The sequence below is a fragment of the Thermomonospora cellulosilytica genome, assembly GCF_014138835.1.
GTDB lineage: Bacteria > Actinomycetota > Actinomycetes > Streptosporangiales > Streptosporangiaceae > Thermomonospora > Thermomonospora amylolytica.
In genome coordinates this window covers 3,334,855-3,450,197 of sequence record NZ_JACJII010000001.1, presented here as the reverse complement: position 1 = coordinate 3,450,197, position 115,343 = coordinate 3,334,855, and the positions used below count along the sequence as shown (strand labels likewise).

Annotated in this window: 92 protein-coding genes (2 of these 92 only partly in view); 47 read left to right on the top strand and 45 right to left on the bottom strand. The window is 72.8% G+C overall.

What is annotated here, in order from left to right:
- The 6 genes from HNR21_RS16350 to HNR21_RS16325 form a co-directional block, all read right to left on the bottom strand.
- Positions 1-390 carry the 5' portion of an STM4015 family protein gene (locus tag HNR21_RS16350; protein ID WP_119727867.1) on the bottom strand. It extends 564 nt beyond the left edge of the window, so 390 of the gene's 954 nt are visible here — the first part of the coding sequence; its start codon is at positions 388-390; its stop codon lies off the left edge, out of view.
- 39 nt (positions 391-429) lie between these two features.
- Positions 430-1,353, bottom strand: coding sequence for an STM4015 family protein (locus HNR21_RS16345; RefSeq protein WP_119727866.1), 924 nt, complete (start codon positions 1,351-1,353; stop codon positions 430-432).
- Positions 1,354-1,500: 147 nt separating this feature from the next.
- A complete protein-coding gene (locus HNR21_RS16340; protein ID WP_119727865.1) occupies positions 1,501-2,436 on the bottom strand; it encodes an STM4015 family protein in 936 nt (311 codons plus the stop codon).
- A gap of 147 nt (positions 2,437-2,583) precedes the next feature.
- Complete coding sequence (locus HNR21_RS16335) at positions 2,584-3,393, bottom strand: MetQ/NlpA family ABC transporter substrate-binding protein (protein ID WP_182705887.1); 810 nt, start codon at positions 3,391-3,393, stop codon at positions 2,584-2,586.
- A gap of 33 nt (positions 3,394-3,426) precedes the next feature.
- A complete protein-coding gene (locus HNR21_RS16330; protein ID WP_182705886.1) occupies positions 3,427-4,083 on the bottom strand; it encodes a methionine ABC transporter permease in 657 nt (218 codons plus the stop codon).
- Positions 4,080-5,093 carry a methionine ABC transporter ATP-binding protein gene (locus tag HNR21_RS16325; protein ID WP_119727862.1) on the bottom strand — a complete coding sequence of 338 codons (1,014 nt, stop codon included), beginning with the start codon at positions 5,091-5,093 and terminating at the stop codon, positions 4,080-4,082. Before HNR21_RS16325 ends, HNR21_RS16330 begins: the two co-directional genes overlap by 4 nt.
- 515 nt (positions 5,094-5,608) lie before the next feature.
- Between HNR21_RS16325 and HNR21_RS16320 the strand changes: the two genes are divergently transcribed.
- Together HNR21_RS16320 and HNR21_RS16315 are read left to right on the top strand one after the other, a co-directional pair.
- Positions 5,609-6,004 (top strand): CopD family protein, encoded by a 396-nt coding sequence (locus HNR21_RS16320; protein ID WP_182705885.1) that lies wholly within the window; start codon positions 5,609-5,611, stop codon positions 6,002-6,004.
- 143 nt (positions 6,005-6,147) lie between these two features.
- Positions 6,148-7,701, top strand: a complete 1,554-nt coding sequence (locus HNR21_RS16315) for an FAD-binding oxidoreductase (RefSeq protein WP_182705884.1) — start codon at positions 6,148-6,150, stop codon at positions 7,699-7,701.
- On the opposite strand, the gene HNR21_RS16310 is transcribed toward HNR21_RS16315, so the two are convergent.
- A complete protein-coding gene (locus tag HNR21_RS16310) occupies positions 7,640-8,635 on the bottom strand; it encodes a GlxA family transcriptional regulator (RefSeq protein ID WP_182705883.1) in 996 nt (331 codons plus the stop codon). The genes HNR21_RS16315 and HNR21_RS16310 overlap by 62 nt on opposite strands.
- Before the next feature lie 118 nt (positions 8,636-8,753).
- On the opposite strand from HNR21_RS16310, the gene HNR21_RS16305 reads away from it, so the two are divergent.
- On the top strand, positions 8,754-9,209 hold the full coding sequence (locus HNR21_RS16305; RefSeq protein ID WP_119727860.1) for a nuclear transport factor 2 family protein: 456 nt from the start codon (positions 8,754-8,756) through the stop codon (positions 9,207-9,209).
- Between the two features lie 41 nt (positions 9,210-9,250).
- Here HNR21_RS16305 and HNR21_RS16300 read toward each other — a convergent pair whose 3' ends face one another.
- The gene (locus HNR21_RS16300) at positions 9,251-10,411 is read right to left on the bottom strand and encodes a lactate 2-monooxygenase (protein ID WP_182705882.1); all 1,161 of its coding nucleotides are present in this window, start codon (positions 10,409-10,411) and stop codon (positions 9,251-9,253) included.
- Positions 10,412-10,519: 108 nt separating this feature from the next.
- On the opposite strand from HNR21_RS16300, the gene HNR21_RS16295 reads away from it, so the two are divergent.
- The 6 genes from HNR21_RS16295 to HNR21_RS16270 all read left to right on the top strand — a co-directional run bounded on the left by HNR21_RS16295 (position 10,520) and on the right by HNR21_RS16270 (position 16,717).
- Positions 10,520-13,030: a DNA gyrase/topoisomerase IV subunit A gene (locus HNR21_RS16295; protein ID WP_376766590.1), complete on the top strand. Its 2,511-nt coding sequence runs from the start codon at positions 10,520-10,522 to the stop codon at positions 13,028-13,030.
- Positions 13,031-13,051: 21 nt separating this feature from the next.
- The gene (locus tag HNR21_RS16290; protein ID WP_182705880.1) at positions 13,052-13,192 is read left to right on the top strand and encodes a hypothetical protein; all 141 of its coding nucleotides are present in this window, start codon (positions 13,052-13,054) and stop codon (positions 13,190-13,192) included.
- Positions 13,193-13,223: 31 nt separating this feature from the next.
- A complete protein-coding gene (locus HNR21_RS16285; RefSeq protein ID WP_198679442.1) occupies positions 13,224-14,042 on the top strand; it encodes an SAM-dependent methyltransferase in 819 nt (272 codons plus the stop codon).
- A gap of 245 nt (positions 14,043-14,287) precedes the next feature.
- Entirely contained in the window at positions 14,288-14,995 is a 708-nt protein-coding gene (locus HNR21_RS16280) for a Clp protease N-terminal domain-containing protein (RefSeq protein WP_182705879.1), read from the top strand.
- Between the two features lie 157 nt (positions 14,996-15,152).
- Positions 15,153-15,719, top strand: coding sequence for a thioredoxin family protein (locus HNR21_RS16275; RefSeq protein ID WP_182705878.1), 567 nt, complete (start codon positions 15,153-15,155; stop codon positions 15,717-15,719).
- Between the two features lie 77 nt (positions 15,720-15,796).
- Positions 15,797-16,717 (top strand): YwqG family protein, encoded by a 921-nt coding sequence (locus HNR21_RS16270; RefSeq protein ID WP_182705877.1) that lies wholly within the window; start codon positions 15,797-15,799, stop codon positions 16,715-16,717.
- 19 nt (positions 16,718-16,736) lie between these two features.
- Here HNR21_RS16270 and HNR21_RS16265 read toward each other — a convergent pair whose 3' ends face one another.
- The 3 genes from HNR21_RS16265 to HNR21_RS16255 all read right to left on the bottom strand — a co-directional run bounded on the left by HNR21_RS16265 (position 16,737) and on the right by HNR21_RS16255 (position 21,161).
- Positions 16,737-17,087, bottom strand: coding sequence for a hypothetical protein (locus HNR21_RS16265; RefSeq protein ID WP_182705876.1), 351 nt, complete (start codon positions 17,085-17,087; stop codon positions 16,737-16,739).
- Between the two features lie 367 nt (positions 17,088-17,454).
- Positions 17,455-18,810, bottom strand: a complete 1,356-nt coding sequence (locus HNR21_RS16260; RefSeq protein WP_182705875.1) for an APC family permease — start codon at positions 18,808-18,810, stop codon at positions 17,455-17,457.
- A gap of 260 nt (positions 18,811-19,070) precedes the next feature.
- Entirely contained in the window at positions 19,071-21,161 is a 2,091-nt protein-coding gene (locus HNR21_RS16255) for a DNA gyrase/topoisomerase IV subunit B (protein WP_119727851.1), read from the bottom strand.
- Between the two features lie 336 nt (positions 21,162-21,497).
- On the opposite strand from HNR21_RS16255, the gene HNR21_RS35320 reads away from it, so the two are divergent.
- Both HNR21_RS35320 and HNR21_RS16250 read left to right on the top strand, forming a co-directional pair.
- On the top strand, positions 21,498-21,728 hold the full coding sequence (locus tag HNR21_RS35320) for a DUF7455 domain-containing protein (RefSeq protein WP_119727850.1): 231 nt from the start codon (positions 21,498-21,500) through the stop codon (positions 21,726-21,728).
- A 120-nt stretch (positions 21,729-21,848) separates the two neighbouring features.
- Positions 21,849-22,604 carry a YaaA family protein gene (locus HNR21_RS16250; RefSeq protein ID WP_119727849.1) on the top strand — a complete coding sequence of 252 codons (756 nt, stop codon included), beginning with the start codon at positions 21,849-21,851 and terminating at the stop codon, positions 22,602-22,604.
- Positions 22,605-22,646: 42 nt separating this feature from the next.
- Here the strand turns inward: HNR21_RS16250 and HNR21_RS16245 are convergent, their stop codons facing one another.
- The 4 genes from HNR21_RS16245 to HNR21_RS16230 form a co-directional block, all read right to left on the bottom strand.
- Entirely contained in the window at positions 22,647-23,546 is a 900-nt protein-coding gene (locus tag HNR21_RS16245; RefSeq protein ID WP_233359005.1) for a hypothetical protein, read from the bottom strand.
- Positions 23,547-23,801: 255 nt separating this feature from the next.
- Positions 23,802-25,445 (bottom strand): RNA polymerase sigma factor, encoded by a 1,644-nt coding sequence (locus HNR21_RS16240; RefSeq protein ID WP_119727847.1) that lies wholly within the window; start codon positions 25,443-25,445, stop codon positions 23,802-23,804.
- A 246-nt stretch (positions 25,446-25,691) separates the two neighbouring features.
- A complete protein-coding gene (locus tag HNR21_RS16235; RefSeq protein ID WP_182705874.1) occupies positions 25,692-27,797 on the bottom strand; it encodes a SpoIIE family protein phosphatase in 2,106 nt (701 codons plus the stop codon).
- 496 nt (positions 27,798-28,293) lie between these two features.
- Positions 28,294-28,866: an HhH-GPD-type base excision DNA repair protein gene (locus tag HNR21_RS16230; protein ID WP_119727845.1), complete on the bottom strand. Its 573-nt coding sequence runs from the start codon at positions 28,864-28,866 to the stop codon at positions 28,294-28,296.
- A gap of 250 nt (positions 28,867-29,116) precedes the next feature.
- Between HNR21_RS16230 and HNR21_RS16225 the strand changes: the two genes are divergently transcribed.
- Together HNR21_RS16225 and HNR21_RS16220 are read left to right on the top strand one after the other, a co-directional pair.
- On the top strand, positions 29,117-30,349 hold the full coding sequence (locus HNR21_RS16225) for an FxsB family cyclophane-forming radical SAM/SPASM peptide maturase (protein ID WP_182708668.1): 1,233 nt from the start codon (positions 29,117-29,119) through the stop codon (positions 30,347-30,349).
- A 14-nt stretch (positions 30,350-30,363) separates the two neighbouring features.
- Positions 30,364-31,707 (top strand): HEXXH motif domain-containing protein, encoded by a 1,344-nt coding sequence (locus HNR21_RS16220; protein ID WP_182705873.1) that lies wholly within the window; start codon positions 30,364-30,366, stop codon positions 31,705-31,707.
- Here the strand turns inward: HNR21_RS16220 and fxsT (HNR21_RS16215) are convergent.
- Complete coding sequence (fxsT, locus tag HNR21_RS16215) at positions 31,704-34,229, bottom strand: FxSxx-COOH system tetratricopeptide repeat protein (RefSeq protein ID WP_312881057.1); 2,526 nt, start codon at positions 34,227-34,229, stop codon at positions 31,704-31,706. The two genes, HNR21_RS16220 and fxsT (HNR21_RS16215), sit on opposite strands and share 4 nt — an antisense overlap.
- 407 nt (positions 34,230-34,636) lie before the next feature.
- On the opposite strand from fxsT (HNR21_RS16215), the gene HNR21_RS16210 reads away from it, so the two are divergent.
- The 5 genes from HNR21_RS16210 to fxsT (HNR21_RS16190) all read left to right on the top strand — a co-directional run bounded on the left by HNR21_RS16210 (position 34,637) and on the right by fxsT (HNR21_RS16190) (position 43,689).
- Complete coding sequence (locus tag HNR21_RS16210; RefSeq protein WP_182705871.1) at positions 34,637-34,810, top strand: hypothetical protein; 174 nt, start codon at positions 34,637-34,639, stop codon at positions 34,808-34,810.
- A gap of 484 nt (positions 34,811-35,294) precedes the next feature.
- Positions 35,295-36,941, top strand: coding sequence for an MFS transporter (locus HNR21_RS16205; protein WP_182705870.1), 1,647 nt, complete (start codon positions 35,295-35,297; stop codon positions 36,939-36,941).
- Between the two features lie 105 nt (positions 36,942-37,046).
- A complete protein-coding gene (locus tag HNR21_RS16200; protein ID WP_182705869.1) occupies positions 37,047-38,528 on the top strand; it encodes a VMAP-C domain-containing protein in 1,482 nt (493 codons plus the stop codon).
- Positions 38,529-38,539: 11 nt separating this feature from the next.
- A complete protein-coding gene (locus tag HNR21_RS16195; RefSeq protein WP_182705868.1) occupies positions 38,540-39,556 on the top strand; it encodes an AAA family ATPase in 1,017 nt (338 codons plus the stop codon).
- On the top strand, positions 39,553-43,689 hold the full coding sequence (gene fxsT / locus HNR21_RS16190; protein ID WP_182705867.1) for an FxSxx-COOH system tetratricopeptide repeat protein: 4,137 nt from the start codon (positions 39,553-39,555) through the stop codon (positions 43,687-43,689). The genes HNR21_RS16195 and fxsT (HNR21_RS16190) overlap by 4 nt, the downstream gene beginning before the upstream one ends.
- Here fxsT (HNR21_RS16190) and HNR21_RS16185 read toward each other — a convergent pair.
- The 3 genes from HNR21_RS16185 to fxsA are packed head-to-tail and all read right to left on the bottom strand — an operon-like array spanning position 43,620 to position 46,895.
- The gene (locus tag HNR21_RS16185) at positions 43,620-45,458 is read right to left on the bottom strand and encodes an HEXXH motif domain-containing protein (protein ID WP_182705866.1); all 1,839 of its coding nucleotides are present in this window, start codon (positions 45,456-45,458) and stop codon (positions 43,620-43,622) included. The genes fxsT (HNR21_RS16190) and HNR21_RS16185 overlap by 70 nt on opposite strands.
- Positions 45,455-46,690, bottom strand: coding sequence for an FxsB family cyclophane-forming radical SAM/SPASM peptide maturase (locus tag HNR21_RS16180; protein ID WP_312881056.1), 1,236 nt, complete (start codon positions 46,688-46,690; stop codon positions 45,455-45,457). Before HNR21_RS16180 ends, HNR21_RS16185 begins: the two co-directional genes overlap by 4 nt.
- Positions 46,674-46,895 carry an FxSxx-COOH cyclophane-containing RiPP peptide gene (gene fxsA, locus HNR21_RS16175; RefSeq protein WP_182705865.1) on the bottom strand — a complete coding sequence of 74 codons (222 nt, stop codon included), beginning with the start codon at positions 46,893-46,895 and terminating at the stop codon, positions 46,674-46,676. The genes HNR21_RS16180 and fxsA overlap by 17 nt, the downstream gene beginning before the upstream one ends.
- A gap of 257 nt (positions 46,896-47,152) precedes the next feature.
- Here fxsA and HNR21_RS16170 point away from each other — a divergent pair, with 257 nt between their 5' ends.
- The 11 genes from HNR21_RS16170 to HNR21_RS16120 all read left to right on the top strand — a co-directional run bounded on the left by HNR21_RS16170 (position 47,153) and on the right by HNR21_RS16120 (position 60,093).
- The gene (locus HNR21_RS16170; RefSeq protein WP_220500184.1) at positions 47,153-47,857 is read left to right on the top strand and encodes a molybdopterin-dependent oxidoreductase; all 705 of its coding nucleotides are present in this window, start codon (positions 47,153-47,155) and stop codon (positions 47,855-47,857) included.
- Positions 47,844-48,524: a cytochrome b/b6 domain-containing protein gene (locus HNR21_RS16165; protein ID WP_182705864.1), complete on the top strand. Its 681-nt coding sequence runs from the start codon at positions 47,844-47,846 to the stop codon at positions 48,522-48,524. The genes HNR21_RS16170 and HNR21_RS16165 overlap by 14 nt, the downstream gene beginning before the upstream one ends.
- Before the next feature lie 102 nt (positions 48,525-48,626).
- The gene (locus tag HNR21_RS16160; RefSeq protein ID WP_182705863.1) at positions 48,627-48,926 is read left to right on the top strand and encodes a hypothetical protein; all 300 of its coding nucleotides are present in this window, start codon (positions 48,627-48,629) and stop codon (positions 48,924-48,926) included.
- A gap of 197 nt (positions 48,927-49,123) precedes the next feature.
- Positions 49,124-50,665, top strand: a complete 1,542-nt coding sequence (locus HNR21_RS16155) for a hypothetical protein (RefSeq protein WP_312881055.1) — start codon at positions 49,124-49,126, stop codon at positions 50,663-50,665.
- 147 nt (positions 50,666-50,812) lie between these two features.
- Positions 50,813-53,851, top strand: coding sequence for a TY-Chap domain-containing protein (locus HNR21_RS16150; protein WP_182705862.1), 3,039 nt, complete (start codon positions 50,813-50,815; stop codon positions 53,849-53,851).
- 65 nt (positions 53,852-53,916) lie between these two features.
- Positions 53,917-56,664, top strand: a complete 2,748-nt coding sequence (locus tag HNR21_RS36015) for a TY-Chap domain-containing protein (protein WP_182705861.1) — start codon at positions 53,917-53,919, stop codon at positions 56,662-56,664.
- Positions 56,661-57,029 carry a UCP033725 family protein gene (locus HNR21_RS16140; protein WP_312881054.1) on the top strand — a complete coding sequence of 123 codons (369 nt, stop codon included), beginning with the start codon at positions 56,661-56,663 and terminating at the stop codon, positions 57,027-57,029. Before HNR21_RS36015 ends, HNR21_RS16140 begins: the two co-directional genes overlap by 4 nt.
- A gap of 24 nt (positions 57,030-57,053) precedes the next feature.
- Positions 57,054-57,836, top strand: coding sequence for a putative hydro-lyase (locus HNR21_RS16135; RefSeq protein ID WP_182705860.1), 783 nt, complete (start codon positions 57,054-57,056; stop codon positions 57,834-57,836).
- 10 nt (positions 57,837-57,846) lie between these two features.
- Positions 57,847-58,608, top strand: coding sequence for a LamB/YcsF family protein (locus tag HNR21_RS16130; protein WP_182705859.1), 762 nt, complete (start codon positions 57,847-57,849; stop codon positions 58,606-58,608).
- A gap of 19 nt (positions 58,609-58,627) precedes the next feature.
- On the top strand, positions 58,628-59,248 hold the full coding sequence (gene pxpB / locus HNR21_RS16125; RefSeq protein WP_182705858.1) for a 5-oxoprolinase subunit PxpB: 621 nt from the start codon (positions 58,628-58,630) through the stop codon (positions 59,246-59,248).
- Positions 59,245-60,093 (top strand): 5-oxoprolinase subunit C family protein, encoded by an 849-nt coding sequence (locus HNR21_RS16120; RefSeq protein ID WP_182705857.1) that lies wholly within the window; start codon positions 59,245-59,247, stop codon positions 60,091-60,093. Before pxpB ends, HNR21_RS16120 begins: the two co-directional genes overlap by 4 nt.
- A gap of 34 nt (positions 60,094-60,127) precedes the next feature.
- Here the strand turns inward: HNR21_RS16120 and HNR21_RS16115 are convergent, their stop codons facing one another.
- Together HNR21_RS16115 and HNR21_RS16110 are read right to left on the bottom strand one after the other, a co-directional pair.
- Positions 60,128-61,222, bottom strand: a complete 1,095-nt coding sequence (locus tag HNR21_RS16115) for a winged helix DNA-binding domain-containing protein (protein WP_182705856.1) — start codon at positions 61,220-61,222, stop codon at positions 60,128-60,130.
- Between the two features lie 119 nt (positions 61,223-61,341).
- Entirely contained in the window at positions 61,342-63,831 is a 2,490-nt protein-coding gene (locus tag HNR21_RS16110; RefSeq protein ID WP_182708663.1) for an AAA family ATPase, read from the bottom strand.
- A 220-nt stretch (positions 63,832-64,051) separates the two neighbouring features.
- Between HNR21_RS16110 and rnhB the strand changes: the two genes are divergently transcribed.
- Both rnhB and HNR21_RS16100 read left to right on the top strand, forming a co-directional pair.
- Positions 64,052-64,777 (top strand): ribonuclease HII, encoded by a 726-nt coding sequence (gene rnhB, locus HNR21_RS16105; RefSeq protein WP_376766626.1) that lies wholly within the window; start codon positions 64,052-64,054, stop codon positions 64,775-64,777.
- 59 nt (positions 64,778-64,836) lie between these two features.
- Positions 64,837-65,493 (top strand): HhH-GDP family DNA glycosylase, encoded by a 657-nt coding sequence (locus HNR21_RS16100; protein WP_119727822.1) that lies wholly within the window; start codon positions 64,837-64,839, stop codon positions 65,491-65,493.
- A 4-nt stretch (positions 65,494-65,497) separates the two neighbouring features.
- On the opposite strand, the gene HNR21_RS16095 is transcribed toward HNR21_RS16100, so the two are convergent.
- Positions 65,498-66,808 (bottom strand): TerD family protein, encoded by a 1,311-nt coding sequence (locus HNR21_RS16095; RefSeq protein ID WP_182705854.1) that lies wholly within the window; start codon positions 66,806-66,808, stop codon positions 65,498-65,500.
- Between the two features lie 142 nt (positions 66,809-66,950).
- Here HNR21_RS16095 and HNR21_RS36380 point away from each other — a divergent pair, with 142 nt between their 5' ends.
- Entirely contained in the window at positions 66,951-67,658 is a 708-nt protein-coding gene (locus HNR21_RS36380; protein ID WP_182705853.1) for a DoxX family protein, read from the top strand.
- Between the two features lie 10 nt (positions 67,659-67,668).
- Here the strand turns inward: HNR21_RS36380 and HNR21_RS16085 are convergent, their stop codons facing one another.
- Together HNR21_RS16085 and HNR21_RS16080 are read right to left on the bottom strand one after the other, a co-directional pair.
- Positions 67,669-68,499 (bottom strand): aldo/keto reductase, encoded by an 831-nt coding sequence (locus HNR21_RS16085; protein WP_182705852.1) that lies wholly within the window; start codon positions 68,497-68,499, stop codon positions 67,669-67,671.
- 50 nt (positions 68,500-68,549) lie between these two features.
- On the bottom strand, positions 68,550-69,380 hold the full coding sequence (locus HNR21_RS16080; protein ID WP_182705851.1) for an NAD(P)H-binding protein: 831 nt from the start codon (positions 69,378-69,380) through the stop codon (positions 68,550-68,552).
- Between the two features lie 108 nt (positions 69,381-69,488).
- Here HNR21_RS16080 and HNR21_RS16075 point away from each other — a divergent pair, with 108 nt between their 5' ends.
- Complete coding sequence (locus HNR21_RS16075) at positions 69,489-70,370, top strand: AraC family transcriptional regulator (protein WP_182705850.1); 882 nt, start codon at positions 69,489-69,491, stop codon at positions 70,368-70,370.
- A gap of 115 nt (positions 70,371-70,485) precedes the next feature.
- Here HNR21_RS16075 and HNR21_RS16070 read toward each other — a convergent pair whose 3' ends face one another.
- The 3 genes from HNR21_RS16070 to HNR21_RS16060 form a co-directional block, all read right to left on the bottom strand.
- A complete protein-coding gene (locus HNR21_RS16070; RefSeq protein ID WP_182705849.1) occupies positions 70,486-74,379 on the bottom strand; it encodes a vitamin B12-dependent ribonucleotide reductase in 3,894 nt (1,297 codons plus the stop codon).
- 85 nt (positions 74,380-74,464) lie between these two features.
- Entirely contained in the window at positions 74,465-74,938 is a 474-nt protein-coding gene (nrdR, locus tag HNR21_RS16065) for a transcriptional regulator NrdR (protein WP_182705848.1), read from the bottom strand.
- 195 nt (positions 74,939-75,133) lie between these two features.
- Positions 75,134-75,433, bottom strand: a complete 300-nt coding sequence (locus tag HNR21_RS16060) for a LysM peptidoglycan-binding domain-containing protein (protein ID WP_182705847.1) — start codon at positions 75,431-75,433, stop codon at positions 75,134-75,136.
- A 754-nt stretch (positions 75,434-76,187) separates the two neighbouring features.
- Here HNR21_RS16060 and lexA point away from each other — a divergent pair.
- Positions 76,188-76,889, top strand: coding sequence for a transcriptional repressor LexA (gene lexA, locus HNR21_RS16055; RefSeq protein WP_119731722.1), 702 nt, complete (start codon positions 76,188-76,190; stop codon positions 76,887-76,889).
- Positions 76,890-77,208: 319 nt separating this feature from the next.
- Here lexA and HNR21_RS16050 read toward each other — a convergent pair whose 3' ends face one another.
- Both HNR21_RS16050 and leuS read right to left on the bottom strand, forming a co-directional pair.
- Positions 77,209-78,798 (bottom strand): amidohydrolase family protein, encoded by a 1,590-nt coding sequence (locus HNR21_RS16050; RefSeq protein ID WP_220500182.1) that lies wholly within the window; start codon positions 78,796-78,798, stop codon positions 77,209-77,211.
- A gap of 231 nt (positions 78,799-79,029) precedes the next feature.
- Positions 79,030-81,537 carry a leucine--tRNA ligase gene (gene leuS, locus HNR21_RS16045; protein ID WP_182705846.1) on the bottom strand — a complete coding sequence of 836 codons (2,508 nt, stop codon included), beginning with the start codon at positions 81,535-81,537 and terminating at the stop codon, positions 79,030-79,032.
- Positions 81,538-81,961: 424 nt separating this feature from the next.
- On the opposite strand from leuS, the gene HNR21_RS16040 reads away from it, so the two are divergent.
- Positions 81,962-83,506 carry a long-chain-fatty-acid--CoA ligase gene (locus HNR21_RS16040; RefSeq protein WP_182705845.1) on the top strand — a complete coding sequence of 515 codons (1,545 nt, stop codon included), beginning with the start codon at positions 81,962-81,964 and terminating at the stop codon, positions 83,504-83,506.
- 85 nt (positions 83,507-83,591) lie between these two features.
- On the opposite strand, the gene HNR21_RS16035 is transcribed toward HNR21_RS16040, so the two are convergent.
- Complete coding sequence (locus HNR21_RS16035; protein WP_182705844.1) at positions 83,592-84,458, bottom strand: helix-turn-helix transcriptional regulator; 867 nt, start codon at positions 84,456-84,458, stop codon at positions 83,592-83,594.
- A 114-nt stretch (positions 84,459-84,572) separates the two neighbouring features.
- On the opposite strand from HNR21_RS16035, the gene HNR21_RS16030 reads away from it, so the two are divergent.
- Complete coding sequence (locus HNR21_RS16030; protein WP_220500180.1) at positions 84,573-85,307, top strand: SDR family oxidoreductase; 735 nt, start codon at positions 84,573-84,575, stop codon at positions 85,305-85,307.
- Between the two features lie 51 nt (positions 85,308-85,358).
- Here HNR21_RS16030 and HNR21_RS16025 read toward each other — a convergent pair whose 3' ends face one another.
- Entirely contained in the window at positions 85,359-86,603 is a 1,245-nt protein-coding gene (locus HNR21_RS16025; RefSeq protein WP_182705843.1) for a cytochrome P450, read from the bottom strand.
- A gap of 77 nt (positions 86,604-86,680) precedes the next feature.
- Positions 86,681-87,559 carry an alpha/beta fold hydrolase gene (locus tag HNR21_RS16020; protein WP_182705842.1) on the bottom strand — a complete coding sequence of 293 codons (879 nt, stop codon included), beginning with the start codon at positions 87,557-87,559 and terminating at the stop codon, positions 86,681-86,683.
- Between the two features lie 208 nt (positions 87,560-87,767).
- On the opposite strand from HNR21_RS16020, the gene HNR21_RS16015 reads away from it, so the two are divergent.
- The gene (locus tag HNR21_RS16015; protein WP_182705841.1) at positions 87,768-89,129 is read left to right on the top strand and encodes an aspartate aminotransferase family protein; all 1,362 of its coding nucleotides are present in this window, start codon (positions 87,768-87,770) and stop codon (positions 89,127-89,129) included.
- 3 nt (positions 89,130-89,132) lie between these two features.
- On the opposite strand, the gene HNR21_RS16010 is transcribed toward HNR21_RS16015, so the two are convergent.
- Positions 89,133-90,686, bottom strand: coding sequence for a GMC family oxidoreductase (locus HNR21_RS16010; protein WP_182705840.1), 1,554 nt, complete (start codon positions 90,684-90,686; stop codon positions 89,133-89,135).
- Between the two features lie 149 nt (positions 90,687-90,835).
- Positions 90,836-91,663, bottom strand: a complete 828-nt coding sequence (locus HNR21_RS16005) for a class I SAM-dependent methyltransferase (protein ID WP_182705839.1) — start codon at positions 91,661-91,663, stop codon at positions 90,836-90,838.
- 201 nt (positions 91,664-91,864) lie between these two features.
- Here HNR21_RS16005 and HNR21_RS16000 point away from each other — a divergent pair, with 201 nt between their 5' ends.
- The 3 genes from HNR21_RS16000 (at position 91,865) to HNR21_RS15990 (ending at position 94,816) form a co-directional block, all read left to right on the top strand.
- The gene (locus HNR21_RS16000; protein WP_182705838.1) at positions 91,865-92,284 is read left to right on the top strand and encodes a CBS domain-containing protein; all 420 of its coding nucleotides are present in this window, start codon (positions 91,865-91,867) and stop codon (positions 92,282-92,284) included.
- 978 nt (positions 92,285-93,262) lie between these two features.
- A complete protein-coding gene (locus HNR21_RS15995; RefSeq protein WP_182705837.1) occupies positions 93,263-93,931 on the top strand; it encodes an RNA polymerase sigma factor in 669 nt (222 codons plus the stop codon).
- Positions 93,932-93,964: 33 nt separating this feature from the next.
- Positions 93,965-94,816 carry a hypothetical protein gene (locus tag HNR21_RS15990; RefSeq protein ID WP_182705836.1) on the top strand — a complete coding sequence of 284 codons (852 nt, stop codon included), beginning with the start codon at positions 93,965-93,967 and terminating at the stop codon, positions 94,814-94,816.
- Between the two features lie 126 nt (positions 94,817-94,942).
- Here the strand turns inward: HNR21_RS15990 and HNR21_RS15985 are convergent, their stop codons facing one another.
- Positions 94,943-96,205 (bottom strand): class I SAM-dependent methyltransferase, encoded by a 1,263-nt coding sequence (locus HNR21_RS15985; RefSeq protein WP_182705835.1) that lies wholly within the window; start codon positions 96,203-96,205, stop codon positions 94,943-94,945.
- Positions 96,206-96,258: 53 nt separating this feature from the next.
- A complete protein-coding gene (locus HNR21_RS15980; protein WP_182705834.1) occupies positions 96,259-97,626 on the bottom strand; it encodes an FAD-binding oxidoreductase in 1,368 nt (455 codons plus the stop codon).
- Positions 97,627-97,722: 96 nt separating this feature from the next.
- On the opposite strand from HNR21_RS15980, the gene HNR21_RS15975 reads away from it, so the two are divergent.
- Positions 97,723-98,289 (top strand): pyridoxamine 5'-phosphate oxidase family protein, encoded by a 567-nt coding sequence (locus HNR21_RS15975; RefSeq protein ID WP_182705833.1) that lies wholly within the window; start codon positions 97,723-97,725, stop codon positions 98,287-98,289.
- 142 nt (positions 98,290-98,431) lie between these two features.
- Positions 98,432-99,184: a hypothetical protein gene (locus HNR21_RS15970; RefSeq protein ID WP_182705832.1), complete on the top strand. Its 753-nt coding sequence runs from the start codon at positions 98,432-98,434 to the stop codon at positions 99,182-99,184.
- Positions 99,185-99,320: 136 nt separating this feature from the next.
- Here HNR21_RS15970 and HNR21_RS15965 read toward each other — a convergent pair whose 3' ends face one another.
- Complete coding sequence (locus HNR21_RS15965) at positions 99,321-99,848, bottom strand: DUF1707 and DUF4870 domain-containing protein (protein ID WP_182705831.1); 528 nt, start codon at positions 99,846-99,848, stop codon at positions 99,321-99,323.
- 325 nt (positions 99,849-100,173) lie between these two features.
- On the opposite strand from HNR21_RS15965, the gene HNR21_RS15960 reads away from it, so the two are divergent.
- Both HNR21_RS15960 and HNR21_RS15955 read left to right on the top strand, forming a co-directional pair.
- The gene (locus HNR21_RS15960) at positions 100,174-100,542 is read left to right on the top strand and encodes a hypothetical protein (protein ID WP_119727802.1); all 369 of its coding nucleotides are present in this window, start codon (positions 100,174-100,176) and stop codon (positions 100,540-100,542) included.
- A gap of 133 nt (positions 100,543-100,675) precedes the next feature.
- Complete coding sequence (locus tag HNR21_RS15955; protein ID WP_182704591.1) at positions 100,676-101,761, top strand: IS630 family transposase; 1,086 nt, start codon at positions 100,676-100,678, stop codon at positions 101,759-101,761.
- On the opposite strand, the gene HNR21_RS15950 is transcribed toward HNR21_RS15955, so the two are convergent.
- The 3 genes from HNR21_RS15950 to HNR21_RS15940 all read right to left on the bottom strand — a co-directional run bounded on the left by HNR21_RS15950 (position 101,758) and on the right by HNR21_RS15940 (position 106,309).
- Positions 101,758-102,819: a DUF4192 domain-containing protein gene (locus tag HNR21_RS15950; protein ID WP_182705830.1), complete on the bottom strand. Its 1,062-nt coding sequence runs from the start codon at positions 102,817-102,819 to the stop codon at positions 101,758-101,760. The two genes, HNR21_RS15955 and HNR21_RS15950, sit on opposite strands and share 4 nt — an antisense overlap.
- Before the next feature lie 196 nt (positions 102,820-103,015).
- The gene (locus tag HNR21_RS15945) at positions 103,016-103,783 is read right to left on the bottom strand and encodes a DUF72 domain-containing protein (protein ID WP_312881053.1); all 768 of its coding nucleotides are present in this window, start codon (positions 103,781-103,783) and stop codon (positions 103,016-103,018) included.
- A 99-nt stretch (positions 103,784-103,882) separates the two neighbouring features.
- Positions 103,883-106,309: a penicillin acylase family protein gene (locus tag HNR21_RS15940; RefSeq protein ID WP_312881568.1), complete on the bottom strand. Its 2,427-nt coding sequence runs from the start codon at positions 106,307-106,309 to the stop codon at positions 103,883-103,885.
- 339 nt (positions 106,310-106,648) lie between these two features.
- Here HNR21_RS15940 and HNR21_RS15935 point away from each other — a divergent pair, with 339 nt between their 5' ends.
- From HNR21_RS15935 to HNR21_RS15925, 3 genes are all read left to right on the top strand, one after another.
- Entirely contained in the window at positions 106,649-108,217 is a 1,569-nt protein-coding gene (locus tag HNR21_RS15935) for an SMI1/KNR4 family protein (RefSeq protein ID WP_182705828.1), read from the top strand.
- 39 nt (positions 108,218-108,256) lie between these two features.
- Positions 108,257-110,383 carry an ATP-dependent DNA helicase gene (locus HNR21_RS15930; RefSeq protein WP_312881052.1) on the top strand — a complete coding sequence of 709 codons (2,127 nt, stop codon included), beginning with the start codon at positions 108,257-108,259 and terminating at the stop codon, positions 110,381-110,383.
- 89 nt (positions 110,384-110,472) lie between these two features.
- Entirely contained in the window at positions 110,473-111,687 is a 1,215-nt protein-coding gene (locus tag HNR21_RS15925) for a pyridoxal phosphate-dependent aminotransferase (RefSeq protein WP_119727798.1), read from the top strand.
- 21 nt (positions 111,688-111,708) lie between these two features.
- Here the strand turns inward: HNR21_RS15925 and HNR21_RS15920 are convergent, their stop codons facing one another.
- The 5 genes in view from HNR21_RS15920 to HNR21_RS15900 are tightly spaced (at most 22 nt apart) and all read right to left on the bottom strand, a layout consistent with a single transcriptional unit that may run on beyond the window.
- Entirely contained in the window at positions 111,709-112,434 is a 726-nt protein-coding gene (locus HNR21_RS15920) for a hypothetical protein (RefSeq protein WP_182705827.1), read from the bottom strand.
- Between the two features lie 21 nt (positions 112,435-112,455).
- A complete protein-coding gene (locus HNR21_RS15915) occupies positions 112,456-113,010 on the bottom strand; it encodes an Rv1363c family protein (protein WP_220500179.1) in 555 nt (184 codons plus the stop codon).
- A gap of 22 nt (positions 113,011-113,032) precedes the next feature.
- Complete coding sequence (locus HNR21_RS15910) at positions 113,033-113,734, bottom strand: hypothetical protein (protein ID WP_246442187.1); 702 nt, start codon at positions 113,732-113,734, stop codon at positions 113,033-113,035.
- Positions 113,735-113,751: 17 nt separating this feature from the next.
- The gene (locus tag HNR21_RS15905; RefSeq protein WP_220500178.1) at positions 113,752-114,288 is read right to left on the bottom strand and encodes an Rv1363c family protein; all 537 of its coding nucleotides are present in this window, start codon (positions 114,286-114,288) and stop codon (positions 113,752-113,754) included.
- On the bottom strand, positions 114,285-115,343 hold the 3' portion of the coding sequence (locus HNR21_RS15900) for an MCE family protein (protein ID WP_119727796.1). It continues 195 nt past the right edge of the window; the window shows 1,059 of its 1,254 coding nt (coding positions 196-1,254); its start codon lies beyond the right edge, outside the window; the stop codon is at positions 114,285-114,287. The genes HNR21_RS15905 and HNR21_RS15900 overlap by 4 nt, the downstream gene beginning before the upstream one ends.

Sequence of the window (115,343 nt, the reverse complement as noted above, 5' to 3'; positions counted from 1 at the left end):
CGCCGCGAACAGCGGGGTGAAGCCCACCAGCGGGATCCAGGAGATCTCCCGTTCCTCCACCACCACGTCGCCGATGAACAGCGAACGCAGGTCCGTCAGCGAGCCCGCGGCGTCGAGCAGCCGCTCCACGGGGTCGTCGGCCGGGTCGCTGCCCCCGTAGTCCTGCCACCATCCGATGACCAGGGCGGTCACCGCGGCCGGGTCGACGGTCCGCAGGAACTCCTCGAAGACCGGGCCGAAGGGGCCGTCGTCCTCCTCGACGCGGACCCGCCAGGCCACTCCCCCGGCCGGCGGCTCGTCCAGCGCCGTGCCGTCGCGGAAGACGCCCTCTTCGGTGAAGTCGACGACCGGCAGGCCGGCGAACTCCCTCACCCGCTCGTGGATCAGCATGCGATGCCCTGTTCTCGGTCGGTGGTCGGGGGCGGGCCGTCACTCGGAGACGGCAACGTACATCCAGACGTCTCCGTCGTATACGTCGGGCTCCCGCCGTCCGCTCAGGTCGACCTCGACGCCGGGCAGGGCCTTGCGGATCCGTTCGGCCATCGCGTCGGACATGAAGTGGTGGTGCAGGTCCAGCGACCGCAGATGGGTGAGCGGCTGCCCCGACAGCAGCGCCTCGGCTCCCCTGTCGGTCAGCACCCCCATGGACAGGGCCAGCGACTCCAGCCGCGCCACGATCGGCGCCGACGCCACCGCCGCGCAGATCTCGTCCTGGATCTCCGAGTCCTGCAGTCCCAGGTGCCGCAGCGCGGGCAGCCGCTCCCCCGACAGGATCGGCGCCAGGTCGGCGACGGTCGCGTCACCGCCGTAGTTCTCCTCCCCCAGCCACAGCGTCAGCGACTCCAGGGCGGGCAGGTCACTGGCGGCCACCGCCCGGACGATATGGCCGGGCAGCCCGCCCGACTCGAACCGCAGCTCACGCAGATGCTCACTGCGGAACGGCTTGAGCTCCAGCCCCTGGGCCCCGCGCACCCCGAACCGCTCCAGCCGGGGATAGGCGGCCAGCAGCGGGCTGATGTCGGAGTGCTCGATCCAGGAGATCTCCGACTCTTCCACCACGATGTCGCCGACGAACAGCGAACGCAGCGCGGGAAGGCGGCCGGCCGCGGCCACCAGCAGCTCCACCGGCTCCTCCGGATACCAGTAGCCGACGACCAGCGCGGTGACCGCGCCGGTGTCCACCGTCTCCAGGAAGCTCTCGAGCACCTCGGCGAACCCGCCGCCCTGGTGGGTCGAGGAGATCCGCCAGGCGACCGACGCCGGATCGTCCGGCAGCTCGTCCCGTGCGGTCCCCAGCGCGAAGTCCGCCACGGGCAGGCCGGCGTACTCGGTGAGGTGCTGTCCGATGGTCATGAGAGCGTCCTTCCGACGGAACGAACGGGCACCGTCCTATCAGGGGCGGCCGTCATTTCACCCCTGACCTCGACGAATCTTCCGATCATGCGCGGGGTCCCCGCCCTGTCCGGCATGCCGTGACCTCTTCTTCTCCGGCGCACGGGGTCACTCGGTGACGGCCGCGACCCGCCAGTCGTCGTTGGGGTCGTTCTGTTCGTCCAGGTCGACCTCGACGCCGGGCAGGGCCTTGCGGATCCGTTCGGCCATCGCGTCGGTCAGGTAGTGGTGGTGCAGGTCCAGCGAACGCAGGTGGGTGAGCGGCTGCCCGGACAGCAGCGCCTCGGCGCCTTCGTCCGTCATGGTCCCCATCGACAGCGCCAGCGACTCCAGCCGCGCCACGACCGGCGCCGACGCCACCGCCGCGCAGATCTCGTCCTGGATCTCCGAGTCCTGCAGTCCCAGGTGCCGCAGCGCGGGCAGCCGCTCACCCGACAGGATCGGCGCCAGGTCGGCGACGGTGGCGTCACCGCCGTAGTTGTCGGAGCCCAGCCACAGGACGAGGGACTCCAGGGCGGGCAGGTCGCTGGCGGCCACCGCCCGGACGATGTGGCCGGGCAGCCCACCGGACTCGAAACGCAGCTCACGCAGATGCTCACTGCGGAACGGCTTGAGTTCCAGCCCCTGGGCCCCGCGCACCCCGAACCGCTCCAGCCGTGGATAGGCGGCCAGCAGCGGGCTGATGTCGGAGTGCTCGATCCAGGAGATCTCCGCCTCCTCCATCACGATGTCGCCGAGGAACAGCGAACGCAGCGCGGGGAGCCGGTCCGCCGCGGCCGTCAGGGCCTGCGCCGGCGGGACCGTCTCGGTCCCGTCGTAGGACGGCATGTTCCAGTAACCGGCGATCAGCGCGGTGATCCGGCCGGTGTCCACCCACTCCAGGAAGCGCTCCAGCACATCGGAGAACCCCTCCTCCTCGAAGGCGGTGGAGATCCGCCAGGCGAACCGGTCCGGCTCGTCCGGCAGCTCCTCCCGCCCGGTCTCCGGCGTGAAATCCACGACGGGCAGGCCGGCGTACTCGGTGAGGTGCTCGTGGACGGTCATGAGGGTTCGCCTTTCAGAGGCCCGCAGAAGGAAGGAACGGGCACCGTCCTATCAGAGATCGCCGACATTCCTCCGCGATACCGGGCGAACGGAAGGCGAAGGCCCTCCGGACGGGGGTCCGGAGGGCCTGCCGCGGCACGGATCCGCTCAGGAGACGGCCAGCACCGACCCCTGGTACTTGTCCTGGATGAACTTCTTGACCTCGGGGCCCTGCAGCAGCTGGACCAGCTTGCGGACCTGCGGGTCGTTCTCGTCGCCGGCCTTGGTGACCACCCCGTTGGCGTAGGGGTTGCCCTGGGTCTTCTCCAGCACCAGGGCGTCCTTGGCCGGGGTCAGCCCGCCCTCGATCGCGAAGTTGCCGTTGATGACGGCCGCGTCCACGTCCTGCAGGGAGCGCGGGAGCTGGGCGGCCTCCAGCGGGCGGAACTTCAGGCCCTTGGGGTTGCCGGCGACGTCCTTCTCGGTGGCGTTCGTCCCGGCGCCCGGCTTGAGGGTGATCAGGCCGTTGTCGGCCAGCAGCTTGAGGGCCCGCGCGCCGTTGGTGGCGTCGTTGGGGATCGCCACGGTCGCGCCCTGCGGCAGTTCGGCCAGCGCCTTGACCTTCTTGGAGTACGCGCCCAGCGGCTCCAGGTGGACCGGGGCCACGAACGCCAGCTTCAGCCCCTTGGAGGAGGCGAAGTCGTCCATGTAGGGCTTGTGCTGGAAGTAGTTGGCGTCCAGGCGCCCGTCGTTCAGCGCCAGGTTGGGCTGGACGTAGTCGGAGAACTCCTCGATCTCCAGCTTCAGTCCCGCGCCGGCGGCCAGCTCGTCCTTGACGTACTCGAGGATCTCGGCGTGCGGGGCGGGGCTGGCGCCCACCGTGAGCACGTCGTCGGAGCCGGAGTCGGAGGAGCCGCAGGCGGTCAGCCCGAGCGCCAGTCCGGCGGAGGCGATCGCGACGGTCAGTTTGCGAAGCACGACAAGTGCCCCTTTCTGGTGTGGGAACGAAACTCAGCGGTGGGTCAGGCGCCGGGTGAGCAGGTCGCCGAGCATCTGGACCAGCTGCACCACGACGATGAGCACGACGACGGTGGCGACCATGACGCCGGTCTCGAAGCGCTGGTAGCCGTAGCGGACGGCCAGGTCGCCGAGCCCGCCGCCGCCGATCGCCCCGGCCATCGCCGAGTAGCCGATCAGGGCGATCACGGTGACGGTCAGCCCGGCGACCAGCCCGGGACGGGCCTCGCGCAGCAGGACCTTGCCCACGATCTGCCGCCGGGAGGCGCCCATGGCCCGGGCGGCGGCGATCACGGCCGGGTCGACCTCGCGCAGCGCGGTCTCCACCAGCCGGGCGTAGAACGGGATGGCCGCCACGGCCAGCGGCACGATGGCGGCGGTGGTGCCGATGGTGGTGCCGGTGACGGCGCGGGTGAACGGCAGGATCGCGACCATCAGGATGATGAACGGCAGCGACCGGCCCACGTTGACGACCGCGCCGAGCACCTGGTGGACGGGCGGGGCGGGCAGCAGCCCGCGGCGGTCGGTCAGCACCAGCAGCACGCCGAGCAGTAGCCCGCCGAGCGCGGTGAGCAGGCTCGACCACCAGGTCATCTGCAGGGTCTCCAGGGTGGCGTCGCGCAGCAGCGGCGCGATCTCGTCCCAGGTCATGCGACCACCTCCGGCCGCTCGGCGGCGGCGTCGAGCACTTCGACGGTCAGCCCGGCGTCGCGCAGGTGGGCGAGCTGGGCGGCGTTGGCGTCGGGGTCGCCGGGCAGTTCGATGCGCAGCCGCCCGACCCGGCGGTCCCCGACCTGCTCGACGGCGCCGCCGAGGATGTTGACGTCGATGGAGTAGGTGCGGGCCAGGCTGGAGACGAACGGCCGGTCGGCGGCCTCGCCCACGAACGTCACGTCGACCACGGTGGTGCCGGGCCGGGCCGGCACCTGTGGCAGCGGGAACAGGTCGCGGGCCAGCTGCGAGCCCGGCCGGGTCAGCAGGTCGGGCAGCGGGCCGGACTCGGTCAGCCTCCCGGCGCGCATGATCGCCGCCGAGTCGCAGATCCGCTTGACCACCTCCATCTCGTGGGTGATCAGCAGGATGGTCAGGCCCAGCTCCCGGTTGAGGTCGCGCAGCAGCCGCAGGATGGCGGCGGTGGTCTCCGGGTCCAGCGCCGAGGTCGCCTCGTCCGACAGCAGCACCCGGGGGCGTCCGGCCAGCGCCCGGGCGATGCCGACGCGCTGCTTCTGCCCGCCGGAGATCTGCGCGGGGTAGGCCTTGGCGTGCTCGGCGAGGCCGACCAGGTCGAGCAGTTCGGCCACCCGGCGGGCCCGTTCGCGCCGCGGCACGCCCATGACCTCCAGCGGGAACGCGACGTTGCCGGCCACGGTGCGGCTGGTCAGCAGCCCGAAGTGCTGGTGGATCATCCCGATGCGCTGCCGGGCGGTGCGCAGCTCGCGTTCGGGCAGCGCGGCCAGGTCGCGGCCGTCCACCACCACCCGGCCGGAGTCGGGGCGTTCCAGCAGGTTGACGCAGCGCAGCAGGGTGCTCTTGCCGGCGCCGCTGCGCCCGAGCACACCGAAGATCTCACCCTCCCGGACGTGGAGGTCGACGCCGTCGACGGCGGTCACGGTGCGCCCGCGCGTCCGGTACGTCTTTTTGAGTTTCTCGATCTGGATCACAGGGATTCATCCCGGGGCAGGCCGCCGTCCGGCGGCGGGTCGGATCGGTCCGCTGGTCCGCGCACGCGCGGACGCCCGCCCTCAGCAGCGGCCGGGCGGGTAGGGGGCGTGGCTCAGCAGGTGCAGGACGAACCAGGCGAAGGAGGTCATGTGCGGCGGCGGGGTCGGTTCTTGCTCGCTTCGGGGCGCGAGTCGGCGCGGGCCCTCAGCGACCACACATTCGGCAACACGTACACCCCATCGCCCGCGGGGGACACGGGCGGCGCGTCGGACAGGGGTGCACGGACATCACGTCACGAGTCAAGCATATGGACATCACTGTCGCCAAATGACCACGACAAGATCTGCGTCACATCGCCCCGCCGACGCAACGATCGGCGCCGGAACGACCGCGATCCGGACGTCCGTCCCGCCGCGTCCCGCGCCGGCACGGCGAAGGCACCCCTCGGCGGGCACCGGGCGCCCCTGATGGCAAGATCCACTCGACCGTCCACGACATCGCACGGAGGCGCCCCATGCTCGCCGTATCGCTGGACACGATCCGGGTCTTCCTGCACGTGCTCGCCGCCACCGTCTGGGTCGGCGGCCAGCTCACGCTGACCGCGCTGCTGCCGGTGCTGCGCGGCGCCGGCGGGGACACCTCCAGGCTGGCGGCGCGCAAGTTCAACGCCGTCGCCTGGCCCGCGTTCGCGGTCCTGGTGCTCACCGGGGTGTGGAACATCGCCGAGGCGGGCGACATGCCCTCGGACTACCGGGCCACCCTGCACGCCAAGATCGCCGTCGTGGCGGTCTCCGGGATCGCGGCGCTGCTGCACGCCCGCTCCTCCTCCCGCAGGGGCCTGGCGATCACCGGCTCGATCAGCGGGCTGACCGCGCTGATCGCGCTGTTCATGGGCGTTCAGCTCGGCTGATCGCGGGATTTTCCCGGAATTTCGCCCGCGCTTTTTCCACGCCATTTCCCGGAAAGCCGCGACGCATTGTTGCTAACGTCGCGATGACCGCCGGGCCCGGCGCCGGGCCGGGTCCGGCGCCGGTGCGAGGAGTGCGCAGGACGATGACGGCGCCGATCGTCGACGCGGGCGGGATCAAGATCACCGAGGGGGACCGCCGGTACGCGGCGCTGTGCCGCGGGCACGACCCCGGCCGGTGCGCCGGACCCGACTACGTCCGGCTGGTGAGCGACAGCGCCCAGGTGCGGCACGCGCTGGAGCAGGCGGTGAACGAGCCGGTGGCCGACCCGGCGCGGGCGCGGATCGCGGTGCGCTCCGGCGGCCACTGCCACCAGGACCGCGTCTGCGCCGAGGACGTCCGGGTCGTCATCGACATGTCGCTCATGGACGGCGTCCACCACGACCCGGCGATGGACGCGATCTGCGTCGAGGCGGGCGCCACCGGCGGGGACCTGCGCAAGAGGCTGTGGCTGAAGACCGGCAAGGTGATGCCGGGCGGCTCGTGCCCCGCGGCGGAGATCGGCGGGCACGTCCCGGCGGGCGGCTTCGGCCCGCTGTCCCGCCAGCACGGGCTGGCCGTGGACTACCTGTACGCGGTGGAGGTCGCCGTGGTCGGCCGGGACCGCCGGGCGCGGCTGGTGACCGCGACCCGCGACAGCCGCGACGAGCGGCTGCGGGAACTGTGGTGGGCGCACACCGGGGGCGGCGGGGGCAATTTCGGGATCGCCACCCGGTTCTGGTTCCGCGACCTGCCGGACGCGCCGGAGCAGGTGCTGTTCACCGCCGGCGGATGGAAATGGCCGGCCGTCGACAAGGAGCGGTTCGCCCGCATCATCGGCAATTTCGGGCGGTTCTTCGCCGAGCACCGCCGGCCCGGCGGCCCGTACGACCCGCTGTCCGCCGTCCTGCGGCTCACCCATCGCAGCCAGGGCGAGATAGGGCTGGTCGCCCAGATCGACGCCGGCGTTCCCGGCGCCCGCGACCTGCTCGCCCGGTTCCTGACGGCGATGAACGAGGGCGTCGGGGTGCAGTGCCGTTCCCTGGGCGAGTCCTGCGGCGAGTACCCGGCGTCCATCGGCCCGCACGCGCCGGTCGTGCTGCCGTGGGACACGGTGGAGAGGATGTTCGGCCCGGTCGACGCCATGCGGGCGGGCAAGCACAAGTCGGCGTACATGGTGCGGCCGCTGCCGGACGAGCAGATCGAGGCGCTGTGGCGGGGCCTGGCCGAGGACGATCCGGGAGCCGAGCGCGACGCGGTGGTGCAGATCGACGCCTACGGCGGCGCGATCAACCGGCCGGCCCCCGGGGAGACGGCCGTGATGCAGCGCTCGTCGATCCTCAGGCTCCAGCACCAGGTGCACTGGCCGGTCACCGAGAGGGGCGAGGAGCACCTGCGGTGGATCCGGGAGCTGTACCGGTCGATGTACGCGTCCACGGGCGGGGTGCCGCTGCCGGCGTGCATGCAGGACGACCCGGTCACCGACGGCTGCTGCGTCGGCCACCCGGACGCGGACCTGAACGACCCCGAGTGGAACGCCTCGGACGCCCCGTGGTGGAGGCTGTACTACGGCCGCGACTACCGCAGGCTCCAGCGCGTCAAGGAGCGCTGGGACCCGCTCGACGTCTTCCGCCACGCCCAGTCGGTCCGGCTCCCCTAGTGGTGCGGAACCGGTCCCGGTACGCCGACGGGGTCACGCCCAGGCGGCGCAGGAACGCCCGGCGCAGCGACTCGTCGCTGCCGAGCCCGGACCGCCGCGCCGCCCCGGTGACCGTCTCCCCGGCCTCCAGCAGCGCCTGCGCGGCCTCCACGCGCACCGACTCGACGTAGGCGGCGGGGGTGGCGCCGACGCCGTCGTGGAACAGCCTCGTCAGGTGCCGTGCGCTCACCCTCGCCCGCAGCGCCATCGCGGGCACGGAGTGGTCGGCGGCCGGGTCGGCGGCGATCTCGGCGAGCAGCGCGCGCAGCACGTCGTTCCGGGGCCGGGGAGTGCGCGCGGGCACCGAGAACTGGGACTGCCCGCCGGGCCGCTGCAGGAAGACCACCAGGTCCCGGGCGACCTCCCGGGCGAGGCCGGCGCCCTCGTCCTGCTCCACCATGGCCAGCGCCAGGTCGATGCCCGCGGTGACGCCCGCCGAGGTCATCACCCGCCCGTCGCGCACGTAGATCGCGTCCGGCTCCACGGCGACCCGCGGGTGGCGGCGGGCGAGCGCGGCGGTGTGCCGCCAGTGGGTGGTCGCCCGCCTGCCGTCCAGCAGCCCCGCCTCGGCCAGCGCGAACGCCCCCGTGCACACCGAGGCGACCCGCCGGGCGCCGGCCGCCAGGTCGCGGATCGCATCGACCAGGCCGGGCACGGGGATCGGCAGGCGCGGCAGGTCGGGAGCGCCCGGGACGACGAGCGTGTGGGGCGTTCCGGCCTCGGCGTCCACCATGAGGCGGGTGCCGGTGGAGGTGGTGACCGCCTCGCCGTCCGGGGAGCGCAGGGTCACCCGGTAGGGGGCGCCGAAGCGGGCCGCGGTGCCGAACACCTCGATCGGCCCGGTCACGTCCATCAGCCTCACCCCGTCGTAGGCGAGGACCACCACGTCCCTCATGCCGATCACCCTAGGTCCGAAAGTGTGGGCCGCATGTCTTTTGGGACATGGCCGGTCCGCGCGGCCCCTGCGAATCTCGTGGACGCCCGCCACAGCGCCGAACCAGCAGGAGGTCCTGATGCCGCGTCCGCCCGTTCCGCCGTTCACCGAGGAGACCGCCCGCGTCAAGGTGCAGGCGGCCGAGGACGCCTGGAACACCCGCGACCCCCACAAGGTCGCCCTCGCCTATACGCCGGACTCGGTCTGGCGTAACCGCAGCGAGTTCCTCACCGGCCGCGAGGAGATCGTGGCGTTCCTGACCCGCAAGTGGGAGCGGGAGCTGGACTACGCCCTGCGCAAGGAGCTGTGGGCCTATGGCGACGACCGGATCGCGGTGCGTTTCCAGTACGAGTGGCACGACGACACCGGCCGGTGGTGGCGCAGCTATGGGAACGAGCTGTGGGAGTTCGACGCCGAGGGCCTGATGCGCAGGCGTGAGGCCAGCATCAACGACGTGCCCATCGACGAGGAGGACCGCCGCATCCGCGGGCCCCGCCCCATCGAGGAGCGGGGCCGCCCGTTCCCCTTGCGCTGACCGCCGCATCGGGGGCCTGGGGGCACCCCAGATGAAGCAGGTCAGACGCGCACCAGCGCGTCGGGGGTCAGCTCACCGGGGCCGGTGTAACCGGCGAGCATGATGGTCAGCTCCGTCTCCGCCAGCAGGCAGCGCAGCACATGCCGTACGCCGGCCTCACCGGCGAGCCCCAGGCCGTAGGCGTAGGGCCGTGCCACCAGCACCGCCTTGGCTCCCAGGGCGAGCGCCTTGACGACGTCCGCGCCCGTGCGGATGCCGCTGTCGAACAGCACCGTGGTCTGCTCCCCCACCGCCTCGACGATCCCCGGGAGGGCGTCCAGCGAGGCGACGGCACCGTCCACCTGGCGCCCGCCGTGGTTGGAGACCACGACGCCCTGCATCCCGGCGTCCACGGCACGACGGGCGTCGTCGGGGTGCTGGATCCCCTTGAGCACGATCGGCCCGTCCCAGTGCTCCCGCACGAACGCCAGGTCCTCCCAGGTCAGGGACGGGTCGCCGAAGTTGGCCACCCAGTGCAGCAGCGCCATGTCGCGGTTGGCGTCGGTGACCGGCCCCCCGACCGCCTTCTGGAACACCGGGTCGCCGAAGTAGTTGGCCACCCCGATCCCGCGCAGGAACGGCAGGTAGGCACTGTCCAGGTCGCGGGGCCGCCAGCCCATGGTGAACGTGTCGAGGGTGACGACCAGCGCCGTGTAACCGGCGGCCTCGGCGCGGTCCAGGAAGCTCGCCGCCATCTCCCGGTCCTTGGGCCAGTACAACTGGTACCAGCGCGGCCCGTCCCCGCTCGCCTCCGCGACCTCCTCCATCGAGAACGAGGACGCCGAGCTGAGCACCATCGGCACGCCCAGGGCCGAGGCGGCGCGCGCCACCGCCGGCTCCCCGCCCGGATGCAGGATCGACAGCACGCCGACCGGGCCGACCAGCACGGGGGCGGGCATCCGGGTGCCGAGCACCTCCACCGACATGTCCCGCCGCGACACGTCCCGCAGCATCCGCGGCACGATCCGCCACCGGTCGAACGCCGCCCGGTTGGCCGCCGCGGTCGCCTCGCTGCCCGCCGAGCCCGCCACGTACCCGAACGCCTCGGCCGACAGCCGCGCCCGTGCCACGTCCTCCAGCCTGCTCAGGTCGGTGGGCAGCGCGGGCCGGACGTCGCCGAGCCCGTTCAGGTAGATCTCGTTCTGGAAATCGGCGAGCGACATCGCCACCTCCGTCGGCCGGTGTGTCAGGGGACGTACCAATCTGCCACGGGGCGGGCGGCGCGGGCACCGGGGGCGTGCGGGCCAATCCTGTCCCCGGGACCGGCGACAATGAGGGACATGGCACGACGCGGATCCACAGCCCCTCCCCCGCCGGACTTCGAGGAGAACATCGTCGACGTCGACGTCTCCGAGGAGATGCGGGGCAGTTTCCTCGAGTACGCGTACTCGGTCATCTACAGCCGGGCCCTGCCGGACGCCCGGGACGGGCTCAAGCCCGTGCAGCGCCGGATCCTGTACTCGATGAACGAGATGGGGCTGCGGCCCGACCGCGGCCACGTCAAGTGCGCCCGGGTCGTCGGCGAGGTGATGGGCAAGCTGCACCCGCACGGCGACAGCGCCATCTACGACGCCATGGTGCGGATGGCGCAGCCGTGGGCGATGCGGATGCCGCTGGTCGACGGGCACGGCAACTTCGGCTCGCTGGGCGGCGACGACCTGCCCGCCGCCATGCGGTACACCGAGGCCCGGCTGTCGCGCGAGGCGATGCTGCTGGTCGAGTCGATCGACGAGGACACCGTCGACTTCCGGCCCAACTACGACGGGCAGGAGACCGAGCCCGAGGTGCTGCCGGCGGCGTTCCCCAACCTGCTGGTGAACGGGGCGTCGGGGATCGCGGTCGGGATGGCCACCAACATGGCCCCGCACAACCTCGGCGAGGTGATCGCCGCGGCCCGGCACCTGCTGGAGCACCCCGAGGCCACCCTCGAGGAGCTGATGCAGTTCGTGCCCGGCCCCGACCTGCCGACCGGCGGCCTGATCGTGGGCCTGGACGGGATCCGCGACGCCTACGCCAAGGGCCGTGGCACGTTCCGCACCCGCGCCACCGCGCGGATCGAGAACGTCACCCCCCGCCGCAAGGGCATCGTGGTCACCGAGCTGCCGTACGGCGTCGGGCCCGAGCGCGTCATCGCCAAGATCAAGGACCTGGTCAACGCCAAGAAGCTGGCGGGCATCTCCGACCTGAAGGACCTCACCGACCGGTCCACCGGGCTGCGGCTGGTCATCGAGGTCAAGAACGGCTTCAACCCCGAGGGCGTGCTGGCCGAGCTGTACCGGCTGACGCCGATGGAGGAGACGTTCGGCATCAACAACGTGGCGCTGGTCGACGGCCAGCCGCGCACGCTGGGGCTGCGCGACCTGCTCCAGGTGTACGTCGACCACCGCATCGACGTGGTGCGGCGGCGCAGCGAGTTCCGCCGCCGCAAGCGCCAGGACCGGCTGCACCTGGTCGAGGGCCTGCTGGTGGCGCTGCTCAACATCGACGAGGTCATCCAGATCATCCGGGGCAGCGACGACTCGGCGCAGGCCAAGCAGCGGCTGATGCAGGTCTTCGAGCTGTCGGAGATCCAGGCCCAGTACATCCTGGACACCCCGCTGCGCCGGCTGACCCGCTTCGACCGGCTCGAGCTGGAGAAGGAGTCCGAGCAGCTCACCAAGGAGATCGCCGAGCTGACCGCAATCCTGGAGTCGGACAAGAAGCTGCGCCGGGTGGTCTCCAGGGAGCTGGCCGCGGTCGCCAAGCAGTACAGCACCCCGCGCCGCACCGTGCTGCTGGAGTCCTCCGGCCAGGCCGCCGCCGCGGCGGTGCCGCTGGAGGTCGCCGACGAGCCGTGCCTGGTGCTGATGTCGGCGACCGGGCTGCTGGCCCGCACCACCGGGGCCGACCCGCTGCCCGCCGAGGGCGCCCGCATCCCGCACGACGTGCTGACCGCCGTGGTGCCCGCCACCACCCGCGGCGACGTCGGGCTGGTCACCTCGGCCGGCCGGATGATCAAGGTGGAGGTGCTGGACCTGCCCGCGCTGCCGTCCGGGGCGGCCCCGCCGTCGCTGGCGGGCGGCGCGCCGATCAGCGAGTACGCGGCGCTGCAGGACGGCGAGACGGTGGTCGGCCTGGGCGCGCTGAGCGCCGACGGGCCGGGCCTGGCGCTGGGCACCGAGCAGGGCGTGGTCAAGCGGGTGGTGCCGGACTATCCCGCCAACCGCGACGAGTTCGAGGTGATCACCCTCAAGGAGGGCGACCGGGTGGTCGGCGCCGTCCAGTTGCTGTCGGAGGACCACGACCTGGTGTTCATCACCGACGACGCCCAGTTGCTGCGCTACGGCGCCGCCAACGTCCGCCCGCAGGGCCGCGCGGCCGGGGGCGTGGCGGGCATCAAGCTGTCGGCCGGGGCCCGCGTCATCTGGTTCGGCGCGGTGGACCCGTCCCGCGAGTCCCGCGTGGTGACCGTGTCGGGCTCCTCCTCGGCGCTGCCCGGCACGCAGAGCGGCGGCATCAAGGTCGCCGACTACGCCGACTTCCCGCCCAAGGGCCGCGCCACCGGCGGCGTCCGCTCGCACCGCTTCCTGAAGGGCGAGGACGTCCTGCTGATGGCCTGGGCCGGCCCCGCCCCGGTCCGCGCCTGCTCCTCCACCGGCCAGCCGCTGGAGATCCCTGCCACGCTCGGCCGCCGCGACGGCTCCGGCGAACGCCTCACCACACCCGTCGCCGCGGTCGGCGGCCCCATCGGTCCCCAGTCCCCGCCCGCCCGCCCGGCCGAGCCGGAGTCACCGGCGCAGTGACGTTCCCCCGGGTGCTCTCCCATGACGGGAGCACCCGGAGTTCTGGGGGCGGCCGAGGAGGTCCCCGGCCGCCCCGGGGCCGGCGCCGGGCAGCCGGCGGCCGTGGTGACCGGGACGGGCCGGTTCGTCCCGGACGCCGACACACAGGCGGCCAGAACGTGACGTAGGTAATGGAGCGTGCGAAGCTCGGCGTATGGGTTCCGTTCCGATGGACGACGCCGACCGGCTGGCCGACCGGCTCCAGGCGCATCTGCCGCACTCGGCGCGGGTGTGGAACTACCTGCTGGGCGGCAAGGACCACTATCCGGCCGACGCGGAGGCCGGGGAGATGATCCTGCGGATGTTCCCCGACATCGCGCGGATCGCCCGGCTGCAGCGCGGCTTCCTGGTCAGGGCGGTGCGCCAGCTGGCGGGCGAGGCCGGGATCCGGCAGTTCCTGGACATCGGCACCGGGCTGCCGACCGGCGACAACACCCACGAGGTGGCGCAACGGATCGCCCCCGAGTCGCGGATCGTGTACGTCGACAACGACCCGCTGGTCCTCGTGCACGCCCAGGCCCTGCTGACCAGCAGCCCCGAGGGCGCCTGCGACTACATCGACGCCGACGTGCGCGACCCCGACCGGATCCTGCGGGAGGCCGCGCGGACCCTGGACCTGTCCCGTCCGGTGGCGCTGACCCTGCTGGGGATCATGGGCCAGCTTCCGGACTCCGACGACCCCTGGGGCATCGTCCGCCGCCTCCTGGACGCCCTGCCGTCCGGCAGCTACCTGGCCCTCAGCGACGGCACCGACACCAACGAGGCCCTGAACGAGGCCATCGCCGTCTACAACGCCAACTCGGCCAGCTCCTACCATCTGCGCAGCCCCGAGCAGATCGCCCGCTTCTTCGACGGGCTGGACCTGGTCGAGCCCGGCGTGGTGCCCACCTCCCGGTGGCGTCCCGAGGCCACCGACATCCAGGGCGCCTCCACCGAGGTCGACGCCATCTGCGGCGTCGCCCGCAAGCCCTGACGCCCCCGTCACGCGCGCTGTCGGACGACCGGGGAACGGCGGACCGGCAGCTCCCACCCCTGGGCCGCCTGGTCCGCCGCTCCCGGGCGTCAGGGGGTGCCCGGCGGCGTCCGCGCCTGCCGGCCGCACGGTGGCACGGAACGAGCGTAGGCCGGACCTTCGAGATTAGTCAACTATTCCAGTATGAAATATAGGAGCGTCAACGCCAGGTTGACGATCAAGGCTCGTCAACCTATGGTTGACGCATGACACAGCCACGGATCCGGCTCGACGATCTGATCGAGGCCATCAAGAAGGCGCACACCGACGTGCTCGAACAGCTGTCCTCGGCGGTCATCGCCGCCGACCACCTCGGCGAGGTCGCCGACCACCTGGTGGGGCACTTCGTCGACCAGGCCCGGCGGTCCGGCAAGTCCTGGACGGAGATCGGCCGCAGCATGGGGGTCTCCAAGCAGGCGGCGCAGAAGCGCTTCGTGCCCAAGGGCGAGGCCGTGACCATGGACCCGAACGAGGGGTTCAGCCGCTTCACCACGCGCGCCCAGAACGCGGTGATGGCGGCGCACACCGCCGCCCAGGAGGCCGGCAACGCCGAGGTCACCCCCGACCACCTGGTGCTGGGACTGCTCAGCGAACCCGAGGGCCTGGCCGCCAAGGCCATCACCGCCCAGGGCGTCACGCTGGACGACGTACGGCAGGCGGTGACCTCGCGGCTGGGCCCGGCCGTGGAGGACCCGCCCAACGTCGTCCCCTACAGCGCGCAGGCCCGCAAGGCGCTGGAACTGTGCTTCCGGGAGGCGCTGCGACTGGGCCACAACTACATCGGGACCGAGCACATGCTGCTCGCCCTGCTGGAGCAGGAGAACGGCCAGGGCGTGCTCACCGGCCTCGGCATCGGCAAGGCCGCCGCCGAGGACCACGTCATCGCCATGCTGAACTCCATCAAGGGCGCATGACACCGCCGATCGGCGTTTGCGAGGCGTGGGCGGCGCTCCCGCCGGCCGCCGTCATCCTCGTGGCGACCTGCGACGACTGGACGGGCGGCCGGCCGTCCCCGTCCGCCGCGCGCCCCGCGGCGGACGGGGACGGCGCGCCTGATGCGAGGATGGCGGTATGGCCATCGCTTCGTTCATGGTTCCGCTCGGCTCACCGGCACCGGACTTCACGCTCCCGGCGATCGACGGCGGAACGGTCTCGCTGAACGACCTGTCCGACGCGCCGGCGCTGCTGGTGATGTTCCTGTCCAACCACTGCCCGTACGTGCGGCGGGTGGAGGAGACCCTGGGCAGGGTCATCGCCGGCTACCAGGACAAGGGCCTGGCCGCCGTCGCCATCTGCAGCAACGACGTCGACAACTATCCCGACGACGGTCCCGGGCACCTGCGCGAGCAGGCCGAACGGGCCCGGTTCACGTTCCCCTACCTGGTGGACGAGAGCCAGGAGGTCGCCAGGGCCTACCGGGCCGTCTGCACTCCCGACTTCTTCCTGTACGACCGCGACCGGCGGCTGGCCTACCGCGGCGAGTTCGACGGGGCCCGGCCGCGCAACGAGGTGCCCTCCGACGGCGCCTCCCTGAGCGCGGCCATCGACCGGGTGCTGGCGGGCGAGCCGGTCCCCGAGCCGCACACCCCCAGCCTGGGCTGCGGCATCAAGTGGAAGCCGGGCAACGACCCGTCCTGACGTCCGCCACGCTCACCACGCCCACCGTGCCGGGCACCCGATGACCGGCGCCCGGCCGCACACTCCCCGGGAACCACATGACCGACCTCGACCAGGAGTTCGCCCGAGCCCGCGCGAGCGCCGTCCGCCATCTGGGCGAGGACCTGGGTGAACGGATCGCGGCCCTGGGCAGGGCCGGTTTCCGCCTCGACCTGCCCGAAGACGGCGAGGAGACCGGCCGGGACGAACACGGGGCGCCACAGGGCGGCTCTCGTCTGGGCGGCGCGGCCCTGCTCGCCCCGGGCATGCCGTGGCCGACGTTCCGCGACATCCCCATGACCCTGCTGGCGGTGCTGGACCTGGCCGAGTTCGTCCCGCTGCTCAAGGACGAACTGCCGGACGGGGCGGCCGACCTGGTGCTCAACTTCTTCCACAGCGACCCGAACGTGCACCTCTACGACGGCGGCGTGAACTTCTGGGCCGACCCCGGCACATGGCGGGTGGTCGCCGCCGCCAAGAGCGAGGCGACGGTGACGGCCGCTCCCGAACCGGCCGTCAGGTTCCGCCCCGCTCCGGTGCGGGCCGTTCCGTTCGCGACCTACCCCGAGGCGGAGGAGCCCATGGTGGACGCGCTGATCAGCGGCCCCAGCGGCGACCGCTTCGACTTCGACGTCTGGAACGACCTGTCGGCCCGCTATCGCGCCTGGTTCCAGGAACTGCCCTCGTACACCCGGTCCGGCAGGCACCAGGCGTTCGGCTGGCCGTGGATCCTGCACCACTCCCCCACGGACGAGGGCCTGCGCAACCTCGCCGAACGCGACCCGGCGGCCGCCGCCACCGCCCCGCCGCCCGAGGACTGGCGCCTGCTGTTGCAGCTGAACTCCGACGGCCGCGTCCTCACCGAGGAGGGCAAGGCGTGGTGGCAGTGGGCCGACTTCGGGGAGCTGCACTTCGTCATCCCCGCCGCCGACCTGCGGGCCGGGGACTTCTCCCGGGTCGAGGCGGCCGTGCAGGGCTGAGCCGCGGACGACGAGGCCCTCACGCGGACGCCGGCCGGGGCCGGGGAGCCCGCGCCGCGGCCGCCCGTTCGGCGGACGCCGCCAGGGCCTCCAGCAGACGCGCCGGGCCCGCCTCCCGGACGGTCCCGTAGCAGCGGACGATCAGCTCCCCCTCCGCACCGGGGTCGAAGCGCCCGTCCGTGAAGCATCCCGCCGCCGTCAGCCGCCGCACGACGCGGGCCCGCAAGTCGAGCGAGGCCGCGTACACCGCCGCGTCGATCAGCGCGACGGCCGCCCGGGCGTTGCGCCCGCAGTCCCCCTCGTCGACGCGGTCGATCCGCCGGCGGGCGTGGGCGCGCAGATAGTCCGCGATCATCTCGGTCCGCGTCAACGCCTCCCCCAGCCCGCACCGCCTCAACGCGACGCCTCGTCACTTTACGATCACACTAGGTGCCGGGATCGCCGTGGCACGGCGTTTGACGATCTCCAGAACGTCCGCCGTACCGCCGTTGACGCCGCGTGCCGGACGACGCGCCCGCACAGCGCGGGAGCGTGCTCTCTCACGAACCCGGTCGGCCGAGATGAACGGGCAGCCCACCGCGCAGAACACCCGGTGCTCTCTCAAGAGCCCGGTCGGCCGCCGTCCCCGACCCGGTCAAGCCGGGCGCGAGGACGGACCCGTGAGCGCGCGACACGGTGGTCACGGGCGGCACCGCCCTCGCGTCCCGCTCGAAGGCGGGGATGACCCCCGGGCGGCTTCAGCGGTCGGTGGAGATCTTGGCCGGGTCGATGTGGTCGATCTTGCCCACGATGACCCGGTTGATCAGCCACAGCGCCGCGCCCAGCGCGACCAGCACGGCGGCGCGCAGGTAGACCTCGGCGTCCCGGCCGGTGAGCGGGGAGGCCAGGAACAGGGAGGCGACCGCGCCCAGCACCGGCATCCAGGTGGGCGCCCGGTAGTGGCGGTGCTCGACGCGATCGCGGCGCAGCACCAGGACGCAGATGTTCACCACCGCGAACACGCACAGCAGCAACAGCACCGTGGTGTCGGCCAGGCCCCCGACCTCGCCGGTGCTGACCAGCAGGACCGCCAGCGCCACCGTGAACAGGATCGCCGGCCACGGGGTCGACCGGGTCGGATGCACCACCGCGAACACGCCCGGCACGATCCGCTCCCGCGCCATCCCGTACACCAGCCGGGACGCCATGATCATGTTGATCAGCGCGGTGTTCCCCACCGCCAGCAGCGCGATCAGCGCGAAGAGCTTGGGCGGGAACGCCAGCCCCGCCACCTCCACCACCTCCAGCAGCGGTCCGGTGGAGGCGCGCAGCCGCTCGGTCGGCACCAGCATGGTCGCGGTGAACGCCACCGCCATATAGATCACCACCGCGACGGCCAGCCCGCCGAACAGCGCGAACGGGTAGTCCCGCGCCGGCTCCCGGGCCTCCTCGGCCAGGTTGACCGAATCCTCGAAGCCCAGCAGCGCGTAGAACGCCAGCGCCGTCCCGCCCAGCGCCCCCATCAGCGCCCCGGTCTGCGGATGGAACTCCAGCGCCCGCCCCGGCTCGCCGTCCCCGGTCAGCAGCGCCCACCCGCCGATCGCGATGATCACCAGCAGCCCGAACGCCTCGATCAGGGTCAGCGTCACGTTCACCCGCATCGACTCGGAGATCCCGGCGAAGTTGACCACCGTCACCAGCCCGAGGAAGATCAGCGCCCCCACCAGCACCGGCAGCGTCACGAACTCCGCCAGGTACCGTCCCCCGAACGCCCGCGCCGCCGCGCTGGCCGAGGTGATCCCGCTCATCATCACCGTGAACGCCACGATGAACGTCACGAACGGCACCCCGAACGCCCGGTTCACGTACAGCGCCGCCCCCGCCGCCCGCGGATACTTCCCCACCAGCTCGGCGTAGCTGGTCGCGGTCAGCGCCGCCAGCACGAACGCGATCAGGAACGGCAGCCAGATCGCCCCGCCGACCTCCCCGGCCACCTGTCCCACCAGCGCGTAGATCCCGGCACCGAGGATGTCCCCCACCACGAACAGCACCAGCACCTTGCGCCCGATGACCCGCCGCAGCGCCCCCGCGGCATGAGCACCCGAATCAGCCATCCCAGGCTCCCGGCTCGACAAGAACGCCCCTGTGACCGTGCTTGCGAGGTACCCCCCACCCCCACTCCGAACCCGCATCCCGCAGCGTTCGTCCACCGATCCGTGCGACATCCGCACCGGCTCCGGGGCCGGCCGTGCACCACGCGAATCCGCTGGCGAGCGCCTCCCACGAACACGCGGAATACCGGTCGTCCGGCTCGGCGCCCTACAGCATCCGGCCCGGTGGAGCGGGGCTCCACCGGGCCGGGGCGTCGGGTGGGTCAGGTGTCGATGCGGTCGGCGTCGAGTTCGGCGGCGCCGGCGGTGATGAACTCGCGGCGGGGGGCCACCTCGCTGCCCATCAGCAGGTCGAAGATGCGGGAGGCCTCCTCGGCGTCCTCGATGCGGATGCGGCGGAGCATGCGGTGGCGGGGGTCCATGGTGGTCTCGGCGAGCTGGTCGGCGTCCATCTCACCGAGGCCCTTGTAGCGCTGGACGGGCTCCTTCCAGCGGATGCCGCGGCGCTCGAACTCCACCAGCTTCTTGCGCAGCTCGGCGTCGGTGTAGCAGTAGACGTACTTGTCCTGCCCCTTCTTGGGGTTGGTGAGCTGGATGCGGTGCAGCGGCGGCACCGCGGCGAAGACCCGACCCGCCTCCAGCATGGGGCGCATGTAGCGGTAGATCAGGGTGAGCAGCAGGCAGCGGATGTGCGCGCCGTCGACGTCGGCGTCGGCCATCAGGATGATGCGGCCGTAGCGGGCCGAGTCCAGGTCGAAGGTGCGGCCGGAGCCGGCGCCGACGACCTGGATGATGGCGGCGCACTCGGCGTTCTTGAGCATGTCGGCCGTGGAGGCCTTCTGCACGTTCAGGATCTTGCCGCGGATCGGCAGCAGCGCCTGGAACTCGGAGTTGCGGGCCAGCTTGGCGGTGCCCAGCGCGGAGTCGCCCTCGACGATGAACAGCTCGCTGCGGTCGTCGGTGGTGCGGCAGTCCACCAGCTTGGCCGGGAGCGCGGAGTTCTCCAGGGCGTTCTTGCGGCGCTGGTTGTCGCGCTGGGTGCGGGCGGCGATGCGGGCCTTGGCGGCGGCGACGATCTTCTCCAGCACCGCGCGCATCTGCTGCTTGGCGCCGCGCCTGGGGTTCTCGAACGCCTCCCTGAGGGCGTTCGCGACGACCTGGGAGACGATCCGGGTGGCCGCCGAGGTGCCCAGCACCTCCTTGGTCTGGCCCTCGAACTGCGGCTCGGGCAGCCGCACCGTGACGACGGCGGTCAGGCCCTCCAGCACGTCGTCCTTGGTGACCGGCTCGTCGCTGTTGCGCAGCAGCTTGGTGGCGCGCAACTGCTCGTTGACCGTGCGCACCAGGGCGCGGTCGAAGCCGGTGACGTGGGTGCCGTGCTTGGGGGTGGCGATGACGTTGACGAACGACTTGCAGACGGTGTCGTAGCCGGTGCCCCAGCGCAGCGCCACGTCCACCTCCAGGGTGCGCGCCACGTCGGTGGGGGTCAGGTGGCCCTGCTCGTCCAGCACCGGGACGGTCTCGGTGAAGTGGCCGCTGCCCTGGATGCGGATCACGTCGCAGATCGGCTCGTCCTTGGCCAGGTACGAGCAGAACTCGCTGATCCCGCCCTCGAACTTGAAGGTCTCCTCGACGGGCTGCTCGCCGCGCTCGTCGCGGACGGTGATCTCCAGTCCCGGCACCAGGAACGCGGTCTGCCGCATCCGGTCCATCACCAGGTCGCCGTCGACGACCGCGTCCTTGAGGAAGATCTGCAGGTCCGGCCAGAACCGCACCCGGGTGCCGGTGACGTTCCGCGGGATCTCGGCGATCCGCCGCATCCCGGACTTCTTCTTGAACCGGCGCTCGGGGCCGGGCGCGGCGAACTCGCCGGGCAGGCCCCGCTTGAAGCTCATCGCGTGGGTGTGGCCGTCCCGGTCGACCTCGACGTCCAGCCGCGCCGACAGGGCGTTGACCACGGAGGCGCCGACGCCGTGCAGGCCGCCGGAGGCGGTGTAGGAGACCCCGCCGAACTTGCCGCCGGCGTGCAGCCTGGTCATCACCAGCTCCACGCCGGGCAGCCCGGTCTTGGGCTCGATGTCCACCGGGATGCCGCGGCCGTTGTCGCCGACCTCGTAGGAGCCGTCGGCGTGCAACGTCACCGTGATCTTGGTGCAGTAGCCGGCCAGCGCCTCGTCCACGCTGTTGTCGACGATCTCCCACAGGCAGTGGATCAGGCCTCGGCTGTCGGTGGACCCGATGTACATGCCCGGCCGCTTGCGGACGGCCTCGAGCCCCTCCAGCACCGACAGATGACGGGCGGAGTAGGCGTGGGGATCCTCGTAGGCGGGTGCTTCGGCGGTCGCGGCGGTCAACGTGCTTGCGCTCCTCGGGGGTCAGGGCATCGGGCAGAAGGCTACCCCTGCCCAGTGACATTTCACTCCCAGGCTCGCCGCCCCGCCGCACCGCCCCCCGGCCTGTAGCCCCGCCTCGGGCGGTCTCGCCGGGGCACCGGCCGCAAGATCGCGCACGGTGTGTACCACACGGGCCGGAGCGACGATGCAACGGCCGGAGGACTGTCGCCGAACATCATGTGACATCGGTCACTTATGAGGCCATTCCGCTCTGGGCGTACTGGCATACGGGTTGGGAAGCCCCAGGTGGGGTTAGATGTTGTCCTAAGTACCGACCCCGAGACTGAGGAAGGTGCCGTGACCGGAGCCCTTGCCCCAACCAAGCCGCTTACGGCCGCCGATCGGTGTGACCGTTGTGGCGCTCAGGCCTACGTTCGTGCGGTCCTTGTAGGCGGCGGCGACCTTCTGTTCTGCGCCCACCACGGGCGTAAGTACAGTGCGTCGCTCCGTGCCTCTGGGGCGGACATCCACGACGAGACCGACCGACTGAGGGAAACCCCGGCCGCCGCTCGCGAGGATGAGCGGTAGCCCTTCGATACAGCGGCCCGCCCTCGGGCCCGCGCAGGCAGCCGAACGGCGGTCATCGGAGACGATGGCCGCCGTTCGTCCTTGATCCGTACCGTCGATCCATCGCACACCGGGGGGAACGTGCTGATCGCATTGCCGCCGTCGGAGAAGAAGTCCGGCGAGGGCGACGGCCCGCCGCTGGACCTGGCGGGCCTGAGCTTCCCGGAGCTCAATCCGATCCGGGAACGCGTGCTGGCGACCCTGGCGGAGGTCTGCTGCGAGGACACCGCCTCGCAGGTGCTGGCCCTGCCGCCGTCGCAGTCCGCCGAGGCCCTGGAGCGCAACCGCAGGCTCTACGAGGCCCCGACGCTGCCGGTCTCCAGGCTCTACACCGGCGTCCTGTACGACAACCTGGCACTGGGCGACCTGGACGAGGCGGCGCTGCGTGACGCCGAGGAGCGGATCGTGGTGCTGTCCGGGCTGTGGGGCGCGCTGCGGCTCACCGACCGCATCCCGCCGTACCGGCTGGCGATGGCGGTCTCGCTGCCGCCGCTGGGCAGGCTGGCGGCGCTGTGGCGGCCCGCGCTACAGGAGGCGCTGCGCCCGGAGGGTCTGGTGGTGGACATGCGTTCGGCCCCGTACGCGGTGGCGTGGCGCCCGGCGGTCCCCACCGTGACGGTACGGGTGTTCCGCGAGCGCGTGCTGCAGGGCGTCCCCAAGCGCACGGTCGTGAGCCACATGGCGAAGGCCACGCGCGGCAAGGTGGCCCACGACCTCCTCAAGGCCGGGGCCGACCCGGCGTCCCCCGAGGAGTTGCTGAAAGCGGTCTGCGACCTGGGCTACACCGCCGAGCTGAACGACGGCGGCGCCAACCTCGACGTCATCCTGCACGCCTGACCCGTTCGTCCGGGGACGCCCCCCGGAGCCCGGCGGCGGCGATCAGGAGACGTCCAGGTTGAGGTTGCGGCAGGCCTTGACGTACTGGTCGGTCTCGTCGCCGAGGTAGCGCCAGGGCAGCCCGCTCGGCCGCCCGTAGGTGCGGATGAGGTGCTGGCGGGCGGGCCGGCGCGCGTCGGCGAGGTAGAAGGCGGCGCCGAACATGTTGTGCGCCTCGATGGTGCGCGGATGCGGGGCGTGGCCCTCGAACCAGCCCCGTGCGGCGGTCTCCACCTCACGGCACTCCTCGGAGCCGAACCACGACGAGTGCCCGCGGATGATGCCGGACCGTTCCTGCACGAAGTACTCGAAGTAGGCCAGCGGGATCAGCGCCGCCCGCGGGTCCTCCAGGGAGGCGCTGCTCATGCCGATCCGGGCGAAGTCGAACATCTCCTCCGTCGTCCCGCCCCACTGGGGGGACAGGGTGACGACCCGGGCGGCGTGCGCCCCGTACGAGGTGGGCCACCGGCGGTACGCCTGCATCCACAGGGCGTCCTTCTCCTCCCGGCCCACGTCCAGTCCGAGGACCATCCACATCATGGACTCCCACGGGACGGGGTCGTCGGGGAAGAGCTCGGCCGCCCGCAGCAGCGGATCATGGGCGGACTTCAGGCGTCTGGTGTAGGCGGTGTATCCGGCGGCCTGGACCGAACGGGCCCGGGCGTCGGGACGGATCCGCCAGGCCTCCTCGACCCGGGTGCGGCCCAGCCACAGCCACAGGTCGGGGTTGCGGGGGTCCTCGGCGAGCAGGGCCTCGATGCCCTGGCTCCCTCCGGCGGCGGCCTTGGCCAGGGCCTCCACCCGCAGTGAACGCAGCTCGGGGTCGGCGCGGCTGCCCGCCAGCACGGGGACGGCCGCTCTGAGACGACGCTCGTGTACGGCGTCGACGGCGCGGTCGAGCACGGGATCCTGCCAGGGACGACCGCGGATGAGGCGTGCGGCGCGAGGTCGTGCGCCAGCGGACCGGGACGTCCGGTCGACCTCCGTCACTCCCATAGCGGGGAGCGTAGGGAGATCCGGCGCATCCGGGGCTACTACCGTGTAAACAGTGTGTTACATGCCACACGGCGTCTTGACACGAACATTTTCGTCATGTCAAGCGCAAGGTGGTGCCCTCCGGACGCGCCATCCCACGGGACGGCGCGCCGGCGGGGACACTCAGTCGAGGTAGTCGCGCAGCACCTGCGACCGCGACGGGTGACGCAGCTTCGACATGGTCTTGGACTCGATCTGCCGGATGCGCTCCCGGGTCACCCCGTACACCTTGCCGATCTCGTCCAGGGTCTTGGGCTGGCCGTCGGTCAGCCCGAACCGCATCGACACCACGCCCGCCTCACGCTCGCTGAGGGTGTCGAGCACCGAGTGCAGCTGCTCCTGCAGCAGCGTGAAGCTGACCGCGTCGGCCGGGACGATCGCCTCGGAGTCCTCGATCAGGTCGCCGAACTCGCTGTCGCCGTCCTCACCGAGCGGGGTGTGCAGCGAGATCGGCTCACGACCGTACTTCTGCACCTCCACGACCTTCTCGGGGGTCATGTCCAGCTCGCGGGCCAGCTCCTCGGGGGTCGGCTCGCGGCCCAGGTCCTGCAGCATCTGCCGCTGCACGCGGGCGAGCTTGTTGATGACCTCGACCATGTGCACCGGGATGCGGATGGTGCGCGCCTGGTCGGCCATCGCCCGGGTGATCGCCTGCCGGATCCACCAGGTGGCGTAGGTGGAGAACTTGAAGCCCTTGGTGTAGTCGAACTTCTCCACCGCGCGGATCAGGCCGAGGTTGCCCTCCTGGATCAGGTCCAGGAACAGCATGCCGCGCCCGGTGTACCGCTTGGCCAGCGAGACCACCAGCCGCAGGTTGGCCTCCAGCAGGTGGGACTTGGCGCGGCGGCCGTCCTCGGCGATCCACTCCAGGTCCTCGCGGTCCTCGGGCGACATGTTGTGGCCCTCGGTGGCCAGCCGCTCCTCGGCGAACAGCCCGGCCTCGATCCGCTTGGCCAGCTCCACCTCCTGCTCGGCGTTGAGCAGCGGGACCTTGCCGATCTGCTTGAGGTAGTCCTTGACCGGGTCGGCGGTGGCGCCGGCCGCGGCGATCTGCTGGGCCGGAGCGTCGTCGTCGTCATCGGTGATGACCAGGACGTCCTCTTCGGCCTCGAGGTCCTTGGCGACCGGCTTGGCGGTCTCGGCCGCCTCCTCGTCCTCCAGCTCCTCCTCCTCGACGACGTCCTCGACCACCTCGTCGGTCAGGTCGACGTCGAGGTCGAGGTCGTCGTCGAGGTCGGTCACCTCGACGTCGTCGAGCTCGGGCTCGTCCTTGGCCGGGGCCGCGGCCTTGGCGGCGGGCGCCGGCTTGGCCGCCGCCTTGCGCGCCGGGGCGGCCTTCTTGGCCGCGGTCTTCTTGGCCGGTGCGGCCTTCTTCTTGGCGGCCGCCCGGCCGGTGCCGCGCGCGGCCGGCTTGGCGGGCGCCGTCTCGGCGGACCCCTCGGCCGCGTCGTCGACGACGGCGGTCACCGTGTCGGGCTGCTCCTTGGCAGCGGCCGTGGTCTTGCTCTTGCGCCCCGCCGACGCCGCGCGCTTGCGCGGGCGTTTCGGCGCTGCGGAGTCGGCAGCGCTCACCATGACGGTCACACCCTCCTTGCTGAGGCTCCGCAAGATGCTGGAGGCCTTCGACACGGGGATGTCGGCCTCCTCGAACGTACGGCGTACGTCGTCGGCTTCGAGGTAACCCTGGGACCGTCCACGCTCGATCAGTTGCTCGATGACGTGCTCGTGCAGATCTGACGCTTTCGAGGTCGAGCTTGCAGGCGACACAAATACCTCTCGAACGAACGTGTGGCTATGACCCAAGTGCCCGGCGGGCGTGACCCCGCTTGTGACGGAGCCTCGAGCAGCTCGCACTCGGCAGGGCCGGACTGATCGCGCGGCACCGCAGCGTACCCGCTCTCACCAAGGTCAAGCATTCTGGCACGGCCGCGCTTCCCGCTTCGAAGAGTCCTGCCCGGTACCACACCACCTTAGAGGGCACCGAGTGGTCCTCCGAACGGTCCGCGCGTTGGATCACCCCGTACGGGGCGGGACGTGCAGGGCAAGCACGGTCACGTCGTCCACCTGCTCGTAACCGGCCAGCATCCGGTCGACCAGGAAGTCGACGAGTCTCTCGGGATCGGCCACCACCTCCGGCGGCGCGCCCGCCGCGACCGTCACCAGTTCCTCCAGCCCGGCGTCCACCCCCCGTCTACGGTTCTCCACAAGTCCATCGGAGTAGAACACGACAGTGTTGCCGGTTTCGATGGAAAAACTTGTCTGCTGCCGCTGCGAGGGCCAGCCGAGCGGCGTCCCGGCCTCGTGCGCGCTCAGCCGGGCGGGCAGGTCGCCGCCCAGCAGCAGCGGCGGCGGATGCCCGGCGTTGCTCAGCGTGCCCTGCCCGGTCTCCGGGTCGAGCACCGCGTAGGCGACCGTGGTGAACTGCTCCTCGTCCTCGGTGGCCGAGAACAGCCGGTCCAGCCCGGCCAGCACCGCCGCGGGCCGCGGGTCGTTGAGCGCCAGCGCCCGCAGCGCGTTGCGGACCCGGCCCATCCCGGCCGCGGCCAGCACGCCCTTGCCCATCACGTCGCCGACCGCCACCGCCAGCCGGTCGTCGGGCAGCCGGAACGCGTCGTACCAGTCCCCGCCGACCTGCACGTGCCTCGTCGCCGGGTTGTAGCGGGCGGCCAGCCGCATGGTGGGCACCTGGGGCAGGTCGCTGGGCAGCAGGCTGCGCTGCAGTTCCTCGGCGGTCTTGTGCTCGCGCTCGAACAGCAGCGCCCGCTCCACCGCCAGCGCGCACTGGCCGGCCAGCGCCTCCAGGAAGACCCGTTCCTCCTCGGTGATCTCGCGCGGCCGGGTGAAGGAGAACCGCAGCGCCCCGATCGGCGCCCCGGCCGCCAGCAGCGGCAGCCCCACCCAGGCGCGCTCGCCGGGGAACATGGCCGGCTCCTCCCGGCCCAGGTGCAGCCGGAGCTGGTCGGGCGTCCCGGCGGTGAACGGGCGGCCCTCGCGCACCGCCACCGACATCACGGTGGGCTCGTGCACCGGGATCGACCCGCGCAGCCCGGCGGAGCCCTCGGCGTCCGGCCCGGCCGGGGTGACGATGCTCAGCCGCAGCTTGTCGTCGTCCAGCAGCGCCACCGCCGAGTGGTCGGCGCCGATCGCCGACCGGCCCACCTCGGTGATCACCTGCACCACCTGGCTGACCGTCAGCGCCTCGGCCAGCATCGAGGTGGCCTGCTGCAGCCGGGCGGTGCGCAGCGCGGCGGCCGACAGCTGCTCGGTCAGCCGGCCGCGCATCTCCTCGGCCTCGCGCTGCCCGGTGACGTCGGTGTTGGCGCCCACCCACTCGATCACGGTGTCGCCCCGCCAGATCGGCACCGCGCGCACCTCGAAGTGCCGGTACGCCCCGGTGCGGGTGCGCACCCGGTACCCGGCCTCGAAGATCCGGTTGTCGGCCACGCAGTCCCGCCAGGCCGCCTCGATCTTCGGCCGGTCCTCCGGATGCACCACCGCCAGCCAGCCGCCGGCCGCGTAGTCCTCGACCGACTGGCCGGTGATGTCCCGCCACTCCGGGGCGTCGTCGGTGACCGTGCCGTCGGCGGAGGTCACCCACACCACCTGGGCGCTGGCCTCCACCAGCGACCGGTAGCGCTGCTCGCGGCGGCGCACGGTCTCCTCGGCCAGCCGGCGTTCGGTCACGTCCAGGGCGGTCAGGACGACGCCGGTCAGGCGGTCGTCCGGGTCCCGGGAGGGGAACCAGGAGCAGGCGAAGTGACGGGGGCGCGCCCCGTTCTCACCGGCCGGCGGCAGCACCAGGTCCACGTCGGTGATGGCGGGCTCCCCGGCCAGCACCCGGCGCAGCGCCGCCTCCACGGTGACCGCCACCTCGTCGGGCAGCGCCTCGGCCGGGCGCAGGTCCAGCAGCTCGCCCGGGGTCCTGCCGAACGCCTCGGCCAGCGCCTCGTTGACCCGCCGGAACCGCAGCCCGGCATCGAACAGCGCCAGTCCCACCGGCGCCTGCCGCAGCAGCGTGGCCAGCAGGGCGGAGTCGGTCGCGTCCGGATCGGTCGCGTCGGGGTCGGCCGTGCCCGCCCCGGAGGGCCGGGGACGCGGAACGGACGTATCGGCGTTCACGTTCGACACCTCCGAATCCGCGTCCTTCGCTCTCCGGCCAGCGGTGCTCATGCTCAGCAGCCTTCCGTACAGCAGGGCGGCCCGTACCGTGAGGCAAGTCTTCATCACTTTGCGTGAATGGGAGCAGGCTAGCGCCCCCGCCTCCATCACAACACCGGTCGGAAACAGGTCTTCATCATCCCGAGGGTTCCGCGCCGAAGGAAGCCCCGTTCGGCACTGTGTTCGGATCATCGCCGGCCGCCCCGCCCGGCCGCCCGGACGGCGACCGGCCTCCCCATGCCCCGCCGGACCGCCCGCAGGACGGATCACGGCGGCGGAACGCCCGCCCGGCGATCCTATGCCGCCCGGCCGCGCGCGGGGAGGACTTGACCGATACGCGCACGGCCCGACCGTCCGGATCCTCCCTCGTCGGGCCCCGCGATGGCCGGTTCCGGCCATCGTGACGGTACGGTGACGGGCGGATTTCGGCGTTCTTGCGGGGCGATGACGGATCCGGTCAACCGGCGGCCCCAGCCGCCGCCTTCAGCCCCTGCTTGTATTCGCGCACCCGGGCCAGCGACTCCGCGTCCACCACGTCGGCGACCGAACGGTACGAGCCCTCCTCGCCGTAGGTCCCGGCCGCCTCCCGCCAGCCCTCCGGACGGACGCCCAGCCGCTTGCCGAGCAGCGCCACGAAGATCCGCGCCTTCTGCTCCCCGAACCCGGGCAGCGCCGCCACCCGCTCGTACAGCTCCTCGCCGGTCGCCGCGTCCGCCCAGACCCGCCCGGCGTCCCCGTCGTACCGCTCGGCGATCTCCCGGCACAGCGCCTGCACCCGCTTGGCCATCGCCTTGGGGTAGCGGTGCAGGGCGGGCCTGCGGGCGAACAGCTCCTCCAGCGCCTCGGGGTCGCAGGCGGCCAGCTCCGCCGCGTCCGGCTCGTGCCCGAGCCGCTCCGCCAGCCCGTACGGCGCGGCGAAGGCCCGCTCCAGCGGCACCTGCTGGTCCAGCAGCATGCCGATCAGCAGCGCCAGCGGATCCCGGCCGAGCAGTTCGTTCGCCCGCGGATCGATCGGCAACGTCAACGTCATGAGGTCCTCCAGTCCGTCCCACCATCATGCCGTGCCGCTCCCGTCACCCGCCCACGGAGGAGCATTTGCACCCGGTACGCGTTATTTGTCCATTGACAAATCGCGACCAGGCTGGTGACGGCGGGTCTTTCACCGGCCGGCGGTTTCCTCAGGTTTGGCGATACCGGAAATAGGTGCATAAACCTATGGGCAGGGGACGGCGGCGCAGCGTCGCGCTGACATCGGACCGTGGAGGTGGATCAGCGTGACCATGTCCGCCGCCCCTGCGGGCGCCGCGACCGAGTGGCCCGCCGACCTCGACGTCCAGGCACTGCTGGAGTCCGGCTGGCGGCCCACCCCGTTCCACCAGTTCGTGCTGAAGATCCACAGCCGCTGCAACCTGGCCTGCGACTACTGCTACATGTACGAGATGGCCGACCAGGGCTGGCGGCGGCAGCCCCGGCGGATGACCCGGGCCACCATCGACCGGGTGGCCGGGCGGATCGCCGAGCACGCCCGGACCAACCGGCTGCCGCGGGTGGAGGTCATCCTGCACGGCGGAGAGCCCCTGCTGGCCGGCCCGGACCGCATCCGCTACGCCGTGGAGACGATTCGTTCCACCGTCGACGCCGAGACCTCCGTGGCCTTTTATCTGCAGACGAACGGCGTACTGCTCGATTCGATGTTCCTGCGCCTTTTCGACGAGCTGAACGTTCATGTCAGCGTGAGCGTGGACGGCGACGCGGAGGGGCACGACCGGCATCGCCGGCGGGCCGACGGCCGCGGCAGCCACGCCCAGGTGACGGCCGGGCTGCGGCGGCTCACCGCGCCCGCCCACCGGCACCTGTTCAGCGGCCTGCTGTGCACCGTCGACCTGGCCAATGATCCGGTCGCCACCTACGAGGCGCTGCTGGCCCACCGGCCTCCGGCGATCGACTTCCTGCTCCCCCACGGAAACTGGGACACCCCGCCGCCGGGCCGGACGCCGGGGTCGCCCGACACGCCCTACGGGGACTGGCTGGCCGCGGTGTTCGACCGCTGGTACGGGGCCCCGGTGCAAGAGACCAGGGTACGGCTGTTCACGGAGATCATCCGGCTGCTGCTCGGCCGGCCGTCGCGCAGCGAGTCGATCGGGTTGTCCCCGGTCGTGGTCACCGTCGTGGAGACCAACGGCGGCATCGAGCAGATCGACACGCTCAAGTCGGCCTACGAGGGCGCGACCGCCACCTCGCTGCACGTCTCGACGGACTCGTTCGACTCGGCGCTGCTGCTGCCGCGGATCGCGGCCCGCCAGATCGGGCACCGGGCGCTGGCCGCCGAGTGCCGGGCGTGCCCGCTGCGCAAGGTCTGCGGCGGCGGGCTCTACACGCACCGCTACCGCAGCGGGTCGGGTTTCGCCAACGCCTCCGTGTACTGCCCCGACCTGATCCGGATCATCACGCACATCCACCGGACCGTCGCCGAGGACCTGGCGGCGCTCAAGCACACCTCCCGCGAATCCTGAAGGCGGCCTCTCCCATGAGCTCCCTGCCCGACGAGATCGTGTCCCTGCTCGCCGCCGGCCAAGGCGGCGCACCGGCCGTCGGCCGCCTGGCGACGGGCCAGGCCAACAAACGCGTGGTGGCGCTGGCGGCCGTGGTCTCCGCCGCGGCCGAGAGCGGTCATCCGGAGGCGGCACAGGCACAGCGCTCCCTCACTCTGCTGAAGGAGATCGAGCAGACGCACAGGGCCGAGGCCCGCAGCGTCCTGCTGTACCCGTCGGTGGGGATCTGGTCGCTCCGGGCGCTGCGCTCGTTGGCCGGGAAGGTCTCCCCCACGGAAGCGGTGAGACCTGGGGCCGGGCTGGCGGCCTTGGCCGCGGCCGCCGCAGTCAAGGCCGGGCACCGGTGCACGGTGGAGGTTCCGGTACGGGACGGTGCCGTCGTCCTGCCATCGCTGGGGCGTGCGCTGGTCCGCGGGCGGAGCGCGCTGGTGCGGTCGGGCCCCGACGGCGCCGTGGTGACCGCCGGGGACACGACCGTACGGATTCCCGATGATCCTCACAAGGACGGCGAGGGCTGGGAGTCCCTCCGGCGGCTCGACGCGGAGAGCTCCGGGATCCGCTTCCAGGTCCTGCTCGACGACATCGATCCCGACCGATGGTTCGGGGCCGAACCCCTGTGCGAGCGGCTCGGCCCCGAAGAGGTGGAGCACTGGCGCGACATGCTCGGCGGGGCCTGGCGGATCCTGACGACCAGGCATCCGGTGACCGCGGAGGAGATCGCCGCCTGCGTCACCTCGCTGACGCCGCTCCATGCGACCCGGGGCCTGCACACCAGCGGCACCCCGACGCACGCGTTCGGGACCGTCGGGCTGTCCACGCCCCCCGATCCCACCTGGCTCGCGGCCACGCTGGCCCACGAGGTCCAGCACACCAAGCTGACGGCGCTGCTGGACGTGCTCCCGCTGATCCGGCCCGATGACGACAGCCGCTACTACGCGCCGTGGCGGGAGGACCCGCGTCCCGTGCACGGCCTGTTGCACGGCGTGTACGCCCACCTGGGCCTCGCGGCGTTCTGGCGGCGGGAGCGCCACGAGGAGTCCGGGGAGCGGGCGCTGCACGCGCACAGCGAGTTCGCCCGTTGGCGGGGGGCGACGGAACTGGCCGCCCGCACGCTCGCCGGCAGCGGCCGGCTCACCGCCGCGGGCCAGGAGTTCGTGGCCCGGGTGCGCGGCACGCTGCGTCCCTGGCTCACCGAGCCGGTGCCCCCGGCGGCCCTGGACCGGGCGCGCCGGGACGCCGAACGCCATCTGGCCCGGTGGCGCCGCCGGCACGGAGAGCCGCCGGTCATCGGCACCAGCCCGGCGGAGGGCCGGCTCTAGATCGGCGGCGGGTCGAAGTCGGCGTCCAGATGCCGGCGTTCGGCCGCCACCACCGCGTCCGGATGCTCCAGGCCGAGCGTGCGGGCGTAGGCGTCCATGGTCTCCTCGAACAGCCGCCCGGACTCCTCGATCTCGCCCGCGTCCCGCAGGTCGACCGACAGGTTGGCGGCGCAGGCCAGCGTCATCGGGTGCGACTCGCCGAGCACCGCGCGGATCCTGCGGAGCGTGCCGCGCCCCAGCCGACACGCCGCCTCGACCTCGCCCAGCGCGGCCAGGTCGCTGGCGAGGTTGCTGGCGACCGTCAACGAGTAGTGGTGGTCGCGCCCGAGCTTGTTCTCCAGCCCCACCAGGGCCTTCTCGTTGATCTCCCGGGCGGCCTTGCAGGCTCCGCAGACCCGCCGCAGCACCGCCAAGTTGCCCTGGCAGCCGTGGTTGAACGGATGCTCGGCACCGTAGACGCGGGGGTAGCGCCGCGCTGTGTCCTCGGCGAGTTCGAGCGCCGCGTCCAGCATGCCCACCGCCCGCTGGATGTTGGTGAGCGCGATCGCCGCGGCCAGGGTGTCGGGATGGTTGAGGCCGAACAGCCGCACGTGCCGGGCGTGCACCTCCTCGGCCAGCTCCATCGACCTGTCGTAGTCGCCGATGCGCCGCCAGGCGATGGACAGGTCCTTGCCCGTGCGCAGCGTCCACGGGTGGTCCGGGCCCAGCTGCTCCACGCCGTAGGCGTAGGCGTCCTCTCCCAGGTCGCACGCCTCGGCGTAGTCGCCGCACAGCCGTACGGCACGGGCCAGGCCCGTCCACGCGTTCAGGGTGGTGGCCGCACCGCCGACCTTGGGGTCCTGCAGCCGGAGGTAGACCTCCTCGTGCAGATCCCGCGCCTCGAGGTACCTGCTGTTGAGACCGTGGTCGAGCGCCAGGCTGTTCATCGCCCGGATCGTCTCCAGGTGGCCGTCGGTGAACAGCTCCCTGTGGCGCTTGAGCGAGTCGGTGTCGTGGTCCAGCGCGTAACGGAAGTCGCCGTGCGCGCGCAGGTCGGCGCCCAGCGAGTTGATGAGGCGGACCGTCACCTCGCTGTCCACGTTCTTGTGCCGGGCGTCGGCGAGGGCCTGCTTGTTGAGCTCGTACGCGGCGCCGTACTCCCCCAGCGCCCGCAGGATGATGCCGAGGCGCCAGCGCGCGCTCAGGATGCTGGTGTCGTCCTGCACCTCGTCCTCGGTCCACCGGTCGAGCAACTGGTTGACCATGATGCGGGCGGAGGAGTAGTCGCCGGAGGCATACAGGTAACGCACCACGTTCAGGGCGAACTCGCGCACCTTGGGGTCCTGGTTCTCGCGCACCCCCGACGGTCCGATGTGGCCGACGAGCTGCTGGTACCGGTCCCAGTTGGTGACGTTCTCGGGGTCCTCGGGGGCGGAGGCGACCAGCAGCGCGTGGACCTCGGTCCGCTTGCGGGCCCGTTCCTCCTCGGGCAGCTCGTCGCGCAGCAGCGCCTGCACCAGCCGGTGCACCTGGATGGTGCGGCTGGTGGGGTCGATCCGGACCAGGGCGTAGCGGCCCAGTTCCCCGATCGCCCGGGCCAGCCGGATCGGATCTTCGATCAGGGTGGAGAGCCTGGGGCCCAGCGCCGGATGGGACCGGGAGAAGACGTCGCGCGGGATGGGTTCGGGGCTGAAGAAGGCACAGCACCGCAGCAGTTCCACCGCCTCGGGCATCCGCTCGGTCAGGCTGGCGACCGACAGCGCCCAGGCGGCCGTCATCGACGCCGGGTACTCGCTGGGCTTGCCCTGGGCCAGCAGCTGGCTGGTGCGCTCGCGGAGCAGGTCCAGGTATTCGGAGACCGACATGCCGGTCTCCGCCTGCAGGGCGCCGGCCTGCTCCAGGGCCAGCGGCAGGTCGCCCAGTTCCTCGGCCAGCCGGTCGGCGTCGGCCGGGGTGATCGAACGCCGCACCCGCTTGGTCAGGAACTGCACGCTCTCCTCGCGGGAGAACACGTCCACCGGAACGGTGTCGACGACGCCCTCCCAGCGGTGGTTGCGGGAGGTGATCAGGACGTGCCCGGGACCGTGCGGGACGAAGCCGGTGATGTCCCCCGGCTCGTCGGCGTTGTCGAAGATCAGCAGCCAGCGCGCGTAGGGCTCGCCCCGGCGCAGGGCGTCCAGCACCGCGTTGGCGGCCTCCTCGGTCCCGGTGGTGGTGGCCGGCGGCAGTCCCAGCCGCGGGGCCAGCGCCGCCAGGCTGGACCGCACCAGGATCGGCTGGTCGGCCGGCACCCACCAGACCAGGTCGTAGTCGGACCGGTAGCGCCAGGCGTACTCGATCGCCATCTGGGTCTTGCCGACGCCGCCCAGACCGTGCAGGGCGTGCGGGACCACCGCGGTCACCTGCCCGGTGATGCCGCGCCGCAGGGTCCGCAGCAACTCTTCCCGCCCGGTGAAGTTCTTGTTGCGCGGTGGGATCTTCCCCCAGACCTCGGGGATGCCGCCGGACAGCCGCGCGACCCCGGCCGAATGCTCCACCGTCACGCCCACCTCCGCATTTCCGGATCGTCCGGACGACCGGCCCTTACACCGCATCGTAAGCTCGGATAACCGACTGTCCCATAACGAAGTGGCGGCGATCGTGCCATGCGCTACAGTTCCGCCCGGACGGCGCCGGACAACCGACCGCCAATGCAATACGGCTTTCCCTTGCCGACGATTTTGACCGACCCGAAACAGCGGCGGAATGACCGGTGAACGCACAGCGCCACGGGAGGTCGGCGCGTCGTCTCGGCGTACGGAGAAAATCATCCTCCGGACCCGGATCACCGATCACGCCCCCATGGCCAGTGCCCCGGAATTCTGTCAGAATGTCCAGTCGGACATACGTCCCGGCGGGCCGGCTCCGCGCGGATCATCCGCACCGTCCCGCCACCAACCGGGGAGGAAGAATGACGAACCCGGCGGCGACACCGCTCCCGATCCTGGCCGACGCCCGCGAACTGTCCCTGGGCGACCTCGACCAACTGCCGGAACTGGCCACGCTGACGGAGGTGCTGCGCGACATTCTGACCACGTCGGCTCATTACACCGGGGCCACCTTCGACAGCGGCCTGACCGACTAGTCCCCGATCCGCGGACCGCACGAGGCCCGTCCCGCACGTACGGGCGATGCGGTCGGCCGCCACCGACCCGCAGGGGTGCCGGCGGGCCCGCCGAGCCCGCCGTGCCCGGCCGCCGTGATGCCACCGCTCGGATCCGGCGGAGATCTCCGGCGGCGCCGTGGCGCCGTCGGATCGCGGCCCGCAGCCGCTCGGCGGGCAGGGCAACGCGATCGTCGCCGCCCACCCTCGAGCCGTATCGGATTCGTTCAATATTGGACAGATTCCACATCATCCCGGCCGGAGTCCGCTACCTTTGAGCACGCTGTCCCGGCCGCGTTCGCGGTGGCACCGCTAAATCAGCGACGGCCTGCCCATATCACCGTATGTGGCCGTTTTGTCACGCGTTCCACCGGGTCGGTGCGCATCCAGGCGACACTCCGTCCCGGATACGGAAACGTCCATGGGCCCGCTATCGCGGTCAGGCGGTCAGGGAGAGTGCGGGCAGGTGGCCGACCGCGACGCCGAGGAACTTTCCGGCGAGCACCCCGCATCGCCGCGTCTGCCCGGTTCCTTCACACTGTTGTGGAGCGGATCGGCTTTTTCGCAGCTCGGCGCCATGAGCGCGTCCATCGCCAATCCGCTGCTGGCGCTCGCGCTCACCGGATCGCCGGTGTTCGCCGGCTGGGTGACCGCCGCGGCGACCTTTCCCAGCCTGCTGCTGCATCTGCCGGCCGGAGTGCTGGTGGACCGCGTCGACCGGCGGCGGCTGATGATGTTCTGCCAGTTCGCCCGGATGCTGGTCGCGCTGCTCCTGGTCATCGGTCTGAGCCTGACCCACGACCCCTTTTTGCTGATCGCGGCGGCGGTCCTCGACGGGCTGCTGTCGGCGCTCTACAACGTCGCCGAGGTGCCGACGATCCGGCAGGTCGTGCCCGACGCGTTACTGCCGCATGCGATGGGCCGGAACGAGGCGCGCAGCCATGTGGCGCTGCTGCTCGGCCGGCCGCTGGGCGGCTTACTGTACGACCTGGGCCGGCTGCTGCCGTTCGCCGCCAACGCCGTGTGCGCCCTGATCTCCCTGGTGACCCTGCGTTTCGTGCGCACCGGAGAGCAGGAATGCGCGCCTCACGACGGCGACCCCCTGAGGCGGGAGTTCCGCGACGGCCTCTCCCGGTTGTGGAACGACTCCTTCCTGCGGCAGATCCTCATCGTCTGCGCCATCACCAACGTGGCCTTCCAGACGCTCTTCCTGCTGCTCGTCGTGCAGGCCGAACGCCGGATCGACTCCGCCGCCATGATCGGGGTGCTGTTCACCGCCTCCGGCCTCGGCGGCGTGCTGGGCGCGATGGCCGCGCCCCGCGTCGTGCGCCGTGCCATGAGCGGCCCCGAGTCCAGCCGCATCGTGCCGGTCTGCGTCCTCGGCTGGGCGGCGCTGACCGTGTTCGTGGTGGTGTTCGACCATCCGCTTGCGGGCCTGGCCGCCTGGGGCGGCATCAGCTACATCGGCGCCCACATCAACGTGGCCCTGGCCGTCTACCGGGCCCGTGTCGTTCCCCGCCGGCTGCTGACCAGGGTCGCCAGCGTCAACTCCTTCGTCACCCGCGGCGCCGTCCCCCTGGGCGCCATGATCGCCGGCTATGTGGTCTCCAACCTGGACACCCGGAAGTCCGCCATGGCGGTCGCCCTGGTCGCCTGCGCGGTTGCCGTCTGGAGCAACGCCCAGCGATTCGCCCGCAGGCCGGAGCCCCTTTCTCTGGTGCAGGCGCACACCCCGCAGGCGTCCCCGGACGTCTGCTCCGGACCACAGGACGCCGACCACCCGCAGGAGCGGCCGGCGGACTGCGGGACAGCGGACGACGTCGGCCACGGGCCGGATGGCGGTCCCCGGGAGCCGGAGCACGGCCCGCCGAACCGTAGGGACACCTCGGCCGTGCCGGTGGAAGTGCCGAGCGAGTGGGTCGACGCCCCGCATGAGCCCGGCGCGCATCCGGTGACGGTGTCCGGTCCGGCGCCGGAGCCCTTCTCACAAATCGGCCATAAAGGCGTATACGGACACCCGGAAAAGCATGCATACCGGATTGATCAGAGCGAATCGACACTGCGATTCCATGGCGGTGAGGCCGATATGTCCCGCAAGTCATTAGATCCTTAATGACGGCGCGTACGATAACGGGCCAAGGGGGAGGACCAGGCATTCACGTCACCCGGACGGCCCGCCGCGCCGTGCGCCCGTTCCGGGAAAGGAGGCTCGGCCACGGTGGTCCGATCACTGGGGGTAGAGGATCAGTTGCGCCTGGTCAAGGCCTTCTACCGGCTGGACTGCATGCGCGATCGGCAGGACCGGGACCACTGCATCCGGCTGCTGGAGAAGAAGCTGGGCTATCCGCTGCCCGTGCTCCGCCATCCGCGCGATTTGTACGACGTGTGGCATTTGGTCGACACCTGCCTTGCCTACCCTGGGGCGGTCCGCCGGCTGGCGGAGGTCGTCGAGGTCTTCCACCAGGGCAGTGTGCCGATGCAGGAGCTGAACGAGCTGATCGGGGAGTTCTTCCCGGAGCCGCTGCTGCTCGCGGAGGAGCGCGAGCGGCTGCACACGCTGACCGCCGGGCTGTCCGAGCGGATCACCGGCGTCGATTCGGCCGCCGTGCACGCCCTGTACCGGCGTGCGGTGGGACCGGTCGGGCCCGCGCTGCCGGGCGGGAGCGGCCACGTGCGCCAGGCGCTGGACCAGCTGGAGGACCTGACCACCGACCAGAACGGAATCCCTCCCCTGCTGTCGTTCGTGGAGGAGCTGGCGGCCGTGGCCGGAGAGCCCGCGGCCCGGCGGCTGCGGGCCTGGGCGGCGAAGGTCGCCGAGCGGCTGGGAGTGGACCGGCAGGACGTTCCCAGGGCGCTGCCGCCCGCGGCCCGGCGAGGGCGGTCCGAGCGTTCCCGCGCGTACCTGGTCATCAAGTTCCAGCTGGACGCCCTGCGGGCGGACCGCTACCGGCCCACCGCGTGGCTGCAGCACGAGGGGGAGCCGGGGGCGATGCTGCGCTGCGACGAGGATCCGCTGCCCCTCACCGGCCTGCCCCGGCTGGTGGAGGAGCTGCTGACCGAGGACCACCAGGTGGTCAACCGGGCCGCCGTGGACCTGACGGTGGAGTTCTTCCTGCCGCGGCGCCTGCTGCACTATCCGCTGGACGAGATCCGCATCACCATCGGCGGGCTGGAACGCCGGCTCGGCATCGAGCATCCGGTGGTGGTGCGCAGCCTGGACCGGCTGGAGCACCGCGCGCTGCACCACAACTGGCGTCGCAAGTGGACCCGGCTGGTGGGCGATCCGGCCGACGTGGCGGTGTGCCTGGTGTCCCGGCCCGGGGAGGTCACCGGCGAGGCGTTCTACAACCGGCTGCTGTCGGACGACTCGGCGCTGTGCGTGGCGCTGTCCTTCCCGCCGCGTTCCGATGCCGCCGCGGGCGCGGACGAGATGTGGGCGGGGGTCCAGGCGGGGACGCCGATCGTGGCCTGGCCCCGGTCGCCGCGCGACCCCGCCCGGTTCGCCGCCGAGATCCAGGAGCTGGTCGACCAGGGGGCGATGTACCTGCCGGAGACCGTGCTGGCGCTGCGCCGCAGCGCACTGCGGGAACAGACCACCGGGGCCGCCGACGACGACCATCTCGGCTTCCACCTGACGCTGTTGTTCGACGACGCCGACCGGATCCCCGAACCCCGGGGCCGGCTGGGTGCACCGGCCTGAGGAGAAGTGGCATGGCGACGACCCGACCCCCGTCCGGTGGGCCGCACGACGACTGGCTGATCTACCGGGGGAACGGCGAACCGCACGACGGGATCAGCCGGCTGCCCGACCCTCCGCCGTGGCGGCGGTTCGACCAGGAGGGCCCGCGGATGGGCGCGGTGGAACGGGCGGTGTCGTACCGGCCGGCGCCGAACGTCGTGGAGATGGTCAACGCCGCCATCTACCTGCGCCGGCCGCTGCTGGTCACCGGCAAGCCGGGGACCGGCAAGTCCACGCTGGCCTACAACGTCGCCTACGAGCTGCGCCTGGGCCGGGTGCTGGAGTGGCCGATCACCAGCCGCGCCACCCTGGAGGAGGGCCTGTACAAGTACGACGCCATCGGCCGGCTGCACGAGACGAGCCTGCGCCAGGCGGGCGCGCCGGAGGCCCCCGCCCAGATTCCCGACATCGGGCGCTACATCCGGCTGGGACCGCTCGGCACCGCGCTGCTGCCCTGGGAACGGCCGCGGGTGCTGCTGATCGACGAGCTCGACAAGAGCGACATCGACCTGCCCAACGACCTGCTGAACGTCTTCGAGGAGGGCGGGTTCGGAATCCCCGAGCTGGAGCGGCTCCCGGAGGACCAGGCCACGGTGGAGGTGATGACCGCCGACGGGGACGGCCGGGTCCCGGTCACCCGGGGGCAGGTCCGCTGCACCGCGTTCCCGATCGTGATCATCACCAGCAACGGGGAGCGCGAGTTCCCGCCGGCCTTCCTGCGCCGCTGCATCCGGCTGGCGATCGAGGCCCCCGACCCCGAGCTGCTGGCCGAGATCGTCGAGGCGCATCTGGGCGACCAGGGCCGCGAGGACCGCGACGAGATCATCCGGGAGTTCCTGGACCGCCGGCGGCGCCGCGGCGACCTGGCCACCGACCAGCTGCTGAACGCGATCTACCTGACCACCTCGGGGGCCCGGCCGCCGAGCGAGGCCCGGCGGTCGCTGCTGGAGTCGATCCTGGCCCCGCTGAACGCCACCGAGCCGGGATGATCGCCCGGCTGATCGAGGCGCTGCGCCACCTCGAGCCCCCGCCGACGGCCGAGGAACTGGCCGAGGCGCTGTGGCTGGCCCGGATGCTGCCCGCCGGTCCGGCCGGGGCCGCCGAGCGGCCCGGGGATCCCGGCGGGCCGACGGACCGGACGCCGGTGCCGCCGGACGCCCCGCCGGACGCCGGGGATCCCGGGCCCACGCCGCCGGCCCGGACCGGCGCCGGATCGGCGCACCGCCCCCGGGCGGGCCTGATGATCGCCGAGCCGCACGCGCCGGACGCCGAGCTGATCCGCGCCCCGGCGATGCCGGCGATCCCCCGGGCGCTGCACATCGCCCGGGCGCTGCGACCGCTGCGGGTGGGCCAGCCGTCCCGCACGGTGCGGCTGCTGGACGAGCGGGCCACCGCGCAGCGGATCGCCGAGACCGGCATCTGGGAGCCGGTGACCCGGCCGGTGACCGAACGTCGGCTCGACCTGGCGCTGGTGGTGGACGACAGCGCCTCCATGGTGGTGTGGCGGCGCACCGTCGACGAGCTGCAGGTGCTGCTGGAACGGCTGGCGGCGTTCCGCGACGTGCGGATGTGGCGGTTCGACGGCGACGCCGACCGGCTGACGTTGCGGCCGGGCGGCGCGGCGGGCCGCGGCACGGAACGCAGCCCGCGCGAGCTGATCGACCCCACGCACCGGCGGGTGGTGCTGGTGATCAGCGACTGCATCGGCCGGGCCTGGCAGGACGGCCGGGTCGCCGGTCTGCTCGCCCGATGGGGCCGGTGCGGCCCGGTCGCCATCGTCCAGCCGCTGCCGTACCGGCTGTGGGAGCGCTGCGGGGCCGCCTTCCATCCGGTGCGGCTGCGGGCGGCTCGGCGGGGGCTGCCCAACAGCGACCTCGACGTGCGGTGTCGCGACGGCGACGAGTCGCCTCCGGGAATCGCCGTTCCGGTGATGGAGCTGGACGCCGACTGGCTGCGCCCCTGGGCCGAGCTGGTCGGCACCGGAGGCGAATGCCGGGGCATGGCCCTGTTCACCGGCCGGCCGACCGCCGAGCTCCCCCCGGAACCCGGCGGCGACGCCCGCACCCCTCTGGAACGGGTCCTGGAGTTCCGCGGCGCCGCCTCTCCCCTGGCCTACCGGCTGGCCGGTTACCTGGCCGCCGCGCCCCTGCAGCTGCCGGTGATGCGGTTGGTGCAGCAGGCGATGCTGCCCGAGTCCAGGCCGTCCCACCTGGCCGAGGTGTTCCTCGGCGATCTGCTGCGCAAGGCCGGGCCGGCCGACGATCCCGACGAGGTGGTGTACGAGTTCCACGACGGGGTCCGCGACGTGCTGCTGAGCGGCCTGCACCGCGGGGAGGCCCTGCGGGTGCTGCGGGAGGTCTGGGAGGTGATCAGAGGCCGGTGGGGGTCGGCGCCGGACTTCCCCGCACTGCTGAGGGCCCTGCACCGGGGCGCCGACGGGGTGCCGCTGGACGGGGCGTTCGCGCAGGTGGCGACCACGGTGCTGGCGCGGCTGGGCGGCCGCTACGCCGAGATCGCGCAGCGGCTCGCCACGACGGTCCCGGACCTCTCCCCGGTCCCCGATCCGTTCGACGACGACGAACCGGGCGACGTCGTCGCCGTCCGCGAGGTCGGGCGGAGCGCCCGCATATCGGGCGGTGGACTGCCCGCCCGCAACCCCAACTTCACCGGGCGCGACGAACAGCTGCGGGCGCTGCGCGAGATGCTCGGCGAGGCGGTCACCGCGCTGCTCCCCCGGACGCCCCACGACCTGGGCGGGGTGGGCAAGTCGCAGCTGGCCGTGGAGTACGCCCACCGGTACGCCGCCGACTACGACCTGGTGTGGTGGATCCCCGCCGAGCAGATCACGCTGGCCCGGTCGTCGCTGGCGGACCTGGCGCGGCGGCTGGGGATGCCGCTGAGCGACGACATCAACCGGACCGTCCGGCACCTGCTGCAGGAGCTGCGGCGGGGCCGTCCCCGCGAACGCTGGCTGCTCATCTACGACAACGCCACCGACCCCGACGACCTCGTTCCGCTGCTGCCGGCCGAGCTCGCGCAGGGTCGGCTGACGACCTCGCTGCCGTCCGGGCACGTCCTGCTGACCTCCCGGGACCAGCGGTGGGCCGACCGCACCCTGGTGTCCCCGGTGGGGGTGTTCCAGCGGCCCGAGAGCGTGGCGCTGCTGCGCCGCCGGGTGCCGCGGCTGCCCCCGCAGGACGCCGACCGGGTGGCGGCCCGGCTGGGCGACCTGCCGCTGGCGGTGGAGCAGGCGGCGGCCTGGCACGCCGAGACCGGCCGGACCGCGCGGGAGTACCTGGAGCTGCTGGACCGGCGGCTGGCCCGCGAGCCGATCAGGACGCTGCCGGTGGAGTATCCCCCCGAGCTGGCCGCCACGCTGGGCATGGCGTTCGACCGGCTGCGGGAGGAGGCGCCGGCGGCGGGCCAGCTGCTGGAGCTGTGGGCGTTCTTCGGGCCCGAGCCGGTGACCGCCGACCTGCTGGCCGCCGGGGCGCGGGCCCGGCTGCCGGCCCCGCTGAAGGCGATCCTGCAGGACCCCGACGGCCTGACCCGGGCGATGCGCGACATCGACCGGCTCACCCTGGGCCGGTACGACCGGACGGCCGGGAGCCTGCAGGTGCACCGGCTGGTGCGGACGATGCTGCAGACCCGGCTGACGGGCCGCTCGGCCGAACGGGTCCGCGACCGGGTGCACCGGATCCTGGCCGCCGCGACCCCGCAGGCACCGCCCAACGACGAGAGCACCTGGCCGCGCCGGGAGCAGATCGCCCCGCACGTCGTTCCGGCCGGGATCATCGACGGGTCGACCGCGCAGATCCGGCAGGTCGCGCTCGACCAGATGCGCTACCTCTACCTGCTGGGCGACTTCGAGGGCTGCCGGGTCCTCGGGGAGCTGGCGCAGGAACGGTGGCTGCGGACCCTGGGTCCCTACGACGAGTCGACGCTGCTGGCCGGGCGGGAGCTCGGCAACGTGCTGCGGGCGCTGGGCCAGGTCGCCGAGGCCGCCGAGCTCAACCGCCAGATGTTCCGGCGCGCCCACGAGCGCTACGGGCCCGACCACATCAGCACCATGCTGATCGCCAACAGCGTGGGGGCCGATCTGCGGCTCAGGGGCGATTTCCGCGCCGCGCTGGAGCTGGACCGCGACACCATGCGGCGGATGGTGCGCATGTTCGGCAGGGACCACGCGCAGACGCTGATGGTCGTCAACAACGTGGGCATCGACCTGCGGCTGCTGGGCCTGTTCCAGCAGGCCCGCGAGATCGACGAGGGAGCCCTGGGACAGCTGCGCCGGCGGCTCGGCGACCGGCACCGCAGCACGCTGCTGACCATGAACCAGCTCGCCCGGGACCTGCACGGGCTGGGCCTGTACCGGCAGGCCGCCGGGCTGCAGCGGACCGCGCTGGAGACGATGCGGGAGACGCTCGGCCCCGACCACGCCTACGTGCTGCACGCCGAGACGAGCCACGTCGGCACGCTGCGCAGGCTGGGCGACCGCCATGGCGCGCGGGAACTGGCGGAGGAGACCCTGCGGCTGCACCTGCGCCGGTTCGGCCCGGATCATCCGGACACCCTGGCCGCCCAGCGCAGCCTGGCGGTGGCCTGCGCGGTCACCGGGGACGCCGAGAAGGGGCGGCGGCTGTGCGAGGCGGCCCACCACAGGTACCGGCGGCTGCTGGGGTTCGACCATCCGTTCGTGCACGCGTGCGCCACGAACCTGGCCATCACGCTGCGGGCGCTGGGCCGTCACGAGGAGGCGCAGCGCGAGGACGACACGGCGCTGCGGGCGTTGAACCGGACCCTGGGATCAGACCACTACTACACGCTGTGCTGTTCGGTGGGGCTCGTGCACGACCTGTACCGCACGGGCCGGCGGGAGGCGGCGTACGAGCGCTCGAGGGAAACGCTCGGGCGGTTCCGCGACCGGTACGGGCCCCGCCATCCCTACACGCTGGCGTCCGCGCACAACCACGCGGTCATCGGCGCGGCGCTCGGCCGGAACGCCGACCCGGCCGAGGCGCTGCCCGCGCTGCGCGCCGCGCTGGGCGCCGATCACCCGGATGCGGCCGACGCGGCGGAGGGCCGCCTGCTGGAGTGCGACATCGAGCCGATCCCGCTGTGAACGGCGATGTCCGGCAGAGCGAACCCGGCCGTCCGGTCGTGCGGTGCCCGCGCGGCGGCCGGGGCCAGCCAGGCCGCCACCTCGAGCGGGTCGGGGAGGACCCCGGTCCGCTCGGCGATCCGGCGGTGCACCCCGGCCACCACCTCGGGAACGACCAGGAGCGCACCGGCGCCGGGCACCCCGAGACGCCGGGCGGCGACGGCCAGCCCCGCCCACGCGTCCGGGTCGGCCGGGCCGGTCCTCAGGCGGGCGCGGTACCCCGCGACGGCCTCGGCCGGCTCCCCGCGCACCTGGGCCGCGTCGGGGCCCTCCTGCCGGAGCGCGGCGAAGCCCGACGGGTCGCGCAGCAGCAGGTTCCGCAGCTCGGCACGGGCGCCGTGCGCACCGGGCGGGGCGGCGGTCAGGGCCGGGCGGTCGACGAGGGGTTCCGGGGTTCCGGCGGGCCACGCGTCGGCGAGTCGGTCCAGCAGCGCCGGGTCGGGCCGGAGGTTGCGCAGCCGCCAGGTCAGCACGTGGTCGTCGATCGTGTCGCGGGCGAGGATCCCGGCGAGCGGGTTCAGCGGGGCGCCGGGGCGGTCCGCCAGGGCCGACCGCATCCCGGCGACGAACCGCTCGCCGGCCTCGGTGAGGAGCCCCGACCCCGCGAGGAAGTCGACGGTGTTCAGGGTCTGCTCGCGCCACAGCACGAACGCGTGGTCGGCGTATCCGGCGTCGTTCCCGGTCATGACCTCCCGCTGCACGCCCCAGAAGTCGGTGATGCCCAGGGAGGCGTACGCGCCCTGCAGCAGCCCCTCGAACGGCCGGGGGTCGCTGCGCCACGGCGAGTAGAAGCACTCTCGGGGGCCGGCCGTCGTCAACGGCACCACTTCCAGCAGCGCCGACAGTTTGACGTGCTGGAACTCGTGCACCAGGGACTCGGCGAGCAGCAGGGGGTCCTCGGGTGGGGTGAGCGCCACCGCCCCGAGGGCCTCCGCGGCGGTCGCGCCGAGGGCCTTGCCGCTGCGGGGCGTCAGCGGCACGAGCGCGGTCAGCCCGGTCGCGATCGCATCGGCGCGTTCGGGATGGTGCCCGGCCAGGATCGACCAGGCGTCCGCCAGCACCCGCCGCCATTCCGCCGCCTGTTCGGCGGTGAGCCTGGGGGCGGCTCCGAGCCGGTGACCGTCGCGGAAGGGGTCGAGGTCGTCGAGATGGACCCGCAGGACGCGGCCGTCGTGGACGCAGCGCAGGATCCGCAGGCCCGCCCATCCCGGCGCGTCGGCGTGCGGGTCGGGCGGGATGGCCACGGTGCGGCGCCCAGTGGAGATCTCCGCGCCGGAGGGCCCGCACCGGACCACTGCCGTGCCCTCGGCCCCGGCAGGCGCGACCTGCGCGCGGCCGAGCGTCGGCAGGCACACCGCCCCGTCGTGCACGGCGGCCTCGGCGGTGAACTCCAGGCCCGCCCGCAGCGCGGCGGCGACGGCGACGTTCCGCAGATGCCCGGCGGCGAACGGGCGGCCGCCACCGGCCAGCTCCCGCAGGCAGGCCGCCGACCAGGCGGTGACGTGCGGATAGGTCAGCACCGCGGCGGCCTCGGCGGGGGCGGCCTCCTGCGCCCGGGCCAGCAGGTCGAACGCCGCCGTCAGCGCCGGCTCGGACCGCACCAGCGCCAGCAGGCCCAGCGTCTGCCTGCCGAGCTGGGCGTTCCACAGCATCTCGACGGCGGCCGCGTCCCCCCGTCCGGCCGCCAGCGTCTCGAAGTCCCGTACCGGGACGTGCAGCCGCCCGGTCATCGCGCCGCTCCGGCCAGCCGCTCCACGTCGGCGCGCACCCGGCGGTGCACGTGGGCGATGAGCTTCTTCAGGTCGGCGCAGTAGACCGACGGGTTGCGGTAGCCGCTGCCCCTGCGGTGGCGGTGGGTGTAGCAGCCGCCGCCGCACACGTCCCGGACCGGGCACGCCATGCACTGGTCGCACAGTGCGGCCCGGCCGATCTGCCGTGCGACCACGCCGGGGTGCCGCAGCGCGAGGTCGAAGTCGTGCTCGGCGACGGTCAGGCCGGTCTCCGGCGCGCCGGGGAAGGCGGTCTTCAGGGTGTCGACCTGCTGCATCGTTCCATCGGTGTCGACCACGACGACCGCGACCGGGGACAGCCCGACGCTCTCGCTGCCGCTGTGGCCGCCCAGCAGCAGATGGATGATCTCCTCGAACAGCCGGATCCCGGTCTCCCGGGGCCGCGCCCCGTACCAGCGGTCGAACACGGCGATCAGCCAGTCCGCGTATGGCGTGCCCGCGTCCGGCCCTCGGCCCGGCGGCGGGACCGACCAGGTCCCGTGCGGCAGCAGGAGGTCGATCCTGGGCGGGGCGGTCTCCAGCAGCGCATCGTAGGTGGAGATCGGGTCGTTCGCCAGGTCGATCGTGCACAACAGCCCGCGGTACAGCGCGCGGTGCCGGTCGGTCAGCAGGCGCAGGGCCCGCACCACCGCGGCGTGGCTGCCGCGTCCATTGGCGTACCGGCGGTGCCGGTCGTGCCCGGCGCGGTCGCCGTCGAGGCTGACCGACACGCCGATGCGGTGCCGGGCCAGCAGGTCCAGCATCGGCGCGTCCAGCAGCAGCCCGTTGGTCTGGACGCCGAGTTCCACCCGGCGGTCCGCCGGATGGGCGGCGCGCAGTTCCGCGGCGGCGAAGTCCAGGAAGTCCGGACCGGCCAGCAGGGGCTCACCGCCGTGCAGCACCACCTGGACGTCGTCGAGGCCGTGGGCGTCGGCGTGCCGGGCGATCCGCCTCGCCGCCTGCCGCAGCACCTGCGCCGGCATCGCCGCGGGACGGCTGCGCCAGCTCTGGTCCGCGCCCCGGTACATGTAGCAGTACGTGCAACTCAGATTGCACCGGCCGTGCACCTTCAGGACGAACTGCCGGAAGGGCGTCGGCCGCCAACCGCCCGCGAGCATGCGGGCGACGTCGAGCCCCGCCTCGGGCCATTCGGCCGCGACGGACGGACCGGCGGCCTCAGGCTCCGCGGACACCGCTGGGGCTTGCGGTGGCCTGGGCGCCGACCGGGGACATGACGGAGTCGAACCTGGCGACCTTGGGGCCGGACGCCGCCGCCTCGTCGAGCCGCCGGGCCAGGGCCTCGCCGAGCGCGGTCTCCTCCAGCTCGGCGACTTCGCGCAGCGAGAGCCCGCCGATGTTGATCAGCACCGACTCGATCCCACCGTTCGCGTCATCCACCGAACGCCCTCCCCTCGTGCCCGGCCATGCCGACGACACGCGTCCGGGACCCGATCGGCGGGCATCCTCGCCCGCCGCACTGAGCGCACAGTCTACAAAGACGAGCACCATGATTATCTTCCGAATCAGAAGTCCCGGGACCAACCTTTGCCCCTCCAGAACACGGCGGCGGCAGGCCGTGCGCCGGTTGTGACGGAATTCTTACGGCGCCGTCCCCGCGCTGTCCCCGGAGCCGTGTCCGGGTGTTCGATGGGCGGGTGAGCAGCGAGGATTTGCGCGGAGCGCCGGTGGGGCGGCGGATCGTGCTGGGGATGCTGGGGCTGGGGGCCGCCGGGGTGGCCGTGGGGGCGGCCGCCCAGCAGAAGGTGAACACCGCCCTGGCGCCGATCGGGGAGCTGGATCAGGTGCTGCCGGGGGCCGGCGGTTTCCGGTTCTATTCGGTGGTGGACGAGGTCGAACGGCGGACCCCGCGGGACTACCGGTTGAAGGTCGGCGGGATGGTGGATCGGCCCCGGACGTTCACCTTCGCCGAACTGCAGAAATCGTTGCCGCAGACGCAGATGACGCGGGATTTTCAATGTGTCACCGGGTGGCGGGTGGAAGACGTCGCCTGGGCGGGGGTGGCATTGCCGGATCTGCTGGACGCGGTCGGGGTGCGGGCCGGGGCGCGGGCGGTGTTGTTCCGGTCGTTCGACGGGGCCTACACCGAGTCGCTGACGATGGAACAGGCGCGGCGGCGTGACGTGCTGGTCGCAACGGGCATGCTCGGCGGGCCGGTGACCCACGACCACGGCGGGCCGGTGCGGTTGTACGTGGCGCCGATGTACGCGTACAAGTCGCTGAAGTGGCTCGGGGAGATCGAGGTGGCCGACAGGGTGGTCCCCGGCTACTGGGAGCGCCGCGGCTACGACATCGACGCGTGGGTGGGACGGTCGAACGGGCGGACCGATGAGCCGACCTGAGACGATCACCCGGTTCACCGGGGGCCAGCGGGCGGTGCACCATGCGACCGCGGTGCTGATGCTGGTGTGCCTGGGCACCGCGGCCTGCCTTTATGTTCCGGACCTGGCCACGCTGGTGGGGCGGCGGAGCCTGCTGCGGACCCTGCACATCTGGGCGGGTTTCGCCTTGCCGGTGCCGGTGCTGGCGGGCTGGTTCTCCCGGACGTTCCGCGAGGACGTGCGGCGGCTCGACCGGTTCGGGCCGCGGGACTGGGAATGGCTGCGGCGCGCGGACCGGCGGGCGGTCGTCTCCGGGCGCGCGGTCGTCCCGGTCGGCAAGTTCAATCCGGGGCAGAAGCTGAACGCCGCGTTCACGGCCGGGGCGATCCTGCTGATGCTGGGCACCGGGACGATGCTGACGTTCCCGGATCCGTGGCCGGTGGATTGGCGCACGGGGGCGACGTTCGTGCACGACTGGCTGACCGTCGCGCTGTTCGTCGTGGTCGTGGGGCATTTGTGGTACGCGCTGCGCGACCGGGGCGCGATGGGGGCGATGTGGCACGGCCGGGTGGATTCCGGCTGGGCGGCCCGCCATCACGCCGGATGGCTCGACGAAATGGTCAAGGACTCGGATCCACGCCCGGAACGTTCTGTAAAGTCTGGATTTCCAGACTCGCTCGACCCTTGACACTTCCTGCGAAAACGCTGGAATGGGCGGTGAGCCCGCGCGCCGGCCCTGCGGGCGCAGGGCGCGCCCCGGCATGGACCGGCGCAGATCAGGGGGTGCCGAATGCGCGTGCTGGCCGACCGGCGAGGCGACGCCCGCGAGGAGACCCGCGAGCGGCTGTCGCGACGCCTGGTGGCGGAGTTCGCCCCGCTGTCCGCCGAGACCGTGCGCCGGTGCGTCGCCGACGTGCTGGCGTGCATGACGCATCTGGGGGTCGAGCCCACGCCCGCGGTGGTCGAACGGATGGCCCGCGAGCATCTGATCGGGATGGTCAAGTCCGAGCCGCCGTCGGGCCGGGTCGGCCCGTGGAGCGGCCGGGAGCGCGAGCGCGCCGCCCCGCCCGGGCCCGACGCCGCCCGCTGAGCCGGCGACACGCCGGGCGGCACGCGTCCCCGCCGGGGACGACGGTAGGGTGGGCCCGCGAGCATGAGCCGTTCCCACCCGCACCGCACCGTTCCTCCGGTCGGCCGCCGCGCCGTCCGGCCCCGTCGCGTGCCGGGCGACCGTTCCGCCGGACCCCGCGTGATCACGGACCCGATCCAGTCTGAGAAGGTTGAGGCGTGAGCCCCCGTAGCCGCCCCTCCGGGGACCGCCGCAGGGCGCCGGACGAGATCACCGGCATCTTCGACGACCTGCTGCGGCACGCCCGGGAACTGCTGGCCGTGCGCAGCCCGCTGGACGCCGAGCTGATCGTCAGCGAGGTGCTGGGCACCTGGTGGGGGCAGCGGGCGGCGGCCGGGGACGTGGAGGAGATCGTCGGCGAGCGGCTGGTCGAGCACGCCGGGCGGGCCGGCACCCCGGCGGCGCTGGCGCTGCTGACCGGGATCGCCTGCCTGGGCACCGCCCGGCAGGCGGCGATGGCCGAGCGGGCCGCGCTGGCGCTGATGGACCGCGGGGTGGCCCGGCCGGGCTGGGCGGACCGGGTCGGGATGGTGGCCCCCGAGGACTGCTTCACCTCCCGGGACGTCTTCGGCGACCAGGACACGCTGGTGTGCGTCTACAGCTACGACGGGACGGACCGGCACGCGCTGGTCGTCCAGGTCGACCACAACCGGTCCGGGATGGTCCGCGACGCCTGGGTGTCCTCACAGGTCGACCGGCTGCTGGAGCACTGCCGGCAGGACGAGCGGACCAACCCGCTGATGCGGTTCGAGCCGCTGGACCCGCCGCGGGCCCGGGCCCTGCTGGAACGCGGGCTGGCGGTCACCGGGGCGGCCGCCGACCCGCCGGTGCCGGAGACGTTCCCGGCCTACCACGCGTTCCTGCGCGCGCGGATGCGGGCGCTGCCGCCGGGATATCGGCTGCCCGCCCCGCCGGTGTACGGGCGGGACCGGCGGGCGACGCTGGCGGCGCGGTTCCTGGCCTCCGACGAGGCCGAGGACCTGTCGGACCGTTCCGCCGCGGGCCGCTGCGTGGACCGGATCATCGAGTACGGCTGCGAGCAGGACCAGGGGCGGCCGCTGCGGGTCAGCCCGGTCAAGTGCGAGCGGTTCCTGCTGGACTGGCTGCCCCGCAAGGTGCTGCTGTCGCCGGCCGAGCAGGACGCGATGCCGCACGTGCTGGCCGCCTGGGTGCGCTGGGCGGGCCGCCGGTCGGGGCTGCCGCCGCAGGCGGTGCGGGCGGCGCTGGACGCGGTGTGGGACGCCACCGGGGCGTTCACCGAGGCGTACCGGGATCCGGCGGCGTTCGGTTTGGACCGGTCCCTGGTGCACCGGCTGGTGCCGGACGGGGAACTGGAGGCGCTGCCGCGGCGGGCGTTCGCGCTGCCGTTCCTGTCCGGGGAGCACCACATGCCCGGGCGCGGCCGGATCGACCTGGCCGAACTGGACCCGGCCGACCCCGCCGACCGGCGGATCATGATCGAGTTCGAGCATCCCGGCGCGGCGCCCGAGCATCTGGACGCGCACGAGCGGCTGGCGGTCCGGCTGTGGAACGGCGATCCGCCGCAACTGTGGGAGACGGCGCAGGCGCTGCTGGACGCGGGCCTGGAACGGCACCAGATCCTGCACCGGCTGATCGAGGTGCTGGCCCGGTGCGGGGACGACCCCGACGCCTTGCGTCGCGCGCTGCACACGCTGCGTCACAACCCCCCGCCGATGTGACCGGCGCCATGACGACCCCTGTGACCTCCGGTTTGCAGGAGACTGCCGAGACGGCGATTATCGGATCTCTCGGGGGTGCCCAGACCTGCCCGCGCGACGAAGCCGACCCCATCACTCGCGAGCCCCCCTGGCCAGTGAGGAGTGATCTTGTTGGAGTGGTCCGAGTTCGCCCAACGCCTCGGCCGTGAGCTGGCGGGTCTCGATCGCGACACCATCCTCATCGTCCGCGAGCGCGCCGAGAGCCGGCACTACGTCCAGGCCATGCGGGAACCGGACCGGCTGTACGCGGAGGCGGTCAGCAACCACTTCCTGGAGGGGCCGCTGCTGCTGACCCCGGCCGACGAGGAGGTGCTGCGGGAGGTCGGCTGGAAGCCGCCCGGCGACCCCTCCCCGCGCAACTGGTGGACCGACCTGCCCGGGCACGCCACCCCGGGCGACCACTTCCGGCTGGCCGACATGATGGTGCAGGCGCTGCGCGACGTGCAGGGCGTGCGGCGGCCCTCCGACCTGGTGTACGAGTCGTTCCACCGGCACGGCAACGGCCTGATCGAGCTGCTCGGCTTCGGCATCTCCCCCGCCGACCCGGCCCGGGTCACCGAGCGCCGCACCACCCCCGACCCGGTGGCCCCGCGGGTCGCCGACCCCGTGCTGTCGGCCCCGGTGCTCCCGGAGGACGGGCCGCACGCGGTCGCCCCCGGGCTCCACCGCGGGCCCGCCGCGCCGCCGGCCGGACCGGGGTTCGCGCCCGGCGAGCTGGAGCTCGCGCTGACCGACGCCAAGCAGCGCGGCGACCACATGACCTACTTCGACCTGCTGCTGCGCTCGGACCTGGTGCTGCCGCTGCCGCAGGGCCCGGGCGCGCCGGAGCTGGTCACCACCACCATCGGGGGGGCGACGTACGTGCTGGCGTTCTCCTCCACGGAGGCGCTGACCGCGGCGCTCAGCCCCAAGGACCCCACCGCACCGCCCCCGCACCGCCGTCTGTCGTTCGGGGCCCTGGCCGCCGCCTGGCCGGACCCCTCCTGGTCGCTGGCGATCAACACCGGCCTGCCCAGCGAGATGCATCTGGACGCGCTCGCCATCGCCCGCCTCGACCACACCCGCCGCACCGCCGAGCAGGCCGCCGCCGACGCCGTCCCCCCGCACGGCCTTCCCGCCCCCAACGGCACGGACCCGCACGGCAGGCCCGGCTTCGCCGCCTTCGACCCCGCTCAGGACCCCCTGTCCCCCGGCGCCCTTCCGGGCCTGCCCTCGCTCAACGGGCACTCCGGGCCCTCGGAGGGGTCCTCGAACGGGCATCCGGAGCCCATGCCGAACGGCCGCGTCGAGCCCCCGCCAGGCGGCCTGGACCCGCTCTCCCCGAACGGGCACAACGAAGCCCCGCCCCATTTCCCGGGCCCTGGGGCGCCGGGCGTGTTCCCTCCCCACGACACGGCGGCCGAAGCCGCGGAACGGGGAACGCACGCGCACGGCCTGCCGGACCTGCCCATGCCCCTGGAGCGGCCACCGGCGGCCCCGCACGGCGGCTCGGACCTCCCCTCGCCCAACGGGCGCTCGGAGCATCCGCACCAGGCCGCCGGCCGGGGCATGCCCCCGCACGACGTTCTCGGCCCGCTCGCACCGGCCGGACACAACGAGGCACCGCACGACTTCACCGGCCTCGGCACTCCCCCGCACGGCCTGCCGGGCCTGCCCCCATCCCATGAGGGCACGGCCCCTTCCTCCCCGAGCGGACGAGACGGGGTTCCACAGGACCTCGCCGGGCCCGGCACTCCCCCGCACGGCATCCCGGGTCCGGCCCAAGCGGGCGAACGCCCGGACAGCACGTCACTCGAGGCTCTGCCGCACGGCGTTCCCGGCGCAGGCTCCGATGGCGGGCACGCCGAGCCGCCGGGCGAGCCCGCCCCGCATGGCATTCCCGACATGCAGGGAGGATCGCCGCGCGACTTCACCGGACCCGGCACGCCCCCGCATGGGACGCCCGGTCCGGCCCTGCCGGGCGAACGCCCGGAGGCCGAGAGGGGCGGAACGCCGCCCCACGGCATCCCGGGTGCGGGCACGGACGGCGGGCACGCCGAGCCGCCGAGTGAGCCCGCACCGCACGGCGTTCCCGACACGCGGGAAGGATCGCCGCGCGACTTCACCGGACCCGGCACGCCCCCGCACGGGATGCCCGGTCCGGCCCTGCCGGGCGAACGCCCGGAGGCCGAGAGGGGCGGAACCCCGCCCCACGGCGTCCCGGGTGCGGACAACGGACACGCCGAGCAGCCGGGTGAGCCCGCGCCGCACGGCGTTCCCGATGCGCGGGAAGGATCGCCGCGCGACTTCGCCGGTCCCGGCACTCCCCCGCACGGTCTGCCCGGTCCGGCCCAGGTCGGTGAACGTCCGGAGGCCGGGACGGGCGGAACGCCGCCGCACGGTGTTCCGGGTGTGGGCGCGGACGGGGGGCCGGCGGAGCCGTCGCGTGACGCGGTGCCTCCGCAGCGCATGCCGGACCTGCCGTCGCCGGAGGGGCCGCGCGACTTCGCCGGGTCCGGCACTCCGCCGCACGGGGTGCCGCAGCCCGCTCCGGCCGAGGGCGCCGATCGGGGGATCCCGCCGCGCGGCGTTCCGAACGTGCCGGCGCCCCGCCCGGAGGCGTCGCCGGGGTCGGTGGCGCCTTCGCCCGCCGGTGAGCGGGCGGCCGAGGCCGCGGGGCCGCTGCCGGATCTGGCGGCGCTGACGCGGCTGGCCGTTCGGTCCGAGAGCATCCAGCCGGAGAACCCGCCGCACGGTGAGCCGACGCCCGCCGGGCAGGGCACGCCGCCGCACGGCTTCCCGCAGGCCGCTTCCGAGGCGGGTGCGACGCCGTCCCCGGCCGAAGACGGTCAGGCGGGGACGCCGCCGCGTGGGCTCCCCGTGACCGACGAGCGGGCGACCGCCGCGTCGCCGTCTCCGGAGGAGGGGCCTGTCGCTCGGCCGGACGAGGGCGTTCTGCCGCCGGAGCCGCAGGCCGGGGACCGCGGTCGCCCGGAGCCCGGGACCGGCGGGCAGGTGGCGATGCGGTTGCCGCACGGCGCCCGGCTGTGGGTCGACGCCGGGGACGGCGGTGAGCCGCGGCCGGTGGCGGTCTACGACGCGGCCGGCGGTGGCTGGACACCGGTGGCGGCGGGCGTGTCGGACGGATCCGGGTACACCGAGCGGTGAAGCGGCGTTCGACGCGCTAACGTCTGCTTTCACCGAAGTGCAGCGCCCGCCTGGAGTGCCCCCGTTTGGACTGGAACGAATTCGCCCAGCGCCTGACCCGCGAGCTGATGCACCTGCCGGTCGACGCGTACGTCGTCGTGCAGGGGTTCGACGGGCTGCCCTACGTGCAGGCGATGCGGTACCAGAGCGGGCTGCACGCCGAGGCGGTGAGCAGCGACTACCTGCCCGAGCCGCTGAGCCCCCGGCAGGAGCTGCTGCTGTCGGAGCTGGGCTGGCTGACCCCGGACGGCCACAAGCGCCGCAACTGGTGGTGCCGGGTGATGCTGCCCGCCGAGCCCGCCGACATCACGCGGGAGCAGGCCGCCGAGTGCCGGGCGCTGGCGGAGCGGATGGTCTCCGCGTTCCGTGACGTGTACGGCGTGCCGTCGGTGGCCGACCTGTGCTACGAGGCCGACCGGGACGGCGAGCACCCCGGGCCGCTGCCGATGCCGGGGCTGGGCGTCCCGCGGGCGGGCCAGGAGCCGGCGCCCGCTGCGCCGGCCCCGCCGGAGTGGGCGGTGTTCGCCGAACGGCTGGCCTGCGAGCTGGCGGCGATGCAGCCGCAGATGGGGCTGGTGGTCTCGCAGCGGCTCCAGGAGAGCTACTACGTGCAGGCGTTCCGCGACGCCCGCGGGGTGCACGCCGAGGCGGTCAGCGGCCAGGCGCTGCCGCCGCACACCCCGGTGTTCGACGCCGCCCAGGAGGAACGGCTGGCCGCCGTGGGCTGGCGCTGGCCGGGCGACCACCCCAACTGGACGTTCGACCTGCCCGCCGGGGCCGAGCCGGACGAGTTCCGCCGGCTGGCGGAGATGATGGTGGTCGCGCTGCGCGAGGTGCATCTGGCCCGCGGCCCCGACGACCTGGTGTACGAGGCGTTCATCGGCCCGTCGTACGTGGAGCTGACCGAGCTGGGCATCCCGCCCGCCGACCCGGGCCGGGTGGAGATCCGCAAGACCAGCCCGTCGCTGCCCGCCGCCGGGGCCGGTGCGCCGCCGGGCTCCGGCCGGCACGCCGACCCGGAGATCGAGGCGGCCCTGGTCGCCGCCAAGAGCCGCGGCGACCAGGGCGGCTACCTGAACATCGTGCTGCGCGCCCAGTTGTACGTCCCGGTGGCCCCGGACGGCCGGCACCTGACCGCCGACTACCGCGACGGCACCTACATCCTGGCGTTCACCTCCCCGGACGCCATGGACTGGGCGCTCGGCGGCCCGCTGATGGACTACCGCCGCACCACGTTCGCCGAACTCGCCTGCGAGTGGCCCGACCCCGCCTGGCGCCTGGCGATCAACACCCGCCTCCCCAGCTCCGCCTACATCGACACCGACACCATCAGGCGCGTCGCCGAACACGCCCGCTCCGGCCGCCCGCCCGCCTCCACCCCTCCGATGTCGGCGCCCACGGCCCCCGCCCACACCCCGCCAGGGCAGGTCCCCGGGTCCCGGCCGGGCGACCTCTCCACGCCCGAACAGACGGATCACGGGAACGTCGCCGCGGACCCGGGCCTTCGGACGCCGCCCGCAGCGGACCCGCTCGCCGAGCGCCGGGCCCGGCCGGGTGATGCCGGGACCGGCGGGCCGTCCGCGACGGTCGCGACCGACCTCCCGGTCGCCGGGAAGGCGGCACGCCGCCATGACACCGGACCGGCCCGTCGCCCCACCGATGGGCCGCCCCCTGGAGCCGAGCCCGGCGGACGGCCCACGGCCGCCCAGACCGATCTCCCGGTCGCCGGAAAGGCCGCCCGTTCCGCCACCGCTCCCGGACAGGCCGTACCGCCCACCGGCGTCCCCGGCACCGGCCCTCAGGCATCCCCGGGAGGAACCGGCAGCGGCGGCCAGCCCACGGGCGCCGGAAAAGCCACTCGGCCCACTACCCCCGACCCTGGGCAGGCCGTGCCGTCGGCCGACCTTCCCGGCACCGGCCCTCAGACATCACCGAGAGGAACCGGCAGCGGCGGCCAGTCCATGACCCCGGTCGCCGGGAAAGCCGCTCGCTCCACCGCCGATCGTGGGCAGGCCGTGCCATCGGCCGATCTCCCCGGCACCGGTCCTCAAGCCTCCCCGGGAGGAACCGGCGGTGGTCGGCCTGCTACCCCGGGCGCCGGGGAGGGCGCTCGGTCCGCTGCCGCCGATCTCGGGCGGGGGGTGTCGTCGGCCGATCTCCCCGATGGCGGGGGGCGTTCTGTGGCCTCCGCCGCTGATCTGCCGGTGGCCGGGAAGGCGGTGCGGCGTGGTGGCGCGGAGCCGGCGCGGGCCGGGGGCGGCGGTGCGGCGGTGGAGCTCGAGCACGGGCCGGCCGGGGGGCTGGGCGGGGAGACCTCCGTGCCGGTGGGGTATGCGGAGGCTCCGCAGATCGAGGTGGAGGCCGTCCGGCCGTTGCGGGACGGCGAGGTGGTGCAGAAGGTCGTCCGGCCCGATCATGTGGCGCATTACCTCGACGGGGGCTACGACTGGGTCGCCGGGGCGGTCAACCGGCTGCAGGACGTGAGCGGGCTGCGGACGCCGGAGCAGGTGGTGCGGGCCCTGGGGCTGGAGCGTCCGGGGTCGCCGTTCTCGGCCGGGGACGACGAGGTGCACGTGATCCGCTGGCCGCTGATCCGGCCCGCGCTGGTGCGGGCGGTGCCGGGGACGGTGGTGCCGACGTTCCGGATCGGGAGCCGGAGGCTGCCGCACGGGGCGGAGATGTTCCGGCTGGACCGTGCGGGGACGGAGACGTTCCTGGCCGTGTACGACGCCGACCTGCGCGCCTGGCTGCGCACCGCGGAGGTGGACGGGTGAGCGTGCGGGACGGCTACTACGCCGGGTGGCAGGGGCTGGAGTACGAGGCCAGCCCGGACGGGGACCAGATCAGGCTCTACACGGGAGGGCCGGCGGAGGGGTTCGCCGAGGCCGTTCCGGGGCGGCATGTGCGGGTGGTGCCGCTGCAGGAGATCGACCACCTGTGTTACGTGGTCACCCGGTGCACGTGGCGGGGGGAGCCGTTCCAGGTTCTGGGCGAGCTGGACGGGTGGCTGCGGGTGGAGTACGCGGGGACGGACCCGGCGGCGCCGCGGCGGCTGGGGCTGGAGACGTTCGACGTGGACGTCCACCAGGGCTGGGTGCGGCGCGAGGAAGTGACCGGCCTGCGGGAGGAACGGTTCTGACATATCGGGGGAAACAACCCCGGTATGAGCCTCCCCGACCAGCCGTCCGTACTGACCCCCACCCAGGCGCGGGCGCTCTTCCGCACCGGCGCGACCACGTCGACGACCAGCGGATGGTGCCGCGGCCATGTCCAGGCCAACCTGCTGGCCGTGCCCCGTGACCTGGCGTTCGACGCGATGCTGTTCGCCCACCGTAACCCGGCGGCGTGCCCGCTGCTGGAGGTGACCGACCCCGGCGACCCCCGCCCGCGCGAGCTGGCCCCGTCCGCGGACCTGCGCACGGACCTGCCGGCGTACCGGATCTACGAGCACGGGACGCTGGTCGCCGAGGTCGGCGACGCGACGGCGTACTGGCGGGACGACCTGGTGGCCTTCCTGATCGGCTGCAGCTTCAGCTTCGAGGCGGCGCTGGCGGCGGCCGGGGTGCCGGTGCGGCATCTGGAGCAGGGCCGGAACGTGTCGATGTACGTCACCGACCGGCCGTGCGTTCCGGCGGGGCGGCTGTCGGGCCCGCTGGTGGTGTCGATGCGGCCGGTGCCCGAGCCGCTGGTGGACACGGCGATCGAGGTGAGCTCCCGGTTCGCGCAACACCACGGCCCGCCGGTGCACGTGGGCGACCCGGCCGCGCTGGGCATCGCCGACCTGGGCCGGCCCGACTTCGGGGACCCGGTCCGGGCCGAGCCCGGGGACGTGCCGGTGTTCTGGGCGTGCGGGGTGACGCCGCAGGCGGTGTGCATGGCGAGCAAACCGGAGTTCGCGATCACGCACGCGCCGGGCCGGATGTTCATCACCGACCACGCCGACTGACAATGGGATCATGGCGGTCATGGACATCAACGCCGACCTCGGCGAGGGGTTCGGCGCATGGACGCTGGGCGACGACGCGGCCCTGCTGCAGATCGTCACCAGCGCCAACGTGGCCTGCGGATTCCACGCCGGCGACCCGGTGATCATGCGGCGGGTGTGCCGGGCGGCGGTGGCCGGCGGGGTGGCGATCGGGGCGCAGGTGTCGTACCGGGACCTGGCCGGGTTCGGGCGGCGGGAGATCGACATGGCGCCCGAGGAGCTGACCGCCGACGTCCTCTACCAGCTGGCGGCGCTGGACGGGATCGCGCGGGCGTCCGGCGGGCGGGTGTCGTACGTCAAGCCGCACGGCGCGCTCTACAACCGGATCGCCCGGGACGCCGAGCAGGCGCGGGCGGTGGTGGCGGCGGTCCGGGAGTACGACCCGTCGCTGCCGGTCCTGACCCTGCCGGGGTCCGCGGTGCACGAGGTGGCGGACGGGCTCACGGTGGTGGCCGAGTGCTTCGCCGACCGCGCCTACACGCCGGAGGGCCGGCTGGTGCCCCGTCGTGAACCGGGGGCGGTGGTGCACGACGAGGGCCTGGTGATCGAACGGGCGGTGCGGATGGCGGTGGACGGCGTGGTCACCGCGATCGACGGCACCGACGTGCCGGTGAACGCCCGCTCCGTCTGCGTCCACGGCGACACGCCGGGGGCGGTGGGGCTGGCGCGGGCCGTCCGCAGGGCGCTGGTGGACGCCGGGGTCGAGGTGTGGGCGTTCGCGCCGCCCCGCTGATCCGGAAGGGGAGGGGCGCGTGCGGGTGCGCAGGGCGGGCGATACGGCGGTGCTGGCGGAGGTCGAGGACCTGGCGACCGCGCACCGGCTGCACGCCGCGGTGCGGGCGGCGGGGTTCGAGGGGATCGTGGACGTCGTTCCGGGTGAGCGGACGGTCCTGGTCGTCACCGACCCGGCCCGCTGCGACCTGGACCGGCTGCGGGCGCGGCTGGCGTCGCTGGAGCTGCCGGAACGCCCGGAGGGCGACGCGGCACCGGTGGAGATCCCCGTCCGGTACGACGGGGAGGACGTGGCCGAGGTGGCGGAGCTGACCGGCCTGACCGCCGGGGAGGTGGTGCGCCGTCACGCGTCCGGGGACTACGTGGTGGCGTATCTGGGGTTCTCCCCCGGCTTCGGTTACCTGACCGGTCTGGATCCGGCGCTGCACGTGCCGCGCCGCAGTACGCCCCGCACGTCGGTGCCGGCGGGGTCGGTGGCGATCGCGGGTCCCTACTCGGCCGTCTACCCGTCGCCCTCCCCCGGCGGCTGGCGGCTGCTGGGCCGTACCGACGTGGCGTTGTGGGATCTGGGCCGTCCCTCCCCCGCCCTGCTGCGGCCGGGCGCCAGGGTCCGGTTCGTGCCCGTGGAGGGGGCCCGATGATCGAGGTGGTGCGTCCCGGGCCGTTGACGACCGTGCAGGACCTGGGCCGTCCGGGGCACGCCCATCTGGGGGTGCCGTGCTCGGGGGCGGCGGACCGGCCCAGCCTGTGCCTGGCGAACCGGCTGGTCGGCAACCCGGAGGACGCCGCCTGCCTGGAGATGACGTTCGGCGGGGCGGTCCTGCGCTTCCACAATTCCGCGTGGGTGGCGGCCACCGGAGCGCCCGCCCCGCTGCGGGTGAACGGGCGGCCCGCCGCCATGAACGCCCCCTGCCACGTCCCGGCCGGGACGTGCCTGGAGGTCGGCGTCCCCGAGGCCGGAGTCCGCACCTACCTGGCGGTCCGCGGCGGGCTGGCGGTGGACCCGGTGCTGGGCAGCCGCTCCACCGACCTGCTGTCGGGCCTCGGCCCCGCCCCGCTGACCGGCGGCGACCGGCTGCCCGTCGGAGACGCCCCCGGCGACACCCCCATCCTGGTCGACCAGGCCCCCGTCCCCCCGCTGCCCGGCGAACCCGTGCTGCGGATCCTGCCCGGCCCCAGGGACGACTGGTTCGCCCCCGACGCCCTGCGCACCCTCACCGCCGAGCCGTACGAGGTCACCGCCGAGAGCAACCGCGTCGGCATCCGCCTGGCCGGTCGTCCCCTCCAGCGCGCCCGCGACGGCGAACTCCCCAGCGAGGGCATGGTCACCGGCGCCCTCCAGGTCCCCCCGAACGGCCTGCCCATCGTCTTCCTGACCGACCATCCCACCACCGGCGGCTACCCGGTCATCGCCGTGCTGTCCTCCGCCGACCTGCCCACCGCCGCCCAGCTTCGCCCCGGCCAGAAGGTCCGCTTCCGCCTCTGACCGCCTCGTTCCCGCGGCCTGTCGGCGGAGGGTGTCAGGAGGAGGCGTTCAGGAGGGGGCGCAGGCGGGTGATCTGGGCGGTGAGCAGGTCCGCGGGGACGTCCTCCCACAGCGTGGTGGTGATGCCGTTCTTGGGCTCCCAGGTGCCCGCCACGCGGCCCTCGTGGAGGACGACCGGGGAGATCCAGCCGGCGGTGCGGCTGACCTCGGAGCGGTGGTCGGGCGGGATGAGGTAGGCGGCGTTGGTGCCGGCGCCCAGGACGTACTGGTCGAAGCCGCCCAGGAGGCGGACGGTGCCGGTGGCGGGGGCGGTCTCGGTCAGCTCGTCCAGGTGGTCGGCCGGCGCGTACGCGGGGGTGCCCTCGATGTCGACCTGGACCAGGTCGTCGGCCGCGGCGGCGAACCAGGTCCTGAGGTCCTTGCGGCTGTGGGTCTTGCGCATCAGCCAGGCGTCGAAGGCGTCCACCGTGGCGGGGCCGTGGGCGCCGAAGTAGGCGCGGATGACGGTGCGGGCGGCGTCCTCGATCGGGGGCGGATCGGCCCAGCCGGGGATGTGGCGGGCGGGGGCGCAGAAGGTGACCTTGGTGCCCTGGGAGGGGCCGAAGCACAGCACGCCCCAGAAGGCCAGGGGTTTGAGCAGGGCGCCCCAGCCGGAGCCCAGCGCCTCGGCCAGATGCTCGGAGCTGGTGCGCTCGACGATCTCGGCGGTGAGCTCCTCACGGGTCAGGCAGGCGCCCCCGGCGAGCGCATCCGTGGCGGCCTCGGCGATGGCCTCGAGTTCGGCGGGGGTGGGGCCGAAGTTCTTCTGCCAGCTCGCCTTCTCCCAGTTGCGGACCGTGGCGCACAGGGCCAGGTAGGCGGGGGCCTCGTCGGCGGGCAGCAGGTGCAGGGTGCCGCGCATCGCCCACGTCTTGACCAGGGTCCGGTCCTGCCACAGGGCGCGGGCGGTCTCCCCCGGCTCGGGCGACGCCTGCCGTACGGCGACCGCCAGCGACGCGGCGGAGGCCACCTGGGCCTGCACCCCGGCCAGCCGCCGCGCCACCTCCACGGCGGGCAGGGCTGCGGGCTCGGTCACGTACTGCCGCCGCATCCGCCATGCCAGCACCTGCGACCAGGTCAACGACTCCATGCGCCGATTACACCGCACACCGCCGACAGTGCACCGCCCGCCGAGCCCGGCCGGGATCCCCGCGGCCGGACGCCGCGCCGCCATGTCGGCGCGCCATCGTCCGCTCCGGCGGCGAGGGGTCAGCGCCGCCGGGGCTGCAGCTCGGTGTAGGCGGCGCGGACGTCCTCGGCGGTCAGCACGGTCAGGTCGGCGGGGGTGGCCGCCGCGCCCAGCCGGGCGGCCCGCAGCGCCCGGGAGGCGCACGCCTTCTCGTACAGCGAACGGGCGAACCGGCCGTTGCCCAGCTCGTCGATCCGGCCCAGCCCGCACACCCGCTGGAAGATCAGCGCCAGGTCGTCCAGGGCGGCGTCCTCCCACCGGTCCCCGCCCTGCTCGGCGATGGACTGGGCGATCAGCAGCAGCTCGTCCGGCCCGTAGGAGGGGAACACCACCCGCACGTCGAACCGCGACGCCAGCCCCGGGTTGGACCGCAGGAACCGGTCCATGTCGGCCTCGTAGCCGGCCAGCACCACCACGAACCGGTCCCGGTCGTCCTCGGCCCGCTTCAGCAGCGTCTGCACCGCCTCCGCGCCGAACGCGTCCCCGCCGCCGTAGCCGGGGTTGTCCAGCGCGTACGCCTCGTCGATGAACAGCACCCCGCCCAGCGCCGAGTCGATCACCCGGTTGGTCTTGATCGCGGTGGCCCCCAGATGCTCCCCCACCAGGTCCACCCGGTGCGCCTCCACCACCGAAGGGCGGGCCAGCAGTCCCAGCGCCGCGAACACCCGGCCCAGCACCCGCGCGACCGTGGTCTTGCCGGTTCCGGGCGGCCCGACGAACACGAAGTGCCGCATCGGCGGGCGGGTCGGCAGCCCCTTGGCCTCGCGCATCTGGGCGACCTGGAGCTGCGCGGCGATCTCCCGGACCTGCCGTTTGACCGGCTCCAGCCCGATCATCGCGTCCAGCGAGCCGAGCGCCTCCTCCAGGGTGGGCGTCTCGTCGTAGCCCCGGTACCGTTCGGTGACCTCGGCGAACGCGGTCTCCACGTCCTCGGCGCGGATGGTCACCAGTTCCTCGGCGGTCGGCTGCCGGCCCGACCAGGCCCCGGACCCGACCACCCGCACGTCGCGGGCGCGGGCCGCCGCCTCGGTCAGCGACCGCACGAACCGGCCGTTGCCGAGTTCGTCGATGATGCCGCGCCGGCACACGTCCTCGAACCGGGACCGCAGCCGCCGCGTCGCCTCCTCGTCGAGCCGGTCCTCGCGCAGCCCGACGTGGTACTCGGCGATCCGCAGCAGCTCGGGCGGGGTGTAGGAGGGGAACCGGACCCGGGTGCCGAACCGGGACGCCAGCCCCGGGTTGGAGTCCAGGAACTCCTCCATCTGCGACTCGTACCCGGCCAGGATGATCACCAGGTTGTCGCGGTCGTCCTCGGCCCGCTTCAGCAGCGTCTGCACCGCCTCGTTGCCGAACCGGTCCGGCTGCCCGTCGGCCTGGTTGACCAGCGAGTACGCCTCGTCGATGAACAGCACCCCGCCGAGCGCGGAGTCCACCAGCCGGTTGGTCTTGATGGCGGTGGCGCCCAGATGGTCGCCGACCAGGTCGGCCCGGGACGCCTCGACCACGCTGGCCCGCGGCAGCAGCCCGAACGCGTAGAACACCCCGGCCAGCACCCGCGCCACGGTGGTCTTGCCGGTGCCGGACGGCCCGACGAACACGAAGTGCCGCATCGGCTTCTCGCTCGGCACCCCCGCCGCCGCCCGCAGGTGCGCCGCCTCGATGGACGCGGCGATGGACCGGACCTGCCGTTTGACCGGCTCCAGCCCGATCATGGCCTCCAGTTCGGCGAGCGCGTCCCCGACGGAGATCTGCGGGGTCTCCTCGACCGGCTCGCGGACCGGCGGGGCGGTGTGGGCGGCGGCGCGCTGCTCGTAGGCGACCTGGGTGGCGGGCGGCACCCCGGCGTCCACCGGCTCGTCGGCGGCACGGTCATCGGGCATGTCGGGCACGTCGGGGACGGGCTCCGACAGCCGGGCCTCCTGCTGCTCCTGCACCCAGCCGGTGTCGTACGCCTCGGCGGGCACTGCGCGGCGCGCCTGGTCCCAGCGGTAGACCAGGATCCCCAGCGCGGTCGCCCAGGCGGGCAGCACGTGCAGCGCCGCCAGCGGCCGGGCGGTGGCCGCCGCCACCAGCCCCGCGCAGCCCAGCGCCACCAGCACCGTGCGCCACGGCGCGTACCCCCGCAGCCGGGACGCCCCGAACGCCACCGGCACCGCCAGCAGCGCCAGGAACAGGCCCTGGTGCGAGGGCTCGGGGTACTGCCGGCCCAGCGGCACCGAGACCGCCGCCCAGCCCGCCACCACCAGCGCCACCGCCGTGCCCGCCGGGGAGCGCATCGTCAGGTGGAACACCCCCAGCAGCGCCGGGACGCCCACCGCGACCGCGGCCATGACGACGGCCGGCTGGCGGGTCAGCACCGCGACGGTCACCGCGACCGCCGTCAGCAGCACCCCGGCCAGGAAACGCAGCCCCGGCTGGACCTGGAAGTACCGCCAGCGCGCGCGTTCGAAGAGATCCCGCGCCGCGATCCCCGCCGCCGGGCGGGGATCGGAGTCCCCGAACTGTCGCATCGGCTCCACCGGCCTCCTCGCCTCGCCCGGGGCCGTCCCGCCGCGAAACCGGCGGACAGGTCCGTCCATGTCCCTGCCGACACCCCGCGCGAGTCCAGCCTGGCACGCGCAGGGCGCCCGGGGCCATCATGACGCGACATACCGACAGGAACTGTGCCGTCCGACACCTCATGCCCCGTCGGGCTGCCATCATGTCCGCGTGCCGACGACCCCCGACGCCCTGCCCGGCCTGGAGACGCCGTCTCCGCAGGCCGCGCCGCGCACCGCCGCCGACTACTCGATCGAACGCGAGCTGGCCGCCGCCGGGGCCGCCCGCATCGCCGGGGTCGACGAGGTCGGCCGGGGCGCGTGGGCGGGCCCGGTCGTGGTGTGCGCGGCGGTCACCGACCTGAGCGACCCGCCCGTGCACGGCGAGGTCCGGCTCACCGACTCCAAGCTGCTGACCGCCGCCCGGCGGGAGGCGTTCGCCGGGGTCCTGCCCGGCTGGCTGACCGGCTGGGCGATCGGCGTGTCCGAGCCGGGGGAGATCGACGAGGTGGGGATGACCGAGGCGCTGCGGCGGGCCGCCGGGCGGGCGCTGGCGGCGCTGCCGGAGCCGCCCGACATGGTGATCCTCGACGGCGGGCACGACTATCTCGGCGCTCCCTGGCGGGTGCGGTGCGAGATCGGGGCGGACCGGCGTTCGGTGTCGGTGGCGGCGGCGTCGGTGCTGGCCAAGGTATACCGCGACCGGCTGATGGCCGAGCTGGGCGCCGAGTACCCGGCGTACGGGTTCGCCGAGTCGGCCGGATACCCCTCACCGGCGCACCAGCGGGCGCTGGAGGAGTCCGGGCCGACCCCGCACCACCGGCTGTCCTGGTCGTACCTCGACGACCTGCCCCGATGGCGGCATCTGCGGGTGCGGCGCGACCCCCTCGCCGGTTCCGGCCAGCTTTCCCTGCTGTAGAGCGCTCATAAGCGTCCACCACAGGGGTAGATCCCGGACCTGTACGGGAGGTGCCAGTGATGGACGCTGTCGTGAAGAAGCTGCTGCGCGAGGCGGGACGGACCTATGCCGAGGAGGCCCAGATCCCCTTGAAGGACCAGCCCGCGCCCCTGTTCAAGCTGCTGGTCCTCAGCAATCTCCTCAGCGCCCGCATCTCCGCCGAGATCGCCGTGAGCGCGGCCCGCGAGCTGTTCGAGGCCGGCGGCGGCACCGCCCGCGGGCTGCTGCGGATGACCTGGCAGGACCGGGTGGACGCGCTCGGCCGCGGCCACTACGTCCGCTACGACGAGTCCACCGCGACCCGCCTGGGCGACACCGCCGAGATCGCCCAGGACAAGTACGGCGGCGACCTGCGCCGGCTGGCCCGCGACAGCGGCCGGGACCCGCAGCGGGCCGCCGAGCTGCTGCGCGAGTTCCCCGGCATCGGGCCGACCGGGGTGGACATCTTCTTCCGCGAGGCGCAGGCGGTGTGGCCGTGGCTGCGCCCCTACATGGACGAGCAGGCGCGCAAGGGCGCCGAACGGCTCGGCCTGCCCACCGACCCCAAGCGCCTGGCCGACCTGGTGCCGGACAAGGACCTGGCGCGGTTCGCCGCCGCCCTCGTGCGCGTGGCCAAGGACAAGAAGCTCGCCGAGTCCCTCACCGCCGGGAGGAAGGTCGTCGCCGGCGGGAGGTGAACGGCTAGTCCTTGCCGCGGGCGGCCACCCACTCCAGGCCCCAGCCGTAGGCGACGTCCACCGCCAGCTTGCCCCAGCGGGGCCGCCCCGGCGGGGGCGGGATGAACCGGCCCTGGCGGTGGACGACCAGCTCGCCGCCCACGTTCTCGATGAGCACCAGCACCGCGTCACGGGAGGCGTCGACGCAGTCGTTCATGTTCATCTCGACCGGCGGGGCACCCCGCGGGTAGAGCGTCGCGGTGGCGTCGACGCCGCGGAAGTCGTCGGCGCCGTCGTAGATCTCGGCGAACACCAGGATCCGGCGGAACATGTGGCTGTAGTCCAGGTTGATCATCATGGTCTCGCCTGCACTGGCGCCCGTGCGGTCGTCCTGGTCGAGCTGGATGTACGGCGGGTAGTTCAGCGCGCCGAAGTCGCCGAGGGCGTGGATGATGCCCTTGCTGCCGTCCTGCAGCTCCCACAGGGCGCACAGGTCCAGGTCGAGGTCCAGGCCGCGCCGCCGCAGCCCGAGCCTGCCCTTGGCCGCGCCGGGCCGGGCGGTCCACTGCAGGTGGACGCGCATGTTCCCGGCGGTGGCGCCCTGCTTGGTCAGCGAGACGGAGGGGGCCTCCTTGGTGAGGGAGATCTTGCTGAGGCTGACCGGCCGCGGCGGGGGCGTGGGCTGCGGCGGCGGCTGCGGGGCGGGCGGCGGCATGGTGACCGGCTGCGGCGGGGGCGGCGGCTGCGGGGGCCGCGTCATCTGCGGCGGCGGGCTCTGCGGCTGGTGCTGGGGCGTGGGAGGCGGAGGCGGCGGGGTGTCGTCGACGCTGATGCCGAAGTCGGTCGCCAGCCCGGCCAGGCCGGTGTCGTAGCCCTGGCCGACCGCGCGGAACTTCCACGCCCCCTGCCGCCGGTACAGCTCGCCGAGCACGAACGCGGTCTCGACGGTGGCGTCGGGCGGGTCGAAGCGGGCCAGCTCCGCCCCGTTCGCCGCGTCCAGCACCCGCACGTACAGGCCCTGGAACCGGCCGAACGTGCCGCCGTCGGCGGACGCGGCGATCACGATCGTCTCGATCTGCGGCTCCACCCGCCCCAGGTCCACCGCCAGCACGTCGCGGACGGTCGGGCCCTGCTGCTTGCCCTCGTGCCGGACCGCGCCGGACGGATGCGCCGGCTGGTTGTAGAACACGAAGTCGTCGTCGCCGCGCACACGGCCCCCGGCGAGCAGCAACGCGGAGGCGTCCGCGTCGGGCACGCCCGGCCCGCCCTGCCAGCCCAGCTCCACCCGCACCGACGAGGCGGGCACCGGGACGTTGGCTCCCTTTTGCATCCCCATGAAGTCAACCTAAGGCTCCGGAGGCGAGGGAATCGAGGGTTCCGTTATGGTTTCGGCTCCCCCGGCGCCATGGACGGCGGCCCCGGCGGGGTGGATCATCCTTTCCAGGATTTTCGGGACACGGACCGGAGGGACGACCGCCATGCGCTCACGGCCGCTGTACGACGTGGTCGCGCTGCTGGCCCGGCTCGGCGTCGGCATCGTGTTCCTGGCCCACGGATGGCAGAAGATCCAGGTCGGCGTCACCGCCACCGCCGACGGCTTCGCCCGCATGGACGTCCCGGCGCCGACCGCCGCCGCCATCTACGCCACGTTCACCGAACTGCTCGGCGGGCTGGCCCTCATCGCGGGGCTGGGGCTGCCGGTGGCGGGGACCCTGCTGTTCCTGGACATGGCGGGGGCGTTCGTCTTCGTGCACGGCGGCAACGGGGTGTTCCTGGTCGACCAGGGGCAGGCGCGGGGCGGTTTCGAGCTGGTGCTCGTGCTGGGGCTGGCGAGCCTGCTGTTCGCCGCGGGCGGCGGGGGGCGGCTCACGCTGGACCACCGCCTGTTCCCCCGCCGCGCCCGGGAGGCCGGGGAGCCGGAGGACTCCGAGGAGCCCTGGCCGCCGCCGGTCGAGGAGACCGCGCCCGTACCGGCCGCAGAGCCGCCGGTCGAGGAGACCGCGCCGCAGCCCCGATCCCGCAGGACCCGCCGGAAGGGGAAGGGCTCCCCCGAGGAGGGCCGGGACTCTCTCGCCGATCCCCCCGCCGATTCGGCGGCCCCACCCCGGCTGGCGGCCGACATCGTCAACGACGACGTCAGGGTGGCCGGACGCCGCAAGTCCCGTCCGCCGGAGGGCGACCACTGATCGTCGGTCGTCAGGCCATGTTCATGGTCTCCGGGTCGAACCCCAGGCGCTCCCCGGTGTCCAGCGTCGCGATCTCGGCCATGTCCTCCTCGTCCAGCTCGAAGCCGAACACGTCGATGTTCTCGGCGATCCGCGACGGCGTCACCGACTTGGGGATCACGATGCAGCCCAGCTGCAGATGCCAGCGCAGCACGATCTGCGCCGGCGTGCGCCGGTGCTTGTCGGCCAGCCGGGTCAGCACCGGGTCCTCCAGCAGTCCCTTGCCCTGCCCCAGCGGCCCCCACGACTCGGTGGCGATCCCGTGCTCGGCGTGGAACGCCCGCAGCTCGGCCTGCGCCAGCCGGGGATGCAGCTCGATCTGGTTGACCGCGGGCACGATCCCCGACTCGTCGATCACCCGCCGCAGCGTCTCCACCGTGAAGTTGGAGACCCCGATGGCCCGGACCCGACCGTCCTCGTACAGCCGCCGCAGCGCCCGCCAGGCGTCCATGTACAGGTCCCGCGCCGGCATCGGCCAGTGGATCAGGTACAGGTCCAGCACGTCGAGCCCGAGCCTGCCCATGCTCCGGTCGAACGCCGCCAGCGCCGCGTCGTACCGCTGGTCGGAGTTCCACAGCTTGGTGGTGACGAACACCTCCTCCCGCGGCAGCCCCGAGGCGCGGATCGCCTTGCCGACCTCCTCCTCGTTCCCGTAGATCGCCGCGGTGTCGATGCTCCGGTACCCCGCCTCCAGCGCGGTGCGCACCGCGCTCTCGGCCTCGCCCGGCGGCACCTGGAACACCCCGAACCCCAGTTGCGGCATCCGCACACCGTTGTTGAGAGTCACATCCGGAACGCTCATGCCCCACACCGTTACCCGGCCGGGCACCGGGTAACGCCCGAGGTCTCCGCTCAGGTCCACGCCCCGGTCGCCGCGGCCCTGGCGGCGTAGTCCTCGAAGGCCGCCGGCTCCCGGCCGAGGACCCGCCGCACCCCGTCGGCGGGCTCGGCGAGGTGCCCCTCGCGCATGTGGGCGAACATGACGTTCAGCGTGTCGGCGGCCTCCTCGGGCCAGCCCTCGGCGATCAGCTCGGCCCGGTACTGCTGCGGGGTCAGCTCCTCGAAGCGGATCGGCCGCCGCGCCGCCCGTGCGATGATCTCCACGGCCTCGGCGAACGTCAGTCCCCGCGGCCCCGACAGCTCGTAGACGTTCCCCGCGTGCCCGTCCCCGGTCAGCAGGGCCGCCGCGACCTCGGCCACGTCCCCCACGTCGACGAACGGCTCGGGGGTGTCGCCGATCGGCAGGGCGAGCCGTCCCGAGCGCAGCGGCTCCCGCCACAGGTCCTCGTCGAAGTTCTGGGCGAAGTTGTTGGGGCGGATGATCGTCCACTCGACCCCGGAGTCCCGCACGGCCTGCTCGGCGGCGGCCATGCCCTCGAAGCCTTCCCGGACCTTGTCCATGCCGCGTCCCGACAGCGCCACGAACCTGCGGACGCCCGCCTTGACCGCCCGTTCCACGAACTCGTGCACGGGACCGGGCTCCTCGGGGGCGACCAGGTAGACGGCCGTCGCGCCGGTGAGGGCGGCGTCCCAGGTGGCCGGGTCGGTCCAGTCGAACCTCGTCTCGCTGGAACGCGACGCGGCGCGGACCGTCTCCCCCGCCGCCCTCAGCCTCGCCGTCACACGCCGCCCGGTCTTCCCCGTGGCGGCCAGAACCAGGATCTCCTTCTTCGTCATGTTCATGCAGTCAACCCGCCCGGTCCGGGCCCGGACATGGCCGATCGTCCACCGGGCATGGCCGATCGTCCGCGCGCTTCCCATCGCCGCGGCGCGGGCTCGTATCGTGGCGGTGTGGACCCGTTCGACGATCTCCTGCGCAGCGTGCGCGCCGACGGGGCCGCCTTCGGCCGTTCGGTGCTGACCTCGCCGGGGGCGCTGCGCTTCACCGACGGGGCCTACATGACGCTGTGCACGCCGTTGCGCGGTGAGGGCTGGATCGTCCGCGACGGCGAGTCCCGCCGGGTCCGCCTGGGCGAGGCCGCGATCGTCCGGGGCCCCGATCCCTTCGTCTTCTCCTCCTCGCCCACGTTCACCGCCTGCCAGGACGTCCGCTGCGACGCGCCGGGGCAGGGACCCGCGACCGGTGACACCGTCCTGCTGGCCGGCGCCTACCACGTGCGGGGCCAGGCGCCCCGGCGCCTGCTGCGCGTCCTGCCGCCGGTCATCGTCGTCCCCGACGAGGACGACCACTGCGCGGCGATACGCGACTATCTCGACGCCCAGCTCACCGCCCCGCTCCCCGGCCGCCGCATCGTGCTGGACCGCTTCCTGGACTGGCTCCTGGTCTGCGCCCTGCGCGACTGGTTCGACCGTCCCGAAGCCGACCCGCCCACCTGGTACCGCGCCATGAGCGACGACGTCGTCGGCCCCGTCCTGCAGGCCATGCACAAGGCCCCCGCCGAACCCTGGACCCTGGCCTCCCTGGCCGCGGTGGCCGCCGTCTCCCGCACCACCCTGGCCCAACGCTTCACCGACCTGGTGGGCGACCCCCCGCTCGCCTACCTGACCGACTGGCGCATGACCCTGGCCGCCGACCTCCTCGCCGAGACCACCCACACGGTCGCCGCCATAGCCCGCCAGGTCGGCTACACCGACCCCTTCGCCTTCAGCCAGGCCTTCAAGCGCACCCACGGCCTCAGCCCCACCGCCTACCGCCACAAGTCCCAGCCCTAACCGAGCACCCACACCGCATGCCCCGTTCCTGGCCGCCACATGACGAGCGGGGAGCCGGCACGATGCCGGCTCCCCGCGGAGAACGGTGCCCGCTACGACACGGGGCCGTGACCGGTCAGCTGCAGCCGCTGGTGGAGCCGCAGCCTTCGCAGACGTAGCAGCTGCCCGCCGGGCGCATCTTGGTGCCGCAGGTCATGCACAGGGGCGCGTCGTCGGCGGTGCGGCCCTGGTGGCTCTCGATGACCGACAGGCCGCCGGAGGGCTGCTCGGGCTGCGGGCGCGGGGCCGGCTTGGCGATCTCGGCGGTCTGCGCCAGGGTCTCCCGGGCGACCTCCGCCTCGGCGTGCAGGGTGGCGGGGTCCTCGCCGTTGGCCTGCATGGCGCGTTCCTCGGCGGTGAAGATGCCGAGTTCGGCGCGGCGCTCGTACGGCAGGTGGTCCAGGGCCAGCCGGCGGAAGATGTAGTCCATCACCGAGGTGGCCATCCGGATGTCCGGGTCGTCGGTCATCCCGGCCGGCTCGAACCGCATGTTGGTGAACTTCTCCACCCACGTCTCCAGCGGCACCCCGTACTGCAGGCTGATGGAGATCGCCATGGAGAAGGCGTCCATCACGCCGGCCAGGGTCGAGCCCTGCTTGCCGAGCTTGAGGAACACCTCGCCCAGGCCGTCGTCGGGGTAGGAGGAGGCGGTCATGTAGCCCTCGGCCCCGGCCACCGAGAACCGGGTGACCGTCGCCGGACGCTGCTTGGGCAGCCGCTTGCGGACCGGGCGGGCCGGCACCGGGGCGGGCGCCGCGGCGGGCTCGGCCTTGGCCTCCTCCTTCTTCTTGGCGACCGACAGCGGCTGGCCCACCTTGCAGTTGTCCCGGTAGATCGCCAGCGCCTTGAGGCCCATCTTCCAGCCCTCGAAGTACACCCTCTCGATGTCCTCGACGGTGGCCTGCTCGGGCATGTTGACGGTCTTGGAGATGGCGCCGGACAGGAACGGCTGGACCGCGGCCATCATCCGCACGTGGCCCATCGGGCTGATCGCCCGCTCGCCCATCGCGCAGTCGAACACCTCGTAGTGCTCGGGGCGCAGGCCGGGCGCGTTCACCACGTGGCCGTGCTCGGCGATGTACTCGACGATCGCCTCCACCTGCTCGGTCTGGTAGCCCAGCTTGCGCAGCGCCCGCGGGACGGTGTGGTTGACGATCTCCATCGACCCGCCGCCGACCAGCTTCTTGAACTTCTTCAGGGCCAGGTCGGGCTCGATGCCGGTGGTGTCGCAGTCCATCATCAGGCCGATGGTCCCGGTGGGCGCCAGCAGCGAGGCCTGCGCGTTGCGGTAGCCGTTCTTCTCGCCGAGGGTGAGGCACTCGGCCCACTGCCTGGTGGCCGCGGCGTGGACGGCCCTGTCCATCTCGTCGAGGGTGCGGATGTCGTCGTTGGCGGCGGCGTGCTTGCGCATCACCCGCTTGTGCGCCTCGGCGTTGCGCGCGTACCCCTCGTACGGGCCGACGATGGCGGCCAGCTCGGCGGAGCGGCGGTAGGCGGTGCCGGTCATCAGCGAGGTGATCGCCGCGGCCAGCGAGCGCCCGCCCTCGGAGTCGTAGGCGTGCCCGGTGGCCATCAGCAGCGCGCCCAGGTTGGCGTACCCGATGCCGAGCTGCCGGTACGCCCGGGTGGTCTCGGCGATCTTCTCGGTCGGGAAGTCGGCGAAGGTGATCGAGATGTCCATCGCGGTGATGATCAGCTCGGTCAGCTTCGTGAACCGTTCCACGTCGAAGGTGTTGTCCTCGCGCAGGAACTTCAGCAGGTTGATCGACGCCAGGTTGCACGAGGAGTTGTCCAGGCTCATGTACTCCGAGCAGGGGTTGCTCGCGGTGATGCGCCCGGTCTCGGGGTTGGTGTGCCAGTCGTTGATGGTGTCGTCGTACTGGATGCCCGGGTCGGCGCACTCCCAGGCGGCCTGGGCCATCGCGCGGAACAGGTCGCGGGCCTTGACGGTCTCGATGACCTCGCCGGTGAGCCGGGCGCGCAGGCCGAACTCCTCGTCGTTCTCCACCGCGCGCATGAACTCGTCGGAGACCCGGACGGAGTTGTTGGCGTTCTGGTACTGGACGCTGGTGATGTCCTTGCCGCCCAGGTCCATGTCGAAGCCGGCGTCCCGCAGCGCGCGGATCTTGTCCTCCTCGCGCGCCTTGGTCCAGATGAACTCCTCGATGTCGGGGTGGTCGACGTCCAGCACGACCATCTTGGCGGCCCGCCGGGTGGCCCCGCCCGACTTGATGGTGCCCGCCGAGGCGTCCGCCCCGCGCATGAACGACACCGGCCCGCTGGCGGTCCCCCCGGACGACAGCAGCTCCTTGCTGGAACGGATCCGCGACAGGTTCAGCCCCGCCCCGGAGCCGCCCTTGAAGATGATCCCCTCCTCCTTGTACCAGTCGAGGATCGACTCCATCGTGTCGTCCACCGACAGGATGAAGCAGTTGTGCACGCGGAGGTTCCCGGCGAGGAACTCGCCGCTCTCGGTCTGGATGTCGTAGACCTCCATGGGACCGAGGTGCTCGATGCGGGCGATCTCCAGTCGCTTGGTCGGGTACGCGCCCCGGCCGGCCTTCTCGAAGCTCCGGTGCAGCTTCTCGGCCTTGACCGGGTCGATGAAGCCGATCTCGTCGGCGAAGATCCGGCGGTCCCCGGCGACCTGGATGCGCAGCGTCCAGCAGCCCTGGCGGTCGGCGCGCGCGTCCTTCTTGAAGCCCACCCGGGAGTAGATCCCGAAGCGCAGCAGCAGCCGCTGGATGCCGCGGATCAGCTCCTCGGACACCATGTCGACCTCGACGACCGTGGAGCGCTCGCGTTCGGACACGAAGCCCTCGGCCTGGAAGATGCTGCGCAGGTAGGCGGCGACCACGGGCAGCGGCGCCGTGTACAGGCGCTCGGGGACGGTCATGTCCGCGCCGCGGGCGCGCAGGCCCCACGCGTCGACGAACTCCGCGAGCCCGGTCCCGTACAGGCGGATGCGGCGGCAGTCCAGCTCGGTGTCCTGGGTCTGGACGGTGCGCTCGTGCCGGTGGACACCGGGGAAGACCACGTTCAGCTGGCGGATGACCCAGTCGCGCTCGGCGTCGGTCACCGTCATCGCCTCGATGGTCAGCGAACGGTTGGTGCCGTGCTCGTACTGCCCGACGAAGCCGTCGGACTGCAGCCAGCCGGCCAGCGCCGCCTCGGCGATCTCCCGGGAGGTGATCTCGGCCTCGCCGTAGGAGTCGCGGCGGTGCCACTCCAGCATGTCGCCGACCCGCAGCTGGCCCGCCTCGACGAACGCGCCGGTGCCCTCACCCGTGGCGCGCCAGACCAGATGGTCGGGGGTGACGTCCAGGGTGTAACCGGCCTTGGTGTGGATGCGCAGGACGTCCTTCACCCCGTTGGCCTTGGTGGCGACGATCCTGGTGATGCCGTGCGCGTCGTACACCTTGGTGCCGACGGCGTCGTCCTCGACGAGCCTCCCGATCGGGATCAGGCCGGCGGGCGTGCTGACCAGCGCGTCGTAAGGAAGGCACGCCGAGACCTGCTGCGGGGACTTGGTGCCCACGTTGAACCAGACGGGGGAGTTGAAGCTGAAGATCTGGTGGATCAGGGCGTGCTTGAGCTCGTGGTCGAAGATCTCGGCGTCCTCGTCGGAGGCGAAGTAGCCGTGCGCCCTGCCGGTCTCGGTGTAGACGCCGACGACCCGGTCGACCAGCTGCTTGAGGCTCCACTCGCGCTGGGGGGTGCCGACGGCGCCGCGGAAGTACTTGGAGGTCACGATGTTGACCGCGTTCACCGACCAGAAGTCGGGGAACTCCACGCCGCGCTGCTCGAAGTTGACCGAGCCGTCCCGCCAGTTCGTCATGACGACGTCCCGGCGCTCCCAGGTGACCTGGTCGTACGGATGCACTCCCGGCGTGGTGAAGACCCGCCCGATCTTCAGCCCCTTGCGGCCCTTGCCGCGTCGGGATGCCGAGCCGCTCACCGTTTCGGTCATGACTCTCCCCCTTCGGGACCGTTTCCGGCCCTGTAACAGGAACAACGATGCCCCGCGGCCGGATCGTCCACCGGCCGGGATGTTTTCAGTCGTCGCGCTGCGCCCGGGCCGACTCGGCGGCGGCGCGCAGCGATCGGATCTCCCTTTCGAAGTCCTCCAGCGACTCGAACCCCCGGTAGACGGAGGCGAATCGCAGGTAGGCGACCTCGTCGAGCTCGCGGAGCGGCCCGAGGATGGCCAGGCCCACCTCATGGGAGGCGATCTCGGCGACCCCGGTGGCCCGGATCGCCTCCTCCACCCGGTGCCCCAGCTTGGCCAGCGCGTCCTCATCGACCGGGCGGCCCTGGCAGGCGCGCCGGACCCCGGCGATGATCTTGTCTCGGGAGAACGGCTCGGTGACCCCGCTGCGCTTGGCCACCATCAGCAGTACGGTCTCCTGCGTCGTGAACCGCCTGCCGCACTGGGGGCAGGAGCGGCGGCGCCGGATCGCCGCGCCGTCCTCGGTGGAACGGCTGTCGATCACCCGGCTGTCGGGGTGCCGGCAGAACGGGCAGTGCACGTCTCTCGACCTCCCCTGACAGACCGCCACAAGACCACAACCTGTGGAAAATCACATCGGTGTAACTACTAGATGTTGTGGTCAACCGTAGGGGCCGTCAGAGGCCAGTGCAAGCCGGAACGATCGCCTCGCCCGTAGAGCCTTGTCACATGGGGCGCACCGGCCCCGTCTCGGCGTGTCGCCTTCCGCGTCCGGTCACCCGGCCGGTATCCGCAGCGCCTGCCCCGGCCGCACCGCCGCATCGCCCAGATCGTTGGCCTCGATGATCCGCCGCACGGTCGCGTGCGGGTCGCGCCCCGGCCGCGCCCGGCTGGCGATGGTCCACAACGTGTCCCCGGACTCCACGACCACCCACGCGTCCTGCCGCGGCGCCGCGTCGCTCCGGGCCCCGCTCGCCATCCCGAGCCAGAACGCCCCCGCCATCAGCCCCGCCACGCCGAGGCTCACCACGACCTTCCCCCGCCGGGTGAGCCGCACCGGCGGCTCGTCCGACACCGTCCGCCGCCTCTCGGCTCCCCGGGCCCGGATCTCGCCCGAACGCCCGGCAGCCGCACCGGAAGCACGCCGCCCGGGCATGCCCGCCGCGACCTCGCACCCGGGGCCACCGCTCCCCGGCACATCCACCCGGCGGCCCGCCGCTGTCTCACCCCTGGTGAGGCCGCGACCAGATGCGCCCGCACCGCGTTCCGACGCCGCATCACGTCGCAGGCCGTCCTTTCCAGGGACGCCCACGCGGTGTTCTCGCGCCGCCTCGCGCCCAGGGCCCGCGTCCGTCCGGCGGTCCGGTCTCGCCTCACGCCTGGAGGCATCCCGGCCGGGAGAGCCCGCGGCACGCCCAGGGCCGTCGACCCTCCTGGGGCGTTCCGGTGTCGTGTCGTGCGGGCGGGTGCGGGGCGCGGGAGGGCTTGCGGGGCGGCGGGAGGCGGCCGGGGTCTCGGGGGCGGTGCGTCCGCCGGGGATGAGGGTGAGGTGCTTGCGGGTGCGAATCGGGCGGCTGGTGGGCGGGGTCCGGGGCAGGCTCGCCATGCGTGGCCTCCGATCGAGGGATTCGAATGTCAGTTCGATCGAACGGATGTACGATTTCTATCGCAGGGTGCCGGAGGAGGCGAGGGGAACACGCCGGGTTTCTTCGAACAATTGTTTGATCATCAGCGGGATCCGCGCTAACGTGCCTGCCAGGAGCGAGGATCCCGTACGGGTGGCGTGCCGGCAGGCGGTCACGCCCGGCGCCCAGGAGGCGGTCAGAGCGATGAGCAAGGTCCGGGAGATGCCCGACGGGCCGATGGACGAGAGCGGTCTCACCCCGCGCCAGCGGATGGTGCTCGAGGTGATCCGGGACTCGGTGCAGCGGCGCGGCTATCCCCCCTCGATGCGGGAGATCGGCGAGGCCGTCGGGCTGACCAGCACCTCCAGCGTGTCCCACCAGTTGCGGACCCTGCAGCGCAAGGGCTTCCTGCGGCGCGATCCCAACCGCCCGCGCGCCGTGGAGGTCCGGATGCCCGGCTCGGTGCCGGTCCGCTCCGAGGGCGCCGCCCCGCAGTCCTTCGAGGGCTCGGCCGGCCAGGAGTCGGTCCCCGCCCCCGCCCTGGTCCCGCTGGTCGGCCGGATCGCCGCCGGCGGCCCGATCCTGGCCGAGGAGACCGTCGAGGACGTGTTCGCCCTGCCCCGGCAACTGGTCGGCGAGGGCACCCACTTCCTGCTCAAGGTCTCCGGCGACTCGATGATCGACGCCGCCATCGCCGACGGCGACTGGGTGGTCGTCCGCCAGCAGCCGGTCGCCGAGAACGGCGACATCGTCGCCGCCATGATCGACGGCGAGGCCACCGTCAAGACCTTCAAGCGCAAGGACGGCCACGTCTGGCTGATGCCGCAGAACGCCGCCTACGACCCCATCCCCGGCGACGAGGCCTCCGTCCTGGGCCGCGTGGTCGCCGTCCTCCGCAAGGTCTGACCCGCGCCCGCCCGGCTGCCCGCGCGGCGGAGCCTCACCCTGCCTCCGGGGAACGCGCCGACCGGACCCATGACGGCCGCGGCCGTTCCCCGCGAGCGCAGGCCAGGCACGGCCCGCGCCGAGACCGCCGCCTGCCTTGACCGACCGTGGCCCGTTCGCGAACGCAGACCGCCCGTCCGGCGGTGCCGAGACACGCCGGGGCAGGTCCCGCAGGAGCGCACAGCACCACACGCCCGCCGTGCCCCACGGCGGTGGCGGGGCATGGCGGGCGTGTGGTGGTCGGGAGGCGTCCCGCCCGCGGGGACGGGCGGGTCGAGGATCACGGGGCGGGCGGGGACTCCCAGGCCCTCAGGTAGGCCTCGGCGGCCCAGGCCAGGTCGTTGACGATCTCGGGCCCGGCGATGACGCGCATGTCCTCGATCCAGTCGGGGACCAGGCCGTAGTTGGCGACGCCGTCCACGTTGACGTCCCAGGTGCGTTCGCCGGTGCGCAGGCGGTCCAGCGTCACGCTGCCGTCATGGCTCTGGAACGGGTAGCGGACGGGGTTGGCCGAGTTGTTCGCGCGCGGGGCCGGGAGGGGGCCCAGGCCGTTGGCGTCCATGCCGTAGCCGTAGCCGAACAGGCGGGACGGGTCGCGGACGGCCTTGGCGCCGCGCCAGTCCTGCACGAATTTCTCCGAGGAATGGCCGTAGGACGCGACCATGCCGCCCAGGCGGTAAATGCGCGGGTAGAAGTTGCGGTCGGTCCAGCTGTGGGAGGAGATGACCCGGGGATAACCGGCCTGTTCGAGGATGTCGAGGGTGCGGGAGGCCGCGCGCACGCTCATGTGGTCGATCTCGATCCACATGTCGCGCCGCATCATGCCGCGGACCATGTGCTCGCCCAGTGCGGTCAGCCCCAGTTTGTTGCAGTGCGGCGCGGGCGGATAGAGGGGGAAGGCGCCGCCGGGGTCGATCCAGCTCAGTTCCTTGGGGAGGGTGCCGCCGGCGACGGTGTTGTCGTGCTCGGCGGTGGTGCAGGTCTCGGCCTGCCAGAACCTGCCGGTGCCGATCTTGTTGCCGGCGTTGATGATGAGTCCCTGGGTGCCTCCGTCGAAGCGCACGCCGCACAGGGCGTTGTCGAACTTGTGGCACAGGAACATGCTGCGCACGCCGAGCGAGTGCATTTCGTCAAGGCCCCGGTCGATGTCGGCCTTCGTGCATCCGGGAACGCCGTTCACGACGCGGCAGCCGAACGGTTCGGAGGTCTCCACGCCGAGCACCATCGCGAGCTTGCCCTGCGCGATCACCTGGCGGGCCTCCTCGGGGGAGCGGACGATCCGCAGCCAGCCCTTTCCGGGGCCGCCGTGCAGCGAGTCGATATGGGCCTGGAGTTCGTTGGCGCGGCGCACCTGCAGCCGGATGCCGGCCATCTCGTCGCAGGAGGTGCGCTTGAGCGGGTACACGTCGCAGATCTGCCGGTTGGCGACCATGTGGTTGACCAGGATGCGCTGGCCGCCGCGCCACGCCCGTTCGACCCACTCGTGGTAGGCGGTCTGGTGGGTCAGGGAGTTCCAGGCGGGCCAGTCCTTGAACGTGGGCCAGCCCCGGGGGTCGTGGGTGCCGATCGGCGAACCGTTCTTCAGGAAGTTCTCGAAGAACGCCAGCGCGCCGTTCGGGTGATGGTCGATGCAGTCCCGCAGGGCGTCCTCGATGCCGTCCGGATCGAACGGCTTGCCGCACAGCAGCATCCCGCCGAACGACTCGTGGGAGTGCAGATGGCTGTGCGCGTCGAGGAACCCGCGCACCGCCCCGGGGCCGCCCTGTGCGGCGGACGGCCGGGGCGCGGCGACCTCGGCCGCGACGACGAGGGAGAACAGCAGGAGCAACGCGGCCCCGAGCCGGGCCGCCATCGAGCGGGGAACGGGCATGCTCACCTCCGCAGGCTTATGCCGCGATGGTGACCCCGCTCACACCGTTCACCCCATGGCCGCCGGGGACAATGATCGTCCTCGGCGTTGGCCGCCACGGCCACCGAGCCCCGCGCCGGGGGGCCGGAGCGGCGTCCTCCGGCCGGGAGAACGCCCGTCCGGCACGGCCGGTCGGCCCGTGACGCCCGCGGGCCCGCCGTGCCGCACGGCGGGCCCGCGGACTCGCCCCGGTCAGGCCGGGACGATGTTGACGATCTTGGGGGCGCGGACGATGACCTTGCGGACGCCCGCGCCGCCCAGCGCCGCCTGCACCTTGTCGGAGGCCAGCGCCAGCCGTTCCAGCTCGTCGGCCGCGATGCCCGGGGACACCTCCAGCCGGTCGCGGACCTTGCCGGCGACCTGGACCACGCAGGTGACCCGGTCCTCCACCAGCAGGGACGGGTCGGCCGACGGCCAGCCCGCGCGGATCACCGGGGCCTGGCGGCCCAGCGCCTCCCACGCCTCCTCGGCGGTGTAGGGGGCGAACAGCGACAGCAGGATCGCGATGGTCTCGGCGGCCTCCCGCACGGCCGGGTCGGCGGCGCCGGGGCCGGAGTCGATGGCCTTGCGGGTGGCCGAGACCAGTTCCATGATCCGGGCGATGGCGACGTTGAAGCGCTGCGCCTCGACCATGGCGGTGGCCTCGTCGATGACCCGGTGGGTGACCCGGCGCAGGGCCGTGTCACCGGTCGCCGGGTCCGCGCCGACCGGGGCGGCGGTCTCGGCGGCGATGCGGTGCACCCGGGCCAGGAACTTGCTCATCCCGTGCGGGGACACGTCGGCCCAGTCGATGTCGTCCTCGGGCGGCCCGGAGAACAGCATCGCCAGCCGCACCACGTCCACGCCGAACTCGGCGATCTGGTCGCCCAGGTCGACCAGGTTGCCGGTGGACTTGGACATCGCCTTGCCGTTCAGGATCACCTGGCCCTGGTTCAGCAGCCGGGTGAACGGCTCGGTGAAGTCGATCATCCCCATGTCGTACAGCACCTTGGTGAAGAACCGGCTGTACAGCAGGTGCAGGATGGCGTGCTCGACGCCGCCGGTGTACTGGTCGACCGGCATCCACTTGCGGACCTGCTCGACGTCGAACGGCCCGTCGGTGTAGCCCGGCGAGCAGTACCGGAAGTAGTACCAGGACGAGTCGACGAAGGTGTCCATGGTGTCGGAGTCGCGCTTGGCGGCGCCGCCGCACTTGGGGCAGGAGGTGTTGACCCAGTCCTCGGCGGCGGCCAGCGGCGAGGTGCCCTTGGGCGCCAGGTCGGCGCCGCGCAGGTCGGGCAGCCGCACCGGCAGGTCCTCGTCGGGGACGGGGACCTCGCCGCAGGACTCGCAGTGCACGATCGGGATCGGGCAGCCCCAGAACCGCTGCCGGGACACCAGCCAGTCGCGCAGCCGGTAGTTGACCGAGGCCTTCCCCAGGCCCTTGGCCTCCAGGATCTCGATGGCCCTGGCGATGGCGTCGGCCTTGCTCAGCCCGTCCAGCGGGCCGGAGTTGACCAGGCGGCCGTCGCCGACGGTGGCGACGCCGGTCTCGGCCGGGTCCGCCTCGCCGGTGTCGACCACGACCCGCACCGGCAGCCCGAACCTGCGGGCGAAGTCCAGGTCGCGCTGGTCGTGCGCGGGCACCGCCATGATCGCGCCGTGCCCGTACTCGGCCAGCACGTAGTCCGAGGCCCACACCGGGATGCGCTCGCCGTTCAGCGGGTTGACCGCGTACCGGCCCAGGAAGACGCCGGTCTTCTCGCGCTCGGTGGACAGCCGGTCGATCTCGCTCTCACGGGAGACCTGCTCGCGGTAGGCCTCGAACTCGGCGCGCTGCTCGGGCGCGCAGATCTCGGCGGCCAGCGGCGCGTCCGCGGCGACCACGAAGAACGTCGCCCCGTACAGGGTGTCGGGCCGGGTGGTGAAGACGGTGACCGGCTCGTCGCGCCCCTCGATGGTGAACTGCACGTCGGCGCCGGTGGACCGGCCGATCCAGTTGCGCTGCATCAGCAGCACCCGGTCCGGCCACTTGCCCTCCAGCTGCCGCATGTCGTCCAGCAGCCGGTCGGCGTACTCGGTGATGCGGAAGTACCACTGGGTCAGCACGCGCCGCTCGACCAAGGCGCCGCAGCGCTCGCAGTGCCCGCCGACGACCTGCTCGTTGGCCAGCACGGTCTGGTCGTTGGGGCACCAGTTGACCTGGCCGCCCTTACGGTAGGCCAGACCCCGCTCGTAGAAGCGCAGGAACAGCCACTGCGTCCACTTGTAGTACTCGGGGTCGGAGGTGTGCAGCCGCCGCGACCAGTCGAACGACGGGGCGTAGCGGTGGAACGAGGCCGCCTGGGTCTCGATGTTGGCGTACGTCCACGTCGCCGGGTGCTCGTTGCGCTTGATGGCGGCGTTCTCGGCGGGCAGGCCGAAGGAGTCCCAGCCGATCGGGTGCAGCACGTTGTAGCCGCGCTGGAACCAGTAGCGGGCCGGCACGTCGCCGATGGCGAACGCCTCGGCGTGCCCCATGTGCAGGTCGCCGGAGGGGTAGGGGAACATGTCGAGCGCATAGCGCCGCTCGCGGGGGTCGTCGGCCGACTCCTCGGCGCGGTACGGGTCCATCTCCGCCCAGCGGGCCTGCCACTTGTCCTGCACCGCCCGCGGGTCGTAGGAGTCGGGGGCCGTGACCCCGCCCCCCGACGCGTCGCGGGTGCTCTCGTCGGTGCTCACGTTCACCAACTCCGGTCTTCAGATACGGACGTACGAGGGTCGTACAGACTGCCTGGGAATCGTCGCCGGCCGGGCCTCTTACATGACAAGACCCCTCGCACAGGAGGGGTCGCCGCGCAGACTCGGAAGGTCAGCGCGGCGGGCCGAGAAGCAGGCGCGCTCGCATATCAACAAGGGTAGCGCAGCGGCAAGCGGGACGCCCAAGGGTCGCCCGAGGGGCGTCCGCGGCGGCCCCGGTTGTGCCGCCGTCGCGCCCCGCGCGGGGCGCGCGGGGCGCCGCGCACAAGGGCGGACCGGGAGGTGACCCGGGTCACCCATAAGGGATTACTTGCGGGTAGCGTCGATATCGCCTGGTAGGCCAGGATGTTCCCCACCAATCGCCGTGTGAGCGCACGCACATGGCGGCCATCTCGCGAGGAGTACCATGCTCAACCTCTCCATCCTTCTCGAGGACGCCGCGCGGGAGACCCCGGACCGGGAGGCCGTGGTCTTCGGCGAGATGCGGCTGTCGTACGCGTTCGTCGACGCCGTGGCCAACCAGGTGGCGAACCTGCTGGTCTCGCGGGGCATCAAGCCGGGGGACAAGATCGCGCTCTCCTCGCCCAACCTGCCGTACTTCCCGATGGTGTACTTCGGGGCGCTCAAGGCCGGCGCCGTGGTGGTCCCGCTGAACGTGCTGCTCAAGCCGCGCGAGATCGCCTACCACCTGAACGACTCCGAGGCCAGGGCGTTCTTCTGCTTCCAGGGCACCCCCGAGCTGCCCCTGGGCGAGACGGGGTGGGCCGGCTTCCAGGAGGCGGCCGGCTGCGAACACTTCTTCCTGCTGCCGGCCGGGCTGGACGTCACCGAGTCGCCGTTCGAGGGCGCCGAGCTGTTCTGGGCGGCGCTGCAGGGCCAGCCGAACACGTTCGAGTCGGTGGTCACCCGGCCCGAGGACACCGCCGTGGTGCTCTACACCAGCGGCACCACCGGCCAGCCCAAGGGCGCCGAGCTGACGCACAGCAACCTGCTGACCAACATCATGGTGGCCGACACTCTGTTCGAGCGAACGCTGCACGACACCTTCATGGTGACGCTGCCGCTGTTCCACATCTTCGGGCAGACGTGCGTGATGAACGTCGGGTTCTACCGGCGGGCCACGCTGGTGCTGGTGCCGCGCTTCGAGCCCAAGGCGGCCATCGAGCTGATGGTCAAGGAGAAGGTCAACCAGTTCGCCGGCGTGCCGACCATGTGGTGGTCGCTGCTGACCGACGACACCTCCCCCGAGGACATCGCCGCGATCCGCGAGAACCTGCGGGTGGCGGTGTCCGGCGGGGCGTCGCTGCCGATGGAGGTCCTCAAGGGGATCAAGGAGAAGTTCGGCGTCGACATCCTGGAGGGCTACGGCCTGTCGGAGACCTCCCCGGTGTGCTCGTTCAACCGTCCCGACCGGCCCACCAAGCCGGGCTCGATCGGCCTGCCGGTCTGGGGCGTGGAGATGAGGCTCGTCGACGACGACTGGAAGACCATCGAGGGCGAGGGCCCCGGCGAGATCGCGGTGCGCGGCCCGAACGTGATGAAGGGCTACTACAAGCGCCCCGAGGCCACCGCCGAGGCGATCCGCGACGGCTGGTTCCGCACCGGCGACATCGCCCGCCGGGACGAGGACGGCTACTACTACATCATCGACCGGTCCAAGGACATGATCATCCGCGGCGGCTACAACGTGTACCCGCGCGAGATCGAGGAGGTCCTGATGACCCACCCCGACGTCTCGCTGGCCGCGGTGGTGGGCGTGCCGCACGAGTCCCACGGCGAGGAGATCAAGGCGTACGTCATCCGCAAGCCCGGGGCCACCGTGACCGAGCAGGAACTGGTGGAGTGGGGCAAGCAGCAGTTCGCCAACTACAAGTACCCGCGGATCGTGGAGTTCCGCGACGAGCTGCCGATGACCGCCACCGGCAAGATCCTCAAGCGCGAGCTCCGCTAGTCCCCGCCCGCCGCAGGCGCGGACGGTCGTGAACCCGGGCGGCGGCCTCGGCCGCCGCCCGGTCCCGTTCTCCCGGCGCGGACGGCTAGTCGCCCTGCTCCCCCACCGCGGCGCCGGCGGTGAGGTCCTGGGTGCCCACCACGCGCAGCAGCCTGAGCGCCTCGTACGCCGGGGTCCCGGGCGCCGCCGTGTAGAGCACGACGCGCTGGTCGCGGTCGGGGACGAGCAGCACGTCGCAGTGCAGCTCGATCGGCCCCACGACCGGGTGCCGCACCACCTTGACCTCGCTCTGCCGCACCGCGACCTCGCGTTCGGCCCACAGCCGCGCGAACAGCTCGCTGCCCTCCAGCAGTTCGTTCACCAGCCCGGTGACCCCCGGGTCGTCGGGGTAGCGGCCGGCGGCGGCGCGCAGGTCGGCGACGCTGGTGCGGGCGAACGACCCGTACTCCCCGTCGGCGGTGAGCCGGCTCGACTGCGGTGACAGGAAGAACGAGCGCAGCGGGTTGCGGTCGCGCGGCGGCAGCCGGGACAGGCCGGGCAGCAGGGCGGCGGCCATCGCGTTCCAGGCGAGGACGTCGTACTTGGCGTCCATCACGAACGCCGGGGTGTCGTCGAGCCGGTCCAGCAGGTGCAGGATGCCGGCGGGCACGTCCTGCGGCGGTCCGGGCCTGGGCTGCGGCGGCTCGCCCGCCAGGTGGTGCAGGTGGTCGCGTTCGGCGTCGGTCAGCCGCAGCGCGCGGGCCAGGGAGCCGAGGATCTGCCGGGACGGGCGGGGGCCGCGGGCCTGCTCCAGCCGGATGTAGTAGTCCACGGACATGCCCGCCAGGCGGGCCACCTCCTCACGCCGCAGTCCCGGTGTGCGCCGCCGTGTCCCGGCCTCCAGTCCCACGTCCTCGGGCCTGATCCGGGCGCGCCGCGAGCGGAGGAAGTCCGCCAGTTCCCGCCTGTCCATGCCCTCCAGGATGCGGGCCGCGGGCACCGGCCGGTACGCCCCAGGGTGGTATCGCCGGTCCCAGCCTCCGGCGGTCTCTGGTGGCGGCGCGCGCCGCCGCGTTCAGTGGGCGTCATGAGCATGACGATCGCCCTGGTCACCGGGGCCAACAAGGGAATCGGGCTGGAGACCGCGCGGCGGCTGGGCGCCGGCGGCGTCACGGTGCTGGTGGGTGCGCGCGACCCCGAGCGCGGCGAGCGGGCCGCGGCCGGGCTGCGCGAGGAGGGCGCCGACGCGCGGTTCGTGCGGATCGACGTCTCCGACGAGGAGTCGGCGGCCAAGGCCGCCGCGTGGATCGACGGCGAGTTCGGCCGGCTGGACGTCCTGGTCAACAATGCCGGGATCATGATCGACATGGCGCCGCCGAGCGGGACTCCGTTGTCGGTGCTGCGGGAGACGTTCGCGACGAACGTGTTCGGCATGGTGGCGGTGACGAACGCGATGCTGCCGCTGCTGCGCCGCTCGGCCGCCGCGCGGATCGTGAACGTGTCCAGCGACCTGGGCTCGCTCGGCCTGATGTCGGACCCGTCGTACGCGCACTACGCGTTCAACCTGCTGGCCTACAACACCTCCAAGTCGGCGGTGAACGCGTTGACCGTCTGCTACGCCAAGGAACTGGCGGACACGCCGATCAAGGTGAACGCGGTCGACCCCGGCTACTGCGCGACGGACCTGAACGCGCACACCGGCCCGCGCACCGCCGAGGCCGGGGCAGCGGAGGTCGCGCGGCTGGCGGTCCTGCCCGATGACGGCCCGACCGGCGGCTGCTTCATGGACGATCCCGAGCCGGGCACAATCATCCCCTGGTGACCGTCTCCCGGTGGGGGCGTGCACGGGGGGCACGCCCCCACCGGGAGACGGTCAGATCTCGTACGGCAGGCGCTTGATGCCGTTGATGAAGTTGGACAGCAGCCGGTCCGGCTCGCCGGCCGCGCGGATGTCCGGGACCTGCTTGAACAGCTCGCGGAACATCACGGTGATCTCCCGGCGGGCCAGGTGGGCGCCCAGGCAGAAGTGCGGGCCGGGGCCGCCGAAGCCGACGTGCGGGTTGGGCGAGCGGAGGATGTCGAACTTCTCGGGGTCGGTGAAGACCGACTCGTCGCGGTTGGCCGACCAGTAGTACAGCAGCAGCTTGTCGCCGGCCTTGATCTCGTGCTCGTTCAGGGTGGTGTCGCGGGTGGCGGTGCGCCGCATCCAGATGACCGGGGAGGTGTAGCGGACGATCTCCTCGACCGCCCCGGCGATGCGGCCCTCGAAGTCCTCGGTGAGCAGCGCCCGCTGGTCGGGGTGGCGGGTGAACAGGTTCAGGCCGTGCGCGATGGCGTTGCGGGTGGTCTCGTTGCCCGCCACCACCAGCAGGATGAAGAACGAGCCCAGTTCCTGGTCGGTCAGCGACTCGCCGTCGATGTTGGCGTTCACCAGCGCCGAGGTCAGGTCGTCGGTGGGCGTGGCGCGGCGCTGCCGGCCGAGGTCCTCGACGATGTCCTTGAGGGTCTGCCCGGCGGTCAGCAGGCCGGTGGCGACGGCCTCGAAGTCCTCGATGTCCACGAACTCCGGGTCGCCCCCGGCCAGGATGACGTTGGTGCAGTCGAGCACCGTCTGGTAGTGCTCGTCGGGGATGCCCATCAGCTCGCAGATGATGGTGAGCGGGAGCCGGGCGGCCACGTCGGAGACGAACTCGCCGGTGCCCCCGCCGTCGCGGACGCGGCCGACGATCCGCGCGGCGACCTCCTCCACGTGGTCCTCGAACCGCTGGATCATCCGCGGGGAGAACGCCCGGGAGACCACCCGGCGGATCTTGGCGTGCCGGGGGTCGTCCATGTTGATCAGCGAGCCGAAGTACTCGTTCAGGTCGTCCGGCATGTCCGGGATGCTGATCGCGCCGCGTCCGGAGCAGAAGTCCTGCGGCCGGCGGGAGGCCTCGATCACGTCGGCGTGCCGGGTCAGCGCGTAGTAGCCGGGTCCGGGTTCCATGAACGTGACGGGCTCGTCGTAGTGCGGCAGGCCGGGCTCGAACCGCAGGGTGCGGAACGCCTCGGCCCGCCACTCCAGGGGACGCTCCCAGAACTCCCAGCTGGTGAGGTCGATGTCGGCTGCCTTGATCACGCGGGGACCCCCACTAGAACCCAGTTCGGTTTACACGAAGTGTGCCAAAGTAAAGCGCTGCGCACCAGCCCTTCCGGTCAGGTCAGCCACCCCAGGACGTGCGCGTTGACCTCGCCGGGCCGTTCCAGGTGCAGGAAGTGTCCCGCGCCCTCGACCAGCTCCACGCGCGATCCGGGCGGAAGGTGCTCCAGCGGCCCGGTCGCGCCCCCGGCGGTCTCGACGCTCAGGCAGCCGTCGTCCACCCCGTGCAGGTAGAGGACGGGCGGCCGCCCCGCCTTGTCCGCCTTGTCCGCCTTGTCGGCCGCCGCCTGCGCGGCCTCGTAGGCCGGAACGTGCCGGGAGGGGTCCAGCATGGCGCGGTAGTAGCCCACCACGGCGGCGATGTTGGCGGGGGTGGCCAGGCAGTCCATCACGTGCCGCACGTCCTCGGCCGCGTCGTACCCGGGCGACCAGTCCCGCCACAGGCCCTCCACGAACGCCCGGTTGAGCGCCATCTCGGCCAGCGGAGTCTGGAACACGAAGATGTAGAACGACCGCCTGAGCTGCTCGTAGGACAGGAACCCGGCCGCCACCACGGGGATCGGGGGCAGCGCCAGCGTCACCGCCCGCCGCCAGCGGTCCGGCTGCTGGGCCAGGGCGGCGTAGGTGGCGGCGGCGCCCCAGTCGTGCCCGATCAGCACCGCGTCCGGACCGCCGCCGAGCGCCTCGTGCAGGGCGTTCGCGTCCGCCCCGAGCGCCCCGGTCTGGTACGCCCCGTCCTCCGGCACCGAGGTCGGGGCGTACCCGCGCATGAACGGGGCGACCGCGCGGTATCCGGCCGCGGCCAGCTCCGGCAGCAGGTGCCGCCAGGTGTGCGCGGAGTCGGGGAACCCGTGCAGGCACAGCGCCAGCGGGCCGTCCGGCGGCCCCTCGGCCAGGTACCCGAACTCCAGGCCGTTCGCGGTGATGGTGTGCACGCTCGCCTCCCGCCGGTGATCGCCGGAGCCGACGGTACGCCGACCGAGCGGCGTTCGGTAGGGATCGGTAACCCGGCCGCAACCCAACTCTGCGGATATCGTGCCAGAATCCAGCAATGGCAAATGAATCAGTTGTCAGATACGATCCGGGCAACTGGATCGCTTGCACAAAGCGAGCAGATCGCACTCCCAGCACGAGGGACCAGTAATGACGGACCTGCAGAACGCCGCCCGCGACCACCTGTGGATGCACTTCACCCGGCACTCGACGTTCGAGAACGGCGGCGAGGTCCCCGTGATCGTGCGCGGCGAGGGCGCCTATGTCTACGACGACCGCGGCCGCCGCTACCTGGACGGGCTGGCCGGGCTGTTCGTCAGCCAGGTCGGGCACGGCCGCGCCGAACTCGCCGAGGCCGCCGCCAAGCAGGCCGCCGAGCTGGCGTTCTTCCCGGTCTGGTCGTACGCCCACCCCAAGGCCGTCGAGCTGGCCGAACGGCTGGCCGCGCTGGCCCCCGGCGACCTGAACCGGGTCTTCCTCACCACCGGCGGCGGCGAGGCCGTCGAGAGCGCCTGGAAGCTGGCCAAGCAGTACTTCAAGCTCACCGGCAGGCCCACCAAGCACAAGGTGATCACCCGGGCCATCGCCTACCACGGCACCACCCACGGGGCGCTGTCGCTGACCGGGCTGCCCGGTCTGAAGGCCCCGTTCGAGCCGCTGGTGCCCAGCACGTTCCGGGTGCCCAACACCAACCTCTACCGCGCCCCGCTGCACGGCGACGACCCCGAGGCGTTCGGCCGCTGGGCCGCCGACCGCATCGAGGAGGCCATCGAGTTCGAGGGACCCGACACGGTGGCGGCGGTGTTCCTGGAGCCGGTGCAGAACGCCGGCGGCTGCTTCCCGCCGCCGCCCGGCTACTTCGAGCGGGTCCGCCAGATCTGCGACCGGCACGACGTGCTGCTGGTGTCCGACGAGGTGATCTGCGCGTTCGGGCGGCTGGGCACCATGTTCGGCGCCGAGCGCTACGGCTACCGGCCCGACATCATCACCTTCGCCAAGGGCGTCACCTCCGGCTACTCCCCGCTGGGCGGGATGCTGGTCGCCGACCACCTGTTCGAGCCGTTCCGCGAGGGCACCCGGATGTTCTCGCACGGCTACACCTTCGGCGGGCATCCGGTGTCGGCGGCGGTGGCGCTGGCCAACCTGGACGTGTTCGAGCGCGAGGACCTGCTCGGGCACGTCCGGCGCAACGCGGACGCCTTCCGCGCGACCCTGGAGAGGCTGCTGGACCTGCCGATCGTCGGGGACGTGCGCGGCGAGGGCTACTTCTACGGGATCGAGCTGGTCAAGGACAAGGCCACCAAGGAGACCTTCACCGCCGAGGAGGCCGAGCGGCTGCTGCGCGGCTTCGTCGACAGGGCCCTGTTCGAGGCCGGGCTGTACTGCCGGGCCGACGACCGCGGCGACCCGGTGGTGCAGCTGGCCCCGCCGCTGATCTGCGACCAGTCGCACTTCGACGAGATCGAGCAGATCCTGCGGTCGGTGCTGACCGAGGCCTCGAACCGGCTCTGAGGCTCAGGCGGACCGGATCAGGTCGGCGGCCTTCTCGCCGATCATGATCGCGGGCGCGTTGGTGTGGCCCCGGTTGAGGGACGGCATGACCGAGGCGTCGGCGACCCGCAGGCCCTCGATGCCCCGGACCCTCAGCTCGGGGTCCACCACGCTGTCGTCGCCGGTGCCCATCCGGCACGTCCCGGCCGGGTGGTAGAGGGTCTCGGCGTGCTCGCGGACGTATTTGGCCAGCACCTCGTCGTCCTCGGCGCCCTCCGGGTAGGGGTCCATGCAGCCCGCCGCGTACTGCTTGAGGGGAGCGGTGGCCAGCAGTTCCTCGGCCTTGCGGAGCCCGTGCATGATCCGCGGCAGGTCCCCGTCGGCCGACAGGTAACGGGGGTCGATCACCGGGGGCGCGGCCGGGTCGGGCGAGGCGAGCCGGATGCGGCCGGTGCTCTCGGGGCGCAGCAGCACCACCCCGATGGTCACGCCGTGCCCGGCCGGCGGCCGGAGCCCGTGCTCGATGAACGGGACGGGGGCGAAGATCAGCTCCAGGTCGGGGGCGGGCTGGTCGTCGCCGCTGCGCAGGAACGCCACCGCCTCCCCCACGTTCGAGGTGAACGGGCCGCGCCGGGTCAGCAGGTAGCGGGCCAGGTTGGGCAGGGTCTCGGCGGTGGCCAGGGTGATCGGCTCGGGGCAGTGCCGGGTGACGGCCGTCGCCAGGTGGTCGGCCAGGTGCTCGCCGACCGCGGGCAGTTCGTGCACGGGCTCGACGCCCACGTCCCGCAGGTGGTCGGGGTCGCCGACGCCCGACAGCATCAGCAGGTGCGGGGAGCCGACGGCCCCGGCGGACAGGACGACCTCGCGGCGGGCCGTGACGCGGGTGTCGCCGTACTCGACGGCGGTGGCGCGCCCGTTCTCGATGACGATCCGCCGGGCGTGGGCGCCGGTGAGGACGGTCAGGTTGGCGCGCTTGCGGGCGGGCCGCAGGTATCCGTCGGCGGTGCTCCACCGCTGTCCCCGGCGCTGGCTGACGGGGGTCTGCGCGCAGCCCTCGTTGGTGTCGCCGTTCGGCTCCGGGAGCCGCTCGATGCCCTGGGCCTGGCACGCCTCCAGGAACGCCAGGGTCGAGGCGTTGGGGCTGCGCTGCTCGGAGATCCACAGCGGCCCGCCGGTGCCGTAGACGCCGCCGCGGTCGCCGCCCTCGCGCCGCTCGGCCTTCTTGAAGTACGGCAGGACCTCGTCGTACGACCAGCCGGGGACGTTCCAGCCGTCGTAGTCGGCGCGGGTGCCGCGCACCCACATCATCGCGTTCATCGACGAGGAGCCGCCCAGCATCCGGCCGCGCGGCCAGTACAGCTCGCGCCCGGCCAGCTCGGGCTGGGCGACGGTGGAGTAGTTCCAGTCGCATTCGGTCTTGAACAGCTTGGCGAACGCCGCGGGGACCTTGACCTCCCGCTTCTTGTCCGGCCCGCCGGCCTCCAGCAGCGCGACCGTGACGCCCGGGTCCTCCGACAGCCTGCCCGCCAGCACGCACCCGGCCGACCCGGCCCCGACGATGACGTAGTCGAACTCCATGAGGCTCCTCCCGCCAAGGGCCGTTTCAGGGGTGGAACGACCCCTGCATGGCTCGGGCTTATCACCGGGGAGCGACGGCGTCCATGGACCGGCCGAGAACGTGATGGCGGCCCCTCCTCCGGCGTGCGCGGCCCGGGGACGGCCGCGGGCTAGCCGAGGCGGGCGGTGGTGAACCTCGCCTCGGTGTGGAGCACGAGCGCGCCGTCCGGGGTGCGCGCCGTCTCCATCACCTCGTAGGCGGCGGCGCGGGCGTCCTCGACGCGGTCCTCGGGGAGCCGTTCGAGCGTTCCGCGCCCGCCGTGCGAGCCGATCCACTCCCACCACTGGTCCGGGCCGGTGAACCTGGTCTCGAACGTGACGTTGCGGTGCTCGACGTCGGTGAATCCGCCCTCGCCGAGCACCGCGGTGACGGCCTCGGCGGAACGGAACATCTCGACCGGGCGCTTGGGCCCGCCGCCCTCCTCCTTCGGCACGAACGGCCCGATCGCCTTCATCACCCGCTCGTGCACGCCCTGGGCGGCGAACGTGCTGATCGCCAGCCTGCCGCCGGCGCGCAGCGCGCGGGCCCAGGCGGCGACCCCGGCGGCCGGGTCGGGCAGGAAGAAGATCACGAACCCGGCGGTGACCAGGTCGAACGAGCCGGGCTCGACCCCGGGGTCGGCGGCGTCGCCGATCCGCACCGTCACCTGGTCCAGGCCGCGGGCGCGGGCCTCGGCGGCGGTGGCCTCGACCATCCCGGGGGCCAGGTCCAGGCCGAGCACCTCGCCCTCCGGGCCGACCGCCTCCGCCAGCGGGAACAGGCAGTGCCCGCGGCCGCAGCCGACGTCCAGGACCCGTTCGCCCTTCCGGGGGGCCGCCCGCCGCGCCAGCTCACGGCCCATCGGGGCGAAGAACTCCGGCCCGGTCCGCTCGTAGCTGGCCGCGGAGCGGTCGAAGATCCCGGCGATGGCCGCCTTCATGTCCTGGGGGGTCGTCATGATCGCAGCATGACACGCCGCCCCGACCGCCGGCGACGACAATCGTTCTCGGCGAACGCCCGGGCCGCGCGCGCCGGTCACGGCGCCCCGGACCGGCCCATCGACCGGCAAGCAAATCGCCACAAATATCCCAAAGTGGGCGTTATGCACCCTTCGTCGGGAATGCTCGCCGCGAGTACCGACCCAGGGGGGTTTTCACCGATGACCAAGGCACGCGAAGTGATGCATGCGGGGGTGGAGTGCATCCCCATCCACGAGACGCTCGACCGCGCGGCGCAGATGATGCGCGAACTGGACGTCGGCGCCCTGCCGATCTGCGGCGACGACGACAGGCTGCACGGCATCATCACCGACCGGGACATCGTGGTGAAGTGCGTCGCGGCCGGCCGCGACCCGTCCAAGGTCACCGCCGGTGACCTCGCCCAGGGCACCCCGCGCTGGGTCGACGCCGACGCCGACGTCGAGCAGGTGATCGACGAGATGTCCACCCACCAGATCAAGCGCATCCCGGTGATGGAGAACAAGCGGCTGGTCGGCATGATCAGCGAGGCGGACCTGGGCCAGAAGCTGTCCGACGAGCAGATCGCCAAGTTCGTGGAGAAGGTCTACACCCGCCACTGATCCTCCGCATCCGATACGGGCCGGGACCCCGCGCCGCCGGCGCGCGCGTCCCGGCCCGGCCTTTTCAGCTCTGGGGCGGGCGCGGCCACGGCCACGGCAGGTTCCGGTCGTCGGTCGGGCTCGGGTCCGGGGTGCCCGTCCTCGGCGGGCGGCGGGGACGCTCACGGCTCTCGGACGGTCTCGGGGACGTGGGGGCGGCGGTGGAGACCCGCGGTTCCGCCTGCGCCCGCCGGGCGTTGCGTTCCCGCACGGTGGGCGAGACCCCCACCTGATCGTTCGGCGTCTCGTCCGGACCGTCCAGTTCCTTCAACGGCGGAACGCTCTGGGGCGGGGGCGTTCCCTGCCCTGAGCCGTCCCCTCGCCACGGTGTCAGCGGCGCCTCGGCGCCCGAGACCACGCCCACCCCCACCGCAACGAGGTAGCCCGCCAGCGCCACCCCGAGCCCCATGCCGGCCCGCCGCCACCCGGTGCCGCCGAACCCCCGTCCGGTCCCCGTTCCTTCCGGTCGCGCATGCCGGCCGCCCCTTCTCCTTCCACGCCCCCCGGGCCGCGACCCGTTCGCAGTCTGCTTCCCGGATCGCCGATCGGCCGGGGTGGGCTGCACGGCCTCGGAGCGCCGGGCGCGCAGGGACGACGTGTCCATGAGGTGCTCGACGGCCAGGTGGGCGCCGCCCGGGTGAGGGACGCCGGGCCGTGCGGTCGCGGACGAGGGCCGGGTGGTGGAAGGGTGGGGCGCGGCATAACGGGGGTGGTGGTCGTCGGCGCCCCGCGGAGCGGGCGAGGGCTCGACGGCGGGAGGACGCGGGGAGTCCTCGGGGAGGGAAGTCTGCGAGGCCACGCAGTAACAGCGTCGCGGGACCGATGTTCGTTACTCTCGCGGTCACAAATCCACACAGAATGTTATGAAAGGGGCGGAGTGCGGGACGGATCGATCGAATGATTACCCCACGCTCCACCGCAGCCTGCATCATCTACGGCATGGACGGCGCGCGGGACCGCTTCCCTGTGGCCGAGCCTTCACGAGGACACCCGGCGACCTCCGGAGCACCGCGGTCCGGGACGGCGGTCGAGGCCGAGGCGCTCGAGGAGGCCCTGCAGGCGGCGCTCAAGGGAGACGAACTGGCGTTCCGTGCCGTCTACCGGGACGTGCATCCGCGGCTGCTGCGCTATCTGCGGGCGCTGGTCGGGGCGGACGCCGACGACGTCGCCTCGGACGCGTGGCTGCAGATCGCCCGGGACCTGGGGTCGTTCCGCGGCGACTACGACCGGTTCCGCGGCTGGACCACCCGGATCGCCCGCAACCGCGCGATCGACCACCTGCGCAGGGCCGGCCGGCGGCCCGGGGTGAGCCTGCCGGTGGAGGACCTGCCCGAGCCGGTCAGCGCGCAGGACACCGAGAGCGCCGCGCTGGAACGGCTGTCCACCGAGGAGGCCGTCGCGCTGATCGCCCGGCTGCCGCAGGACCAGGCCGAGGCGGTGCTGCTGCGGGTGGTGATCGGGCTGGACGCCAAGGAGGCGGGCCGGGTGCTGGGCAAACGGGCCGGGAGCGTGCGCACCGCCGCCTACCGGGGGCTGCGCCGGCTGGCCGAGAACCTGGAACGGAAGGGCGGAGGTGAGCGCAGCGACGCGCGGACGCGGAAGGTGTGACGCGGACAGGGCCCGGAACGCAGAAGGAACGAGATGAACGCACACGGCCGTCGGATCGACCGCGAGGGCGCCGAGCAGTTGCTCGACGCCGTGGCGGCATGCGCGCGCGGCGGCCCGCAGGCCGGTCCCGGCCGGGACGGGTCCGACGACCCGCTGCGCCGGCTGCTGCTCGCGGCCGCCGCCCCCGGCGAGCCGGCCGACCCGGCCGGTGAGGAGGCCGCCGTGCGGGCGTTCCGCGAGGCGGCCGCCGCCCGGAACTCCACCAGGGCGAGCCGCCGCCGGATCACGGTGCGCTCCCTGCTGTCGGTGAAGATCGGCGTCGCACTGTTCACCGCCACGGTGGGCATCGGCTGGGCGGCGGTCGCCCATGACATCCCGCTGATCGGCGACGGCGACTCCGCGACGCCCACCGCGACCGTCTCCCCGTCCGCGTCCAAGGGCTCGCAGAACGGCCGCGGCCTGCCGGACCCCTCCGCCCCGGCGCCCACGGTCTCCCCCGAGCCGCAGACGGTGCGGCTGTGCCGCGCCTACATCGACGCCGCCGGGACCGACCCGCGGGCGGCGGCCCGCGACCCCCGCTTCGCCCCGCTCACCGCCCGGGCCGGCGGCCCCGACCGGATCGCCGCGTTCTGCAAGAGCACCCTCAAGGCCGCGACCCGCACCACGCCCCCGGCCACCGGGTCCCCGTCCAAGGACCCCGGGAACGCCCCGAGCCGTGGCCCCTCCCCCACCGTCGGCCTCCCCTCCCCGTCGACCCCCGGGATGCCGGCCCAGCAGCCGCCCCACCCGCAGAAGGCCGAGAAGCCCGAGAAGACCGGGAAACCCCAGAAGACCGGGAAGAACGAGCCTTACATCGAGGACACCGAAGACCCGCCCGGCCTCTGACAGCCGAACCTCGTCCCGTCCTTCTCGCAGACACTCCACAGGCCCCGGTTCCCGTGCGGGCGCGGCGCCGGGCATGCATGAGACGGCTCCGGCCCCGTGCGGACGGGGCCGGAGCCGGGTGACGGGTCAGACCCCCCAGTCGGGGCGCAGCGGCATCCCGGCGTCGCCGTCGTCGGTGAGCTTGACGCCGAGGATCTGGTGGAGCTGGATCCAGTTGCGTTCGAAGCCCAGACGGCAGCCGGCCATGTAGAGACGCCAGACGCGGGCGGTGCCCTCGCCGACCTCGGCGACCGCCTCGTCCCAGTGGTCGTCGAGGTTGCGGCACCAGCCCGCCAGGGTGCGGGCGTAGTGCTCGCGCAGGTTCTCCTGGTGGCGGATCTCGAAGCCGGCGTCGTTCATCTGGGACTGGATGTAGCCGGGGCCCTCCAGCTCGCCGTCGGGGAAGACGTACCGGTTGATGAAGCCGCCCTTGCGGATGGCCGGCTGGGCGTTGTCGTACCGGGTGATGCAGTGGTTGAGCAGCCGGCCGCCCGGCTTGAGCTTGCCGTACAGGAACGAGAAGTACGACGGCAGGTTGGCCTTGCCGATGTGCTCGGTCAGGCCGATGGAGCTGACCGCGTCGAAGTCGCCCTCGGTCACGTCCCGGTAGTCCAGGTGGCGGACCTCGGCCAGGTCCGACAGCCCGGCCTCGGCGATCGCCTTCTGCGCCCACTCGGCCTGCTGCTTGGACAGGGTGACGCCGAGGGCCCGCACGCCGTAGTGCCGGGCGGCGTGCATCACCATGCCGCCCCAGCCGCAGCCCACGTCCAGCAGCCGCATCCCGGGCCGCAGCCCGAGCTTCTTGGCGACCAGGTCGAACTTGTGGAACTGCGCCTCCTCCAGCGTCGAGTCCTCGGCCGGGAAACAGGCGCAGGTGTAGGCCATCGACGGGCCCAGCACCCACTCGTAGAACCGGTTGGACACGTCGTAGTGGTGCGAGATCGCCTTGGCGTCGCGCCGCTTGGTGTGCCGGAACCAGGAGGTGCGGCCGGTGCGGACCTCCTGCGGCGGCGGGTCCAGACGACGGGAGACGGCCGCACGCAGCAGCGGGTCGTCCATGACGGCGGCCAGCAGCCGCAGCCGGTCCCCGGTCGTCAGCGCGTCCGTCAGCCGCGACATCTCGCGCAGCAGCGTGTACATGTCCCCGTGGGTGTCCAGGTGCCCCGTCACGTACGCGCGGGCCAGCCCCAGCGCGCCCGGGGAGTGCACCAGGTACGAGATCGCGTACGGGGATCTGACGTGGACCTTGAGTTCGGCGTCCAGGAGGCCGGCCCGGGATCCGTCGTAGGCGGTGAGCTCCACGGGAGCGCCCTCTCCCACCAGCCGCTCGAAGATCTTCGCCAGCGTCATCGCTTCTCTCCTCTCCGGGCCCCGGACGGGGCCGCACCCCCCGGTGTTGCGGGTCAGCGTCCCCGCACGCACTTGTCGTAGAGATCGAGCAGACGCGCGTCGGGGTCGTAGGCCGACTTCAGCCGCCGATAGGTTTCCCCGTCGTAGTGCCGCCAGAACTCCTCACGCGAATAGAACGCCGTCGAGTACAGCGACTTGTGACCGTCCAGAGCGGCCACCTTCCGTTCGATCAGGCGGTTGTGGTATTCGGGCATCTGCCCGGGGGCCAGCGGAACGGTGCCCCAGAATCCGACGTTGACATATGTTTCGCCGGGATTGAGCGGATACAGCGGCCAGCGTTCGCGCGCCCGCAGCGGGCACAGCCAGATCGGGCTCATCCCGATCTTCTCGTGGAAGAAGTCCAGGAATTCCGGCAGCCGGCCGACCGGGACCTCGATGTCCTGGATGACGTCCTCGCGGGGCGGCTTGCCGGTCCACCGGTCGAGCCGGGCCTTGAAGCCGAACCGCTTCTCGTACGCCACGAGCCTGCGGTACACGTCGGACCGCTTGGCGCTGTCGGGCCACAGCCGCCGGATCACCGGGTGCTGCACACCGAGCGCGCCCGAGCACCAGAACCAGTCGGTGTCCCAGCGCCAGATGTAGTCGCGGACGGTCAGGAAGTCGATCGACCGCTGCTGGACGGAGCGGTAGTAGATCCGCTGGCCGGTGTAGTCCGACACGTACGGGGCGGTGTCGGCGTACGTCCCGATCGTCAGGTACGCCTCGCGCGGCCCGAACACCGTGCCGTCCAGGAAGTCCACCGGGTCGTCCTCGTGCACCGGGTTCTCGCACAGCTCGGCGAGCCTGGCGGCGCACTCGGCCGGGTCCTCGAACCGCAGGTGCCGCAGCCGCACGTACGGCTTGACCGGCTCCAGCTCGATCTTGAGCTTGAGGGTGTAGCCGAGCGTCCCGTACGAGTTGGGGAATCCCCAGTACAGGTCGGCGTGCTCGTTGTCGCGGGTGGCCGTGATCACCTCGCCGGCCCCGGTGATGACCTGCATCTCCAGCACCGACTCGTGCGGAAGCCCGTTGCGGAACGAGGTCGACTCGATGCCCAGGCCGGTGACCGCCCCGCCCAGCGTGATCGTCTTGAGCTGCGGCACCACCAGCGGCATCAGCCCGTGCGGCAGGGTGGCGTCGACCAGGTCCTCGTAGGTGGTCATGCCCTGCACCTCGGCGGTGCGCGCCTCGGGGTCCACCGACAGCACCCGGTGGAAGCCGGACACGTCCAGGCCCGGCGCGGTGGTGGGCTCGCGGAAGCGGAAGAGATTGGAGGTGCGTTTGGCGAGGCGTATCGGGGTTCCCGGTGGGATGCTCCGGTAGGACCTCCGCAGTGCCTCGACCGCCCGGTCGTGGTCGCCCTGGACCGCCAGCTCTGTCATCGCGCCCCTTCCCGTGACCAAGTAAACCGATCATCCCATGTCTGCTCCAGACATCCGAGTCGTTATGGTCGTCACAGAAGGCCCACGGAGGACGTCATGGGAAAGCTTTACGACCGGCTGGACGACCGGCTGCGCGCCTTCATCGCGGCCCAGCCGCTGTTCTTCGTGGCGACCGCGCCGTCGGAGGGCGGGCACGTCAACGTCTCCCCCAAGGGCTACCGCGACACGTTCGCCGTGGTCGACGACCGCACGGTGGCGTATCTGGACATGCACGGCTCGGGCGCGGAGACCATCGCCCACCTGCGGGAGAACGGCCGGATCACGGTGATGTTCTGCTCGTTCGAGCGCACCCCGAAGATCCTGCGCCTGTACGGCACCGGCCGCATCGTCACCCCCGGGGCCCCGGACTGGCCCGAGCTGAGCGCGTTGTTCCCCTCCGACATCCCCGGCCCGCGCTCCGTCATCGTGATCGCCCTCGACCGCATCGCCGACTCCTGCGGCTACGGCGTCCCCTACATGGAGTTCACCGGCGACCGCGACCACCTCAGGGACTGGGCGCTCCGCAAGACCCCCGCCGACTTCGCCGACTACCGCCGCGAGAAGAACACCACCAGCATCGACGGCCTCCCCGCCCTCCCCCTGCCCACCACCGAAGCCTCCTGATCCCGCTCACCGCCCACCCCGCAAGGCATTCCTACGAACGCTCGCCTGCCCGAGCCGACGAACAACACCCCCGCCCGCCAGCGGACCCCGCAGACGGGCGGCAATCCGCTCTCCGGTTGGCCGTGCGTGCCGCATGACGCGGATGATCGTTCGGGGTCGGCTGTTCGATGGGGCGATGGACGACGGCGACAGACTGGTCCTGTGCCGGGCGGCGCTCCGGCGGTGCCGTCATGGTGACGGCGATCTCGTGTCCGCGCTCGAGACGCTGCGACGCGCACTCCCGTTTCCCGGCGGGTCGCACCACCACCGGCACGAGGATCCCCATCTGGCGGCCAAGAGGAGGCTGCGCGCCGAGGCGGTCGTCGTGGTCGCGGAGATGTGCGCCGGTGATCCGGCCGCTCCCGCGCTGGTGGTCGCGCTGCCCCTGCTCGGCAGCATCTCCCGGGACGCCGATCATCATCGGCTGTTCCTGGATCGGTTCGGGCACCCCGATCCCCGCGTCCGTGCCGCGGCCGCCCTCGGCCTGGTCAGGCTGAACCTGTACGCCTATCCGCCGCCGATCCACGAGCCCTTGCTGGACCTGCTGGACGACGATCCGGCCGCGCATGTCAGGGCCTCGGTCGCACGGATCCTGTGGCTCGTCGACCGTCCCTACGGCCGTCCCGCCTCCGGGTTGCCCCGCAGGCTGCTCACGGTCGCGCTGCACGACCCCGATCCCGGGGTACGCGCGGCGGCCTTCGACGAGATCGAACGCTACTGCCGCCTGGGCAACGCCTTCGCCTGCGAGCACATGAGCCTGATCGGCCGCTCACCCGCCCATCCGCCGCCGTCCGGCCCGTATCAGGAGCCCGTAGCGCCGCCCGACGACGACCCCTGGGCGCCCCCGAAACGATGACCCGGGCTCCCGTCGCAGAAGGCATGGCGGCCCCGCCGGCCCCTGCGGCTCGTCCCGGCAGGCGACACCGTCCGCTGGAACGGCCGCCGCAACCCGTCCGGCATCATGCGCGGATGCGGGCCGTCTGATCGTCCGGTCACCTGATCAGGCGCAGGATCCAGGGGTAGCGGAAGTCCTGGCCGCCGAGCGCGAACACCGCCGCGATCGCCGCGACGATCCAGGTCACCGCGTACAGGACGCCGCCCAGCCCGAACGTCACGATCGTCACCAGCAGCAGCGTCAGCTGGAAGTTCACCGCCTCGGCCGCCTGACGGCGCACGTACGCCGACCGCTGTCCGCCCAGCAGCATGATCACCAGCGCCGGGACGATCAGCGGCGCCACTCCCGACCCGTGCGCCAGCGCCGCCCACATCCGATCCTCCCCGTCAGGGGCCTGCTCGACCGCCTTGCCCGGCAGCGCCTGGAGCCCGGGCCGTCCCAGGTCCGACGCCACCGCCGCCAGATCGGCCCGGGTCTTGGCCGTCATCGCCAGATGCATCCGCATCTCGAACTCGTCATGCTCCAGCCGCCCCTCCGCGTACGCCTCCTTGAGCAGCTCGAGCACCGGCTCCCGCTCCGAGTCCGAAACCCTCAGCCCGACACCTGCATATCCACCGTCATCCATGCCTCCATCCTGCTAACCCCTCCTCTGTGTCACCATCGGGGAAGACCCTGACCCATCCCCCATTCCGCCTCATCCCGGAGCCTCCCCTCCCGCCGGCCGCACCGGCGTCGGCGAGGGCGGCCGGCCCGGGTCCGTCCAGGGTCGGCGCGGGCGTTCCCTCCGAGCGGGCGGCGTCCGATTTCGGCCGGTCGGTGCACGGATGGCGGCGGACGGCCTAAGGTGTCGGGAACCGGCCGGGGAGAACGGCCGTTGTCGTGTTTACCGGACAGTGGACATCCGTACGGGGGATCGGAGTGCCACGCACACCGAATGGCAGGGCAGTCGGATGAGGTTCCGTGACCGATTCGGCCTCCGCAAGTCGCGCGGTCCCAGGGTCAACAGGTTCGACCGCGAGGCGACCGACGCCGACATCGAGGCGCTGATCGCGTTCGCGCGCAGCAGGCAGGGCGTGGAGTTCTTCGTCGAGCCGGAGACCTTCGCCACCGACACCACCGCGGTCGCGGTCGCCGCCGACGGCGAGTGGACCCGCCGCCGCGTCGGCTCCCCGCAGGTCATCCACAAGGTCGCCCGCGACCTCCGGCTCCCGGTGTACGACGTCCAGCTCGTCGGCTACCCGCCCCGGATGCGCGCCTGGAACGAACGCAACCGCGACCGCCGTCTCGACCCCGGCACCCCCGGCGAGGCCGTCTCCTGACCCCGCCCGGCTCTCCACCGGCGCGGATCCCCCGCCGCCTGCGGAGAACCCAGGCCGGTCGCCGGGCGGGGTTTGCCAGACGGGTTCTAGTGTCGTGAGTCAATAATTCATTGTCACCCGTTAGGCTAGGGCGATGCCGAGCCCGAAGCTTGCTCCCGTGGTGTTGTCCGATGAGGAACGGTCGGTGCTGACCGGGTGGGCGCGTCGCCGGAAGACCTCGCAGGCGTTGGCGTTGCGGTCGCGGATCGTGCTGGCCTGTGCGGAGGGCGGCACGATCGGTGAGGTCGCACGGCAGGTCGGGGTCTCGCGGAACACGGTGTCGAAGTGGCGTTCACGGTTTGTGGCCGACCGGCTGGAGGGCCTGTCGGACGAGCCGCGTCCGGGCCGGCCGCGCTCGATCACCGATGAGCGGGTCGAGCAGGTCATCGCCAAGACGCTGGAGGAGACGCCCGGGCGCGACACCCACTGGTCGACCCGGTCGATGGCGTCGGCGACCGGGATGTCGCAGTCGGCCATTTCCCGGATCTGGCGGGCTTTCGGGCTCAAGCCGCATGCGATCGAGACCTGGAAGCTGTCGGCCGATCCGCAGTTCATCGACAAGGTCCGCGACGTCGTGGGCCTGTACCTGAATCCGCCCGAGAACGCCCTGGTCCTGGCCGTCGACGAGAAGAGCCAGATCCAGGCGATCGACCGCACCGCCCCCATCCTGCCGATCATGCCCACCACGCCGGCCAGGATGACGCACGACTACGTCCGGCACGGCACCACCAGCCTGTTCGCCGCCCTGGACATCGCCGGCGGTTCGGTCATCGCCCAGCATTACCGCAGGCACCGCCATCAGGAGTTCCTGCGCTTTTTGAAGCTGATCGACGCCGCGGTCCCCAAGGAGCTGGACCTGCACCTGGTGCTGGACAACTACGCCACCCACAAGACCCCCAAGGTGAAGGAATGGCTCTTGCGCCACCCGCGGTTCCACCTGCACTTCACCCCCACCGGCAGTTCATGGCTGAACCTGGTGGAACGCTGGTTCGCCGAACTGACCAACCGCAAACTCCGCCGCTCCGCCCACCGCAGCGTCACCGAACTCGAAGCCGACGTCCGCCGGTGGATCAACGAGTGGAACACCGACCCCAAGCCGTTCGTGTGGACCAAGACCGCCGACGAGATCCTCGACACCCTCGGCGCCTACTGCCAACGAATTAACGACTCACGACACTAGGGCGGGGTGGGTTCCTCCTGTTCGGCGTAGGCGGTGGCCAGTTGTTCGGGGGTCATGTGCAGGCGGGCGCGGCTCGGGGGGATGGCGGCGTGGATCACCTCGCGGAGCAGTGCGGCCAGGGAGTAGGCGGGGTCGGCCTCGGCGGCCCGGTCGAGGGCCACGTTGGCCAGGCCGCCGTCGCCGGTGCAGTAGGCGGCGTACGCCAGGAGGCAGGCGGGGGCCGGGACGTAGGGGGAGTGCACGCGTTGGACGACGTGGCGCCAGAGGGTGATGTCGTTCGCCGGGTCGTCGGCGTTGATGCGGACCCATGCCTCGTCGCGTACGCGCAGGTCGGTGAGGAGGACGCCCAGCCAGGCGGTCTCGTCGTCGGTGGGGAGGGCGTCCGGCACGGCGGCGGTGAGGCGGGTGACGAGGGGGACGGCCTCCTTGACCATGTCGGCGCGGATCTCCTTGGAGGGGCGGCCGGTGGCGATCCAGCCGATGAGGCGTCTTTCGGCCCGGCCGGTGGCCGCGCGGATGCGGCCGTCCGTGTCGGGCAGGCGGCGGACGCTCTCCACGAGGGCGTCCCGGTCGGGGTAGGCGGCGTGGCCGGCGAGGGTGGCTTCGGCGGCGACGATGCTGGAGGAGATGTCGTACGGGGTGCCGTCCGCAGGGCAGCAGCCGGGGTTGTCGCACAGGTACGACCACCAGCGGCCGTCATGGACGCGCAGGGCCTCCTGGATGGAGATGCCGTGGGCCTCCAGGGAGCGGCGGGTGACGTCGATGACCGGGGCGACGTGCTCGGCGTCGCCGTAGCCGAGGAGCATGGCGTGGTGGAAGCCGTTCCGGGTGAGCGCCTCGGCCACGCGGTCGGCGAGGGAGTGCGCCAGGTCGGCCTCTCCGGGATGCGGTAAATCGAGCCGCATCGCGCAGGTGTTCCCGCCGGTGCCGGCATAGCCCACGGCGACGAGGCTGTGCGCGGGGTGGAAGCCCAGCAGGTACGGAACGGCGGAGACGGCGTCCTGCGGCGACCGGATCGTCAGGGTGGGCCGGTCGGCGCGTGCGGTGGGGTTGTTCATGGCGTCGAGCCTGCCAACGCCCGCCGCATATCGGAATGCGGAAAGCGAACTGTGGACAACCGTCCAAAACAGCGGCCGCCGTGCACGGCGAGGACCGGTTCACGACAGCGGGCGACATGCTCCGCCACCAGCGCAGGAGCCTCGCCGTACCCGTATGAGCCATCATCCGCCCATATGCGACGACCACGCCCCCGGCTCACAGAAGGGCCGCGGGTGACGGGACGCGGGTGACGGGGATTCCCGCCTCCTCGGCGAGCTGTGCGAAGCGGATCGCGTTCCGTACCGCCGCGCCGTTCGGGTCGTTGTTGAAGTACACGAAGAACGGCTCCCCCATGTCACCGAGCCGTTCCACCCACGTCAGGAGCGTCGCGTCGTCATAGTCGGGCCATTCCTCCGAGGCCCCCTCGTGCAGTCGCAGATACCCCCAGGACGCGGTGCGCCACAGCGGCGTCAACGCGCGCCCCAGCCGGTCCGCCCAGCACAAGGCCGCGTTCCGCGCCGTCAGCAGTTCCCGTATCTGTGGGGTGTACCAACTGTCGTGCCGTGGCTCGACGACCACGTCCACCCCGGGCGGAAAGGCGTCCAGGCAGTCGGCCAGCAACGCCGCGTCCGCCCGCAGCGTCGGGGGGAGCTGCAACAGGATCGGCCCGAGCCGGTCCCCCAGTCCCCGCGCCACCGACAGCAGCCGCCGCACCGGCTCGGACGGGTCCTGCAACCGCCGCACATGCGTCAGGTACCGGCTGGCCTTCACCGCCATGACGAAGTCGTCCGGCGTGCGTTCCCGCCAGGCCCGGAACGTCTCCGGTGAGGGCAGCCGGTAGAACGCCGCATTGATCTCCACGGTGGCGAAATTCCGCGCGTAGTGCTCCAGCCACCGCTTCTGGGGGACGCCCTCGTACAGGCGTCCCCGCCAATCCCTGTACTGCCAGCCCGACGTCCCGATCAGCAGTGGGCCCTTCCTCACGTCGCCACGGTCGCGATCGACGGCGCCACCCCGCGCCGCTCGCTGCGAAGGGCCCACTGTCATGGTCGGGCTTTTACCCGGCATGCCCCGGGCAAACGGTCACGGCGTCAGCGTCAGGGTGTGCTCGGCCGCGCGGCGTACCGATTCGGGGCGGGAGCGCATCGGGATCGTGCCGCCGGTGGCCCACAGTTCCGACTGGTCGGAGTAGTTGTCGTGGAACGCGTGCCCCGACGCCCCGGTCAGGTTGATCCACCGGGAGCGGTCCATGTCGGCCAGGTCCACGACCATCCGCATGGACGGCACCCACGTGACCTCGTACCCCTCCTGGGCGTTCCAGCCGGTGGCGTTCACGATCGACGCCCCGCCCGACACGTTCAGCGGCCCGCGGTTGAACAGCCACTCGATGGGCGCGATCCCCGACGTGCCGAACGTGCTGTTGGTGAGCTCCAGCGTGTGCAGGTCGCCCCACTTCCACTCGCCCGCGTCGGATCCCAGCCGCTCGGTCAGTTCCGCGTGGGCGTCGGCTACGGCCCGGCGCAGGATGTCGTCCCGCGTCTCCTTGGCCGACCCTGTGCGCACGTCGTCCCACCACGGGTCGTCCGGCCGTTCCAGCAACGCCCGTACGGCCTCGAACCACCGGTCGTTGCCGTCAGGGCGCGCCCCTGTGGGCAGCTCGTCGTTGAACGCCCTGAGCAACAGGTGCCGCCATATGGCGTTGAAGTACGCCGCAGGCGCGGAGTCCCGCCCCTGCTGGTAGTCCCAGCCCCGCAGCATGGACACATCAGGCCCGCCCACCCGCAGCAGATGCGGCACCAGGACAGGCGCGAACCCGTTGCGGTTGTCCATCTGGATCCGCCCCATCGCGGCCACGTCCACCCGGGCCGCAGACCGCAGCAGCTCGTCGATCCGCTGGGCGCGGTATCCGTACGACCAGTCCTTGGTCAGCAGGTGCTGGTACTGCGGCCCGATGGCGGAGTTGTTGGCCGTGACGATGTAACCGCTCCGCGGGTTGTAGACGGTGGGCAGCTCATCGAACGGGATGTAGCCCTCCCACTCGTACTCCCCCGTCCATCCGGGCACCGGCCACGTGCCGTCCCCCTTGGAACGCACCGGAATCCGCCCCGGCGCCTGGTAACCGATGTTGCCGTCCACGTCCGCGTACACCAGGTTCTGCGCCGGCACGTCGAACTTGGCCGCCGCCGCGCGGAACTGCTCCCAGTTCTGCGCCGTGTTCATGGCCGCGATGGCGTCCGCGGTGGGACGGGGCTCCAACGCCACCCACCGCAACGCCACGGCCATCCCGCGCCCCGCGGTCTTGGCGTCGTCCAGCACGTCGGAGATCAGCGGTCCGTGCCGGGTCGAGCGCACGGTGAGCCGCACCGGCTCCGAGGCCCCCGCCACCTTGATCTCCTCGACCCGGGTCTGCAGCGGGACCTGCTCCCCCTTGTACTCGTAGGCGGCCCCGTTCACCTTCTCCAGGTACAGGTCCGTGACGTCGGGCCCGAGGTTGGTGAAGCCCCAGGCGATCCGCCCGTTGTGCCCGATGACCACCCCGGGCAGTCCCGAGAACGTGAACCCGGTGACATCGAACGGGCACGACGCGGACACCCGTGTGCAGTGCAGCCCCGCCTGGTACCAGATCGACGGCATGCCGGGCGCCAGGTGCGGGTCGTTGGCCAGCAACGGCCTGCCCGTGGTGGTGCGGCTCCCCGCGACCACCCAGGAGTTGGAGCCGATGCCGGGCGCGCCGTTCCCCATCATCGTCGGCATCGCCGCCACGGCACGTTCCACTCCGCCCAGCACGTCCTGCAGCGCCGAGCTGAGCACCCGTGCCCGTGCGGCCTCCCCCGCAGGCCGGAACTCCCCGTCGGTGACCTCACCGCCGGTGACGATCGACGGCCACCGCGAGTGGTCGTAGTCCGGGTAGAGCTGCGCGACCCGTTCGGCGGGGACCTTGGTGGCGGCCAGGGCGCGTCCCAGCTCGTCCTCCATGTTGGAACGCAGGTCCCAGGCCATCGCCTTGAGCCACGCCACCGAGTCTGCGGGCGTCCACGGCTCGGGCTTGTAGCCGGAACGCTGGAACCCCAGTACGGCGTACTCCAGGCTTTGCGTCGAGGTCTCCGGATGCTGCCGGAGCCAGGCGTTCACGCCCTCGGCGTAGGCCTCCAGATACCGCCGGGTGTCCGGTGCCAGGAGCGCGATCTCCTGTTCGGCGACCCGCCGCCACCCCATCGTGCGCACGACCTTGTCGGTCTCCAGGGTGGTCTCGCCGAACAGCTCCGACAGCCGCCCGGCGGTGATGTGCCGCCGCAGGTCCATTTCCCAGAACCGGTCCTGGGCGTGCACGTAACCCTGGGCCCGCATCAGGTCCTCACCGGAGCCCGCGTAAATGTGCGGGACCCCCCACCGGTCGCGGTGAACGGTGACCTCGGCCCCCAGCCCGGGCAGCCGTACCTCCCCGTCAAGGGAGGGGAACGACCGCCGTACTGTCCACGTCACCCACAAGGTCAGCACCAGGGCCAGCACCAGCACCGCCGCCACGACGCGCACCGCCCAGCGCGCGGGCCGGGGCCACCGGGTCCGGGCCGCCGCTTTTTCAACGGGCTCGCCGGTCGGGCGTTCCCCGTCCCCGCCCGCCGGATCCGGGGCCGGGGCGGGGCGGCGGCGACGTTGAAAAAGGTTCACTCGGGGCTCCTTCCACGCGGGGGTTTCCGCAGCTTAGGGCAGGAGCGCCCGATTTCGCGCGGGTGTCGCCGCCGGGCGGATCCGCTCCGGCTTCACAGCCGCCTTCACTGGACCTCGAGCGTGGTTGTGGGATTCTTGGCGTGATCGTGACGGCGATGTGAGCAACGGAAAAGGTCCTCAATGGCGAGCGAACTCGATCCGCCGGCGGCCGCGGTGTTCCGGTCCCTTGCGGAGGCCATGGCCGACGCCGCCCCGGACGGCTGCACGGCGGCCGTGCTGACGTGCGACGTGAGCGCCGGGGCCGCCCGCTACGGGCTGGTCTTCGAGCGTCCGGACGGCGAGATCCGCAACGCCCCGCCGTTGAGCGGGCTGATGGACCGGTTCCGCGAGGACCTCCGGAAGATCGTCGAGCGGGATGCCGACGGCGCGGCCGGGATCGAGGTGACGGTGCGGGCCTCCGGGGACTACACGGCGGTCGTCAGCCCGCGGGGCGGGCACCAGCCCTGGCCGGGGTTCGGCTGCCAGATCTTCGTCATCGACCACGATCACCTGCCGCCGCAGCCGGGCGAGGAGCAGGAGGGCCCGGCCGACCCCGCGCCCGCCGGGGACCCCGAGGAGGCCGTCCGGCTGCTGCGCGAGGTGCTCGCCCTCAAGCAGGAGATCGTCGAGCACGCCGAGGAGCCCCGTCCCCCGGTCGCGCCGGAACGGCTGACCGCCCTGGGCGCGCCCGCGGACCTGGCGGCGCTGTACGGGGTGACCGACGGCCATCCGCTGATGTTCAACGGCTACGAGTGGATGTCGCTGGACGAGCTGCGGGCGCGCATGGACGCCCGCCTGCGCTGGTGGCCGGGCTGGGAGCTGGGGTGGGACGACACCGTCCTGGAGTGCGACCCGCCCGGCACCGTGCGCCGGGTGACCGGGCATCCGCGCTGGTTCCCGTTCGCCCACGACTACGGCGGCAACTACCTGGTCGCCGACATGGCGCCCGCGGCCAACGGCAGGCCGGGCCAGATCGTCCGGATGGGCCGCGACTACGACGACGGCCCCTCCTACCTGGCCGACTCGGTGACCGGTCTGCTGCGGATGGAGCTGAACGCGCTGCGGCGCGGCGACTACAGCACCCTGGACGACGAGTACGTGGAGCTGGGCGGCCCCGAATGGGAGGAGGCCGCCGCCCGCAACGCCCGGGAGCGCAGCATCGACGCCCGCCGCGCCACCCTGGCGTCGGTGGGGCCGCAGGTGCAGCGCCTGACCGTGCACCACGGCGGCGACCTGGACCTGGACATGCTCCGCAACGCCCCCGGCCTGTGCGACCTGCAACTGGAGTGCCGCGATCCCGATCTGCGCCCGCTGCTGGACCTGCCGCTGCACCGGCTGCACCTGACCGTGGACACCGTCGACCTCGCCCCGCTGGCCCGGCATCCGGAGCTGCGCTCCGTCACCCTGCGGACCGAACGGCCCGTCTCCGTCGCCCCGCTGGCCACGCTGCCGCGGCTGCACGGCCTCGACCTGTCCGAGGCCGTCGTCGCCGACCTCGGCAAGCTGGCCGACATCGAGACGCTGCGGTTCCTGATGCTGACCGAGGAGCAGTGGCGGGAGCTGCGCTCCGGCACGGACCGGCTGCCGCCGCTGGCCGCCGCCGGGCTGGCCGGTGAGGACGGGCTGGAACGGGCGCTGCGGTGGGCGTCCGGGTTCCCCACGTTCCGGGCCCCCGACGAGCTCACGTTCACCGGCCGGCTCGAACGCTGAGCCCGCGCCGCGCCGCCCGGACGGGTAGCGTTGGCCGACGTGCCCTCCCCAGATCTGCTGAACCAGAACGACGTCCGCGTCCCCGACACGGCCACCCTGCTGGCCGCCGCGGTCAAGGCGATCGGGGGCGCCGAACGCCCCGGACAGGTCAAGATGGCCGAGGCCGTCGAACGCGCCATCGCCACCGGGGAGCACCTGGCCGCCCAGGCCGGGACGGGCACCGGCAAGTCGCTGGCCTACCTGGTGCCCGCGATCCGGCATGCCGTGGACAAGGGCACCACCGTGGTCGTCTCCACCGCGACGATCGCGCTGCAGCGCCAGCTGGTGGACCGCGACCTGCCCCGGCTGGCCGAGGCGCTGACCCCGCTGCTGGGCCGGGAGCCGAAGTACGCGATCCTCAAGGGCCGCCGCAACTACCTGTGCCTGCACCGGGTGCAGACCGGCGCGCCGGACGAGCCCGAGGAGGAGGGCCTGTTCGACCCGCAGCAGTTGTCGGCGCTGGGCCGTCAGGTCAAGCGGCTGAACGAGTGGGCCGAGGAGACCGCCACCGGCGACCGCGACGAGCTGGTGCCCGGGGTGAGCGAGCAGGCGTGGCGGCAGGTGTCGGTCACCGCCCGCGAATGCCTGGGGGCCCAGCGCTGCCCGCAGGGCACGTCCTGTTTCGCCGAGCTGGCGCGGGCCGAGGCGGGCGAGGCCGACATCGTGGTCACCAACCACGCGCTGCTGGCGATCGACGCCCTGGAGGAGTTCCAGGTGCTGCCCGAGCACGACGTGGTGATCGTCGACGAGGCGCACGAACTGGTGGACCGGGTCACCTCCGTCGCCACCGGCGCCCTCAGCGGCCCCGCCGGGGAGGCCGCGGCCCGCCGCTGCGGCCGTCTGATCGAGGACGGCCTGGCCGACCGCCTCAAGGAGGCCGCCGAGGGCCTGGCGCTCATCCTGGAGGACCTCCCGGCGGGCCGCATGGACGTTCTCTCCCCCGCCCTGGGCAACACCCTGGCCGTCCTCCGCGACGCCGCCCACACCTGCCTGACCGCCCTGGGCGGGGACCGAAAGGACGACAACGACCCGGCCGGCATGGCCGCCCGCAAGGCCGCCCGCTCCGCCCTGGAGGAACTCCACGACACCGCCGTCCGCGTCCTGGAGTCCTTCGAACCGGAGATCGCCGCCCGCCACGACGTCGTCTGGCTCGACAAGCCCTACGCCGGGCAGACCGGCAACGGCCCGCAACGCCCGCCCACCCTGCACGTGGCCCCGATCGGCGTGGGCGGTCTGCTCCGCGAGGCGCTCTTCCAGACCCGCACGACGATCCTCACCTCCGCCACGCTGACCCTCGGCGGCTCCTTCGAGCCCCTGGCCCGCCAGTGGGGCCTCCCCCCGCTGAACGCCGCGACCGACCGCGACGCCAAGGCCGCCGCCGAGGGCCTGGCCAAGACCGCGACCTCCGACGCCCCGGAAGGCAAGAACGCCGAGGACAAGGAGATCCGGTGGGCGTGCCTGGACGCGGGGTCGCCGTTCGACCATGGGCGGGCGGGGATCCTGTACGTGGCGCGGCATCTGCCGCAGCCGGGGCGGGACGGGCTGCCGGACGCGTACCTGACGGAGATCACGGAGCTGATCGAGGCCGCGGGCGGGCGGACGCTGGGGCTGTTCTCCTCGATGCGGGCGGCGCGGCAGGCCGCCGACGAGTTGCGGGGGCATCTGACGCATCCGCTGCTGTGCCAGGGGGACGACTCGACCTCGCTGCTGGTGAAGCGGTTCGCCGAGGAGGAGCGGACCTCGTTGTTCGGGACGCTGTCGCTGTGGCAGGGGGTGGACGTGCCGGGGCCCGCGCTGCAACTGGTGATCATGGACCGGATCCCGTTCCCCCGGCCGGACGATCCGGTGGCGTCGGCGCGGCAGCGGGCGGTGGCGGCGCGGGGCGGCAACGGGTTCATGGCGGTGGCGGCCACCCACGCGGCGCTGCTGCTGGCGCAGGGCGCGGGGCGGCTGCTGCGGTCGATGAGCGACCGGGGTGTGGTGGCGGTGCTGGATCCGCGGCTGGCCACCGCCCGGTACGGCACGTTCCTGAAGTCCTCGCTGCCGCCGTTCTGGGCGACCACCGACCCGGAGGTGGTGCGCGGGGCGCTGCGCCGGCTGGACGCGGCGGCCGCCGCCGGGGCGTGACCGCGACACGCCGGATTCCCCGGAGCTTTGTTGCGCAGGGCGGCGGCCGCTGTAAATCGCATTCCGCGCGCTGGTTACCCTTGACTGCCATGCAGGTCACCCAGTCGGAGAAACTCAGGAACGTCTGCTACGACATCCGCGGCCCGGTGCTCAAGCGGGCCGGTCAGCTCGAGGCCGAGGGCCACAAGATCCTCAAGCTGCACATCGGCAACCCGGCCCCGTTCGGCTTCGAGGCTCCGCCGGAGATCCTGCAGGACATGATCCGGAACCTGCCGGAGGCGCACGGCTACAGCGACTCCAAGGGGATCCTGCCGGCCCGCCGCGCCATCGTGCAGCACTACGAGGGGCTCGGCTTCCAGGACCTGGACGTGGAGGACGTCTACCTCGGCAACGGGGTGTCCGAGCTGATCCAGATGACCCTGCAGGCGTTGCTGGACAACGGCGACGAGGTGCTGATCCCGGCCCCGGACTACCCGCTGTGGACCGCCTGCGTGAGCCTGTCCGGCGGCACCCCGGTGCACTACCTGTGCGACGAGCGGGCCGGCTGGTCGCCCGACCTGGACGACATCGAGTCCAAGATCACCGACCGCACCAGGGCTCTGGTGATCATCAACCCGAACAACCCGACCGGCGCGGTCTACCCCCGCGAGGTGCTGGTCCGGATCACCGAGCTCGCCCGCCGGCACGGCCTGATCATCTTCTCCGACGAGATCTACGACCGGGTGCTGTACGACGGCGCCGAGCACGTGCCGATCGCCACCCTGGCCCCCGACCTGCTGTGCCTGACCTTCGGCGGGCTGTCCAAGAACTACCGGGTGGCCGGTTTCCGCTCCGGCTGGGTGGTGCTGTCGGGCCCCAAGGACCACGCCGAGTCCTACATCGAGGGCCTGGACATCCTGGCCAACATGCGGCTGTGCCCGAACGTGCCCGCCCAGCACGCCATCCAGGCCGCGCTCGGCGGCAACCAGAGCATCGAGGAACTGGTGCTGCCCACCGGCCGGCTCGGCGAGCAGCGCGACCGGGCGTGGAAGCTGCTGAACGACATCCCCGGGGTGACCTGCGTCAAGCCGCAGGGCGCGCTGTACGCGTTCCCGCGCCTGGACCCGGAGGTCTACCCGATCACCGACGACCAGCGGTTCATCCTGGACCTGCTGGAGGAGCAGAAGATCCTCGTCGTGCAGGGCACCGGGTTCAACTGGCCCAGCCACGACCACTTCCGGATCGTGACCCTGCAGTGGGCCTCCGAGCTGGAGGAGGCCATCACCCGCATCGGGACGTTCCTGACCCGCCGCTGGCCGACCTGACCGGGCGGCCCGCCCCCGCGGCTAACGGGGGACGTTGAGGGTGTCGATGTTGGTGATCTTCCAGGTGTCGCCGACCTTGACCGCGTCCACCGCCAGCATCGCCCCCGCGTAGGTGGTCTCCTCCTGCGCGGTGCGGGTGCTGCGCTGGTCCACGAAGAACAGCATCCGGGCGCGGTCGCCCGACAGCATCCGGACGCCGCTGTCGGTGACGGTGGTGGTGAGCACGAGTTTCTGCGCGGCGGCCTGCCGGCGGATCGGCTCCATCATGTTCTGGTACTGCTGCACGGCCTTGCCGGTGAGCAGCCGCCTGGCGGCCTGCTCGGTCTTGGCCATGTCGGTGTACCGGTAGGAGAACAGCTCGTTCACCGCGTCGCCGAGCTGGCCCTTGACCTCGCTGGTGCGCGCGGTGTCGGTGAGCGCGACGTTCTCGGCGACCGTTCCGCTGCGCAGCCGGTCGGCCTGCACCGCCGACCAGGCGGCCACCGCGCCGAGCAGCACCGTGGCGATCCCGAGGGTGACCGGCCGGCCCAGCAGCGTCCGGATCCGGGCGAGCCGCCCGGGACCGGGCTCCTCCTGCTTCTTCTCCGGCTTCGGGGCCTTGGCCGGCTTCTCCTCCCCGGTGGCCTCGGTGGCCTCGGCGGCCTCGGAGACCTCGGGCTCCTTCGGCTCGGCGGCGTCCTCGCGGGCGCGTCCGGGCGCCGCGCCGCCGCGCCGCCGCTGCTGGAGGACGTGGTGGGGGATGGGCATCGGTTCGGTCCTCTCAACAGGTCACTGGGCGGGGGTGCCGCCGGTGTCGCCGACCGTGGCGTGCTGGAGGGCGCTGAGCTTCCAGCCGGTGCCGGTACGGGTCAGCTCGCCCAGCATCCGGCTCTGCTTGGTGGTCGCCCTGCCCTCCGGCGGTGTCACGGTGACTTGCACCGCCACCATGATGACCGCCTTGCCCGTTCTGGTGTCCAGTTCCGTCAGGGCGCTCTCCAGCACCTTGGCGGTGGTGACGGTCCGCGCCTTGCGGACCTGGTCGGCGAAGGCGGCCCGGCCTCCGGTGATCTGCCTGTTCAGCTCGCCGGTGGAGGATTCCTGCCAGACCCGCAGACCCGCGTCGATGTCGCGGTAGTCCAGGGTGTTCATGTTCTGGACCGCCTGTTCCCCGGCCCGCACCACCTCCTCGCGGGTCCGGGAGTAGGCCAGCCCGTCGTCGTGCGCGGCCCCGTACCAGGACCAGCCGAACCACGCCGCGCACAGGGCCGCGACGACCAGCAGGGTCACGGCCGTCGTCCGGACGGGGTCGGCCGGGCGGGGCAGCCGGTCGGTGATGCGTGCCAAGGTGTTTCCCCTCGTTCAGGCTCTAGCGTGCCCGGATGTCGATGATCCGCCACTGCTCGTCGGCGAACCGGGCGGTGACCACCAGCTGGGCGGCGGCGGTGGTGCCCTCCGGCTTGTCGCGCCGCCGCGCCGTCTGGTCCAGGAAGACCAGCAGCCGGGCGTCCCGGCCGTCCATGCTGATCACCCCGGCCCGCACGACCCGGCTGGTCAGCGTGAGCTGCTGCGCGGCGGCCCGCTGCTTCACCTGCCCGAACAGGGTGCGGTACTGGTCGGCGGCCCGCCCGGCCAGCACCTCGCGGGCGGCCTGCTCGGTGGTGGCGGTGTCGGCGTAGGTGTAGGAGAAGATCCGGCCGAGGTCGTTGCTGACGTCGCCGATGACCCGTTCGGTGCGTTCGACGTCGGTCAGCGCCCGGTTCTCGGCCGCCGTGCCGCCGCGCAGCTGACCGGCCCGCACCAGCAGCGCCGTCCCGGCCACCACCAGCACCAGCGCGATCACCAGCGGGTCCCGCGCCCACGCCAGGCGCGAACGCCTCTTCCCCGATGGATCCGGAGCCTCCGCGACCTTCTCGGCGTCCTCGGCGTCCTCCGCAACCTCGGCGGCCTCCGCATCCTCCGCGGTCTCCGCGTTCTTCGCGGCCTCGGAGGTCTCGGCGGCCTCGGAGGTCTCGGCCGGGGTTGCGGGATCGGACACGGCGGTGCCCGCCGGGCCGTCGTTGGTGCTCACGTTCTTCTTCTCCATGGTCAGCTCGTGTTGACCGGGATCGCGGTGAGCGACTGGAGCTTCCAGCCCTCGGGGGTGCGGGCCAGGCCCGCCTCGAAGCGCTTGCGTTCGGTGGTGGCGCCGCCGCCGGAGGCGGGCGTCACCTCGACCCGGACCATGGCGATCATCCGGGCGGTGCCGGCCCGCACGTCCAGCTGGGTGACGGCGGCGTCGGTGACGGTGCCGCGGGTGCTGGTCCTGAGCTGCCGGACGCGCTGCAGGTTCTGCTGCCGGGCGCGCTCCAGGTCGGTGCGCAGCGCGCCGGTGGAGGCGTCCAGCCAGGCCCGCAGGTCCCGGTCGGCCTGGGCGGCGTCGACGGTGTTGAGCACCGCGACGGTCCGCTTGCCGGCCGCCAGCACCCGGTCGCGTTCGGCGCCGAAGTCGATCGCCTCGTCCTGGGTCGCCTGCCAGTACGACCAGCCGCCCCACGCGGCGAACAGCACCGCCGCCGCGAGGACGATCCGCCCGGCCGCCCGGCCGCGCAGCACCCCGAGCGCCCGGGACCACAGCCCCCTCATCGGGTCGCCCATCCGCTCAGCCCGAGCAGCCCGCTCATGTCGGTCGCCCCCACGTCCACGGACGGCAGTCCCGGAGCGCCCGGCAGGCCGCCCGAGGTGATCCGGGCGTCCGCCGACCCGGGCACGCGCGCCGGGGGCACCGGGCCCCGGGGCGCGTTGGCGGATCCGCGGACGTTCTTGCCGCTGGACACCGGCTCGGCGCAGCGGGCCTCGGTGTTGAACGGCGGCCCGGCGGTGGTGTTGTTCCCGTTCCGGTAGACCGTCTCCTCGTAGCCGCGCACGCACGGCAGCGGCGAGAAGAACGTCACCGTCATCGCGAAGTTCGCCCCGCGCGGGGTGATCGCCGTGGCCCCGGCCGCCACCGCCTGCGGCACCCGCACCATCAGCTCCTCGATCCCCCGCTGCCGGGTCAGCGCGACGTCGGAGGTCGTCAGCAGGTTGGCCACCAGCACGCTGAACTCCGGGTCCAGCTCCCGCACCAGGCTGGTGAGCTGGGTGGCGGCGTCCGGGGTGGTGGCGATCAGCCGGCGCAGGTCGGCGTCGGCGGTGCCGAGCCGGTCGGCCAGCAGCCGGGCGTTGGCGGCGAACGACTTCAGCGCGGCGCTCTGGGCGTTCTGCGTCCGCAGCACCGTCTCCCCGTCGATGATCAGCCGGGTGGTGGTGGGCAGCGCGGCGTCGGCGGCGTCGATGAACTCCCCGCTGGTGTCCATCAGCGCCTGCAGGTTGGCGCCCTGTCCCTCGAACGCCTTGCCGAACTCGTCGACCACGGTGCGCAGCGAGTCCAGCGGCACCGAGGCGGCGAACTCGTTCAGGCTGCTCAGCAGGTTGGTGACCGGGGCGGGGGTGGCGGTCATCGCCTGCGGGATCACCGATCCCTCGCGCAGGTAGGGGCCGTCGGCGGTCTCCGGCCGCAGGTCGATGTACTGCTCGCCGACCGCCGACAGGTTGGCCACGACGGCGCGCAGGTCGGCGGGGATCTTCGGGGCGGACCGCCGGATGTGCAGGTTCGCGCGCAGGCCCTGCCCGGTCAGCTCCATCGGCCCGACCCGGCCGAC

Bases quoted from the DNA above. Each gene is read 5' to 3' on its own strand.
- HNR21_RS15920 (WP_182705827.1), bottom strand. From the start codon at position 112,434: ATGCCCATCCCCCACCACGTCCTCCAGCAGCGGCGGCGCGGCGGCGCG.
- HNR21_RS16115 (WP_182705856.1), bottom strand. From the start codon at position 61,222: ATGGAGTCGTTGACCTGGTCGCAGGTGCTGGCATGGCGGATGCGGCGG.
- HNR21_RS16230 (WP_119727845.1), bottom strand. From the start codon at position 28,866: ATGACGTTGACGTTGCCGATCGATCCGCGGGCGAACGAACTGCTCGGC.
- HNR21_RS16110 (WP_182708663.1), bottom strand. From the start codon at position 63,831: ATGCGACAGTTCGGGGACTCCGATCCCCGCCCGGCGGCGGGGATCGCG.
- HNR21_RS15935 (WP_182705828.1), top strand. From the start codon at position 106,649: ATGGCGAGCGAACTCGATCCGCCGGCGGCCGCGGTGTTCCGGTCCCTT.
- HNR21_RS16185 (WP_182705866.1), bottom strand. From the start codon at position 45,458: ATGACCGGGCGGCTGCACGTCCCGGTACGGGACTTCGAGACGCTGGCG.
- HNR21_RS16050 (WP_220500182.1), bottom strand. From the start codon at position 78,798: ATGCCCGTTCCCCGCTCGATGGCGGCCCGGCTCGGGGCCGCGTTGCTC.
- HNR21_RS16005 (WP_182705839.1), bottom strand. From the start codon at position 91,663: ATGACGACCCCCCAGGACATGAAGGCGGCCATCGCCGGGATCTTCGAC.
- lexA (WP_119731722.1), top strand. From the start codon at position 76,188: ATGAGCAAGGTCCGGGAGATGCCCGACGGGCCGATGGACGAGAGCGGT.
- HNR21_RS16260 (WP_182705875.1), bottom strand. From the start codon at position 18,810: ATGGCTGATTCGGGTGCTCATGCCGCGGGGGCGCTGCGGCGGGTCATC.
- HNR21_RS15950 (WP_182705830.1), bottom strand. From the start codon at position 102,819: ATGAACAACCCCACCGCACGCGCCGACCGGCCCACCCTGACGATCCGG.
- HNR21_RS16275 (WP_182705878.1), top strand. From the start codon at position 15,153: ATGGCCATCGCTTCGTTCATGGTTCCGCTCGGCTCACCGGCACCGGAC.
- HNR21_RS15975 (WP_182705833.1), top strand. From the start codon at position 97,723: ATGGGAAAGCTTTACGACCGGCTGGACGACCGGCTGCGCGCCTTCATC.
- HNR21_RS16195 (WP_182705868.1), top strand. From the start codon at position 38,540: ATGGCGACGACCCGACCCCCGTCCGGTGGGCCGCACGACGACTGGCTG.
- HNR21_RS16080 (WP_182705851.1), bottom strand. From the start codon at position 69,380: ATGAACATGACGAAGAAGGAGATCCTGGTTCTGGCCGCCACGGGGAAG.
- HNR21_RS16300 (WP_182705882.1), bottom strand. From the start codon at position 10,411: ATGTCGCTCGCCGATTTCCAGAACGAGATCTACCTGAACGGGCTCGGC.
- HNR21_RS16340 (WP_119727865.1), bottom strand. From the start codon at position 2,436: ATGACCGTCCACGAGCACCTCACCGAGTACGCCGGCCTGCCCGTCGTG.
- HNR21_RS16000 (WP_182705838.1), top strand. From the start codon at position 91,865: ATGACCAAGGCACGCGAAGTGATGCATGCGGGGGTGGAGTGCATCCCC.
- HNR21_RS15925 (WP_119727798.1), top strand. From the start codon at position 110,473: ATGCAGGTCACCCAGTCGGAGAAACTCAGGAACGTCTGCTACGACATC.
- HNR21_RS16285 (WP_198679442.1), top strand. From the start codon at position 13,224: ATGGGTTCCGTTCCGATGGACGACGCCGACCGGCTGGCCGACCGGCTC.
- HNR21_RS16305 (WP_119727860.1), top strand. From the start codon at position 8,754: ATGCCGCGTCCGCCCGTTCCGCCGTTCACCGAGGAGACCGCCCGCGTC.
- HNR21_RS16100 (WP_119727822.1), top strand. From the start codon at position 64,837: ATGGACGCTGTCGTGAAGAAGCTGCTGCGCGAGGCGGGACGGACCTAT.
- HNR21_RS16135 (WP_182705860.1), top strand. From the start codon at position 57,054: ATGAGCCTCCCCGACCAGCCGTCCGTACTGACCCCCACCCAGGCGCGG.
- HNR21_RS16280 (WP_182705879.1), top strand. From the start codon at position 14,288: ATGACACAGCCACGGATCCGGCTCGACGATCTGATCGAGGCCATCAAG.
- HNR21_RS15985 (WP_182705835.1), bottom strand. From the start codon at position 96,205: ATGACGCTGGCGAAGATCTTCGAGCGGCTGGTGGGAGAGGGCGCTCCC.
- HNR21_RS16120 (WP_182705857.1), top strand. From the start codon at position 59,245: ATGATCGAGGTGGTGCGTCCCGGGCCGTTGACGACCGTGCAGGACCTG.
- HNR21_RS16330 (WP_182705886.1), bottom strand. From the start codon at position 4,083: ATGACCTGGGACGAGATCGCGCCGCTGCTGCGCGACGCCACCCTGGAG.
- HNR21_RS15995 (WP_182705837.1), top strand. From the start codon at position 93,263: ATGGACGGCGCGCGGGACCGCTTCCCTGTGGCCGAGCCTTCACGAGGA.
- HNR21_RS15970 (WP_182705832.1), top strand. From the start codon at position 98,432: ATGATCGTTCGGGGTCGGCTGTTCGATGGGGCGATGGACGACGGCGAC.
- HNR21_RS15980 (WP_182705834.1), bottom strand. From the start codon at position 97,626: ATGACAGAGCTGGCGGTCCAGGGCGACCACGACCGGGCGGTCGAGGCA.
- HNR21_RS16040 (WP_182705845.1), top strand. From the start codon at position 81,962: ATGCTCAACCTCTCCATCCTTCTCGAGGACGCCGCGCGGGAGACCCCG.
- HNR21_RS16095 (WP_182705854.1), bottom strand. From the start codon at position 66,808: ATGGGGATGCAAAAGGGAGCCAACGTCCCGGTGCCCGCCTCGTCGGTG.
- HNR21_RS16225 (WP_182708668.1), top strand. From the start codon at position 29,117: ATGTCCGCCGCCCCTGCGGGCGCCGCGACCGAGTGGCCCGCCGACCTC.
- HNR21_RS16345 (WP_119727866.1), bottom strand. From the start codon at position 1,353: ATGACCATCGGACAGCACCTCACCGAGTACGCCGGCCTGCCCGTGGCG.
- HNR21_RS15990 (WP_182705836.1), top strand. From the start codon at position 93,965: ATGAACGCACACGGCCGTCGGATCGACCGCGAGGGCGCCGAGCAGTTG.
- HNR21_RS16030 (WP_220500180.1), top strand. From the start codon at position 84,573: ATGAGCATGACGATCGCCCTGGTCACCGGGGCCAACAAGGGAATCGGG.
- HNR21_RS15955 (WP_182704591.1), top strand. From the start codon at position 100,676: ATGCCGAGCCCGAAGCTTGCTCCCGTGGTGTTGTCCGATGAGGAACGG.
- HNR21_RS16320 (WP_182705885.1), top strand. From the start codon at position 5,609: ATGCTCGCCGTATCGCTGGACACGATCCGGGTCTTCCTGCACGTGCTC.
- HNR21_RS15960 (WP_119727802.1), top strand. From the start codon at position 100,174: ATGAGGTTCCGTGACCGATTCGGCCTCCGCAAGTCGCGCGGTCCCAGG.
- HNR21_RS16015 (WP_182705841.1), top strand. From the start codon at position 87,768: ATGACGGACCTGCAGAACGCCGCCCGCGACCACCTGTGGATGCACTTC.
- HNR21_RS16160 (WP_182705863.1), top strand. From the start codon at position 48,627: ATGCGCGTGCTGGCCGACCGGCGAGGCGACGCCCGCGAGGAGACCCGC.
- fxsT (WP_182705867.1), top strand. From the start codon at position 39,553: ATGATCGCCCGGCTGATCGAGGCGCTGCGCCACCTCGAGCCCCCGCCG.
- HNR21_RS16295 (WP_376766590.1), top strand. From the start codon at position 10,520: ATGAGGGACATGGCACGACGCGGATCCACAGCCCCTCCCCCGCCGGAC.
- HNR21_RS15905 (WP_220500178.1), bottom strand. From the start codon at position 114,288: ATGAGGGGGCTGTGGTCCCGGGCGCTCGGGGTGCTGCGCGGCCGGGCG.
- HNR21_RS16070 (WP_182705849.1), bottom strand. From the start codon at position 74,379: ATGACCGAAACGGTGAGCGGCTCGGCATCCCGACGCGGCAAGGGCCGC.
- HNR21_RS36380 (WP_182705853.1), top strand. From the start codon at position 66,951: ATGCGCTCACGGCCGCTGTACGACGTGGTCGCGCTGCTGGCCCGGCTC.
- HNR21_RS16165 (WP_182705864.1), top strand. From the start codon at position 47,844: ATGAGCCGACCTGAGACGATCACCCGGTTCACCGGGGGCCAGCGGGCG.
- HNR21_RS16210 (WP_182705871.1), top strand. From the start codon at position 34,637: ATGACGAACCCGGCGGCGACACCGCTCCCGATCCTGGCCGACGCCCGC.
- HNR21_RS16085 (WP_182705852.1), bottom strand. From the start codon at position 68,499: ATGAGCGTTCCGGATGTGACTCTCAACAACGGTGTGCGGATGCCGCAA.
- HNR21_RS16310 (WP_182705883.1), bottom strand. From the start codon at position 8,635: ATGAGGGACGTGGTGGTCCTCGCCTACGACGGGGTGAGGCTGATGGAC.
- HNR21_RS16290 (WP_182705880.1), top strand. From the start codon at position 13,052: ATGACGGGAGCACCCGGAGTTCTGGGGGCGGCCGAGGAGGTCCCCGGC.
- HNR21_RS16010 (WP_182705840.1), bottom strand. From the start codon at position 90,686: ATGGAGTTCGACTACGTCATCGTCGGGGCCGGGTCGGCCGGGTGCGTG.
- HNR21_RS16130 (WP_182705859.1), top strand. From the start codon at position 57,847: ATGGCGGTCATGGACATCAACGCCGACCTCGGCGAGGGGTTCGGCGCA.
- HNR21_RS15965 (WP_182705831.1), bottom strand. From the start codon at position 99,848: ATGGATGACGGTGGATATGCAGGTGTCGGGCTGAGGGTTTCGGACTCG.
- HNR21_RS16270 (WP_182705877.1), top strand. From the start codon at position 15,797: ATGACCGACCTCGACCAGGAGTTCGCCCGAGCCCGCGCGAGCGCCGTC.
- HNR21_RS16035 (WP_182705844.1), bottom strand. From the start codon at position 84,458: ATGGACAGGCGGGAACTGGCGGACTTCCTCCGCTCGCGGCGCGCCCGG.
- HNR21_RS16220 (WP_182705873.1), top strand. From the start codon at position 30,364: ATGAGCTCCCTGCCCGACGAGATCGTGTCCCTGCTCGCCGCCGGCCAA.
- HNR21_RS16315 (WP_182705884.1), top strand. From the start codon at position 6,148: ATGACGGCGCCGATCGTCGACGCGGGCGGGATCAAGATCACCGAGGGG.